This window comes from Gammaproteobacteria bacterium, assembly GCA_009845905.1.
GTDB lineage: Bacteria > Pseudomonadota > Gammaproteobacteria > Steroidobacterales > Foliamicaceae > Foliamicus.
Genome location: VXYS01000006.1, coordinates 80,266 through 195,608 on the forward strand (window position 1 = coordinate 80,266; position 115,343 = coordinate 195,608).

Annotated in this window: 99 protein-coding genes, 4 tRNA genes and 1 pseudogene (1 of these 104 running past the window's edge); 68 read left to right on the top strand and 36 right to left on the bottom strand. The window is 64.4% G+C overall.

The genetic code is table 11. The features are described 5' to 3' along the window. Positions 1 to 57: 57 nt before the first annotated feature. Together F4036_05900 and F4036_05905 are read left to right on the top strand one after the other, a co-directional pair. A complete protein-coding gene (locus F4036_05900) occupies positions 58 to 351 on the top strand; it encodes an AbrB/MazE/SpoVT family DNA-binding domain-containing protein (protein MYK37275.1) in 294 nt (97 codons plus the stop codon). Beyond that, complete coding sequence (locus F4036_05905) at positions 348 to 740, top strand: putative toxin-antitoxin system toxin component, PIN family (protein MYK37276.1); 393 nt, start codon at positions 348 to 350, stop codon at positions 738 to 740. The genes F4036_05900 and F4036_05905 overlap by 4 nt, the downstream gene beginning before the upstream one ends. A 12-nt stretch (positions 741 to 752) precedes the next feature. Here F4036_05905 and F4036_05910 read toward each other — a convergent pair whose 3' ends face one another. Together F4036_05910 and rpsU are read right to left on the bottom strand one after the other, a co-directional pair. Further along, entirely contained in the window at positions 753 to 1,700 is a 948-nt protein-coding gene (locus F4036_05910) for a hypothetical protein (protein MYK37277.1), read from the bottom strand. A gap of 40 nt (positions 1,701 to 1,740) precedes the next feature. After that, positions 1,741 to 1,956: a 30S ribosomal protein S21 gene (gene rpsU, locus F4036_05915; protein ID MYK37278.1), complete on the bottom strand. Its 216-nt coding sequence runs from the start codon at positions 1,954 to 1,956 to the stop codon at positions 1,741 to 1,743. Positions 1,957 to 2,054: 98 nt separating this feature from the next. On the opposite strand from rpsU, the gene F4036_05920 reads away from it, so the two are divergent. Genes F4036_05920 through F4036_05930 form a run of 3 tightly spaced genes read left to right on the top strand, consistent with a single transcriptional unit; the run spans position 2,055 to position 5,752 of the window. Beyond that, positions 2,055 to 3,947, top strand: coding sequence for a cytochrome c (locus F4036_05920; protein ID MYK37279.1), 1,893 nt, complete (start codon positions 2,055 to 2,057; stop codon positions 3,945 to 3,947). After that, the gene (locus tag F4036_05925) at positions 3,947 to 4,960 is read left to right on the top strand and encodes a hypothetical protein (protein ID MYK37280.1); all 1,014 of its coding nucleotides are present in this window, start codon (positions 3,947 to 3,949) and stop codon (positions 4,958 to 4,960) included. The genes F4036_05920 and F4036_05925 overlap by 1 nt, the downstream gene beginning before the upstream one ends. A 27-nt stretch (positions 4,961 to 4,987) precedes the next feature. Further along, on the top strand, positions 4,988 to 5,752 hold the full coding sequence (locus tag F4036_05930; GenBank protein MYK37281.1) for an SDR family oxidoreductase: 765 nt from the start codon (positions 4,988 to 4,990) through the stop codon (positions 5,750 to 5,752). Between the two features lie 60 nt (positions 5,753 to 5,812). Here the strand turns inward: F4036_05930 and F4036_05935 are convergent, their stop codons facing one another. The 5 genes from F4036_05935 to F4036_05955 form a co-directional block, all read right to left on the bottom strand. Continuing rightward, positions 5,813 to 6,607: an NADP oxidoreductase gene (locus F4036_05935; GenBank protein MYK37282.1), complete on the bottom strand. Its 795-nt coding sequence runs from the start codon at positions 6,605 to 6,607 to the stop codon at positions 5,813 to 5,815. A 4-nt stretch (positions 6,608 to 6,611) separates the two neighbouring features. After that, positions 6,612 to 7,769 carry a succinyl-diaminopimelate desuccinylase gene (gene dapE, locus F4036_05940; GenBank protein ID MYK37283.1) on the bottom strand — a complete coding sequence of 386 codons (1,158 nt, stop codon included), beginning with the start codon at positions 7,767 to 7,769 and terminating at the stop codon, positions 6,612 to 6,614. After that, complete coding sequence (dapD, locus tag F4036_05945; GenBank protein MYK37284.1) at positions 7,762 to 8,574, bottom strand: 2,3,4,5-tetrahydropyridine-2,6-dicarboxylate N-succinyltransferase; 813 nt, start codon at positions 8,572 to 8,574, stop codon at positions 7,762 to 7,764. The genes dapE and dapD overlap by 8 nt, the downstream gene beginning before the upstream one ends. Before the next feature lie 69 nt (positions 8,575 to 8,643). Further along, entirely contained in the window at positions 8,644 to 9,246 is a 603-nt protein-coding gene (wrbA, locus tag F4036_05950; protein MYK37285.1) for an NAD(P)H:quinone oxidoreductase, read from the bottom strand. 10 nt (positions 9,247 to 9,256) lie between these two features. Beyond that, entirely contained in the window at positions 9,257 to 10,573 is a 1,317-nt protein-coding gene (locus F4036_05955) for a M24 family metallopeptidase (protein MYK37286.1), read from the bottom strand. Between the two features lie 107 nt (positions 10,574 to 10,680). On the opposite strand from F4036_05955, the gene F4036_05960 reads away from it, so the two are divergent. After that, positions 10,681 to 10,965 carry an acylphosphatase gene (locus F4036_05960; GenBank protein MYK37287.1) on the top strand — a complete coding sequence of 95 codons (285 nt, stop codon included), beginning with the start codon at positions 10,681 to 10,683 and terminating at the stop codon, positions 10,963 to 10,965. 117 nt (positions 10,966 to 11,082) lie between these two features. Here F4036_05960 and F4036_05965 read toward each other — a convergent pair whose 3' ends face one another. Further along, positions 11,083 to 12,792: a proline--tRNA ligase gene (locus F4036_05965; protein ID MYK37288.1), complete on the bottom strand. Its 1,710-nt coding sequence runs from the start codon at positions 12,790 to 12,792 to the stop codon at positions 11,083 to 11,085. A 285-nt stretch (positions 12,793 to 13,077) separates the two neighbouring features. Between F4036_05965 and F4036_05970 the strand changes: the two genes are divergently transcribed. From F4036_05970 to F4036_05985, 4 genes are all read left to right on the top strand, one after another. Continuing rightward, positions 13,078 to 13,875, top strand: coding sequence for a phosphatidylcholine/phosphatidylserine synthase (locus tag F4036_05970; GenBank protein MYK37289.1), 798 nt, complete (start codon positions 13,078 to 13,080; stop codon positions 13,873 to 13,875). A 94-nt stretch (positions 13,876 to 13,969) separates the two neighbouring features. Further along, entirely contained in the window at positions 13,970 to 14,704 is a 735-nt protein-coding gene (locus F4036_05975) for a uracil-DNA glycosylase (protein ID MYK37290.1), read from the top strand. Then, entirely contained in the window at positions 14,701 to 15,978 is a 1,278-nt protein-coding gene (locus F4036_05980) for an MFS transporter (GenBank protein MYK37291.1), read from the top strand. The genes F4036_05975 and F4036_05980 overlap by 4 nt, the downstream gene beginning before the upstream one ends. Positions 15,979 to 16,094: 116 nt before the next feature. Continuing rightward, on the top strand, positions 16,095 to 17,645 hold the full coding sequence (locus F4036_05985) for a DUF945 domain-containing protein (protein ID MYK37292.1): 1,551 nt from the start codon (positions 16,095 to 16,097) through the stop codon (positions 17,643 to 17,645). Positions 17,646 to 17,658: 13 nt separating this feature from the next. Here the strand turns inward: F4036_05985 and F4036_05990 are convergent, their stop codons facing one another. Further along, positions 17,659 to 18,402 carry an Asp/Glu racemase gene (locus tag F4036_05990; protein MYK37293.1) on the bottom strand — a complete coding sequence of 248 codons (744 nt, stop codon included), beginning with the start codon at positions 18,400 to 18,402 and terminating at the stop codon, positions 17,659 to 17,661. A 72-nt stretch (positions 18,403 to 18,474) separates the two neighbouring features. Here F4036_05990 and F4036_05995 point away from each other — a divergent pair, with 72 nt between their 5' ends. The 8 genes from F4036_05995 to F4036_06030 all read left to right on the top strand — a co-directional run bounded on the left by F4036_05995 (position 18,475) and on the right by F4036_06030 (position 28,647). Continuing rightward, positions 18,475 to 19,827 (top strand): MFS transporter, encoded by a 1,353-nt coding sequence (locus F4036_05995; GenBank protein ID MYK37294.1) that lies wholly within the window; start codon positions 18,475 to 18,477, stop codon positions 19,825 to 19,827. Positions 19,828 to 19,841: 14 nt separating this feature from the next. Next, entirely contained in the window at positions 19,842 to 20,849 is a 1,008-nt protein-coding gene (locus F4036_06000) for a DUF1838 domain-containing protein (protein ID MYK37295.1), read from the top strand. Positions 20,850 to 20,978: 129 nt separating this feature from the next. Further along, positions 20,979 to 22,004, top strand: coding sequence for a DUF1838 domain-containing protein (locus F4036_06005; GenBank protein MYK37296.1), 1,026 nt, complete (start codon positions 20,979 to 20,981; stop codon positions 22,002 to 22,004). Between the two features lie 108 nt (positions 22,005 to 22,112). Beyond that, entirely contained in the window at positions 22,113 to 23,477 is a 1,365-nt protein-coding gene (locus tag F4036_06010; protein ID MYK37297.1) for an MFS transporter, read from the top strand. A 96-nt stretch (positions 23,478 to 23,573) separates the two neighbouring features. Then, entirely contained in the window at positions 23,574 to 24,923 is a 1,350-nt protein-coding gene (locus tag F4036_06015) for an MFS transporter (protein MYK37298.1), read from the top strand. After that, entirely contained in the window at positions 24,815 to 25,246 is a 432-nt protein-coding gene (locus tag F4036_06020; protein MYK37299.1) for a 2Fe-2S iron-sulfur cluster binding domain-containing protein, read from the top strand. Before F4036_06015 ends, F4036_06020 begins: the two co-directional genes overlap by 109 nt. A gap of 127 nt (positions 25,247 to 25,373) precedes the next feature. After that, positions 25,374 to 27,782 carry a TonB-dependent receptor gene (locus tag F4036_06025; protein ID MYK37300.1) on the top strand — a complete coding sequence of 803 codons (2,409 nt, stop codon included), beginning with the start codon at positions 25,374 to 25,376 and terminating at the stop codon, positions 27,780 to 27,782. A 31-nt stretch (positions 27,783 to 27,813) separates the two neighbouring features. After that, on the top strand, positions 27,814 to 28,647 hold the full coding sequence (locus F4036_06030) for a hypothetical protein (GenBank protein MYK37301.1): 834 nt from the start codon (positions 27,814 to 27,816) through the stop codon (positions 28,645 to 28,647). Here F4036_06030 and F4036_06035 read toward each other — a convergent pair. The 3 genes from F4036_06035 to F4036_06045 are packed head-to-tail and all read right to left on the bottom strand — an operon-like array spanning position 28,644 to position 31,978. Then, a complete protein-coding gene (locus tag F4036_06035) occupies positions 28,644 to 30,173 on the bottom strand; it encodes a sulfatase (protein MYK37302.1) in 1,530 nt (509 codons plus the stop codon). The two genes, F4036_06030 and F4036_06035, sit on opposite strands and share 4 nt — an antisense overlap. A gap of 41 nt (positions 30,174 to 30,214) precedes the next feature. Further along, complete coding sequence (locus F4036_06040) at positions 30,215 to 30,724, bottom strand: aromatic-ring-hydroxylating dioxygenase subunit beta (protein MYK37303.1); 510 nt, start codon at positions 30,722 to 30,724, stop codon at positions 30,215 to 30,217. Positions 30,725 to 30,727: 3 nt separating this feature from the next. Continuing rightward, complete coding sequence (locus tag F4036_06045; GenBank protein MYK37304.1) at positions 30,728 to 31,978, bottom strand: aromatic ring-hydroxylating dioxygenase subunit alpha; 1,251 nt, start codon at positions 31,976 to 31,978, stop codon at positions 30,728 to 30,730. A gap of 24 nt (positions 31,979 to 32,002) precedes the next feature. Between F4036_06045 and F4036_06050 the strand changes: the two genes are divergently transcribed. Beyond that, on the top strand, positions 32,003 to 33,238 hold the full coding sequence (locus F4036_06050; protein ID MYK37305.1) for an MFS transporter: 1,236 nt from the start codon (positions 32,003 to 32,005) through the stop codon (positions 33,236 to 33,238). After that, positions 33,235 to 34,569, top strand: a complete 1,335-nt coding sequence (locus F4036_06055) for a UbiD family decarboxylase (GenBank protein MYK37306.1) — start codon at positions 33,235 to 33,237, stop codon at positions 34,567 to 34,569. The genes F4036_06050 and F4036_06055 overlap by 4 nt, the downstream gene beginning before the upstream one ends. Here the strand turns inward: F4036_06055 and F4036_06060 are convergent. The 3 genes from F4036_06060 to F4036_06070 form a co-directional block, all read right to left on the bottom strand. Then, positions 34,542 to 36,170: a hypothetical protein gene (locus tag F4036_06060; GenBank protein MYK37307.1), complete on the bottom strand. Its 1,629-nt coding sequence runs from the start codon at positions 36,168 to 36,170 to the stop codon at positions 34,542 to 34,544. The genes F4036_06055 and F4036_06060 overlap by 28 nt on opposite strands. After that, positions 36,160 to 36,471 (bottom strand): EthD family reductase, encoded by a 312-nt coding sequence (locus tag F4036_06065; protein ID MYK37308.1) that lies wholly within the window; start codon positions 36,469 to 36,471, stop codon positions 36,160 to 36,162. The genes F4036_06060 and F4036_06065 overlap by 11 nt, the downstream gene beginning before the upstream one ends. Positions 36,472 to 36,536: 65 nt before the next feature. After that, complete coding sequence (locus F4036_06070; GenBank protein MYK37309.1) at positions 36,537 to 37,382, bottom strand: prephenate dehydratase; 846 nt, start codon at positions 37,380 to 37,382, stop codon at positions 36,537 to 36,539. A gap of 65 nt (positions 37,383 to 37,447) precedes the next feature. On the opposite strand from F4036_06070, the gene F4036_06075 reads away from it, so the two are divergent. Beyond that, positions 37,448 to 37,741, top strand: coding sequence for a DUF1244 domain-containing protein (locus tag F4036_06075; GenBank protein MYK37310.1), 294 nt, complete (start codon positions 37,448 to 37,450; stop codon positions 37,739 to 37,741). A gap of 6 nt (positions 37,742 to 37,747) precedes the next feature. Here the strand turns inward: F4036_06075 and F4036_06080 are convergent, their stop codons facing one another. Further along, complete coding sequence (locus F4036_06080) at positions 37,748 to 39,004, bottom strand: 6-phosphofructokinase (GenBank protein ID MYK37311.1); 1,257 nt, start codon at positions 39,002 to 39,004, stop codon at positions 37,748 to 37,750. 82 nt (positions 39,005 to 39,086) lie between these two features. On the opposite strand from F4036_06080, the gene F4036_06085 reads away from it, so the two are divergent. The 3 genes from F4036_06085 to mpl are packed head-to-tail and all read left to right on the top strand — an operon-like array spanning position 39,087 to position 41,757. After that, on the top strand, positions 39,087 to 39,842 hold the full coding sequence (locus F4036_06085; protein ID MYK37312.1) for an adenylate kinase: 756 nt from the start codon (positions 39,087 to 39,089) through the stop codon (positions 39,840 to 39,842). 14 nt (positions 39,843 to 39,856) lie between these two features. After that, a complete protein-coding gene (locus F4036_06090; protein MYK37313.1) occupies positions 39,857 to 40,387 on the top strand; it encodes a hypothetical protein in 531 nt (176 codons plus the stop codon). Next, positions 40,387 to 41,757, top strand: coding sequence for a UDP-N-acetylmuramate:L-alanyl-gamma-D-glutamyl-meso-diaminopimelate ligase (gene mpl / locus F4036_06095; GenBank protein MYK37314.1), 1,371 nt, complete (start codon positions 40,387 to 40,389; stop codon positions 41,755 to 41,757). The genes F4036_06090 and mpl overlap by 1 nt, the downstream gene beginning before the upstream one ends. Position 41,758: 1 nt before the next feature. Here mpl and F4036_06100 read toward each other — a convergent pair whose 3' ends face one another. From F4036_06100 to F4036_06110, 3 genes are read right to left on the bottom strand one after another with little or no spacing between them, the layout of a single operon-like run. After that, positions 41,759 to 42,652: a transglutaminase family protein gene (locus F4036_06100; GenBank protein ID MYK37315.1), complete on the bottom strand. Its 894-nt coding sequence runs from the start codon at positions 42,650 to 42,652 to the stop codon at positions 41,759 to 41,761. Next, the gene (locus tag F4036_06105) at positions 42,649 to 43,632 is read right to left on the bottom strand and encodes an alpha-E domain-containing protein (GenBank protein MYK37316.1); all 984 of its coding nucleotides are present in this window, start codon (positions 43,630 to 43,632) and stop codon (positions 42,649 to 42,651) included. Before F4036_06105 ends, F4036_06100 begins: the two co-directional genes overlap by 4 nt. Positions 43,633 to 43,638: 6 nt before the next feature. Next, positions 43,639 to 45,117, bottom strand: a complete 1,479-nt coding sequence (locus F4036_06110) for a circularly permuted type 2 ATP-grasp protein (protein ID MYK37317.1) — start codon at positions 45,115 to 45,117, stop codon at positions 43,639 to 43,641. On the opposite strand from F4036_06110, the gene F4036_06115 reads away from it, so the two are divergent. From F4036_06115 to F4036_06125, 3 genes are read left to right on the top strand one after another with little or no spacing between them, the layout of a single operon-like run. Beyond that, the gene (locus tag F4036_06115; protein MYK37318.1) at positions 45,116 to 46,636 is read left to right on the top strand and encodes an alpha/beta fold hydrolase; all 1,521 of its coding nucleotides are present in this window, start codon (positions 45,116 to 45,118) and stop codon (positions 46,634 to 46,636) included. The two genes, F4036_06110 and F4036_06115, sit on opposite strands and share 2 nt — an antisense overlap. A gap of 32 nt (positions 46,637 to 46,668) precedes the next feature. Beyond that, positions 46,669 to 47,394, top strand: a complete 726-nt coding sequence (locus F4036_06120) for an ATP-binding cassette domain-containing protein (protein ID MYK37319.1) — start codon at positions 46,669 to 46,671, stop codon at positions 47,392 to 47,394. Next, entirely contained in the window at positions 47,391 to 48,578 is a 1,188-nt protein-coding gene (locus F4036_06125) for an ABC transporter permease (GenBank protein MYK37320.1), read from the top strand. The genes F4036_06120 and F4036_06125 overlap by 4 nt, the downstream gene beginning before the upstream one ends. A gap of 69 nt (positions 48,579 to 48,647) precedes the next feature. Here the strand turns inward: F4036_06125 and F4036_06130 are convergent, their stop codons facing one another. Then, positions 48,648 to 50,828, bottom strand: coding sequence for a S46 family peptidase (locus F4036_06130; protein ID MYK37321.1), 2,181 nt, complete (start codon positions 50,826 to 50,828; stop codon positions 48,648 to 48,650). Positions 50,829 to 50,955: 127 nt separating this feature from the next. On the opposite strand from F4036_06130, the gene F4036_06135 reads away from it, so the two are divergent. From F4036_06135 to F4036_06145, 3 genes are read left to right on the top strand one after another with little or no spacing between them, the layout of a single operon-like run. Beyond that, positions 50,956 to 52,200, top strand: a complete 1,245-nt coding sequence (locus tag F4036_06135) for an ABC transporter permease (protein MYK37322.1) — start codon at positions 50,956 to 50,958, stop codon at positions 52,198 to 52,200. After that, positions 52,197 to 52,910 (top strand): ABC transporter ATP-binding protein, encoded by a 714-nt coding sequence (locus F4036_06140; protein MYK37323.1) that lies wholly within the window; start codon positions 52,197 to 52,199, stop codon positions 52,908 to 52,910. The genes F4036_06135 and F4036_06140 overlap by 4 nt, the downstream gene beginning before the upstream one ends. Then, positions 52,900 to 53,997, top strand: a complete 1,098-nt coding sequence (locus tag F4036_06145; GenBank protein ID MYK37324.1) for a hypothetical protein — start codon at positions 52,900 to 52,902, stop codon at positions 53,995 to 53,997. Before F4036_06140 ends, F4036_06145 begins: the two co-directional genes overlap by 11 nt. Here the strand turns inward: F4036_06145 and F4036_06150 are convergent. Then, complete coding sequence (locus tag F4036_06150) at positions 53,987 to 55,318, bottom strand: phenylacetate--CoA ligase (GenBank protein ID MYK37325.1); 1,332 nt, start codon at positions 55,316 to 55,318, stop codon at positions 53,987 to 53,989. The two genes, F4036_06145 and F4036_06150, sit on opposite strands and share 11 nt — an antisense overlap. 243 nt (positions 55,319 to 55,561) lie before the next feature. On the opposite strand from F4036_06150, the gene F4036_06155 reads away from it, so the two are divergent. From F4036_06155 to F4036_06170, 4 genes are read left to right on the top strand one after another with little or no spacing between them, the layout of a single operon-like run. Then, positions 55,562 to 56,602 carry a DUF2891 domain-containing protein gene (locus tag F4036_06155; GenBank protein MYK37326.1) on the top strand — a complete coding sequence of 347 codons (1,041 nt, stop codon included), beginning with the start codon at positions 55,562 to 55,564 and terminating at the stop codon, positions 56,600 to 56,602. After that, positions 56,599 to 58,038 carry a UbiD family decarboxylase gene (locus F4036_06160; protein MYK37327.1) on the top strand — a complete coding sequence of 480 codons (1,440 nt, stop codon included), beginning with the start codon at positions 56,599 to 56,601 and terminating at the stop codon, positions 58,036 to 58,038. Before F4036_06155 ends, F4036_06160 begins: the two co-directional genes overlap by 4 nt. 37 nt (positions 58,039 to 58,075) lie before the next feature. Further along, positions 58,076 to 59,017: a DUF1838 domain-containing protein gene (locus tag F4036_06165; protein ID MYK37328.1), complete on the top strand. Its 942-nt coding sequence runs from the start codon at positions 58,076 to 58,078 to the stop codon at positions 59,015 to 59,017. Further along, a complete protein-coding gene (locus F4036_06170) occupies positions 59,005 to 59,934 on the top strand; it encodes a DUF1838 domain-containing protein (GenBank protein ID MYK37329.1) in 930 nt (309 codons plus the stop codon). The genes F4036_06165 and F4036_06170 overlap by 13 nt, the downstream gene beginning before the upstream one ends. A 15-nt stretch (positions 59,935 to 59,949) precedes the next feature. Here the strand turns inward: F4036_06170 and F4036_06175 are convergent, their stop codons facing one another. The 4 genes from F4036_06175 to F4036_06190 all read right to left on the bottom strand — a co-directional run bounded on the left by F4036_06175 (position 59,950) and on the right by F4036_06190 (position 61,939). Then, on the bottom strand, positions 59,950 to 60,342 hold the full coding sequence (locus F4036_06175; protein MYK37330.1) for a helix-turn-helix domain-containing protein: 393 nt from the start codon (positions 60,340 to 60,342) through the stop codon (positions 59,950 to 59,952). Beyond that, a complete protein-coding gene (locus tag F4036_06180) occupies positions 60,263 to 60,835 on the bottom strand; it encodes a hypothetical protein (GenBank protein MYK37331.1) in 573 nt (190 codons plus the stop codon). Before F4036_06180 ends, F4036_06175 begins: the two co-directional genes overlap by 80 nt. A 124-nt stretch (positions 60,836 to 60,959) precedes the next feature. Next, positions 60,960 to 61,634 (bottom strand): cytochrome c family protein, encoded by a 675-nt coding sequence (locus F4036_06185; GenBank protein MYK37332.1) that lies wholly within the window; start codon positions 61,632 to 61,634, stop codon positions 60,960 to 60,962. Beyond that, positions 61,445 to 61,939, bottom strand: a complete 495-nt coding sequence (locus tag F4036_06190) for a (2Fe-2S)-binding protein (GenBank protein ID MYK37333.1) — start codon at positions 61,937 to 61,939, stop codon at positions 61,445 to 61,447. Before F4036_06190 ends, F4036_06185 begins: the two co-directional genes overlap by 190 nt. A gap of 100 nt (positions 61,940 to 62,039) precedes the next feature. On the opposite strand from F4036_06190, the gene F4036_06195 reads away from it, so the two are divergent. After that, on the top strand, positions 62,040 to 64,199 hold the full coding sequence (locus F4036_06195; GenBank protein MYK37334.1) for a xanthine dehydrogenase family protein molybdopterin-binding subunit: 2,160 nt from the start codon (positions 62,040 to 62,042) through the stop codon (positions 64,197 to 64,199). A gap of 22 nt (positions 64,200 to 64,221) precedes the next feature. Further along, positions 64,222 to 65,265 (top strand): hypothetical protein, encoded by a 1,044-nt coding sequence (locus F4036_06200; protein MYK37335.1) that lies wholly within the window; start codon positions 64,222 to 64,224, stop codon positions 65,263 to 65,265. A gap of 284 nt (positions 65,266 to 65,549) precedes the next feature. Here the strand turns inward: F4036_06200 and F4036_06205 are convergent, their stop codons facing one another. Both F4036_06205 and F4036_06210 read right to left on the bottom strand, forming a co-directional pair. Further along, complete coding sequence (locus tag F4036_06205; GenBank protein ID MYK37336.1) at positions 65,550 to 66,260, bottom strand: hypothetical protein; 711 nt, start codon at positions 66,258 to 66,260, stop codon at positions 65,550 to 65,552. Beyond that, entirely contained in the window at positions 66,257 to 67,378 is a 1,122-nt protein-coding gene (locus tag F4036_06210; protein ID MYK37337.1) for a TRAP transporter substrate-binding protein, read from the bottom strand. The genes F4036_06205 and F4036_06210 overlap by 4 nt, the downstream gene beginning before the upstream one ends. Positions 67,379 to 67,441: 63 nt before the next feature. Here F4036_06210 and F4036_06215 point away from each other — a divergent pair, with 63 nt between their 5' ends. The 5 genes from F4036_06215 (at position 67,442) to F4036_06235 (ending at position 76,299) form a co-directional block, all read left to right on the top strand. After that, positions 67,442 to 68,458, top strand: coding sequence for a hypothetical protein (locus F4036_06215; GenBank protein ID MYK37338.1), 1,017 nt, complete (start codon positions 67,442 to 67,444; stop codon positions 68,456 to 68,458). Between the two features lie 113 nt (positions 68,459 to 68,571). Further along, positions 68,572 to 71,151 carry a TonB-dependent receptor gene (locus tag F4036_06220; GenBank protein MYK37339.1) on the top strand — a complete coding sequence of 860 codons (2,580 nt, stop codon included), beginning with the start codon at positions 68,572 to 68,574 and terminating at the stop codon, positions 71,149 to 71,151. A 94-nt stretch (positions 71,152 to 71,245) separates the two neighbouring features. Further along, on the top strand, positions 71,246 to 74,146 hold the full coding sequence (locus tag F4036_06225) for a hypothetical protein (protein MYK37340.1): 2,901 nt from the start codon (positions 71,246 to 71,248) through the stop codon (positions 74,144 to 74,146). Positions 74,147 to 74,298: 152 nt separating this feature from the next. Continuing rightward, the gene (gene phoB / locus F4036_06230) at positions 74,299 to 74,982 is read left to right on the top strand and encodes a phosphate regulon transcriptional regulatory protein PhoB (GenBank protein ID MYK37341.1); all 684 of its coding nucleotides are present in this window, start codon (positions 74,299 to 74,301) and stop codon (positions 74,980 to 74,982) included. Between the two features lie 45 nt (positions 74,983 to 75,027). Further along, the gene (locus F4036_06235; GenBank protein ID MYK37342.1) at positions 75,028 to 76,299 is read left to right on the top strand and encodes a hypothetical protein; all 1,272 of its coding nucleotides are present in this window, start codon (positions 75,028 to 75,030) and stop codon (positions 76,297 to 76,299) included. Positions 76,300 to 76,331: 32 nt separating this feature from the next. Here the strand turns inward: F4036_06235 and F4036_06240 are convergent, their stop codons facing one another. Beyond that, a complete protein-coding gene (locus F4036_06240) occupies positions 76,332 to 77,720 on the bottom strand; it encodes a Gfo/Idh/MocA family oxidoreductase (protein MYK37343.1) in 1,389 nt (462 codons plus the stop codon). A gap of 144 nt (positions 77,721 to 77,864) precedes the next feature. Here F4036_06240 and rplM point away from each other — a divergent pair, with 144 nt between their 5' ends. From rplM to F4036_06265, 5 genes are all read left to right on the top strand, one after another. Next, positions 77,865 to 78,299 carry a 50S ribosomal protein L13 gene (gene rplM / locus F4036_06245; GenBank protein ID MYK37344.1) on the top strand — a complete coding sequence of 145 codons (435 nt, stop codon included), beginning with the start codon at positions 77,865 to 77,867 and terminating at the stop codon, positions 78,297 to 78,299. Next, positions 78,296 to 78,688 carry a 30S ribosomal protein S9 gene (rpsI, locus tag F4036_06250; protein ID MYK37345.1) on the top strand — a complete coding sequence of 131 codons (393 nt, stop codon included), beginning with the start codon at positions 78,296 to 78,298 and terminating at the stop codon, positions 78,686 to 78,688. The genes rplM and rpsI overlap by 4 nt, the downstream gene beginning before the upstream one ends. 35 nt (positions 78,689 to 78,723) lie before the next feature. Further along, positions 78,724 to 78,797: transfer RNA gene (locus tag F4036_06255), tRNA-Gln, on the top strand. Positions 78,798 to 78,838: 41 nt separating this feature from the next. After that, complete coding sequence (coq7, locus tag F4036_06260; GenBank protein ID MYK37346.1) at positions 78,839 to 79,486, top strand: 2-polyprenyl-3-methyl-6-methoxy-1,4-benzoquinone monooxygenase; 648 nt, start codon at positions 78,839 to 78,841, stop codon at positions 79,484 to 79,486. A 9-nt stretch (positions 79,487 to 79,495) separates the two neighbouring features. Continuing rightward, positions 79,496 to 80,161: a ribulose-phosphate 3-epimerase gene (locus tag F4036_06265; GenBank protein MYK37347.1), complete on the top strand. Its 666-nt coding sequence runs from the start codon at positions 79,496 to 79,498 to the stop codon at positions 80,159 to 80,161. Between the two features lie 174 nt (positions 80,162 to 80,335). Here F4036_06265 and djlA read toward each other — a convergent pair whose 3' ends face one another. Next, positions 80,336 to 81,151, bottom strand: a complete 816-nt coding sequence (gene djlA / locus F4036_06270) for a co-chaperone DjlA (GenBank protein MYK37348.1) — start codon at positions 81,149 to 81,151, stop codon at positions 80,336 to 80,338. A 72-nt stretch (positions 81,152 to 81,223) separates the two neighbouring features. Between djlA and F4036_06275 the strand changes: the two genes are divergently transcribed. The 8 genes from F4036_06275 to F4036_06310 all read left to right on the top strand — a co-directional run bounded on the left by F4036_06275 (position 81,224) and on the right by F4036_06310 (position 90,312). After that, the gene (locus tag F4036_06275; GenBank protein MYK37349.1) at positions 81,224 to 82,108 is read left to right on the top strand and encodes a phosphoribosylaminoimidazolesuccinocarboxamide synthase; all 885 of its coding nucleotides are present in this window, start codon (positions 81,224 to 81,226) and stop codon (positions 82,106 to 82,108) included. A gap of 304 nt (positions 82,109 to 82,412) precedes the next feature. After that, a tRNA-Leu gene (locus F4036_06280) sits at positions 82,413 to 82,499 on the top strand. Between the two features lie 40 nt (positions 82,500 to 82,539). Continuing rightward, positions 82,540 to 83,907, top strand: a complete 1,368-nt coding sequence (locus F4036_06285) for a trigger factor (GenBank protein MYK37350.1) — start codon at positions 82,540 to 82,542, stop codon at positions 83,905 to 83,907. Next, the gene (gene clpP, locus F4036_06290) at positions 83,904 to 84,533 is read left to right on the top strand and encodes an ATP-dependent Clp endopeptidase proteolytic subunit ClpP (GenBank protein ID MYK37351.1); all 630 of its coding nucleotides are present in this window, start codon (positions 83,904 to 83,906) and stop codon (positions 84,531 to 84,533) included. Before F4036_06285 ends, clpP begins: the two co-directional genes overlap by 4 nt. Positions 84,534 to 84,583: 50 nt before the next feature. Then, positions 84,584 to 85,903, top strand: coding sequence for an ATP-dependent Clp protease ATP-binding subunit ClpX (gene clpX, locus F4036_06295; GenBank protein MYK37352.1), 1,320 nt, complete (start codon positions 84,584 to 84,586; stop codon positions 85,901 to 85,903). A 114-nt stretch (positions 85,904 to 86,017) separates the two neighbouring features. After that, entirely contained in the window at positions 86,018 to 88,453 is a 2,436-nt protein-coding gene (locus F4036_06300; GenBank protein MYK37353.1) for an endopeptidase La, read from the top strand. 135 nt (positions 88,454 to 88,588) lie between these two features. Further along, positions 88,589 to 89,494 carry an ester cyclase gene (locus F4036_06305; GenBank protein MYK37354.1) on the top strand — a complete coding sequence of 302 codons (906 nt, stop codon included), beginning with the start codon at positions 88,589 to 88,591 and terminating at the stop codon, positions 89,492 to 89,494. Further along, complete coding sequence (locus F4036_06310; GenBank protein MYK37355.1) at positions 89,491 to 90,312, top strand: phytanoyl-CoA dioxygenase family protein; 822 nt, start codon at positions 89,491 to 89,493, stop codon at positions 90,310 to 90,312. Before F4036_06305 ends, F4036_06310 begins: the two co-directional genes overlap by 4 nt. Before the next feature lie 71 nt (positions 90,313 to 90,383). Here the strand turns inward: F4036_06310 and F4036_06315 are convergent, their stop codons facing one another. From F4036_06315 to F4036_06335, 5 genes are all read right to left on the bottom strand, one after another. Continuing rightward, positions 90,384 to 91,991, bottom strand: coding sequence for a sodium/solute symporter (locus F4036_06315; GenBank protein MYK37356.1), 1,608 nt, complete (start codon positions 91,989 to 91,991; stop codon positions 90,384 to 90,386). Between the two features lie 66 nt (positions 91,992 to 92,057). Then, on the bottom strand, positions 92,058 to 93,029 hold the full coding sequence (locus F4036_06320) for an ester cyclase (protein ID MYK37357.1): 972 nt from the start codon (positions 93,027 to 93,029) through the stop codon (positions 92,058 to 92,060). After that, a complete protein-coding gene (locus F4036_06325; protein MYK37358.1) occupies positions 92,570 to 93,577 on the bottom strand; it encodes a HupE/UreJ family protein in 1,008 nt (335 codons plus the stop codon). Before F4036_06325 ends, F4036_06320 begins: the two co-directional genes overlap by 460 nt. After that, on the bottom strand, positions 93,574 to 94,500 hold the full coding sequence (locus tag F4036_06330; GenBank protein ID MYK37359.1) for a peptidyl-prolyl cis-trans isomerase: 927 nt from the start codon (positions 94,498 to 94,500) through the stop codon (positions 93,574 to 93,576). Before F4036_06330 ends, F4036_06325 begins: the two co-directional genes overlap by 4 nt. After that, complete coding sequence (locus F4036_06335; protein ID MYK37360.1) at positions 94,497 to 96,296, bottom strand: DUF3604 domain-containing protein; 1,800 nt, start codon at positions 96,294 to 96,296, stop codon at positions 94,497 to 94,499. The genes F4036_06330 and F4036_06335 overlap by 4 nt, the downstream gene beginning before the upstream one ends. Before the next feature lie 343 nt (positions 96,297 to 96,639). Between F4036_06335 and F4036_06340 the strand changes: the two genes are divergently transcribed. The 8 genes from F4036_06340 (at position 96,640) to F4036_06375 (ending at position 106,032) form a co-directional block, all read left to right on the top strand. Further along, positions 96,640 to 99,009, top strand: a complete 2,370-nt coding sequence (locus F4036_06340; GenBank protein ID MYK37361.1) for a TonB-dependent receptor — start codon at positions 96,640 to 96,642, stop codon at positions 99,007 to 99,009. Positions 99,010 to 99,116: 107 nt separating this feature from the next. Next, positions 99,117 to 101,366: an arylsulfatase gene (locus tag F4036_06345; GenBank protein ID MYK37362.1), complete on the top strand. Its 2,250-nt coding sequence runs from the start codon at positions 99,117 to 99,119 to the stop codon at positions 101,364 to 101,366. A 367-nt stretch (positions 101,367 to 101,733) separates the two neighbouring features. Then, on the top strand, positions 101,734 to 102,006 hold the full coding sequence (locus F4036_06350; protein ID MYK37363.1) for an HU family DNA-binding protein: 273 nt from the start codon (positions 101,734 to 101,736) through the stop codon (positions 102,004 to 102,006). A gap of 71 nt (positions 102,007 to 102,077) precedes the next feature. Beyond that, positions 102,078 to 102,150, top strand: a tRNA-Val gene (locus F4036_06355). Positions 102,151 to 102,154: 4 nt separating this feature from the next. Next, a tRNA-Asp gene (locus F4036_06360) sits at positions 102,155 to 102,231 on the top strand. Between the two features lie 35 nt (positions 102,232 to 102,266). Then, on the top strand, positions 102,267 to 104,165 hold the full coding sequence (locus F4036_06365; protein ID MYK37364.1) for a hypothetical protein: 1,899 nt from the start codon (positions 102,267 to 102,269) through the stop codon (positions 104,163 to 104,165). A 14-nt stretch (positions 104,166 to 104,179) separates the two neighbouring features. Continuing rightward, positions 104,180 to 105,475 carry a dicarboxylate/amino acid:cation symporter gene (locus F4036_06370; protein MYK37365.1) on the top strand — a complete coding sequence of 432 codons (1,296 nt, stop codon included), beginning with the start codon at positions 104,180 to 104,182 and terminating at the stop codon, positions 105,473 to 105,475. After that, positions 105,472 to 106,032 carry a nitroreductase gene (locus F4036_06375; protein MYK37366.1) on the top strand — a complete coding sequence of 187 codons (561 nt, stop codon included), beginning with the start codon at positions 105,472 to 105,474 and terminating at the stop codon, positions 106,030 to 106,032. The genes F4036_06370 and F4036_06375 overlap by 4 nt, the downstream gene beginning before the upstream one ends. Before the next feature lie 3 nt (positions 106,033 to 106,035). Here the strand turns inward: F4036_06375 and F4036_06380 are convergent, their stop codons facing one another. Further along, positions 106,036 to 106,818 (bottom strand): enoyl-ACP reductase, encoded by a 783-nt coding sequence (locus F4036_06380; GenBank protein ID MYK37367.1) that lies wholly within the window; start codon positions 106,816 to 106,818, stop codon positions 106,036 to 106,038. 181 nt (positions 106,819 to 106,999) lie between these two features. On the opposite strand from F4036_06380, the gene rnhA reads away from it, so the two are divergent. The 5 genes from rnhA (at position 107,000) to F4036_06405 (ending at position 112,911) form a co-directional block, all read left to right on the top strand. Beyond that, positions 107,000 to 107,464 carry a ribonuclease HI gene (gene rnhA, locus F4036_06385; protein MYK37368.1) on the top strand — a complete coding sequence of 155 codons (465 nt, stop codon included), beginning with the start codon at positions 107,000 to 107,002 and terminating at the stop codon, positions 107,462 to 107,464. Further along, a complete protein-coding gene (gene dnaQ, locus F4036_06390; GenBank protein MYK37369.1) occupies positions 107,382 to 108,170 on the top strand; it encodes a DNA polymerase III subunit epsilon in 789 nt (262 codons plus the stop codon). Before rnhA ends, dnaQ begins: the two co-directional genes overlap by 83 nt. Positions 108,171 to 108,215: 45 nt before the next feature. Then, on the top strand, positions 108,216 to 109,757 hold the full coding sequence (nhaB, locus tag F4036_06395; GenBank protein ID MYK37370.1) for a sodium/proton antiporter NhaB: 1,542 nt from the start codon (positions 108,216 to 108,218) through the stop codon (positions 109,755 to 109,757). 61 nt (positions 109,758 to 109,818) lie between these two features. Then, entirely contained in the window at positions 109,819 to 111,360 is a 1,542-nt protein-coding gene (gene nhaB, locus F4036_06400) for a sodium/proton antiporter NhaB (protein ID MYK37371.1), read from the top strand. A 6-nt stretch (positions 111,361 to 111,366) separates the two neighbouring features. After that, positions 111,367 to 112,911 (top strand): glucose-6-phosphate isomerase, encoded by a 1,545-nt coding sequence (locus F4036_06405; GenBank protein MYK37372.1) that lies wholly within the window; start codon positions 111,367 to 111,369, stop codon positions 112,909 to 112,911. Positions 112,912 to 112,941: 30 nt separating this feature from the next. Here F4036_06405 and nhaA read toward each other — a convergent pair whose 3' ends face one another. Next, the gene (gene nhaA / locus F4036_06410) at positions 112,942 to 114,114 is read right to left on the bottom strand and encodes a Na+/H+ antiporter NhaA (protein ID MYK37373.1); all 1,173 of its coding nucleotides are present in this window, start codon (positions 114,112 to 114,114) and stop codon (positions 112,942 to 112,944) included. 134 nt (positions 114,115 to 114,248) lie between these two features. Here nhaA and F4036_06415 point away from each other — a divergent pair. Continuing rightward, positions 114,249 to 115,343 (top strand): annotated as a pseudogene (locus tag F4036_06415) (UDP-glucose/GDP-mannose dehydrogenase family protein) (it continues 225 nt past the right edge of the window).

Below are 115,343 nucleotides of genomic sequence, written 5' to 3' on the forward strand. Positions count from 1 at the left end.
GCGCGCTCCGTTATAGTATGATTTTACAACTTTCCAACATTAATAAGCGAGGTCACTATGGCGCTAGTAACCGTGAAACCGAAATTCCAGGTGACTATTCCCGCCAAGCTTCGCAAAGACATTGACATACGCGAGGGCGACATCATGGAGGCGACACTTATCGGCGACGGTATTTTGTTCAAGCCCAAAGAGGTGGTGGATCGGGTCGCCGCCGCCGACCGCATTGCCGCAAAATTTGCCGAGACTCAGCCATCGCCCGCGGACCGCAGGCGGTCTGAGGACGAAATAATGCGGGACGCGATCGACGACATAGCCCGATCGCGCCGTGAACGCCGCAGCCGCGGGGCATGAGGGTTGTCCTGGATTGCAATGTTCTGGTGTCGGCGGCGAGAGTTGACGGCACATGCCGCGAGGTTATCAACCGGGTGGTGCTAGCGCACGAAATCGTCTTGTCCAAGCCGATCTTGTCCGAATACAAAGCTGTCGCTGAGCGGCGCAGCCAAAGGCCATTCCGCGACGTTTTGAATTTCGTCATCAGCGAAATCGAGCGATTGGCGGTTGTTGTCGAGCCGGCCAGTGTTGTGTTCGGTATTCGCGACCCAGACGATGAGGTTTATCTTGCGACTGCGGTGGCTGGTGGCGCGACGTTGATCACGGGCAACACACGCGACTTCACCCAGGCGCGATACGGGTCCGTTGAGGTTTGGTCTCCGCGGGAGTTTCTCGACCGCGCGGGTTGAAAAGGATCTACATTAGCGCGCGGCTACGGTCTTCCAATAGACTTCGTCTGACTCCCTGTTCTTCTTCTCGACATAGGCTCCTAATGCCCAAACAAGATTGTCGGCCTTTGTGAAATTGCAGTCGTGCGGCGTAACTGCCATCCCCACCAGAGAGTACTTTAATCCGGTAATGACGTCCTTCGATTCACAGTAAAGGATCTCGCGCGCAAGAATCTCAGCCCTCGCTGACTTGTTCCTGACGACCTCAGGAAACCATCGCCCAAGCAGTCTATTGATGTGTCGGTCCGGCTTGAAGGCTTCCCAGTGCAAGTTCCGGAGAAACTCACTCGCCAAGACTATCCCCATTCCAGGCGCTTTCCAGCTTTCCATGCCGGATGGCGGCGGCCGCTGCTTCTCCAGCCTCTTTCTCGGCGATCCAAGCAACGCCGCTACGATCGGGACGATTTCGCCACCGTCAACGCCTGCTTGCATGTATCGTTTCAATTCCTTCAACGCATTGAAGTAGTCGGCGACTTCCGCAAGCATCCTCGCCCACATCACCATCGCATTAGTATCTCCCCGCGCGGTCTGTCCCCCCAGGCAATTTGCGACATCCCGGATCCGGGCACTATCAACTTCAACTGCCCGCGAAAACGCTATGGGGTCATATTGCTCCAAGAGCGATTCAAACTTGCTGCGCCGACTGAGAAACCCCGACCACTGACGCATATTGCTGGCAAGCGCCAATGCAGCAGCCCTGAATACTGTCCTATTGTTTTGAGGATACTCGGTACCACTTTCACACGAACGAACCTGACCCATGGACCTTACCAGGCTGTCCGCCATCTTCACCGGATCGCCAATGTCCTCGATACCGTAATCTCTACATAGTCGTTTGCGGATAGTCCTTTCCGCAAAGAGGCTCTCCGAAATCCTCTCAATACTAAGGACCCTGAACTGGGACGCTGAAGGGCCTACCAAGCTGAAATCCAACGACCGCCCGGTCGCGGCCTAAGAGGGGTTAGTAGAGGCGGCGGCGGCGGTTCTGTTCGCGGCTGGTGCGCTTGGCCTGGCGCTTGACGGCGGCGGCCTTCTGGCGCTTGCGGACCTGGGTCGGCTTCTCGTAGAACTCGCGGCGGCGCACCTCGGCCAGGATGCCGGCCTTCTCGCAGGCGCGCTTGAAGCGGCGCAACGCCGCATCAAAGACTTCGTTTTCCTTTACCCGTACGCTAGGCAAGTTGCTGTCCTCGTCGCAAGGAGCGCGGATTTTAGCGATTGCCCGTCCCCATTGCAATTGCCTGCTGTATTGTTGGCCGCCTTGCGGAGCGTTTATTGATGACCAGACGAACCCCGATTTCGGCCTTGATGCTGGCGCTTTTCCTCACGGCGGGCGGCGCCGGAAGCGCGTGGGGGAAGGGCGACCTGGAGCGGGGCAAGCGCCTGGCCCGCGAGTGCTTCGCCTGCCATGGGCAGGACGGTTACAGTCCGTCGCCGATCAATCCGAAGATCGGCGGGCAGCACGAGCGCTACCTGTTTCTGTCGCTGAAGGAATACCGCGACGGCGGGCGCTCGCACTCGCTCATGCGCGGATCGGTGCTCGGCAAGACGGACCAGGATCTCGAGGACATCGCCGCCTATTACGCAAGCCAGCCGGGTTACCTGACGCCTCGGGAGATATGGGAGCGCACGCAGCAAGGGGTGCCGGCCGCGGCCGGACCGCCTCCGGGCGCCCGGCAGGGCGGCCCGCCGCGCGGACCGTCGGGACCGCCCAAGTTCGATCACAGCGACCACATCGCCCGCTACAACAGCATGCTGGCGCAGGCGGCCCAGGACGCCGCTCAGGCTCCCGGCCCGGTCGGCGCCGCGGCTTGCGCGGGCCTGTCCGGGAGCGCGGATTCCGATCGCGACGGCGACGGGCTGGCGGACGCCTACGACGCCGCACCGGACGATGCCGGCGAGTTCGTCCTCGACAGCGACGCCGACGGCTTCTACGAGATCTGCGACATCCGGCAGCTTGAGGCCATCGGCAACCTCGGCACCGGCGAAGGCAAGTCCGCCACGCTGGACCGGGCCGAGCGCATGGCGCGCAAATACCGCCTGGCGCGCGACCTCGACGCATCTTCCGTCAGCAACTTCGAGCCGATCGGCGACTGCGGCCCGGCCGGAAACTGCATGGTGACGCTGGACCGCTTCGGATTTCAGGGCGTAATCGACGGCGGGGGACATACGATCCGCGGGCTGCGGATCTCCAGGCCCGGGGGCAGCGGGATTGGCCTGATCGGCGTGCTGGGCGCCCAGGGCACGGTGCGCGACCTGGCGCTTGAGGATGCGGTCGTGATCGGCCGCGGCGGCGTGGCCCTGCTGGTGGGCAGCAACTTCGGAATGGTCTACCGCTGCCGCGCCGAGGGCGAGGTGGCCGGCGAACTGGCGCTCGGTGTTCTGGTGGGCGGAAGCGGCGGCCTGGTGGCCTACGGTGAGTCCCACGGCACCGTTTCGGGCAACCAGGCGGTAGGTGGGCTGGTGGGCGACGTGCGCGGCGGCGTCTATTTCAGCCGGTCGAACGCCGAAGTGTCCGGCAGCCGCGGCCTGGGCGGCCTGGTGGGGCTGAATACCTTCGGCCTGGTCCTGAGCAGTTATTCAACGGGCCAGGTCGTCGGCGGCAACGACCTGGGCGGTCTGGTGGGAATGAACACCGACGCCAAGGTGCGCAACAGCTTTTCGATCGCGGCGGTCGAGGGCGACGGGAGCAATATCGGCGGCCTGGTGGGGTTCAATTCCTTAAGCGAGGTGCGCAACAGCTATGCCGCCGGGGCCGTTTTCGGCGGCGATGCCGTCGGCGGGCTGGTGGGGCGCAACAACGGCAGCGTGCGCACGAGCTATGCGGCGGGGCCGGTAACGAGCGAGGGCGATTCCGGAGGGATTTCCGGGTTCACGGTCGAGGGCGAGGAGGACGGCAACTTCTGGTCCGCGATGACCTATTCCGCAGGCGCTTCGGACCTGGGCGCACTGACCGCCGAACAAAGTGGATGGGAGCCGCGGCCCGGCGATTTCCTGGGACTCATCGATGCCTATTGCGACGCCAACGGCAACGGCTTTATCGATCCCGACGAGCGCGTGCCGGACAATCGGGTCTGGGACTTCCGCGGCTCCGGCGAGTATCCGGTAATCCGCTGTACCTTTGAGGCAGGATACCCTTCCGGGGACACAGACTCTATGGGGAACATGTAATGCCGAGCCGCAATCCGTATTCGAGGGCCATGGCGATGGCGCCCGCGCTGGTCGTGGCGGCGAGCCTGGCTTTGGGCGACGAGGAACGCGCCAACACCTTCCAGCCCTTCGTCAAGGGCGACATCTTTGTTGCCTCCACCATCATGGACCATCCCACCGACGACCACATGGGCACCGGGCGCATCTTCCAGTACGACGCCGAACTGAACCTCAAGGGCGAGCTCTATACGAAGGGCACGACGCACAAGATCGGCGGCCTGAATTTCGCGCCGGACGGCACGCTGTGGGCCTTTGCCCAGGGGACGCCGGCCGTGGTCGAAATCGGCCCGGACGGGGTGCAGAAGCCGGTGCGCAGGTTCTCCGAGCGCAGCCTGAGCAGCGTGACCTTCGCCCGCGACGGCAGCCTGTATTTCGGGGAGCACCTGCAGGGAACCAACACCACCATTCCCACCAACACCACCGTGTTCAACCTGCTGACCGGCCGCGACGTGATCGGCGACGGCAACATCTTCAAGTTCAGCCCGGACGCCCGGCTGCTCAAGGAGTTCCATTCGGACACGCATGGCGGCGTCGTGGGCATCCACGGCGTAACGTCCACCGTGCTTACCGACGGCGACACGCGGATGGTCTATTTGTCCGAGACCGGCAACCGCGTCATGCAGTACGACCTGGCCAACGACCGGCAGTTGCCGGACCTGAGGGTGTTCGACGACGACGAGAACGTCTTCATGGTCCTGACCTTGATGCCGATGCTTGACGCATCGCTCTTGATCAGCACCGGCAATGGCCTGGTGGTGCTCGACAAGGACTCGGGTGAGACGCTCCGCTATTACGACATGCGCAGTCCCGGGTGGGCGGCCTCCGGGCCCACGGTGGACGGTGCGGGCATCATCGTGGGCAACTTCTTCACCGGCGAGGTCGTGATCATCAGCCGGGAAACCGGGGAAGTCGTCCGCAGCAACAACATCGGGCAAACAAACTCGCTCTCCGGCGTGGCCCAGTTTCCGGGCTGACCGGTTTCGCCCATAAGAGGCCTTCTCATGACAAAAAGACGCATTATTCTCATAGTCCTCGCGGTGATCGCCGTTCTGGTCTTGCTCTCCTTTAGAACCACCCAGTACCCCGTCTTCGAAATGGAGGCCGACGCGGCTCCCGAGGGCGGACACCATGTCCTGCTGTTCGGCGGCACCCGGAACACCGGGCTGGAGGTCGCGAAGATCCTCGCCGGACGGGGCGACAGCGTCACGGCCTTTGTCCGCCCGTCCTCGGACCGTTCCGGACTGGAGCCGCTGGGCGTGAGCTTCGCCGTGGGCGACGCGCTGGACATGGAAAGCGTGCAGGCCGCCTTCGACGGCGGGGACTACACCGCGGTCGTCACCACGGTGGGCTGCTTCAGTTGCGATCCGCGCCCGGACTTCCTGGGCAACCGCAATATCTTCGACGCCGCCGAGGCGGCGGGCGTGCGGCGGATGGTGTTCGTGACCAGCATCGGCTCGGGCGACAGCGAGATGGCGGCCCCCTGGCTGGCCCGGGTGTTCCTGCGGGAAATACTGCCGTTGAAGACGCAGGCCGAAGACCACCTGATGGCCAGCAGCCTGGATTACACGATCATCCGTCCCGGCGCGCTGAGGTCGAGGCCGCCCACCGGCAAGGGCTACCTGAGCGAGAGCCGCGACGCGGAAGGCATCATCAACCGCAGCGACCTGGCCGGCCTGATCGTCGAGGCGCTGGACGACAACGCGACGACCGGCAAGGTGCTGGCCGCGGTCGATTCGCAGATGTCCTACCCCTGGGACCTGTTCTGACGGGGCCTGGGAGCGAGGACGTCTCGTCCTCGTGGAGGGCGTGACGCCCTCCCACCCGCATTACTCGAGAGTGTCGTCCAGCGTGGCGCGGCCCTGCATCCGCGCCTGTATGAGGTCGAGGCCGGACTGGATCCGGTCGTAGAAGCCGGCGGCGAGTAACTCGCGTCGGAGTTGCTCGTTGATTCCGGCGCGGGTCGCGTGCTCCTCGACCAGGCCGGCGAAACCCTCGCCCGTCGGCTGGGTCGATTTCTCCGCGATGCCGCGAAACAGCGAGCCGGTATAGCGGTCCGCGTCCACCGGATCGACGCCCCTGGCGCGCAGCCACGACGAAGTGGACTCAAGCAGCTCGAAATAGGGCGCCATCAGCGCCGATACCGAGAAGAACGCATCGAGCTGCGCCTCGTCGGACACCTGGATCACCGTCGCAATGGGGTCGAACAAGTCGGCCAGCTTCCGGTTCGGCGGACACATCGCAATGGGGCCGGTGCGCCGCGCCACGGGAGGAACCGGCGCCACCCGGCCGATGAACTCCGCAGGCCCGACCTGCCGCTGCATCTCCGCGGAACTGATCGTTGCGATAAAGCTTGCGACCTTGAGGCCCCGCCGGAAGTCGAGCGCGCCGAGTACGGCTGCGGCGTCCTGCGGACGCACGGCGAGAATGACCAGCTCCGAGCGGTCCAGCACCTGCTGGTTGTCGGTGGCCACCTCCAAGGCGGCATAGCGCTCGCTTAACTTGCGCGAACGATCGATGCTACGGGGCGACAGGAGAATCGAAAGGCCGGGGACCTCCGCCTCGCATAGGCCCGTGACCACTGCCTCGGTAATCGTGCCGACGCCGATGAAACCCAGGTTCATCGGCCTACTCCGAATCCGGGTCGAGCAGCAGCCGCTCCATGATGCGCGCGTAGACGCGCCTGAGCCCCTCGACGTCGCTGGCGCGGATGCGCTCGTTGACCTGGTGGATGGTGCGGTTGATCACGCCGAATTCCACCACGTCGGCGCCGTGCAGCGCGATGAAACGCCCGTCGGAGGTGCCGCCGCCGGTGGAAAGCTCGGGGTCGATCCCGCACTCCTCGCGCACGATGTCACGGGCCGTCTCGACCAGCGGGCCGCGGGCGGTCAGGAAGGGTTCGCCGGCGGGGCGCCATTCGATCTCATACTCGATGTCGTGGCGGCTCAGCAGGTCCTCGACCCACTGCTTGATCTGCTCGCTCTTCCACTGGTTGGTGAAGCGAAAGTTGAAGCGCGTGACCAGTTCGCCCGGGAATACGTTGGTCGCCCCCGCGTCGGCCTGCACCTTGACGACCTGGAAGCCGGTGGGCGGGAAATGCTCGTTGCCCTCGTCGAGCGGCGTCGCGTACATGTCCGCGAGCACCGGGGCAAAGCTCTGGATGGGATTTCGCGCCAGCGCGGGATAGGCGACATGGCCCTGTTCGCCTCGCACGGTCATCGTGGCGCTCAGCGAACCGCGCCGTCCGACCCGCAGCGTGTCGCCGAGTTTTTCCGAGCAGGAAGGCTCTCCCACCACGCACCAGTCGATCGTCTCGTCGCGTGCGCTCAGCGTGTCCATCACGCGGCGCGTGCCGTCCCTGGCCGGACCTTCCTCGTCGCTGGTGATCAGAAACGCCAGCGAGCCGCGGTGTTCGGGATGTTCGTCCGCAAAGTCGATCCCGGCGCGGACCATGGCCGCGATGCCGGTCTTCATGTCGGCGGCGCCACGGCCCTTGAGCCATCCGTCATCGAGTTCCGGCTCGAACGGATCATGGTCCCAGTCCTTCAGCGGCCCCGGTGGCACCACGTCGGTATGGCCGGCGAAGCACAGCACCGGGGAGTCGCCGCCGTGACGCGCCCACAGGTTCGAGACCTTGCCGAAGGGCATGTGCTCCACGCTGAAACCGGCCTCTTCCAGCATGCCGGCAAGCAGTTCCTGGCAACCCCCGTCCGCAGGGGTCACCGATGGCCGCCGCATCAATTCCAGGGCGAGGTCGAGCGTGCGCTGGTTGCGGGTGTCAGCCATCGCGCAACAACTCGTTCAATGAAGTGCGTCGGCGGGTTCGTTCGTCCACCTGCTTGACGATGATGGCGCAGTAAAGATGCGCCCGGCTCTTGCCGTCGGGAAGACTGCCCGGCACGACGACCGAGCCGGCGGGCACGCGGCCGTAGTGGACCTCGTCGCGGGCCCGGTCGTAGATGCGGGTGCTCTGCCCGATATACACGCCCATCGCGATGACCGCGCCGCGCTCCACGATCACGCCCTCCACGATTTCGGAGCGCGCGCCGATGAAGCAGTCGTCCTCGATGATGGTGGGCGTGGCCTGCAGCGGCTCCAGCACCCCGCCGATGCCCGCTCCTCCGGAAAGGTGCACGTTCTTGCCGATCTGGGCGCAGCTTCCCACCGTGGCCCAGGTGTCGACCAGCGTGCCGCTGTCCACGTAGGCGCCGATGTTCACGTAGCTGGGCATCAGCACGACGCCGGGCGCGATGTAGGCGCCTCGCCGGGCCTGCGCGTCGGGCACCACGCGCACGCCGGACGACTCGATGTCGCCGCCGGAGAATTTCAGCGGGACCTTGTCGAAGTAATGCGTATGGCCGCCGGGGATCTCGCGGTTGGGCGTCACCGCGAAATAAAGGAGCACGGCCTTCTTGAGCCACTCGTTGACCTGCCACCCGTCATCGGTGGGCTCGGCCACGCGCGCCTCGCCGCGGTCGAGCAGGCCGATTGCCTCGTCGATGGCCGCGCGCAGTTCGCCGGGCGCGCTGTCGGGCGCGAGATCCGCACGCTTTTCGTACGCGGCTTCGATGATGTTGCGCAGGTCTTGCACTTCAGTCTCTCGGGAGTGATTTCCGCCGCTTATCCAACGGCGCGCGCAATTATCTCACTTTGGCGCTCGTCAGGAGGTGTGGAGGGTGCGGGCGAGGTGGGCGAGGCGGCGACCGAGGGCTTCGGCGAGGGTTTTCTCGTCTTGCGTAAGGCCGTTCGCGCTGGTGCGCTCGACGTGCGATGCGCCGTAGGGCGAGCCGCCGGACGTGGTCTTGCGCAATTCGGGAACGGTGTAGGGGATTCCGGTAATGAGCATGCCGTGATGCATGAGCGGCACGGCCAGCGACAGCAGCGTGGCTTCCTGGCCGCCGTGCATGCTGTTCGACGACGTGAAAACCGCGGCCGGTTTGTCCACCAGCAGGCCCGAAACCCATTCCGCCGCGAGGCCGTCAAGGAAATGCTGGATCGGCGCGCCGGGGGCGCCGAATCGCGTGGGGCTGCCGAGCGCCAGGCCCGCGCAGTCGCGCAGATCGTCCTTGCTCGCAAATGGAGCACCGCTTTCCGGGACGGCGGGCATGGCCTCGCCGGACTGCGCGGCGACCGCCGGTGCGGCGCGCAGCACGGCCTCGCAGCCGGGCGTCATTTCGATGCCGCGGCCTATGGCGCGGGCCAGGGCCTCGGTGGCGCCCTTGACCGAGTAATAGATAACCAGGATCTTGAGTTCGCCGCTCATTGCCTGGGCCTCATACGACGATGACGGGGTCGGTGATCGTGTGGATGGGCTCGGCGCTGTCGGCGGTGATCAGGCTCAGGTCCTCCAGGTGGGCCGAGCCGCCGATCCCGGTGTTCAGGACCGGGCAGTCGACGCTCAGGATCATCCCGGGCTCGAGCGTCAGGTCGTCCTTGACCCAGTAGGGCCGCCCGTCCTGCCCCGGTTCGTCGGTGTGGGTGAGTCCCACGCTGTGCGGCGAGAACGGGATGTCGAAGTCCAGCCCGGCGGCGCGAACGGCCTTATGGCCGATCGGCGGGATCTCCGAATAGCGCAGTCCCGGGCGCAGTCGTTCGCGGATCGCTTCCCAGCCGATGTGCATGGCGCGGGTGGCGTCGTGCATCGCCCTCGCGGGTTCGCCCAGGAATATGGTCCGGCCGAAATCGCCGTGGTAGTGCCAGCCGCTGCTGACGCAGTCCACGAAGAAAGCGGCCCCTTCCCTGAACTCGAAGTCCGCCACTTCCGTGATCATCCGGTCGATGGCCATGAACACGCCGGCGTTGCCGCGGGCGGCGGCCTCGGAGAAGAACGCCGCCCTCAGTTCCTGGGTGGTGGCGCCCTCACGCACCGTGCCGGCGGCGGCCAGCGCGGCCTCGGCGTTGGCCTGCGCGGCCAGCCGCATCAGTTCGATCTCGCGCGGCGACTTGACCAGGCGGATCTTGCGCAGGATATTGTCCGCCGGCACCGCGGCGGCCGACAGCGGCGAGGACTCGAGCATGGCCATGATCGCCATGTGGTCGACGCCGATTCGTCCGCCGGTCATGTCCAGCGCGCGGGCCGCCTTGACCATCGCGAATTCGCGTTCGGCGCTTACGCCATGGCGTTCGGCAGCCGCCTCCACGGCCGCGCGCCGACGCAGTTCCAGTTCGCCCATGGGAACATCGCCCTTGTCCCGGTATACATGCAGCGCGCCGGCCGCCGGTTCGTCGTAATCGCCCTGGATGGCGGTGCCGCTGACGGCCCGGTGGGTGTAGAGCCAGGGCTGGACGTCGCCGGAGAAGTTGGCGTCGGCGTAGACGTAGTAATGGAGGAACTGGGGCATGACCAGCGCCACCGGCTTCTTCGGATCGGCCGAGAGCAAGGCCATGCTGGGCGCGGCGAAGCCCATCTTGCCCAGCTGCGGCCAGTAGCCGGTCAGGTGAAAGACGTTGAGGGGCTCGGCGACGATCAGCCCGGCAAGCGATTCCTGCTTCAGTACCTTTTCCGCGCGTTCGCGGTTGAACAGGGGACCGCCCTGGAGCAGCGACCCGCCCTGGGCGAAGGTTTCGCGGAAGGATTGCTTGCCGCCCATGGACAATTCCGTATTTCGCCAGGCGAACGATTCTAATGCCTCGCGGAATGGCCGAAACGGCGGTCGAAGCTCCCGTGGCCGGCGCCGAGCGGGTAGAATTTCCGCTCATGTCCACAGAGGTCTGCCGCCGCTACATCGTTTCGGGACGCGTGCAGGGCGTATTCTTCCGCGCCAGCACCGCCAGCGTCGCACACCGTCTTGGCCTGCGCGGGCGCGCCAGAAACCTCCCCAACGGCAACGTGATGGTCCTGGCCCTGGGGCCGGAATCCAAGGTGGACGAACTGGCCGAGTGGCTTCGCGATGGACCGCCGTCCGCGGAAGTAACCGAGGTTCAGCAGGCGGACGAGCCGCTGGACCAGTGGCAGCACCTCCCCGACTTCCGCACCCACTGACCCGCTCTCGGGCGTTCTCTCACGCCCCTTTGTGACGTCAGCCACTTCGCGACGCTTCCTCCACAAAGGGCGAAGGGCCAGCAACGAGGGCGCGACGCCCTCGCTCCCAGGGAAGTATCAGCGCCTGGCGCGCTCCGCCAGCAACTCGACAGCTTCGTCGGCGCCGAGATGTTCGGCTTCGTCGGAGCGGCGGTGCTTGTATTCCAGCGTCCCCTGCTTCAGCCCGCGCGAACTCACCACGACACGGTGCGGAATGCCGACCAGATCGGCGTCCGCCAGCTTCACGCCCGGGCTTGCGTCGCGGTCGTCGAACAGCACTTCCACGCCCTGCGATTGCAGTTCCCCGTAGAGCCGCTCGGCCGTCGCCCGCACCTCTTCGTCGCGGGCGATGTTCAGCGCCACGATCACGAGGCTGAAGGGCGCCATCGCTTCCGGCCAGATGATGCCCCGCTCGTCGTGGTTCTGCTCGATTGCCGCCGCCACCGTACGGGTTACGCCGAGCCCGTAGCAGCCCATCTGCATGTGCTGCTCGGCGCCGTTCTCGTCCAGCACGGCGGCGTTCATCGAGCGGCTGTACTTGTCGCCGAGCTGGAAGATGTGGCCGACCTCGATCCCGCGGGCGATCTGCAGACCACCCCCGCCGCCCGGGCTGCGGTCGCCCTCGACGGCGTTTCGCAGGTCCACGCACTCGGGTTCGGGCAGATCCCGCCCCCAGTTGACGTCCACGAAATGCCTGTCGCGCCGGTTCGCCCCGCAGGCGAAGTTTGCCTGGTGGCCGGCGGCGTGGTCCACATAGGTGGTCACGGACAGGTTGACCGGGCCCACGAACCCCGGCGGGCAGCTCGCCGCCTGCGCGACTTCCTGCGCGTTGGCCAGTTGCAGCGGTTTGGCGACCCCGGGCAGGGCCGTCGCCTTCAGTTCGTTGACCTCGTGGTCGCCGCGCAGCACCAGCGCCGCCACACCGCCGCCCTCGGCCTTGACCAGCAGCGTCTTGAGGCAGTTCTCCAGTGGCCGGTCGAGGTGCGACGCGACCTGCCGCATCGTGCGCATGCCCGGCGTGTGCGCCTGCGACATGGCGTCGCCGGGCGCCTCCCTGTCGCCTTCGGGAGGAAGGGCGGGCGCCAGCTCCAGGTTGGCGGCGAAATCGTCGCCGTCGCACCAGACGATCAGGTCCTCGCCCGAATCGGCCAGCACGTGGAATTCCTGCGAGCGCGAGCCGCCGATCTCGCCCGAATCCGCCTGCACCACGCGGTAGTTGAGGCCCAGCCGCTCGAATACGCGGGTGTACGCTTCGCGATAGTCGCCGTAGGTGTCCCGCAGCGAATCCTCGCCGAGGTGAAAGGAATAGGAGTCCTTCATGATGAATTCGCGCGCCCGCATCACGCCGAAGCGCGGGCGGATTTCGTCGCGGAACTTGGTCTGGATCTGAAAGAAGCTGACCGGCAGCTGCCGGTAGCTCTTCAATTCGCGCCGCGCGATGTCGGTGATCACTTCCTCGTGCGTGGGCCCGAAACAGTACTCGCGCTCGCCCCGGTCGCGCATCTTCAGCAGCAGGTCGCCGTAATCGTCCCAGCGGCCGCTCTCGCGCCACAGTTCGGCCGGATGAACGGCCGGCATCAGCACCTCGTGGGCCCCGATCCGCTCCATTTCCTCGCGCGTGACCCGCTCGACGATGCGAGCCACGCGCCAGCCCATGGGCATCCACGTGAACAGCCCGGAAGCCAGCCTGCGCACCATGCCGGAGCGCAGCATCAGGCGATGGCTGGCGATTTCGGCGTCCGCCGGGGTCTCGCGCAATGTGGCCAGGGGCAGTTTGGAAAGACGCATCGTTGGGTCGGAATGTCGGAGCGGCAATTGTAGTGGAAGCCGGCGCATTCCCTGTGAGGCGCCGGCTTAAGCCCTTTGTTCGTCCCCCTCCTCGTGGGAGCGTTGGAGCAGGGACAGCGAGAATCGAGCCAGGATGGCGTCTCCCACGAGGAGGGGGACGAACAAAGGGCGAGGGCTGGCGTTACAGCGAGAATCGAGCCAGGATGGCGTCTCCCACGAGGAGGGAGGCGAAGAAAGGGCGAGGAAGCACAACCCCACGGAAGTGGCTGTGGCAGACTTGCCCGGATGGAGGCCAACCGCGAGAAATTTGCCAGGGGCCGGGCGGCGTTCCGCAAGCGAGGCATATACCTTTTCCCCAATCTGCTTACGAGCGGTGCGTTGTTCGCCGGCTTCTACGCCATCGTGGCCGGGGCCGACGGGAACTTCGTGAACGCCGCGGTGTCGTTGTACGTGGCAATGATTCTTGACGCCCTGGACGGGCGCGTCGCCCGAATGACCGGGACCGAGACGGAATTCGGCCGCCAGTACGATTCCCTGTCCGACGTGGTCGCCTTCGGCCTGGCCCCCGCGGTAGTCGTGTACCAGTGGGGCCTGAAATACATGGGCGATTACGGCTGGGTCTGGGACAAGGTCGGCTGGGTGATCGCCTTCCTGTTCGCGGTGGGAACGGCGCTGCGGCTGGCCCGATTCACCGCCCGGGAGTCGGTAGGCGACAAGAACTTCTTCGAGGGCCTGCCGTGCCCGGCGGCGGCGGGCTTCGTGGCCGGTTTCGTGTGGCTGGCGGCCGATTCGCAATGGAGCGGCCTGCCGGTCCTTACGCTGGCCGGTTTCGTGACGCTGGCGACCGCGGTGCTGATGTGCGTGCGGATTGCTTACCCCAGCTTCAAGCATTTCGCGATGAACCGGCGCCTCCGGTTCACCCAGATGGCGGCGATTCCCGTGTGCTTCGCGCTGATCGCGCTGGACCCGCCGCGCATGCTGTTCACGCTGTTCGGCGTTTACGTGGCGCTTGGTCCGGGCCTTTTGGCCTGGCGCCTGGTGCAGAAGAACCGCCGACGGGTCATGCGCAAAGCCGCCGAGTGAGCCGCGCCGCTTCGCCACGGGCGTCGTGCATTTGCGCGCCCTGATGGGACAGGAAACCCGATTCAGCCGGGCGCAGCGCGATCTGCTGGACCTGATGGACACGCCCGTGTGGGCGCCGAAGTCGGCGGATGACGCGCCCGTCGACGCCGCGCCGGGGGGCGAAGGCGGGGCGCCTTCGCGGAGGACGGGACGTCCTCCCGCCCAGGACGAGTCGCGCGCGGCGACCTCAATGCCGCCGGCTGCCGCAGCGCCGCCGGAACTGGAGGCGCTGCGCAGCAAGGTGGCGGCCTGCACCGCCTGCGCGCTGCATTCCGGCCGCAGGCAGACCGTTTTCGGCGTCGGCAACCCCAGGGCCGACTGGATGTTCGTGGGCGAAGGTCCCGGCGAGGAGGAGGACCGTCGCGGCGAGCCGTTCGTGGGGCGCGCCGGCAAGCTGCTCGACGCGATGCTGCGCGCGATGAACCTGGACCGGACGATCGTCTATATCGCCAACATCGTCAAGTGCCGTCCGCCCAACAACCGCAATCCCGGCCTGGACGAAGCCGCCGCCTGCATTCCCTACCTCAAGCGCCAGATCGAATTGATCGCGCCGCGGCTGATCGTGGCCCTGGGCGCGGTGGCGGCACAGCGCCTGCTCGAAACCGACCGGCCGGTCGGCGCCATGCGCGGCAAGCTGCACCACGCCGCGCACCTTGAACCGCCGGTGCTGGTCACCTACCACCCCGCCTACCTGCTGCGGTCTCCCGGGCAGAAAGGCAAGGCCTGGGAGGACCTGCAACTGGGGATGCGCGAGATGGAAGCCCTGCTGGCCGCTCGCAACTCCGTTTGAGCGCTGCCCGGACAAGACGTTCCGCTACTTTGCGGGTGCTGTCGGGCGATGCCTGGCGCTGGGCGATGTACGACTGGGCCAATTCGGCCTTCGCCCTGATCGTCATGACCTCCTTCGTCCCGCTGCTGCTGCGCGAACACTGGTCGGCTGGCGAGACGTCCACCGAAATCACGTTCATCTGGGGCTCGGCCAACAGCATCGCGGCGCTGCTGCTGGCCCTGGGCGCCCCGCTGCTGGGTGCGCTGGCGGATCAGGGCGGTCGCCTGCGCCGGATGCTGGCGGTTTGCGTGGTGCCGGGCGCAATATGCACGGTGCTGCTGGCGCTGCCGGGCGCCGGGCAATGGACGACGGGGCTTTCGCTGTTCGTTCTGGCCTGGTTCGGCTACTCCGCCGCCAATGTCTTCTACGACGCGCTGCTGACCGAGGTTGCCGAGCCGAAACAGTACGACCTGGTTTCCGCGTACGGCTTTGCGCTGGGCTACATCGGCAGCGCGATGCTCTTCACGCTGTGCGCGCTGGTCACGGTGGACCCCGCGCGCTTCGGCCTGGACTCGCAGGTGCAGGCGATGCAGGTGAGCATGCTGGTGGTGGGCGCCTGGTGGGTGCTGTTCTCGATTCCGCTGCTGCGAGGAGGCCGCCGCGCCACGGCCGCCGGCCGCCGGCCGCGCCTGGGGGCGGCCTGGCGGCAGCTCGGATCCACGCTGCGCGAGGCGCGCAGCTACCCGCAGCTCTGGCTTTTCCTGATTGCCTATTTCCTCTATATCGACGGCGTTTACACGATTATCAAGATGGCGGTGGATTTCGGCGCCGCGATCAATCTGCCGCCCTCGGACCTGGTGTTCGCGATCCTGGTAACGAACTACCTCGGGTTTCCCGCTACGCTGGCCTTCGGGTTCGCCGGGCGCCGTTTCGGTCCGCGGCGCTGCATCTACGCGGCGCTGGCGGTCTATTGCCTGGTGACCTTCCTGGCCAGCATGGCCAGCCAGGTCTGGCACTTCTACCTGCTGGCGGCGATGATCGGCCTCGCCCAGGGCGGCGTGCAGAGCCTGAGCCGGTCGATGTTCGCGCGCCTGGCCCCGCCCGGCAAGTCCACCGAAATGTTCGGCTTCTACAACATGTTCGGACGCTTCGCGGCGATCCTGGGACCGATCCTCACCGGCTACACGGCCCTGGTACTGGACAGTCAGCGACTGGGCGTGCTCGCGATCCTGGTCCTCCTGATCGCGGGCTTCGTCCTGCTGACCCGCGTCAGGGAAACGCCGGCGCATGGTTGACCATTCGGCCGGGAACGTCTAACTTTCACAAAACAATAAGAATATAAGCTGTTCGACCCGGGCTGCGGGGCATAGGGTTGGTGTGTTGTGCGGGGTTTACGTCTTGGGAGGCTCTTATGAAAAAGAGCGTGATCGCAGTCCTGGTGATTCTTCTGGTTGCGGCCGGCCTGGTTCTGCCGGCGGGCTACTTCGGCCAGGTCGCCGAACAGACTCTCGAGAGCCGTTTGGCGAACATGCCGTACGGCTTGCAGATGGAGGTTGTTGAGTACCGGCGAGGCTGGTTTTCTTCCACCGCGCGACTGGAATGGCAACCGCCCGAAAACCTGACCATACCCCCCATAGCCGGGCAGGGCCCTTTCGGGGGCGTTTCGGCGACTGACTTTTCGACGGTTCTCATGGCATTCGATTCCGGACCGATTGCGATTGATCTTGAGATCGCGCATGGCCCGGTATTTTTCGCGGTGGGCCCGGGCGTGGGCCTGTTCAACGCCCGGGGACGCATCGATCTGGACGGCGAGGCCATGGAGGCTGCAGCGGAATTGGACGAAAGCGCGGACAATTTCATAGATGTCCACGTGAGCTCCTTCTCCGGCGGCACGGTCAGCAACCGGTTCGAGTTCCAGACGCTGGCCGGGTACTACGGGCCTGTCTTCGTAACTCTGGCCGGCGGGCAGATTGCCGGCGAGTGGACCGGCCCGAATGCGTTCCAGTTGCAGCACGCAGCCCTGGAGAAAGTCGACGTGCATACCGGGATGGCCGATGTCGGCATCCGCGTTTCGATGACGGATATGGAAAGCCGGACCGAATACCCGCAGGGCCTGGCAGGCGGCGCGATCCTGGCCCCTTCCGAATCGAACACCTCCATTGCCGAGGTATATGTTGAAGGCGCGGGAGGAAATACGCTGATGCGCATGACCGGAATGAGTTCGCTGGGCAGCTCAAGCGTGGGCGAGGATGGCCGGTATCGAATCGACGGCCGGATGGAGATCGAGTCCCTGGAGGTCATGGAGCGTGAGTTCGGGGCAGTCGAACTGAACCAGGCTGCCGGAGGTTTCAGCGAAGCCGCGGTGCTGAAATTCGTGGACGCCCTGGGCGCCGGCGTTTTCGATGCTCCGCCCGATGACCCGCAATCGCTCGAGGAGCCGCCGCCGGAGCAGTCCGCGCCGCCGCCGGGCGGGATGCTTGCCGCTCTGCCGTCGCTGACCCCGGAGATGAAGGAAGCAATCCGCGCCATCGTGGCCGACGGCCCCTACGCCGACATCAGTACTGTCGTGATGTACCAGGGCGAGCATGCCCTGAAACTGGATTCGCACCAGGCCTTTTACCCCGATCGCGTTCCCGCCGGCGCGGATGTGGCCACTCTGCCCGCCTTCGTGTCGTCGTTCGAATACACGCTGGACATCGAAGTTCCGAAGGTGGCGGCCGAGGACCTGTTCGGCCCGGACCTGTTGCAGGGGGAACTGGCCCGGATGTTGCTTCAGGACAACGACACGGTCTACAGCCTCGGCGTGGCGCTCAGGAACGGCAATATTGAACTGAATGGACTGCCGCTGCCGCTGTCCCTGCCCACGGCTGCGGCCTCTCCGTTCGAGGAGTCGCCTTCCTTTCCGCTGGAGGAGGATGAGCCGAATCCCTTCAATCAGGCCCCGCCCCCTCCGCCGGACTGAGCCCTCCGGGCCTTCAGAATTCCTCCAGGATGCGGCCGTGGCCGTAGATCCGGTCGCGGATGCCCGAGCGGCGCAGCGCGTCCCAGTAGGTGACTGCGTTGATCGCCAGCACCGGCTTGCCCAGCCATGGCTCGACCTGCGCGCAAATGCCCATGGCCGGTAGGTTGGTCCCGACCTGCACGATCGCCTCGGCGTCGTCGCCGTCCAGCTCGCGCAACGCCGAGCGCATCCGCGGTCCCGTCGTATGGGCGATTTCGATCGGCGACGGGCACTTGAGTCCGATCAGGCGTAGCACGTCGAAGCCCGCCTCCAGGAAGTAGTCGCGCACCTGTTCGTCGCCGCGCGGCATGTGCGGCGTCAGCACCGCGATCTTCGCCACTCCGAAAGCCCGCAGCGCCGCGACGGTGGCCGTCGAGCCCATCGAGATTCCCACTCCGGCCCGCTGCTCCAGACCGTCCTGAAGTTCCGCCGCCTGTTTCACGCCGCCCCAGAACGCCTCCAGGGCCACGCCCATGATGACGTGATCGACCTGCGCCGAGCAGACCCGGTCTATGGCGTCGCCCATGCCGTCGCGCATGGCCTGCACGTGTTCGAGGAAGTCCTTCTCGGTCGTGATCTTGCGCTGGCGTATGCTCACCCGCCCGGTGTGGTTGGTGACGCCCGGCGGGCGCAGCAGTTCGCACTCCGGCTGTACCGTGGTGTTCGTGGAGGGCACGGCGAGGCCGACGCGCAGGCGGTGGCCGTGGTAGTCGGTCATGGGGGTACTCCGGGGGCCGATGAGCGTGCGGGGGATTGTAATTGCCGCCGAAATCATTGAGTATCCGCCCGGATGTCGCAATCATCATCGTCAACGGGCGGCGTATACCGGGTCCTCGGGTTGATTCCCCTGCGCCTCGAGGAGGGGGTGCGCAGCCGCCACGTGAATGCGCTCTACTTCGGCGCGTTCTTCTCCATCGGCCTGCTCACGTTCATCAACGTGCAGCAGGGCTACCTCTTCACGAACCTGGGCATTCCCCAGACCGAGTGGGGCGGGCTGGCCGGCCGACTTCTTCTGATCAACGAACTCGTCGTTCTGGCGACGGTGTACCTGCTTGGAACACTGTCCGACCGGGTCGGGAGGCGGGTGGTCTACGCGCTTGGCTTCAGCATGGTGGGCATCTGCTACGTGCTCTACCCCATGGCCACCGCGGCCGAGCACCTGTACCTGGCGCGGCCCATATTCGCGATCGGCGCGGCCTGCATATCCGCCATGCTGGCTTCGGTCATCAACGACTATCCCGACGAGGCCTCGCGCAGCCGGTTCCAGGCGGTGGCCTTCATCCTCAACGGGATCGGCATCAGCGTGGTCAATGGATTTGCCGGAAGGCTGATCGAAGGCTACAAGAGCATGGGCCTGGACTCGGTCATGGTGGGGCGGGCCACGTTCTGGACGGCGGCTGCGGCCTGCATGGTGGTGGCCGTGGTGCTCATCATCTTCCTCAAGCCGGGGGCGCCGGCCCAGGTTTCGAAACGGGAAGGCATTTTCAAGACCTGGGGCGTGGCGTGGCGGGCGGCGCGCAATCCCAGGGTGGCGCTGGCCTATGTCGGCGCGCTGGTCTCGCGCGGCGATCTGGCCGTCGTGAGCGTGTTCTATTCGCTGTGGCTGCGGCAGGTGGGCATGGAGCAGGGCCTGTCCAGCGAGGAGGCGCAGGCGCGCGCGGTACTTTTCTACGTGGTCGCCCAGGCGTTTGCCGTGCCCTGGGCGGCGATCATGGCGCCGATCCTCGACCGCATCGACCGCGTGGCGGGCATCGCGATCGCGATGTTCCTGGCGGCCTGCGGTTATCTCGCCATGCCGTTCTTCCCGAATCCCATCAGCAACTGGATGTTCCTTGGCGCGGCCCTGATCGGCATGGGCGAAATGTGCGCGCAACTTTCGGCCATCGCCCTGATCGGCAAGGAAGCGCCGGTGCGCGGCCGCGGCGCGGTGATCGGCCTGTTCAGCTTTTTCGGCGCCGTGGGGATCATGGCCTCCGGAGTCTTCGGCGGCTGGCTGTTCGATAACTGGGCGGCCTACGGGCCCTTCGTGATGGTGGGCTGCGGGAACGTGGTAGTGTTCACGCTCGCGCTGCTGTTGTTGCGGCACGAGGCCAGGCGCCGCAGGGCGCAGGGCGCAGGCATCGCCGGGCCGGAACCGGCATAAGAAGGGGAGCAGCAATGCAAAAGAATCGTCGTGAAATCATCCACAGCTTTGGCGCAGTCGGCGCCCTCGGGGCCGCCGCGCTTGCGTTCGGCCAGGCGCCGCGCAAAGCGGTCGCCGCCGAAGGCGACTCGGGCGCAGCCACCGATTACCTGAGCGGCCCGTACCTGGACCTGAGCACCCCCGGGGACAATCAGATCGCCTATGCCCGCCTGGCCAGCGACCTGGACGAGAGCAAGCAGCGTCCCGGCTGGTTCAAGGGCTACGTGATGGGCGTGCGTCCGGGCGAGGCGATCCGCGACCTGTTCGGATTTGCCGGGTTCGGGGTTTCGCGCCTGGAGCGCCAGCCGGACGGCGCCATCGCCCGGGTGCTGCGCGAAGTGGGCTTTTACACCGACCTGCGCAGCGGCGAGATCCTGGAGGAGTGGCACAACCCGTATCTGGACGAGACCGTGAAACCGGTGCCGATCGCCAACGATCCATTCAATATGGTGATCAGGGACCACTTTTCGCGGCCGCCGCAGTTCGGCGGCCTGAACGAGGCCGACGTGCGCCCGGTGGAGCCGTTCCTGCTGCCATGGCGGCAGCTGGGAGAGCGGCTGCAGATGGAGCGCCATATTCATCTTCACTACCCCAGCGCACTCGACCCCGAAGTGTGGGTGCGCGAGTCCTCGGGGGACAGGGTGCGGGTATCGGAGTTCTTCGCCTATTCCCTGAACGGCGCCGACATGCAGAACCCCGAACTCACCGCGGTCCCGTCGCACGGTGTCTGGAACCGCACCACCCCGTGGCTGCCGTGGATGCTGATGGGCCAGGCCGAGGGGCACTGCCAGTACGCCTGCTTCATGGGGTCGGGCGAGGACCTGGAGCAGATCCACGACCGGGCGCTTCTGGATTACACCGAGAAGCACTATGCGAAGTACTTCAACGCGCCGGAGACCTATTCGCCGGACACGCCCAGCCTGTCCAGCCTGGAGATGTACGCAATCGAGCAGACGCCGGCTCCGCCGAAGCAGGAAACCTGATGGCGGGCGACGGCAATGTGCTGGTATTCTTGCTCGCCACGCGCCTGCCGCAGTACGGGCTCCGGTGCTTGAGGGGATACGGCAAGACAGGTTCGCGGAATTAGGAACATCGCAATAAGGGGAAAACTTATGCAATCGCAAAGGCGAGATTTCATCAAGGGATTCGGGGCCGTGGGCGCGTTCGGCGCCGCGGCGCTGAGCATGGGCGCCTGCGGAGACGTCAACGTGACCGTCAACGGCGGGAACGAAGACTCCAACGCCGGGTCCGACGGCTCGCAGGATTATCTCAGCGGCCCGTACGTGGACCTGAGCACCGGCGTAGGCAACAAGATCGCCTACGCCCGCACCCAGGGCAATCTCGACGAGAGCGTCCAGAAGACGGGCTGGTTCAAGGGCTACGTAATGGGCGTGCGCCCCGGCGAGGCGATCCGCGACCTGTTCGGCTTTGCCGGCTTCGGCGTCTCGCGCCTGCAGCAGAACGAAGACGGATCGATCGCCAAGATCCTCCGCGAGGTTGGCTACTACACCGACCTGCGCAGCGGCGAGGTGCTGGAAGAGTGGGAAAACCCCTATACCAACGAGACCGTGCCCGTGGTGCCGATCGCCAACGATCCGTTCAACTACGTGATCAGCGATTACTTTCCCGAGCCGCCGCGCTTCGGCGGACTCAACGAGGAAGTGCCGCCGAAGATTCCCTTCGTCCTGCCGTGGCAGCAGCGCGGCCCCCGGATCGACATGGAAATCCATATCCACCTCCACTATCCGAACGCGCTGGATCCGGCCAAGTGGGTGCGCGAGTCCACGGGTTCGATGGTGCAGGTGTCGGAGTTCTTCGCGTTCCACCTCGATGGTGCGCAACTGCAGAACCCGGACTTGACCACGCTGCCGTACCACGGGGTCTGGAACCGCACGACGCCGTGGCTGCCGTGGATGCTGATGGGGCAGTCGCCGGGCTTCTGCCAGTACGCCGCATTCATGGGCGCCGGAGAGGATCTCGAACAGGTGCATGACCGGGCGCTGCTCGACTACGCCGAGAAGCACCATCCCAAGTATTTCAACGCGCCGGAAACCTACGATCCGGAGACGCCCAGCCTGTCCAGCCTCGAGTGGTACGCGATCGAGCGCACGCCGGCGCCGCCGAAGCAGGAGACCTAGGCTTCACGAACGTTCGAAGGAGTGCTCGCGGCCGCCGCCGGCCGGCCGCGAGCGCTTCGGGCTCTTTCGACAGGGCCCTGACGCCGCCGGCACGGGAGCGATGCTGAGATGCCCAGCGGATTCAACGTAGCCAAGGGGCGTGAACTGACGCCGGACCCGTCCGGCAAGCGTCTGGCGGGATTGTGGTTCGTGCCGGGCCTCACGACGACCAACGCATGGTCGTTCCTGTTCGTTTCGTTTACGACCGTTGGACTGCTTACCGCGATCACCGGTGTGCAGACCAACGTGCTGAGCGAGAACTTCGGCATTCCGGCCAGGGACCAGGGGCAATGGATCAGCGGCCTGGTGCTGTGGACGGAATTCGTGCTGCTCGCCGTGTTCGGCCTCGTGGGTGTGGCCGCGGACCGCATCGGACGCCGCCAGATATTCGCAATCGGGCTGCTTCTCATGGGCCTGAGCTACGTCTTTCACGCCTACGCGTTCGAGATCTGGCAACTGTTCGGAGCGCGCGTGCTCTATGCGGTGGGCATAGGGGCCGCCACCGGCATGCTGGCCACCATCCTGGCCGACTACCCGCAGGAAATTTCGCGTGGCCGCGTAGTGGCGATCAGCGGCGCCCTGACCGGCCTCGGGGTGGTGCTCATCAAACTGATGTTCGGCGACGGCGCGCGGGTGCTGGTGGAGATCCTGGACCTGTCCGAGGACTCGGTCCTGCCCCTGGGGCTGTTCCTTGTCGCGGCGGTTGCATTCGTGACGGCCGTGGTCGCGGCGTGGGGCCTGCAGCCGGGCACGCCGACCACGCGCGAGGAGCGCCCGCCGGTAAAGGAACTGCTTACCGCGGGCGTGCGCGAGGCGATCAGCAATCCCCGCATCGCCGTGGCGTACGCGGGCGCCTTTGTGGCGCGCAGCGACCTCGTGATCCTGGGCAGTTTCCTGACCCTGTGGGGACGATTTGCGGTCGAGAGCGCGGGGCTTACCGGGTCCGAGGCCCAGGCCATGAGCGTGCGGCCGTTTGCCGTCGCCCAGACTGCCGGCCTGCTGTGGATTGTCGTGCTGGGATTCCTGCTGGAGAAGCGCGACCGGTTGCTGGCGCTGGGAGTGGCCTTCGGCGTTGCGACGATCGGTTACCTGGGCATGTGGTTCGTCGGCGACCTGCTTTCGGCCAGGTCGATTCCGTTCCTGTGCCTGCTGGGCGCCGGGCAGATCAGCGCTTTCTGGGGCGCCACCACGCTCATCGGCCGCGAGGCGCCGAAGGCGTCGCGCGGCACGGTCGTCGGCGCGTTCAACCTGAGCGGAGTGCTCGGTATTCTGGTCTTCGTGGCGCTGGGCGGGTACCTGTACGACCGCTATGGACCGGTGGCCCCGTTCATCATGGTGGGCCTGGCCAACCTGCTGGTCATGGCGGCCACCGGAAGCCTGATGCTCAGGGAATCGCGCGCCGCCGCCGCCCAGCGCGCAGAAGGCGCCGCCTGAACACGGCTGCCGACACGAGAGCCTGGGGGGGAGGGCGTCCCGCCCTCCGGGAAGGCGAGACACCTTCCCACCCGGGAATGCGAGGGAGCAACGGTTGTGACTGAGTCCGGCGAGCGCGTCAACTGGCGCGCGCTTCTGAACCCGTACTTCCTGCAGGTTTTCGGCATCTGCCTGTTCGGCTGGACGCTGGCCAACATGGACCAGGCGTTCTTCGGCTACGCCATCCCTCCGATCAAGGAAACTTTCTCGATCGGCGACCCGGAAATCGGCCTGATCCTCTCCGCCTCGTTCCTCGCGGCAGCGTTCTTCATCGTGGTGGCCGGGCTGCTTACCGACCGCTACGGCCGGCGGATGATGTTCACGGTATTCCTTGCCGTTTCGGCGCTTATGGTCGGCCTCTTTTCGCTGGCGGAGACGCTGGCCATGCTTGTGTTTCTCCGCCTGGTCGGATGGTGTCTGTGTTCGGGCATGGTGCCGATCATCAATTCTTATGTGGTGGAGGCGTCACCCGCACGGTTTCGCGGGTTCAACGCCGGCATCCTGCAGATCGGCTATCCGCTGGGCTGGTTTATCGGCGGACTGCTGGCGGTCGAATTGATGGGTAACCCCGCGGTCGGCCGATCCGTGGGTGCGTTTCTTGAGTCGCTGGGCCTCCTTTCCGCCGAGGCGGTGCAGGGGGTCGGGAGCTGGCGCCTGCTGTTCATGGTGGCGTTCCTGGTCATACCCATCGCTGTGGTCCTGTACTGGTTCATACCGGAAAGTCGCCGGTTCCTGGCCGAAAAGGAGGCGCAGGAAGCGAGTGCCGAAGCGGGTATGACGGCCCGTGACCGCATAGCACTGTTACTCAGCAAGCAATACATCCGCCGCGTGTCGCTGGGCTGGATCGCGTCGCTGACCTTCGGCGGAGCCTACGCCGGGACCGCGTTCTTCTTTCCGACGTTCTTCCACGAAGTGCGCGGCCACACGTTGGACGAGGCCAACCTGATCGTGGGCGTGTCATACGGCATCGGCGCGATCGGCTACATCGCCTCTTCGCTGGTCGGCGAGTTCCTCACCACGCGCCGCAATACGGTGGCGATCTGGGTGTTCATCGCCATTCCCATCTGCGCAGCCGTGTTCTGGCTGGACCTGGGACTGGAAGCCGACATCGCCCTGATGGCGGCGATGACCTTCTTCTTCTACGGCACCATCGCCGTGCTGCAGACCTACCTGGCGGAAGTGTTTCCCACCCGGGTGCGCGCCACCGCGGTGGCATTCGTGGCCGGAATCGGCATCAACATCGGCTTCGCCGTCTATCCGCTTGTGGTCGGTGCGCTGGCCGAGATCATCGGCTGGCGATGGGCGTTCACCGTCACGGTGTTGCCCAGCCTGTTGCTGACCGGGGTGTCCACACTGTTTCAGATCAACGTTCGCTCCGGCGAGCGCCTGGAGGACATCTCGGACTAGTGCGGGAAAGGGACGCTTCCCCTTCCGGACATACCGTGAGCGTGACCCTGCTGCTCGGCGGGCAGCGGCGCGAATTCAGCATGGACCCGTCGCGCGGGCTGGACGTATTGAGCGCCGCCATCGAGGCCGGGCACACGCCTCCGCATTCCTGCCGCGGCGCGATCTGCGCCACCTGCCGGGCGCGGCTGGTGGAGGGCGAGGTGCGGATGCGCAAGGACCATGCGCTGCTGGAAGAGGAGATCGAAGCCGGGTTCGTGCTGGTCTGCCAGTCGCTTCCGCTAAGCGAAAGGGTGGTACTGGATTACGAAAGTGAGACCAATTGAACGATTCTGACACTGTTTGAATCCTTCTTGCGATAGCCCCGCGGCAGTCGCCCAAAGGGCTTTGGTGTTATGATCGCGGTTTCGATATTCTCGAATTTCCGGCATCAATTCCCTGGAGGAATAGCGGATGAAGAAAGGCAGTATTCCCTTTGGTTTTCTGGCGCTTGCGCTGATCGCTCCGATGGCCGTCGCGCAGGACGGCATGGTCCTCGAAGAGATCATCGTGACGGCCCAGCGCCGTGAGCAGAGCCTGCAGGAAGTTCCCGTGGCGGTCACCGCATTCACGGGCGAGGCGCTTGAGATCGCCAACATCACGGAGGCGGCCCAGTACCTCAACCTGACGCCCAACGTGAGCTACACGGAAGACGGGCAAGTGGGCTCCCGCGGCATCAGCATCGCAATGCGCGGCGTCAGCAACATCAACACCGACGAGAGTTCCTTCATTCAGTCGATCGGCGTTTATCTGGACGAATTCAGCGTGGCGTCGGTGGGGCAGGGCACCGTAAACCCGCAATTGCAGGACCTGGAGCGCATCGAAGTGCTGCGCGGTCCGCAGGGCACCTACTTCGGCCGCAACGCCGTGGGCGGCGCGCTCAACCTGACCACCCGCAAGCCGCAGCCCGAGTTCGACGGCAGCGCTTCCGTGGGTTTCCGGACATTTGAAAACGCCGCCGAACAGTACGACTTCAGCGGCATGATCAACCTGCCGGTATCGGACAATTTCATGTTGCGCGGCGTGCTCTACTATGAGGATTCAGGCGGCCTGGTCGAGAACATCGTGCCCGGCGGCGGAGATTCCGGCCACGATTACACGATGGTCCGGCTGTCCGCGCGCTGGCTGCTCGACGACGCCACCACCGTGGACCTCATGCTGATGAACAGCGACGAGCAGCAGGGCCACGACGAGAACGTGCCCTCCGGCGTGCTGGACACCGACTCGGTGGCCACTTTCCAGTTTCGCGGGCCCGGGAGCGAGTTCGTCGCGCCCATTGACCCCGGCACCGGTTTCTGGCCCGACAACCGCAGCAAGACCGCGCGCTCGGCAATCGGCGAGAAGAACGACAACACGACCAGCATAGCGGTCCTGAAGGTGGCGCGCGAATTGTCCGACACGATGACGCTGAACTGGATCAGCGGCTGGATCGACACCGATCTGGACCGGGTCTTCGATAACGACCTGGTCGCCGAGAATGTCGTGTTCCGGGAGCAGACCCGCGAAGGCACGTCGTTCAGCACCGAACTGCGCCTCGACATTACGTCGGATGTCTATGACTGGACGGTGGGCGCGCTGTACGCCCGCGACGAGAAGGACACCGAAAACGCGGTTCAGCTGGGCACCACCACCGTCGTTCAAGGGATACAGATCGGCGGCCTGCCTCCTACCTTCCTCAATGACATCTTCGGGCGTCCTTTCTGCCTGGGCTGCAGCACGCGCGGGTTCGAATTGACCAGCATCGCCGTGTTTACGGACCTGACCTGGCATGTGAATGAGCGCTTCGATCTGACGCTCGGCGGGCGCTATACCTCCGACGACGTGACCAACACGTTTTTGCCGATCGGACCGGCCGGCGGCCCCCGCTGGCCGAACGACCTGGTGCCGACAGAAGCAATCAGCAATGAAGACACTTTCAGCGACCTGTCGCCGCGTCTTGCGCTGTCCTACGACCTCTCCGACGAGGCCACGGTTTACGCGACCGTGTCGCGGGGTTACAAGGCCGGCGGTTTCTCGCTCGATCGCAACGGCGCCGACAATTCGGCGGTGAACGAAGTCTTTGATCCGGAAATTCTTACCAATTACGAGGTGGGCGTGAAATCCGAATTGTTCGGTGGTCGCGCGCGCTTCAATGCCGCGGCTTTCCTGCTGGACTGGCAGGATCTGCAACTGGAGACTTTCTTCTTCCTGGTTCCGGGTGACGCCACCTCGAATGTGCAGTTGACGATCAACGTGGAGGAGGCGCGCGCCACGGGACTCGAGGCGGAGCTCGCGGCGCTGCTGACCGACAACCTGACGCTGACCGGCGGCATCGGCGTGATCGACACGGAAATCCAGAGCGACGACGTGGCGCGGCTGAGCGGCAACCTGTTCGTGAACCTCAAGGGCCAGCCGCTGCCCCGGGCGCCGGAACTGACCTTCAGCATGGCGGCCGACTACCGGTTCACGCTGGATCAGTGGGACGGATGGGCGCGGCTGGAATACATCTACAAGGACTCGCAGTACTCCACCATCGAGGACGTGACCTATCTGCAGACCAGCGGCGTGACGGTTTATGGCGATCCGCTCACGCAGATGAATCCGATTGCGCAGGTGCCCAGCCGCACAGACGGATTTCCGTTCCGTACTCCGGAGGCGGACATCGTCAACCTGCGCGTCGGCGTGAATCTGGACGAGTGCTGGGAGGTCGTGGGCTACGTCGAGAACCTGACGGACGAGGCGTACTACACGGGCACCGGCGAGAACTTCGGCTTGAGCGGGTTCCGCCTGCGTCCGCATCCGCGTATCTGGGGCGCCAAGGTCAGCTACAAGTTTGGCCGCTAGTCGGCCGGCGAAGGACGCTTTCATTCCCGGCGTGATTGCGTCGGGAATGGTGTGCCTCGCGCTGGCGTTTCTCGCGTCGTCTCCAGCGGCTGCCCAGACCCGGGACGTCAATTTCGCCGTTGTGGGCAAGCACGCGGGGTATGAGCAGACCGGCGCCGGCAAGCCCAGGCGCCAGTACTACTCGTTTTTCTCGGAAATCTTCCTCGCCGACGGGACGCCGCTGGGCGAAGCTGTGCTGGTCCGGCCCGATGGCCGCGAGGTTCAGTTCACGGATCAGCGCGCCGTGGTCGGTCCTTCAAGAGACCAGATCCTGCTCATTCGGGGCGATCGGACCTACGACAGCGAGGCGGAAATCGACCGGGAATGGCCCAATGGCGAGTACGTCTTCCGTTACTCGCCGCCGGGCGCGGCCGATCCGGTGTCCATACCCGTCCGGCTCGGCGAGGGCCGATACCCCCAGGGCCCGCAGGTGTGGCTGGTGCAGAACGGCGAGCAGGTCCCCTCCGACAGCGTCGATTCCACGCTTGACCTTGTCGTCCGCTACATGCCTTTCGATTCCGGTCGTTCGGACCCGCGCGAAATCGTCGACGACATGATCTTCGTGATACTGCGCGACGAAGAGAACTACAAGGTGGACCACAGCGGCCGTCCCTTCCAGGGCCAGCGCTTCATGCTTTATTCGGACACCGAACGCGTCATTCCCGCGGGTGCGCTGGCGCCCGCAAGCCGATATGCCCTGAGCGTGGAGCACGCGATTCTCGAGGAAACGGCCCGCGGCTCAGGCGTGCCGGTGATGTCAACCCGGGCGGTCACGACGGCGCTGGAGATTCACACGCTGCCGCCGCTTCCGCAGACGATGGACTAGTCCTTGTAGTCTTCGATATCGGCCGGGTTCGGCTGCCGATAGATCGATTCGGGAAATTCGGCCTGTTCGGCGCCGGCGGGCGTGCGAAAGCGCAAACCGTGACCTTCCTTGATCGTGTAGGGAACCTGCGGCTGTCCCCCGGTTTCGAGGTTCAGTGAATACAGGCGTTGCCGCAGTTGCCGTACGACAAGCGTGTGGTCGGGGTCACCGATCAGATTGCGCATTTCTCCCGGGTCGCTTCGCAGGTCGTACAACTCGTCCGTATCCCAGATGCCGTGGTACTGAATGAGCTTGAAGTCGTCGGTGCGAAGCGCGAAAGTCGTGGGCGTCTGGGGGAATACCCAGTTCCAGAAATACTCGTAATACAGCTCGGAACGCCAGTCCTGCACGCTCTCGCCACGGGCCAGCGGAGCGAAATCGACGCCGTGCACGGGACTCGAAGGCGTAACGCCGGCCAGCGCAAGGAGGCTCGGCGCGATGTCGATGTTGGCCACCATCTCGTCCACCACCGTGCCCGCGGGGAAGCGCCCGGGCGCGTAGGCGAGCAGCGGCACGCGGATGGATTCCTCATAGGCGTTGCGTTTGTCGATCAGTCCGTGTTCGCCGAACAGGAAGCCGTTGTCGCCCATGAACACCACGATCGTGTCCTGCGCGATGCCCCGGTCGTCGATCCATGCGAACAGCCTTCCCAGGCTGTCGTCAACCGCGGCCAGCGCACGGTTGTAGTTGCGCTTGTATTCGCGAATGTCGAGGTCGCCGTGATAGGCGAAATCCACGCCGTGCCAGCTGTTGCGCTGGTTGCGGACCCACATGGGCTTGCCCGCGTAGTTTTCCGGCGTGTCCGCCGAACTGTCGGGAAGCCTGATTTCAACGTCCGCGTAGAGCTCCCTGTGCCGATCCGCGGGCGCGAAATCCGCATGCACGGCCTTGTGCGACAAATACAGGAAGAACGGTTTTCCGCGATCGCGCCCTTTCAGCCACTCCATCGCGTAGTCGGTCAATTCGTCGGTAATGTAGCCCTGCTGCGGAACGCGGTCTCCGTTGACGTTGATCGTGCTGCCGTCAACGGGGAAATAGTTGCCCTGTCCGGCGAAACTGACCCAGTGATCGAATCCCGGCTGTTTTTCGTCGCCGTGCAGGCCCATATGCCACTTTCCCACATACGCGGTCTGGTAACCGGCCGCCTGCAGGTCCTGAGGAAAGAAGCGTATGCCGGGACTCAGGCTGCGCTCCAGATTGTCGACCACGCCGTGCGCGTGGGCATAGAGGCCGGTGAGGATGGAAGCGCGGCTCGGCGAGCATAGCGAGGTCGTCACGAAGGCGTTTCTGAAATGCACGCCCTCCGCCGCGAGCCGGTCCATGTTCGGCGTGTTGATTTCGTCATTCCGGAAACCCAGGGCGTCATATCTCTGGTCGTCCGTGAGCACGAAGATGATGTTCGGCCGAGTCGGCGCAACCGCGGGGTCCTGCACGCACGCGGAGAGCGGAATCAGCAGCGGCATCAATGTCAGACACAATTTCCTCATGGTTGCATTCCTTCCTGCCGTAACGGGCCGTGTCACCCGGGCTAGAAAAAGACCTCCAGCGGCTCGTGCGGCGCGTCGCAGTCGACAAGGTCCACACGTTTTTCGCGAATCCGAAAACTCTTTCCGCCGGGCGCCAGCCGGTAGGTGAACAGGCCCGCGAAGTTGCGGACTCTCTCGCCCCGGCGCTCGATCATCTGAAACCGCCGCCCCACGATCCAGTCGCCGCTTTCCGTTTCGATTTCACGAAGCGCCGCCGGTCCCACGGTCCGGCTCGTGCGAATCCCGCCGGCGAGGGAATGCGCGGCCTCGTGCGTGATGCGATCGATGCGCATTCGCATCAGCCCGCGGCTCTCGCGAAAAAGGGACGAGTGCGATTGCGCGTCGTCCTGGGCGGGCGACAGCGGCACCCAGTAGAGGCAATCTTCGCTGAACAGCCCCAGCCATTCGTCGTACCGCCCCAGGTTCAGGTATTCGCATTCCAGGTACAGGACGCGTTCTGCCGCCCTGAGCCGCGACGAAGGTACTTCGACGTTTTCCGGCAGGACGATCACCTGCTATTCCCCCATGTAGGCCCGCCAGGCGCGGTACTGGGACCGAACGTATTCTTCGCTCAGCGCAGTGTCCGGGCCGGGACCGGGCTTTTCGTCCCGGCGATGCTGGCTGACCTGTCCCGGCAGACCCTCAAGTCCCCGCTGGACCCGGCGATAGGCCTCGGCATCGTCCGGCTTGACCAGCGAAGAGGGCGAGTGAATCGTGTTGGCGTAGCGGATGTTGCGCAGGAAGTGTGACTCCGGCGCGCCTTCCGCCTTCAACGTCCAGCTCTCGACCAGCGTGCGGTCCGGCGCCAGCGGGGTGAGCCGGCGCATCTGCATGTACTGCGGATGGGCCGAGGCGCCAGGGTAGAAGCAGGCGTTGTGCAGGTTGCGGGTCAGCGCCCGGTCCGCGCGCCCGGCGCCCCAGGCATTGTCCAGCGCCTCGCGGTAACCGGCGTCCCTTCCGTCCGCTTCCTTGCGAAAGCCGCTCATGTCGCTATGGCCGTGCGGGTGACAGCGCACCGCAAGCTCGCCGAACGTGGCCAGCGGCTGGCCGTTGGCGGCGACCCAGCGAACTTCTTCCCGGGGCTCTTCCTTTGCGGCGGCGGCGCGGGCGGCGGAGATCGAGGACTCGTGCACGTGCGGCGGGTGCAGGCCGTCGTGCAGGTTCTCCAGGTACACCTTCCAGTTGCAGCGCAGCACGATGGCCAGCCGGCCGCCGGCCACGCCGAGCCTGCCGGTGGGTGAGCGGTCTGCCATCAGGTCCAGGGCCTCGCTCGCCGGGCCCAGAAACTCCGCCAGCGGCAGCGGCTTTTCGGGTTCCTCCAGGCGCACGAAAGCGAAATCGCGGTACGTTTCCACCGGATACGATTCGAGCGACCAGGCCGGGTCACCGCAGCGCGGCGCGTCATCGCCCCTGTAACCGCCGGGCAGCGGAAGCTGCTTCAGCGCCCCGTCGGTCGCGTAGGTCCAACCGTGATACGGGCAGCGCAATCGCCGGGCCCGGCCGCAATCGCGCCCAACAACGGTAGCGCCGCGATGGGCGCAGCGGTTAAGCAAAGCGCGCGGTGTGCCGTCCTCGTGGCGGATCAGGATCAGTGGCCGGCCGGCCACCGTTGCGCGCCGGTAGTCGCCCGGCTGCGGAATCTCGCTTAAGTGCCCGACGTAGTTCCAGCAGCGGGCGAACACCCGTTCGATTTCCGCGGCGAATACCTCGCGGCTCGTATAGACCCGCCCGTCGACGGCCCCATCCCGAACCATTTCCCCGAACATGGCCGCATATAGTATGCGCGGGCCATGGGGAAAGGCGTGCAAAGTCGAGCAGGGCGATGGTGGATCGTGGCCGTGGCGGCCTTCGGCTTGTCCACCAGCCCCGGCCAGTTCGCCTACGGCGCCTTCAGCCTCTTCATCGAGCCGCTGGAGCAGGAATTCGGCTGGGCGCGCGCCGACATGAGCCTGGCGCTGACCCTGTTCACCCTCTGTCTTGCCGTGACCCTGCCGTTCATCGGGCGGCTGGTGGACCGCTACGGGTCCAGGCGAGTGCTGGCGCCTTCGATGCTGGTGCTCGGCGTCGGCCTGTGCGTGCTGGGCTGGCGGCTGGACGCGCTCTGGATACTGCTGACCGTCTATGTGCTGATCGGCGTGCTCGGGGCCGGCGCCAACAGCCCGCCCTATATGCGCACGGTCTCGTCCTGGTTCGATCGCCGCCGCGGGCTGGCGATCGGTACGGCCATGGCCGGGGCCGGGCTCGGTTACGCCTACGTGCCGCCCATGGTGCGCTACATCAACGACGCGTACGGCTGGCGGTTCAGCTTCCTGGCGCTTGGGGCGATCATCATCTTCGTGGCCACGCCGCTGGTGGCCCTGTTCCTGAAGGACCCGCCGCGCCCGCGGACCGCCGCAACGCCGGGCCCGGAAGGAGCCGTGGTCGAAACCACCGGGGACGCCTGGCGCGAGGCGATGGGCCGCGGCGTGTTCTGGATGCTGATATGCGTGTTCGCGCTGCTGTCGTTCAGCCTCTACGGCATGCTGGCGCACTTCAAGCCCATGCTCAGCGGCATGGGCATTCCGGGCGAGGAAGCCGGATGGATCGCCGGCATGGTGGGCATCGCCGTGATGGTCTCGCGGGTCGTGATCGGCTATCTGATCGACCGGATCTTCGCGCCCCGCGTCGCACTGGTGGTGTTTCTGCTTTCCGCGGCGGGAATGGCCGTCCTGTCCACAGGCAACGCGCCGGGATTCGCGATACCCGCGGCCTTGCTGCTGGGCCTGAGTATGGGCGCGGAAATCGATCTGCTCGCCTATCTCGCGGGGCGCTATTTCGGCCTCAAGTCCTTCGCCGTGATATACGGCCTGCTGTTCAGCGCGTTTCTGGCCGGCACCGCGCTCGGTCCCTGGGCCTACGGAGCGGCCTACGACGCCGACGGTTCCTACGCGGCCATGCTGCTCGTCGGCGCCGGCTGCTGCGCCGTCGCCGCGCTGATCACCGGCTTTTTGCCGCGCTGGCCCGAAGCCGCGAGGGCGCCTCGATGAGGAAGTGGGTGAACAGGCTGGCCGAGGCCGGCGAACTGCTGACCGTGGACAGGGCGGTCGATCCGCGATTCGAGCTGGCGGCGGTGACCAAGCGCGCCCAGCAGGCAGGCAATCGCCCGATCCTGTTCCGAAACGTCAAGGGGACGCCGCTTGAAGTCGTGACCAACCTGTTTGCCGATGAACAGCGCCTGCGAAGCCTGGTGCCCGTGAGCGACGGACCTTTCGCCGCCGCCTACGCGAGCATGCTGGACGCGGCGGAGTCCCGGGTCGAACCCCCGACGCGGGAGGCCCCGCCGTCCGGCGACCTTCAACAGGGACAGCTTTCCGATCTGCCGCTGATCACCTACCACGAGCGCGACGCGGGTCCGTATTTCACCGCGGCGATCGTGCTGGCCCGCGATCCCGATACCGGCGTGTCCAACCTGTCGTTTCACCGGGCGATGTACGCCGGTCCGCGGGAACTGCGCCTGCGGCTGGGCGACAGTCACGATCTGACCGACTACCAGCGCCGCGCCGAGGAGGCCGGACGGGCGCTGCCCGTTGCGCTGCTGATCGGCGTGCCGCCGGCCGTGTTCATGGCCGCCGGCACTCACCTTCCGGCCGGAGTCGACGAGTACGCGCTGGCCGCCGAACTGGCGGGCAGGCGGGTGGACGTGTATTCCGGCGCGGACAGCCGCCTCCCGGTCCCCGTTGCCACCGAAGTCGTCGTCGAGGGCCGGATCCTGCCAGGGGAAAGGCGCCGGGAAGGGCCGTTCGGCGAGGTGCTCGGATACTACGTTCCCGAGGCCCCCAATCACGTCATGGAAGTCGAGCGCGTGACCTGGCGGCGCGATGCGAAGTTCCACAGCCTGCTGTGCGGTTCGCGCGAGGACCTCGCCCCGCTGGAAGCGATCAATGCAGCGCGCGTGTACCGCGACCTGAGCCGGCGCCTGCCCGGAATCGTAAACGTCTCCTGCGCACCGGCGTTCATGAACACGACGGTGCAGATCCGCCCGCAATACAGGGAGCACGCGCGGGATGTAATGGAAGTCGTTTTCGACAGCCACGCCGACTACAACCAGTTGTGCTGCGTGGTGGAGGAGGATGTGGACCTGAGCGACATGAACGCGGTGATGCACGCCTTCATCACGCGCGGACGCGTCGATGCGCGGACCCTGGTCATCAGCGACCGCGCCGGGTTCTACCGGGACACCGAGGACGATTTCGTGGGCAGGGTAGGGCTGGACGCCACCCGTCCTTTCGGCCGCGAAGGCGAATTTGTCGTGAAGGAAGTGCCGGGGCTGGACGCCGTGCGGCTGGAGGATTACCTGACGCGCGGCAGCAGGATGTAGGGCCAGGGACTGGGCATTTCGCTGACCGGCATTTCGATCAGGCCCGGCGCGTCGGCCACGAGCGCCTCCCGCAGCGCCTTGCGCAGTTCTTCGGGTGTGTGCGCCCGCCATGCTTCCAGCCCGAACGATTCGGCCATGGCCTTGAAATCGGGATTGGTCAGGCCGGAGGCGAAAACGCGCCCGGAATAGCGTTGCGCCTGGTCGCGGCGCACGTTGCCGTAGCCGTCGTTGCTGAACACGATCACCACGACGTTGAGTCCGTGGCGCTTCGCGGTGGCCATTTCCGCGCCGGCGTAGAGAAATCCGCCGTCTCCCGCGAACGCGACCACCTTGCGGTCGCGATGGGCCGCCTGCACGCCCAATGCGGTGGGATAGCCGTAGCCCAGGTTGCCCTGGAAGTTGCTGCTGATGTAGTGCCGCGCCCGGTAGGAAGGAAACGCGAACCAGGACGTATAGGCCATCTGGGTGACCTCGTCCACCAGAAAGCCGTCTTCGGGCAACTCCTCGCGAACCACTTCGAGCACGGCAAGCTGAGGCGCATTGTTGCGGGCGAATTCCTTCCGGAATCGTCGCTTCAGGCCCAGGAGCTCCTTCTTGCGCGACTCCCGCTTGCGGTTGACGCTCTCAAGCGCATCCGCCAGGTCCGTCAGCCCGGCGCCGGCGTCGGCGCAGAGCGCTACGGTCGGCGCGCGCCCGCGACTGAAAGCGCTGTCGTCCGCCTCCAGCCGCACCACCGGCAAGCCGTCGTCCAGACCCCATTCCAGTTCGGGTTCCGTGAACCGCGTGCCGACCGCCAGCACCGCGTCCGCATCGGCCCACAGCGCGTGGGCTGCCGGAAGGTTGATCCCCAGATAGTGGCGCTCGTCGATGACGCCCTTGGCATTGAAGTTGGCGGCCGCCGGCGCCTGCAGTATTTCCGCCACGCGCTTGAGTTCCGCTCCGGCATCCAGCGCGCCCGCTCCGGCGATGATGATCGGATTTCGCGCGGAACCCAAAACTCGGGCCGCCTCCTTCACCGCGTCCGGGTCCGGCGCGCTCGTTTCGTACGAGGAGGCCGGTTCGAGCAGCGCGGCTTCGCAGCCACCCTCCATCACGTCCGGAGCCATTTCCAGCGCCACCGGAAGCGCCCGTCCCGTATGCAATTGCCGAAACGCCTCGGCCACCATTTCCGGCGCAGCCGCGCCGCTCGGAATACGCTCGGCCCACTTCGTCAGCCGCTGCAGGATCCCGAGTTGATCGTGGATCTCGTGCAGCATGCCCCAGCCCCGGTCGATGTGTTGCGACGGGACCTGGCCCGCCAGACACAGCACGCGGGAGTTGGTGGCATAGGCCGTGACCAGAGCGGATCCCGCGTTGAGGACGCCGGGTCCGGGCACCACGCTGAACACCCCGGGGCGCCCGGTGGAGGCGGCATAGCCCAGCGCCATATAGGCCGCGCCCTGTTCGTGGCGGGAGTTGATGACCTGGGTGGGACGCTCGTACTGCGCCAGCGCGTCGAACAGTCCGTAGGTCTGACCGCCCGGGAGCCCGAAGACGGTATCGACGCCGTGCGCCAGCACCGAGCGCACCAGCGCTTCGCCTCCCGTCATTTCAGTCTTCATGGGCGATGAGGACTTCGAAGCGGGATCCGGTGGCGCGGCAGAACTCCACGGCGTCCTGGCCGGCGGCGGCGTTTTCTTCCCAGGCCATCGCGGCGTCGAAGTCTTCCCTGGGGCCGAACTGCAATCCCACGATCAGGTACAGAGAGGGGTCGGTGCCGATGGAGTTGCCCGTTATCCGGTTGATGACCAGCTTCTTGAGGCCGGGAATCCTGCGCACCATCGGCGCGTGCACTTCGCCGAAATGCTTCTCGAAAGCGTCAACGTCGCGCGGGCGTGTGTAAGTAACAAGTAGCTTGTGCATTGCCCGATTACCTCTCTCCTCATCGTCCGTCTTGTCGTCTACAGGGCCAGGGCTGGCCGACTATGTTAAGGCTTGATCCGTTGCTGCCGGAACTCGTGCTGGGCGAAGCTGCCGAGCACGCGGACGATGTCGGTGTAGTACTCGATTTCCTCGAGCGCCGAGAGCACCGGGGCGTCGAACTCGTGGCCCTCGACCTCGACATAGAAGCGCGCCCGGTCGAAGTTCTCCGAGCCGATATAGCTCTCGAGCTTGGTGAGGTTGACGTTGTTCGTGGCGAAGGCCCCCAGCGCCTTGTACAGGGCCGCCGGCACGCTGCGAAGCTGGAACCACAGCGCAGTGATGTAGTCCGTGTCCCGATCCGCGGGTCCGGTGTTCTTTTCCCTGGCCAGCACGATGAAGCGCGTCGTGTTGTGCTGCTCGTCCTGAATGTCCCGGCCCAGGCTGCTGAGTTCATACAGCTCGCCCGCCAGCGCGGAAGCGATCGCGCCGATGGACGGATCGCCCCGCTGGGCCACTCGTTCCGCGGCTGCGGCAGTGTCGCTGGCCGCCCGCGGCTCAATCCCCCGTTTACGCAGGTAGCGCCGGCACTGCGCGAGCGCCTGGGGATGGCTGTAGACCGCCTTCAGGCCCTCGAATGTGGCGCCCGGAACGGCCAGCAGCTCGTGGCGTATCGGCTGGAAATACTCGGCCACGATGTGCAGGGCCTGGTGGGGCAGAAGCTGATGAATGTCCGCCACGCGGCCGCCCAGGTTGTTCTCGATCGGAATCATGGCGAGGTCGCCGCCGCCGGCCTCGACGATCTCGAAAACGTCCTCGAAACTCGGGCAGGGTACGGCTTCCAGCTCCGGATGGACGGCGCGGCAGGCGAGGTGCGACCAGGCGCCGGCGATTCCCTGGTAGGCGATGCTCAAAGGGGGTCCTCCGGAAACAACGGCGGGAGTATACTCCTCCGCCCGCGCGTCACCCGAGAAATCCCATGAACGACGAAAACACCAACCTCGAGCTGGAAGCGGCGGTGCTGCGGCGCCTGCTCAGGCACCTGGACGAGAACAGGGACGTCCAGAACATCGACCTGATGATCGCAGGCGGTTTCTGCCGCAACTGTCTCGGCCGCTGGTACGCCGAAGCGGCCAACGAACACGGGATCGATCTGACCGAGACCGAAGCGCGCGAGCGGATCTACGGCATGTCCTACGCCGATTGGAAGAAGAAGTACCAGAAGCCGGCCACCGAAGAGCAGCTGCGCCGCTTCGCGGCCCGCCACGGCTAGGCGTTCCTATTCGAACGGATCGAGGCGTTTTTCCGCCGACGGCAGTTCGATTTCCGCGTAGACGGGCAGTCCGCCGCGGAAGGGGGGCAGGGCCTCGCCTTCGATCAGCGGCTGAAGATAGGTCCGGGCCGCCTCGGTGATGCCGTAGCCGTCTTTCGTGATGAACCCGCGCGGCAGTTCCTTCTCGCGATTGGCCACCTGGTCGAGGGGGGCGGAGGACGTTTCCCAGGCGTAGGGATCATCGCCGATGCGCTTGATTGTCACCATTTCCGCGTTGCCGCCGGCAAGCGCCAGTTCGACGCCTGACCGCCCGGCCGCGTAAGCGTGCTCCAGGTCGGTGGCGGACGCCAGGTGCCGCGCCGAACGCTGCAGATAGTCGCTGATGGCGTAGTGGTGCTTGTAGCCCAGGTTCTCGCGGATCATGTTCGCCAGCACCGGCGCCAGCCCGCCGAGCTGCTTGTGGCCGAAGGCGTCGGTGCCTCCCGCTTCGGAAAGGAAGCGGCCGTCGCCGTAGCGGGCCCCCTCGCTGGCCACGATCACGCAGTATTCGTGCTGCTCGACGGACTCCCGGACCCGTGCCAGGAAGCTGTCCGTTTCGAAGGCAACTTCCGGGAACAGGATGATGTGCGGAGCGTCGCCCGCGCCCGATCCCGCCAGCCCTCCGGCGGCGGCGATCCAGCCGGCATGCCGCCCCATGACTTCCAGGATGAAAACCTTGGTCGAGGTCCGCGCCATGCCGGCGACGTCCAGCGCGGCCTCCCGGGTGGACACGGCCACGTACTTCGCCGCCGAGCCGAAGCCGGGGCAGCAGTCGGTGACCGGAAGGTCATTGTCGACGGTCTTGGGCAGGCCGATGCATGTGAGCGGGTAATCCAGCCGCCGGCCGAGTTCGGAAAGCTTCAGCGCCGTGTCCATGGAGTCGTTGCCGCCGTTGAAGAACACCTGGCCGATCCCGTGCGCGCGAAACACGTTGATCAGCCGGTGGTATTCGCGCTCGTCGTCCTCGAACCTGGTCAGCTTGTAGCGGGCCGTTCCGAATGCGCTACCGGGACGCTGGCCCAGGGCGGCCACATCTTCCGCCGAAGCGGCGTCGGTGTCCAGCAACTGTTCGTGCAGCGCGCCGAGGATGCCGTTTCGCGCGGCGTACAGCTTGCCGACCGCCGGCCTCACCCGGCGCACCGCCTCGATAACGCCTTGGGCGGTAGCGTTGATCACAGCCGTGGGACCGCCCGACTGGGCGTAGAGTGCATTGGGCGCGGGCATGCGGACAGTCGCTTTTCTGCGTGGACCAGCGTGTACGATAGCACCCCCTTTACCGGGACAGCACACAAGGCCGGAGGACTCGATGCGGATAGTTTTTCTGGGCGCTCCGGGCGCAGGGAAGGGCACCCAGGCGCGCCGGCTTGAGGAGCGGAAAGGCTGGCCCCAGGTGTCCACCGGCGACCTGCTGCGCGCCGCCGTGGCGGCCGGCACTCCGCTTGGACTCGAGGCAAAGGCGGCGATGGATGCCGGGGAGCTGGTTTCCGACCAGCTGGTCATGCAGCTTCTCGGCGACCGGCTCGGGCGGGACGACTGTGACGGAGGCTTCATCCTCGACGGGTTCCCCCGCAACCTTTCGCAGGCCCGGCTGCTCGGAGAGTTGCTTGAGGGGTCGGGGCAGCAACTGGATGTCGTGCTGATGCTGGAGGTCGATCACGGCGTACTGATGAAGAGGCTGACCGGCCGCCGGACCTGTTCGGCCACCGGCAAACTGCTGAACATACATTTCTCGCCGCCGGAGGAACTGGCCGCCAGCCGAGCCGCGGGCGGCGAACTGATCCAGCGCGACGACGACAGGGAAGAGACGATCGCCAACCGGCTCTCCGTCTACGAGCGCCAGACCCGCCCGCTGCTGGAGCACTACTCGGGCCTGCTGCGCCGCGTTGACGGACTGGGCTCGCCCGATGAAGTTTTTACGCGCGTGTGGGTGGCACTCGAATCTCCCGGGAGCGAGGGCGCGTCCCTCGCAGCCGTCTCGCCTTCCCGGAGGGCGGGACGTCCTCCCGCCCAGGCTTCCCGCATGCGTCAGCACCGCCCCAACGGCGGCCGAAACCCGTCCTAGGAAACCGGGCCCGAATGGCTGCGATACTCCAGGGCGTACTGATGGTGTCGCTGGGTCTGCGCGGGCCCGACTCGCTGCCGGGTTCGCGCGAGATGCTGGTCCTGTGCCTGGTTCCCTGGGCGGCCGTAACCGCTATCGGTTACCTGATGCTGCTGCCGGCGCCGGCGCTCTTCGTTCTGCCCGTCGCGGCGTTCGAGTTGCTGCTCCTGCTCGGCTACTCGCGATTCGTGCTGTGGATGGCGGGCAAGCCCGAGCGCTGGCCGCAAACGCTCGTGTCGCTGCTCGGTGTGCAGGCGATCATAAACGCGCTGAACCTGCCGCTGGTTTACGTCGTCACGTCGCAGGAGCAGCCGGGGCTCTTGATTCAGGCTGCGGAATACGGTTTCCTGGCGTGGTGGCTGCTGGCCATGGGCAACATCTTCGCCCGGGCCATGGATCGCGGCATCTGGGCGGGGCTGCTCCTGTCCGTGGCCCACTTTTTCCTCTACATGATCCTCTACGTCGCGCTGACCCAGCTTTTCGGCATCCCGCTCGAAGCTTCCTGATGCATATTCATATTCTCGGCATTTGCGGGACCTTCATGGGCGGGCTTGCCGCCCTGGCCCGCGAACTCGGCCACGAAGTCACAGGCGCCGATCGCGCCGCCTGGCCGCCGATGAGCACGCGCCTGCGGGAACTGGGGATCGAACCTGTAATCGGCTTCGATCCCGCGCAACTGGACGCCGGACCCGACCTCGTGCTGGTGGGCAACGTCATGTCGCGCGGCATGCCGATCGTCGAGGCGCTGCTGGACAGCGGTCTGAAGTTCATGTCCGGCCCCGAGTGGCTTGGCCAAAAGGTGCTGCAGGACCGCGAGGTGATCGCGATTACCGGTACGCACGGCAAGACCACCACCGCGAGCATGGTCGCGTGGATGCTGCACGAGGCGGGCCTGGATCCCGGCTTTCTGATCGGCGGCGCGCCGGGCAATTTCGAGCGCACCGCCCGGTTGGGGGGCGGGCGGCATTTCGTCATCGAGGGCGATGAGTACGACACCTCCTTCTTCGACAAGAACGCCAAGTTCCTCCACTACCGCGCCGGCACGGTCGTCATCAACAATGTCGAGCACGATCACGTCGACATCTACCCCGGCCTGGAAGCGGTAATGTGGCAGTTTCACCTGCTGCTGCGGCGCACCCCGGGCGCCGGACGGCTGATCGTCAACGGCGCGGACGCCAACATCTCCGATTTGCTGGCAAAGGGTTGCTGGAGTCCGGTGGAGCGCTTTTCGGTCGATCCCGGATCCGGGGCGGAATGGCGCGCGGAACGTATCGAGGGCTTTCGTGCGAAGTTTTCGGGGCAGTCGGGCGAAGCGTGTTGCGATCTGGCTTTGCCGGGCGCGCATAACCTGTCCAACGCACTGGCCGCGGTGGCGGCCGCGCATGGCGCGGGCGTGTCAATCGAGCGGGCCTGCGGTGCGCTCGAATCTTTCGTTGCGCCGGCGCGACGCCTGCAATTGCTCGGCCGCTATCCGGCCGGTGCTTCCGGCGTTGCCTTGTACGATGACTTCGCCCACCACCCCACTGAGATTCGGGCGACCCTCAAGGCCCTGTCCGGCGACTACAACCGCGTACTGGCGGTTCTGGAACCGGCCTCCAACAGCATGCGCGCCGGCGCGCACCTGGCGGGCCTGCCGGCCGCGCTGGAAGGCGCCGCTCACGCCTGGCTGGCGCCTTGCGCAAGCCTGGAATGGGATCCGGAGACCGCGTTTGCCGGCCACGATCATGTCACGGTGTGCGCGGACGCCGCCCAGGCTGCGCGCGCCGCGGCTGCGGCTGTGGAGGCAGGCGATGCGGTCGTGTTCATGAGCAACAGCGGCGCTTCAGGCGCCGCCGGCCTGCTGGCGGCCGAGCTGACACAGCGCCGTCCCGGCTAAGTTATTGAGGCGCCTGGGGGCGGCGGGCGTGCGCCCCGGGCCCCGATTCGCTCACCGTGACGTGTACGCCCAGGCGGGACTCGCCCCCGCCGAAAACGGTCCCCCGGGTAGGCGCCGCATCGTTGTAGTCGCGCCCCACGGCGGTGCGGATGTGCCCCGCGCCGGCCCCGGCTCCGTTGGTGGGGTCAAGTCCCACCCATCCGAGTTCCGGCAGACGAAATTCCGCCCAGGCATGACTGGCGGCCGGCAACGGCTGTTCGCCCGAAGCCGCGCCGGGATTGAGATAGCCCGACACGTAACGGCTGGGAATGCCCCAGGTTCTGCCAATGGCGATCATCACGTGGGCGTAGTCCTGGCAAACGCCCCTGCCGGTTGCAAGAATGCGTTCGATGGGCGAATCCACCGCGGTGCTGCCGGGCTCGTAGCGCAGCACGTCGTGGAGCCGGGACGACAGGGTCAGCAGGGAACTCAGGGGGTCCTCGCCGCGCCCGATGCCGTTTTGTTCAACGAACGCGTCAAGCGCCGGCCCCGGCCGGGCCAACCCGCCGGGCGTCAGGAACTCCCAGTAGCGCAGCGACACGCCGGGGTCCGAAAGCGCATTCCATGCGGCCGCATCAATGCGTTCCGGCAGCGGCGGCGCGGCGGCCGTTTCCACTTCGCTGCTGGCGCGCACGGTGGCGCGGCGATGCCGGCGATGAATGCTGAGCAGATGGCACCGGTTGCCGAAGGCGTCCTCGCATGCCACCCAGTCTGCGGCGGGCCGGACATCCAGGCGGAACGACAGGACCTGTTGCCCGAAGTCCTCGCTCGGATGCAGCCGAAGAAGCATCAGGTTTCCATGCACCGCCGCCCCGTAGCTGAATTCGGAGACATGCTCCACGTTGTGGCGTGTCATGTCCGGCCGCCCCGGTCCTGGATTTCGACGGAGAAAAATGCGGTCGCGATATCGTCGTGCAGTTGCCGGCAGGATTGACGCAGGCGCGCCAGGGCCGCGAGCGCAGCCTCGTCGTCATTCGGGTCGCGCCTGGGCCAGTCAGCGTCTATCCATCCGGCCATGCGCCTTACGCGCCTTGCAACCTCGGCCTGTCGCGCCGGGGTTCCGGACACTTCCTTGAGCGATTCCGCGATCATGAACAGCGAGTGGCGGAGGGAATGCGCGAGGCGCGCGTCGGCCACAAGGAAATCGAGAATGCGATCCGGCCGGTGTTCCAGCGGGTACAGGTGGCGGTAGGCGAAGTGGGCCTCGCACACCGCCAGCAGCGAGCGCCATTCCCATTCGCCGTCCCGCCTGCTTGACGGGAAAACGGCGATATGCGCTTCCACAAGGGCGCCCAGCAGCTGGGCCCGCTCCACGAAGCGTCCCAGCACCAGGAAATGCCAGCCACCGTCGCGGTACATCGCGCTTTCCGCAATTCCCCAGAAGGCGCGGATGCTGTCCTCCGCGCGGGCGAAGAAGTCGCCCGGTTGCGCGGCCCAGATGGCCTGGATCTCCACGTCGCGGAGGTCCAGATGGGTAATGTTGAGGCACGACCACATGTCGCTGCCGATCACGTTGCGGATCTGGCGCGCGTTCTCGCGGGCGGCGGCCACGCAGTTGCGGATGGAGTCCGGGTTGTGGCGCGCGAATGTCAGGTCGTCGGCGAGCGTGTAGGCGTCCGCCGCCATGAAGTCCTCCTCGTCGCCGGCCGATTCCATGTGGCCGCCCACCGGCGAGCGTCCGGCGGCTAGGTACAGCCGGCGCCAACTGTCCGCAATCTGCTCGACCGGCCGGTCCTCCATGGTTGCGAGTTGGTCGCGAAGCAGCCGGCACCCATGCCGCGCCCGCTCCAGGTAGCGCGCCATCCAGTACAGGCCGCTGGCGTTGCGCGCGAGCATGCGGCGCTATTCCGAGAGCACCCAGAGGTCCTTGCCGCCGCCGCCCTGGCTCGAATTCACGACCAGCGACCCCGGGGTGAGCGCCACCCGGCAGAAGGCCCCGGGGGCCAGCCTCGTTTTCCGGCCCCGAAGAACGAAGGGCCGCAGATCGACATGCCTCGGCGCCGCGCCCCCCTCGGACAGGCACGGCGAGACCGACAGGTCGAGCGTGGGCTGGGCGATGAAGTTCGACGGATTCCTGCGGAGTTCCCTGGCGTAGTCGTTTCGTTCATCCGGCGTGGCGTGAGGACCCACCAGCATTCCGTAGCCGCCCGATTCGCCCACCATCTTCACCACCAGCTTGTCCAGATTGTCCAGCGTGTAGGCGAGCGATTCCGGATTGCGGCACAGGTGAGTCTCGACGTTGGCCAGCAGCGGTTCCTCGCCCAGGTAGTAGCGAATCATGTCGGGAACATAGGCATACACGCTCTTGTCGTCGGCCACGCCCGTGCCCGGCGCGTTGGCCAGCGTGACGTTGCCGAGGCGGTAGGCGTAGAACAGCCCCGGAGCGCCGATCTGCGAGTCGGCGCGAAACGCCAACGGGTCGATGAAATCGTCGTCGATGCGGCGATAGATCACATCGACCCGCTTCAGCCCGGCTGTGGTGCGCATATGCACGAATCCCTTGTGAACGACGAGGTCGCTGCCCTGCACCAGCTCCACGCCCATTTCCTGGGCCAGGAACATGTGCTCGTAGAAGGCCGCGTTATGGACTCCGGGCGTAAGCAGAACAATACAGGGATCGGACACGCCGTGCGGCGCAAGCTCCTCAAGCGTCTTTCGCAGCAGCTGCCCGTAGTGCCCGATGCCGCGAACGTGGTGGCGGCGGAAAACGCCGCGCAGGCTGGCCTTGAGCGCGCGCCGGTTGGCCAGCATGTAGGACACGCCGGAAGGCACTCTCAGGTTGTCTTCCAGCACTTTGAAACCTTCTTTGGTCCGCACCAGGTCGGTGCCGCACAACGCCACGTACACGCCGTGCGGGGCCTCGACGCCGCGCATTTCGATGCGGTATTGCGGGCAGCCGAGCACCAGGTCCACGGGCGCCACGCCGTCGGACAGGATCCTGCCCGGGCCGTACACGTCGGCCAGGAACAGATTCAGGGCCTTGAGCCGCTGCTTCAGCCCGCGCTCGATGAAGTCCCACTCCGCGGCTGCGATCAGCCGGGGCAGAAAATCGATCGGAATGATCCGCTCCTGGGCCCCCTCTTCGCCGTACACGGCGAAGGTGATCCCCTGATGCAGGAAAGATCGCTCGGCCAGTTCCTGCATCGCGGCGATGTCCTCGGCCGGCATCCGGTTGAGCGTTTCGTAGAGCTTCCGGCAATGCGCGCGCGGCGCGCCGTCGCCGTCGAACATCTCGTCGTAGAACTCGGGGCGAACCTCGTAGTTTGCAAACAGCCGCGACGTCTGTTCGCCGCCGCCGTCAAGTTGCCGCCCTCCCGGCATGCCGGCATTGTATCCGCCCCGGCAGCGTCATGTAGTATCCGGCCCGATGAGGCAATACAACAAGGCATTGCCACGGCCGACGATCCTGTTCGTCATGGCCGTCTGCATCGCGCCAGTGCGCACGGGTGCCGAACTTGACGAGTCGGGCTGCGTACTTGAGACGCCGGGCGTTTCAAAACGCTATGCGCAGTGTGCGGTCCTTGAAGTCCCGCTTGATCCCGGAGCGCCCGAAGGTGAGCAGTTCGAGCTGTTCGTTGCCCGTATTCCGGCACAGTCGGCAAGTCCCCGGCCCGACCCCCTGGTCCTGATCGCGGGCGGTCCCGGGCAAAGCACCGTGGACTTCTATATGCAGACGAGGGGCGCATTCGGGCCCGTGCGGCGCGAGCGCGACATCATTCTCGTCGATCAGCGCGGCACCGGGCGTTCGGCGACGGGCTTTCGGTGCGAATTGCCCGAAGATATCGATTTTCAGCTTGCCGACCAGGGTGAACTCAAGACCCTGGTAGCCGAATGCCTCGCAGGCCTCGAGCGCGATCCGCGTTTCTTTACCACGTCCGCCGCCGTCCGGGATCTCGATGCCGTCAGGCGCGAACTCGGTGTCGACCGGTGGAACATTTACGGCGTTTCCTACGGCAGTCGTGTCGCCCAGCACTACCTGCGGCGTTATCCGGAACACGTTCGCACGCTGGTGCTCGACGGCGTTGTCCCGCCGACTCTGGCGCTGGGCCCCGACCTGGCGTTCGACGCGCAGACGGCGCTCGACGGAATCTTCGAGCGTTGCGATCGGGACGTCGGGTGCGCAAATCGGTATGGAGATCTGGCGTCGACATTTGACGGCCTGATGTCGCGGATAAAGGATTCTCCCGTAACCGTTGCAACAAGGGACACGGCGACGGGGGAAATGAAAGTGACGCTCGTGACCGAGGAATACCTGATGGGCGTGACCCGGATGTTCAGCTACTCGGACGCGTTGGCGGCGCTCCTGCCCCTGATCATTGACGAGGCCGCAAACGGCCGCTTCGAAATGCTGCTGGCGCAGGCCGAACTGATCCAGGACAACCTCGAGCGGGCGTTGAGCTTCCCCATGCATAACTCGGTGATCTGCAGCGAGGATCACCCGTTTGATGAGGTGGAGACCTCCGGCGGCGCCGGGGATGCCTATCTGGGGACGTCGATCGTCGACGCCCTGAACACTATTTGCGCGAAATGGCCGCAAGGCATCGTCGATCCCGACTTCAGGGAGCCCCTGGTGAGCGCCCATCCCGTGCTGTTGCTGTCGGGCTCCAACGACCCGGTGACCCCTGCCAGGTATGCCGAGGACGTGATCGCCGGAGGCCTGAGCCGTGCCCTCCACCTCGTGGCGGACGACCAGGGGCACGGCATGGCGCCCATCGGCTGTATGCGGGACCTTATGCGGGAGTTCATCGACACGGAAGAGACCAAATATCTCGATGTCCGCTGCCTCAATCGGGTGATACCGGCGCCCTTCTTCCTCAACGCCGCCGGCCCCGGCCCCTGAACCGGCGTCTCGCGGGTGATTCGGAAGCTCTCGTGATCGAGGTCCAGGCGCTTACCAAGCGGTTCGGCAAGATTTCGGCGCTGTCCGACGTGAACTTTCGCGCCCGGGACGGTCGCATTACCGGCCTGCTGGGTCCGAACGGCGCCGGCAAGTCCACCTGTCTGAGAGTGCTCTCGACGGCACTGTGGCCAACTGCCGGCGCCGCGCGGATCGGCGGGATCGATGTCGCGACGGATCCATTAGCAGTCCGCGGGATCATCGGCACTCTGCCCCACGACGCCGGCCTCTATCCCCATCTCACGGCAGTCGAGAACATACGCTACTTCGGACAGCTCTGCGGCCTGGATCGCGCCACGCTCGCCGGGCGAATCGATCGTCTCGTGCAGCGACTCGATCTTGGCGATGTGGCCGACCGCAGGGCCAAGGGGTTCTCGCAGGGCGAGCGGACAAAGGTGGCGCTTGCACGGGCGCTTGTCCACGAACCTCCCCACGTCTTGCTTGACGAACCGACCAACGGGCTGGACGTGATGGCCATTCGCCAGCTACGCGGGTGGTTGCGGGAACTCGCCCGGGAAGGCCGCTGCGTTCTGATCTCCAGTCACGTCATGCAGGAAATCTCGGCGCTTGCCGACGATCTGGTGATCATCGCCCGCGGCAGGATCGCGGCAAAGGGAACGCCGTCGGAACTGGCTGCCCGGTATGAAAACCAGGACCTCGAAGAGATATTCGTCTCCGCGGTGGGCGGCGAGCCGTCATGATGTCGGCGATTCTCACGGTCTGCCGAAAGGAGATACTCGATAACTCGCGGGACAGGCGCACTCTTTTAACGGCTCTACTTCTTGGCCCGCTCATGGGGCCGATACTCTTCGTCTTCCTGATCAACTTCACGATCTCCAGGGCCAGCTCATCGGGGGAAAAAGCAATCCACGTGCCGATCATCGGCGCCGAACACGCCCCCAACCTCGTCGCGTTTCTTGCGAGTCGAGGCATTGCGGCCTCAAATGGGCACGGTCTCACGAGCATCGACGATGCGATGAATGCAGTGCGCAACGGTGATCGGCAAGTCGTTGTCTTCATCGATGCTTCATTCGGCGAGGAGCTGGCGAGCAGGACCGGCGCTCATGTGGGTCTGATATACAACGCGTCGGACACCACGTCGGGCGGGCGTACAGGACGTATCCGCGGGTCGATCAATGCCTACTCCCAGCGGATCGGCGCCTTGAGGCTGCTGGCCCGGGGGCTCGACCCGTCCGTCGCACGCCCGCTGATTATCGATAATTTCGATGTATCCACCGCAAACGAGCGCTCTTCCCTTCTGCTTGGTATGCTGACCTATTTCCTGTTGTTCGCGACCCTGATGGGAGGGCTTTATCTGGCTACCGACACCACGGCCGGCGAGCGCGAGCGCAAGTCGCTGGAGCCGCTGCTTGCGACCCCGGTGCCCCGCTCGAGCCTGCTGCTCGGAAAAATGGGAGCGACCGTCGCGTTCATGCTCCTGTCGCTTGCCCTTACGCTGGCATGCTTTACGGTCGCGGTGCGCTTCATGCCCCTTGAGGAACTGGGCATGAGCAGTTCCTTCGATCCGGGAACGGCATTGTTCGCTTTCCTGGTGCTCATTCCATTCGCGCCGCTCGGCGCGGCCCTGATGACGGTCGTGGCGTCATTCACCAAGAGCTACAAGGAAGCCCAGACGTATCTGGGCCTCGTTATCCTGGTTCCGACGTTGCCGCTGATCATTGCATCGGTAATGAATGTCCGGCCCTCGCTGGCGCTCATGGCGGTTCCGAGCCTGAGTCAGCACCTGCTCGTCACCAACCTGATCCGGGCGGAACCCATCGAAGCATCCATGCTGGCGCTATCCGTGGTATCGACACTGCTGCTCGGAGTGCTGCTGGCGTGCGCAGCGATCCGCCTCTACCAACGTGAACGCATCCTCGGCTGAGCGGCTCCCGCCCTGAATTCGGGAAGCGATGAGCCTCCCGTCTTCGCGGAGGGCGGGATGCCCCGGCGCCTAGCGAACGACGGTCATTTCGTCGATCAGCGCTTGGGCGCCGTCGACTTTTTCCATGACCCAGAGCATGTAGCGCGTATCCACGTGGATCGTGCGCGTGATGCTCGGGTCGAAGTCCCAGTCCGAGTTCACGCTCTCCAGCGTGCCGTCGAACAGCAGCCCCACCAGCTTGCCGTGGGCGTCCAGCGTCGCCGAGCCTGAGTTGCCGCCGGTCGAGTCGAGGTCGGACAGGAAATTGACCGGCACGGAACCGATGGAGTCCAGGAAATAGTCGCCGTAGTCGCCCGCGCGGATCAGGTCGAGTTGTGCGGCCGGCGAGTTGAACGGTTCCTCGCCTGTGTCCTTCTGCACGATGCCTTCTAGGCGCGTGAACGGCTCGTACAGGAGTCCGTCCGCGGGCGAACCGCCCATTACCGTGCCGTAAGTCACTCGCAGCGTGGAGTTCGCGTCCGGGTAGGCGGCATGGCCCTGAGACTGCTGCCAGTTGATGATCGCGAGCATGTACTGCGGGTTGAGCAGGTTGGCGCGTCCGCTGCGGACCTTGGCGGCCTCTTCCCGCTCCATTTGCGTTTCGTGCAGCGCCGCCGCCAGGCGAATGAAGGGATCTGCATGGCCCTCAAGCTCTTCGGGCGACGCGTCCATGAGCGCCAGACGCGTATTCAGGTCGTTCAGGACCGTATCTTCGTAGTAACCGTCGAGCTTTTCCGACAGTTCCCCGTCGCTCAATCCGGGCGAGAGGCCCATTGCTTCGTCCAGCGCCTCGAAGCGCATTTCGGCGGGCTGGGCCAGATAGCCCTTGAGGAACAGCATCCATTCGGCCTTGTCCACCGCCGGGTCATAGCGGCGGTCGATCACGCTCATGCGCTGGCGGAACATCGCCATGTCGCGCTCCTGGTAACCGCTCTCGCGCGCCGCGTCCGGCTTCCCACGCTCGTGCGCAAGGCGGTACAGGCGCTGCGCCGCACCCAGAAGCTGCGGCCGCAGCGCGTTGCCGTACCAATAGCCGCGTTTGGCCTCCGCCGTCCGTTCCTCGGAAAGCGCGTCCAGTTCCTCGATCGCCTGGCCCAGCATCATGCGGTGCGGGTCGGCCGCGATCCAGTCGTTCAGTTGCGCTTCCCTTTGCGCCCGGCGGCCGACCAGGTCGTTGCGGCGCGCCCCGTCGATCTGGCCCTGGAGGTTCTTGAGCACGTTATTCAGTTGGGCCAGCCTGGAGGCATAGCGAATGCGGGCCTCGCTTCCCTCCGGCGCGGCGGCCTCGATCGTCGCTATCCAGTCGGAGAAAAAGCGGACGAACTCGGGATACTGCCAATCGAAGGTCTGCCTGACGGAGGCGAGGCGGGCGTAACGGGAAGTGCTTCCCGGGTAACCCATGGCCATCACGAAGTTGCCGTCCTCGAGGCCGGAGGCGGACACCTCGAGATAATGCGGCGGCGAATACGGGACGTTGTCCTCCGAGTAGTCCGCGGGATTGCCGTCCGGCCCGACATACGCCCGGTAAAAGGCGAAATCGCCGGTATGCCGCGGCCAGCGCCAGTTGTCGATGTCGCCGCCGTACTTGCCGATCGCGTCGGCCGGAGAGTACACAATCCGCACGTCCCGGATTTCCAGGCGCCTGATCAGTTTGTACTGCAGCCCGCCGAAGAACGACGCGGCCTGGCAACGGTAGCCGGGTTCCGACTCGCATTCCCTGATCAGGGCCTTGCGGCGCTGCTCGATCTTCGTGAAACGCTCACGCGGCGCCAGCGCCGGGTCCAGTCCCCCGGTGACTCGCTCGGTGACGTCGTCCACCTGCAGCGTGACATAGACGCGCGACCCGGGAGCGGCCGGGAGCTCTTCGGCCATCGAGGCCGCGAGAAAGCCGTTCTCGAGGTAGTTGTTCTCGCTGGTGGAATTGAACTGCACCGAGCCGCGCGCGCAATGATGGTTGGTGACCACCAGGCCGTTCGGCGAAACGAACGAGGCCGTGCAGCCCCCCAGCGAGATCACCGCCCCCATCGGAAACGCGGTCAGATCGGCCAGCGCGGCCGGGTCCAGTTTCAGCCCCGTGTCGCGCAGATCCCCGGCGATCCCGGGAATCTGCTCCGGCGTAAACATGCCCTCCTTTGCGAACGCCGCGTCTCCCGCAAACGGGCTGCAAGACAAGCAAAAGAGGATCGAGATGAGTCGTTGATGCAGTGACATGATGAACGGTCTTGTGCTTCAGTCAGGCGCAAGTATGTACCCGTAGCGCCACTAAAGCCTTTTCTCCTGCCCTTTCCCTGTGGAGAGCGTTGAAGCCAGGATGGCGGAACCGAGCCAGTGAGCGCCGATGCCCCGGCGCGAACAGCGCCTCTCAACAGGGAAAGGGCAGGAGAAAAGGCGAGGGCCGGCAGCAAGCAATTTGCTCCCGCGCATCGGTAGAATCAGCATCGCCATGTTTCTCGCGCTCCGGGATCTCGTCTTCGCCAAGGGCCGGTTTCTGCTCATGGCCGTGGTCATCGTCATGATGGCCCTGATGATGGTGCTGCTGACGGGTCTCTCAAGCGGTCTGGTAGACCGCAACATTTCCGGCATCCGCGCCCTGCCCATCACCCACCTCGCGTTCGAATACGACGACAAGCCCACCTGGTCCAACAGCATGGTCGAACGGGCCATGTGGGACGGCTGGGCGGACCGGCCCGGAGTAACGACTTCCACTCAGCTGGGCAACACGATGTTCAACGCCCGGACCTCCAAGGGCGAACCGATCACGCTGGCGCTCTGGGGCATGGAGCCGGGATCCTTCATCGATCCCGGCGCGGACGCCGGCCAACCCATCGGCGGCGACCCCTATGGCGTGGTGGTCAGCCGGATGCTGGTTGCGGAAAACAACGTGGAGATCGGGGATACCATCGTTCTGGACCGGGTGCTGACCGAACTCAAGGTGGTCGGTCTGCTCGACGCCCACAACAACATCGCCCACACGCCCATCGTCTATGCGCCGTTTAGCCTGTGGGCCGAAGCGTCCTACGGTCCGCCGGGAGGGCCGCCGGAAGGCGAATCGCTGCCCGACATCCTCTACGACTTCGCCACCGTGGTGGCTCTGCAGCTCGAGGAAACAACGGAGATCGCTCCCATCGACGAGGAGCTGTTCACGGTCGCGCTCGACAAGCCCATGTCGTTCGTGGCGTCCACCGGCTACAAGGCCGAGCGGGATTCGGTGCGCATCAACCAGGGTTTCCTGCTGGTCATCGCGACGCTGATCATCGGCGCGTTCTTTTCGATCTGGACCATACAGCGCACCCAGGAGATCGGCCTGATCAAGGCGCTGGGCGCGTCCACGGGATATCTCGTTCGCGACGCCCTGGGGCAGGTGTCCCTGCTGCTGGCCGTTGCCGTGACCTGCGGCGTGGGGATCGGATACGGCCTTGGCGACCTGATCGTCGAACGCACCGACATCCCCTACGTCATCGATATCCGCGCCATGCTGATATCCGGCGCGCTGGTCATCGGCGGCGGCCTGGTGGGGGCGGTCCTGGCGGTGCGCAGGATTGCCCGAATCGATCCGATCATTGCGCTGGGGCAGTTGCGATGACGCTCGCAGTCGATTCCGTATCCCTGGTCCTCGGCGACGGCGACCAGCAGGTCACCGCCCTGAACAACGTCTCGCTGACCGTGGAGGCGGGCGATCTGTGCGCCGTGATGGGACCGTCCGGAGCCGGGAAATCGAGCTTGCTGGCGGTCTGCGGCGGCCTGCTGCCGCCCACCTCCGGGCACATCGTCATCGAAGGCAAGGACCTGACCGCGCTGGGGGAAGGCGACCGGGCGCGATTGCGGCGCGAGCGAATCGGATTCATTTTCCAGCAGTCCAACCTGGTCGCCGCGTTGACCGCCATGGACCAGCTTCTGCTGATGGCTCACATCAACGGCCGCAATCCGGACGGGGGCCACAGGGAACGGGCGGCAAGGCTCCTGGAAGAAGTGGGTCTCGCCCACCGCGCCTCGCACCGTCCCGACCAGATGTCCGGCGGCGAACGCCAGCGGGTCGGGATAGCGCGGGCGCTGATGACCGAACCGTCGCTGTTGCTGGTGGACGAACCGACTTCCATGCTGGACCACAGCCGCGGCGGGGAAGTGGTCGAATTGCTGGCCAGACAGACCAGAGAGCATGGCGTCGCCACGCTCATGGTCACGCATGATCGGGCGATGCTGCCCTGGGCCGACCAGGTGGCGGAAATCGAGGACGGTTTCCTGAGCCCGCCGACATCTCCGCACCTCAACGGAGGACCTCCAGATGAGACCTAGACGATTTCCTTTTCCGATTCTCGGCGCCGTGGTGCTCGGCGTGGGTCTTGCCTCCATCCAGGCGCAGGAGGACCACGGCGCGCATCGCGCCCACGGATACCAGGGTCACGATATGCCGATGCCGCCGCCGGACGAACTGGGACGCCGCCGCATGGGCATGGACATGCGCGACATGCTGAGCGAGGACGTCATCGCCGGACTGAAGGAAAAGATCGCCCTGTACGGGCTGCTCACGGACAACGAACTGCGCATCAACGTGGCGCAGATGGGCGAGAACTACACCTGGTACGTGAGCGACGCGGACGTCAGGGACGAGATCGGCGTGCTGGTCCTGTCACATGGCGTCAGCGAGGCCGGCGACAGGATCATGACCGATTCCATGCGCGCCATCGCCGGCGAATTTCCCACGGCCATCGGTTACGGCATGGCCATGATGACCTCGTCCCACCTGCAGGCGGCCATCGACGATCTCGAGGCTGCCGGCGCCGCGACAATCGTGCTGGTGCAGACCACGTCGACCGTCCATAACTCCATGACCCGGCAGTGGGAGTACATCCTGGGCCGGCGAGACGAGTCTTCGTACCTGACGGTCAAACCCATCGAAACCGGCGCGAAGCTCGTTTTCGCCCCGCACATGGACGACCACCCGCTGATCGCCGAAATCCTGTCCGATCATGCGCTGGAAATCAGCACGGACCCGGACAACGAAGCCTTGTTCCTGGTCGCCCACGGCCCGGAGGACGACTTCGACAACGAGCTCGACCTTCCGGTGATCGAGAGCCTGGCCGAGCAGGTCAAGGCGGCGACCGGAATCAGCGAGGTGCGGGCCATCAATCTGCAGGACGACGCCATCCCTCCCGTGCGCGAGGGCAACGTGAGGCAACTGAAACGCTGGATGCAGCAGGCGCAACGCAAGGGCAAGAAACTGATCGTCGTGTCGCCGGCTTCTTCCGCGGACGGTTTGCAGCACCACATCAGGCAGGATCTGATCGGCCTGGACTACACGTTCAACGAGAAAGGCCTGTCACAGCACCCCAATTTCACCGAATGGGTCGTGATTACCGTCCAACAGACGATCAGCGGGTAACGAGGCGGCGGGGTTTCTGGCGGGATTCGGAGCCGGTGAGCTCCCCAAGCGCTCCCCGCTCGCGCAGCGTTACCGGCACCCGGACGCCCAGCCGTTCACGAATCAGCGCGCCGAAGCGATCCGCCAGGCCCGGCAGCCGCGGATCGTCGGCTTCAATCTCGATGTGGAGCTGTTCGCCCTCGCGCACGCAGAGGTAGTCGCCGGCGTATTCCTCCAGATCGACCAGCACGGCGGCGGCCGCCTCGGGGTAGAAATTGATGCCCTTGAACTTCACCATGTTGTCGCTGCGACCCAGGAAACCCGCGATCCGCTCGAACGGCAACCCCAGCGCGTTGTTCCCGGCCAGCCGCGCGCTCATGTCCCGCGTGTTGAAGCGGATGATGGGATAGGCGTCGTCCTTGTACAGGCAGGTGCAGACCAGTTCGCCGGCCTCGCCGTCGGCCGCCGGGCGCTGGCTGTCGGGGTCGAGGATTTCGAGGAAGTGGGCGTCCTCCATGACGTGCATGCCATCGAGATCGGGGCCTTCGGTGGCGATCAGCCCGGTGTCGCCCACGCCGTACCAGTCGTAGACCGTTTCCGCCGCCCAGGCTTGGGCCAGTTCATCGCGCGGCATCAGCCCCAGGTGAGTGGAAATCATTCGCACCCGAATGTCGCGTCCCGGCTCCAGCCCCCGGCTGCGCGCGGTATCCGCCAGCTTGCGAAGGTAGTCGGCAAAGCCCACCAGCACGGTGGCGCCGAAGCGCGCCATGTTCGCCACCTGGCTGACCGAGGGCGTCTCGTTGCCGGCGCCGGCCGACAGCATCAGCGCCCGGGTGTAGTGCAACGCGGCCTCGCGCACGAAGTGCCCGGCGTTCACCATCCCGTGCGCGTAACTCGAGTGCACGACATCGCCGTCCTTCAGCCCCTGCAGCAGCCAGGCGCGCGCCACCATGAGCGCCTGCAGTTCGCGGCTCCGCGGTCCGAAGAAGATCGGCTGCGGCGCGCCGGTCGTGCCGCTCGTTGTCTGCATGACCAGCCCTGCCGGGCCGGCCCGCGGACCGTCGTCGCGATGGGCGTGGTAGTCGCCGAAGGGCGGGTTCGCCTCGACGCTGTTCATGAGATCGGACTTGGAGAAGACCGGCAGCCTTTCCAGGTCCTCCAGGCTCTGCACGTCGCCCGGCTCCAGCCCCGCTTCTCCCCACAGCCTGCGGTAAAACGGAGTGGCCCAGGCGCGCTCCAGGCAGCGCCGGAAGCGTCCTTCCTGGATAGCGCGCAACTCGTCGCGGCCCATGCCCGCGAAGCGCGTGATGAAGTCGTCTCCCAGCGGGTATTCGCGCCTCAGCCCCGCCGGGTTGGCGACTGAAAAATAATCGGGCAGATGGTTTGCGCTCATGGCTGAAGGAGAGGATAGCCGACGGACGGCTTCGGGCGAATAGCCGGGACGTGATCCCTGCGATGCGCACGGCGCCACGGTGGTACCATCCGGCGAATGTTGGCAGGCACGATCGCCCTTCTTGCTGTGGGCGCAGGCGGCGTAGCCGCTGCCGATCCCCAAACGGACATCCCGATCATGGGAGAAGCCGCGATGCCGCGCTTCGATCAGCCGCTCACGCACGAGCAAGCCGCGGCGTTCTCGGGGCTGGCGCTGGATTGCATCGTGACGGAATATCCGAACAAGCCGGGACAGGTGATGCTGGGCGAAGAGTCGGTTCTGACTCCACGGCAACTCCATCCCGTTTTCTATGGTTGCTTCGACTGGCACTCGGCGGTGCATGGCCATTGGCTGCTCGTTCGTCTGCTCAAACTCTATCCCGGACATCCGGCTGCGGAACTGACCCGCAGCGTGCTGGAGGCGCAATTCAGCACCCAGGCCTTACTGGAGGAAGCGGAGTATTTTGACGAGGACCAGAATCGTTCTTTCGAGCGTATGTACGGCTGGGCCTGGCTTTTGCGACTGGCGGTGGAGCTTCGCACGTTCGAGGATCCCTACGCCCGCCAGTGGTTACTGCGACTGGCGCCGCTGGAGCAGCGCATCGTGGCATTGATGATGGGCTACCTTCCCCGCCTGGACTGGCCGGTGCGAACGGGGGTGCATCCGAACACCGCATTCGCGCTGGGCCAGGGTCTGGACTACGCGCGGGCAACAGGGCAGGGCGAGCTTCAGCAATTGCTGGTTGAAAGAAGCCTCGCCTATTACGCCGCCGACCGTGCTTATCCAGTGAATTACGAGCCCAGCGGCGAGGATTTCTTTTCCGCGGCGCTGGCGGAGGCGGACCTGATGCGCCGGGTCCTTGACTCGGCGGAATATTCCGATTGGCTGGACGGTTTCTTTCCCGCCCTGCGGGAAGGCGAACTGGGCCGGCTGCTGCAGCCGGCCACTGTCAGCGACGTGACCGACGGCAAGATCGTCCATCTGGCCGGTCTGAACCTGCACCGGGCCTGGACCATGCGGTCCGTGGCTCGCGCATTGCCGGCGGGCGATCCTCGCGCCGGCGTGCTGCTGGCGTCCGCCGTAGACCATATGGCGGCGGGCCTCGACTACGTTTTCAGCGGGCACTACGAGGGAGAGCACTGGCTGGCGACTTTCGCGATCTACGGATTGACCGACGTGGATGCAAGGCAATGAGTGCCGCTGCAGCTGTTGCCGGAGTGCGGGACGGCCTGCTTGCCTGGCTGGAGGCGCTCGGTGACGCGGTTCTTCGCCTCGACGAGCCGGTGGCGGTGGAATACGAGGCCACCGCGTTGCAGCACGCGCTGGACGCCGAGGGCCGTTATCCGCCCGTCTGGGTGCGGCAGCCACGGCTTGCCGATGGACGGATATCGCCCTTCGGCCTGGTCACGAACCTGACCGCCAGCCGCGAACTGGTCTGCTCGGCGCTGGGACTGGCCGATCATCGCACGGCGGCTGCCTGGTGGGCCGGGCGCCAGGAACATAGAGTCGAACCGGTCGCCATGCCGGCCGAGGCTGCGCCCGTGCGTGAGATTGTTCTTGCGGGCGGCGAAGTGGATTTGCGTTTGTTGCCGGCCACGGTTCAGCATCAGGGAAACCCCGGCCCTTACCTCACCGCGGCCCACGCGACCACGTGCGATCCCGAGTCAGGCATCGACAACTCGGCGATCCAGCGCTGCTGGATCAAGGACGCCCGAACCATGAGCTGGTTTCCGTATCCGAATTCCCACAATGCGCGCAATATGCGCGCCTGGCACGAACGGGGCGAGCCCTGTCCGGTAGCGTTCTGGATCGGTCACCATCCGGCGGTAAGCGTGGCGGCCCAGGTCAAGCTGGGTTACCCGGAAAGCCACTGGCCCGCGGCCGGCGGGCTGATCGGCGAACCGGTCCGGCTCACTCCGTCGCTCAACTTCGACGGCAGGCTGCTCGTTCCGGCGGATGCGGAAATCGTGATCGAGGGGCTGGCCCATCCCGGCGCCACGGCCCCGGACGGGCCGTTCGCCGAGTACACGGGCTTTCTCGGGCCGGCCGTGGACGCGCCGGTCTGCGAAGTCCTGTCGATTACGCACCGCAAGGGCGCGGTGCTGCATGACTGCGGCTCCGGCCTGGCCGACAACCTGACTCCGGACAACATCGCCATGGAGGGCAAGCTGTTTTCGCTGGCGCGCGCCGTGTCGCCGCGCCTGATCAACGTGCACGCGCCAGCCGAGGGCCGGCGATTCCTGGCCCTGCTGCAGTTCGACGGCGCCCTTGCGGGGGAAGTCCGCGACGCGCTGGCGGCAGTGCTTGCCTGGCGCCGCGTCAAGACGGCCGTGGCGCTGGATTCGGACATCGACCTGTTCGATGCGCAGCAGATCAACTGGGCGCTGGCCACGCGCTTTCAGTGGGACCGCGACCTGATCCGGGTCGACGATCTTTCAACCTCGTTGCTCGACCCGTCGCTGGAACCCGGGCGCAAGACGGCTTCCAAGGCGGGACTGGACGCGACCCTGCCGCGCCATCCGTCCACGCCTCCGGTCGCGCATCCCGATCCCGAGGCGCTGGAGAAGGCTGCCGCACTGTTGAAACAGCTCACCGGGACGGGTCTGGCGGACGGCTGGCCCGTAAAATGACCAGGGCCAACAGGCCCTGGACTATGCGAACGCCCCGATGGGCGTTATGCTGCGCCCGACAAATGGGAGGAAAAGAGAAATGAGATATCCACTCCGCGCGGCGCTGGGCGGCGCCGTGCTGCTGATCCTGGGCTCGGCGGCGACGGCCGCCGAGAGGCTGGATCCGGTCAACCCGGACCATGCCATTCTTCTCGGACAGAAGATGAACTGTTCGCTGAACGAAGGCGAAACGATCCTCTACTGGTGGCAGGGCGGCGCCATGAGCCGCATGCCGGGCGAGAAGGACCGACATATCTTCAACGTGCAGGGCATGAACATACGCCAGTGCAAGAACTTCGAGGATCCGGAACGCGGCCATGGCTACCGTTCGGTGTCCCGGGAACTGCTGATCTACCTGGATCCGGACACCAACGAGGTGCTGCGCACCTGGACCAACCCGTGGACCGGCGAGGAAGTGGAAGTGCTGCACGTGGCCAACGATCCGGTCAACATGCGCGGTCCTGCGTACGCGCGGCGCCCCGACGGAACGGGCATCACCTTCAACGGGCGCTTCATGAAAGGCCGCGTCTGGACCACCGGATTCGCGCCGCTGTTCTACACCAACCCGCTGGCCGGCGAGTACCAGGAGTACGTGGGCGGCACCTATCACGCGATGGAAATGCTGAACGCCTATGCCTACGAGGACGAGCTGCTGGATCCCGAACTCCCGACGCTCAAGCGCTACACCCTGTCCTGGGCGCGCACTTCGAAGTGGCTGCCGTGGATGAAGATGGGCGATCGCCCCGGGATGATGATCTTCACGACCGTCGGCAAACGCGTTGCCGGGATCGATGACCTGACCGAGCCGCTGCTGAGCGAACTGCGCAACAACTATCCCGACTACGCCGAGCCGCCGCCCCTGGACGATGCGCGGCCCAACGTGACCAGCTGGTCGTATTTCGGATCGATGACCGAGCCGGAGGGGGAATGGAGACAATGAAAGCAAGAAAAACTGTACGCGCCCTGGCCGGATTGACCGGGGCGCTGTCGCTGGCGGCGGGCGCCGCGTACGCCGGGCAACTGAATCTCGACGACCCCGACGACATCATTCGGCTGCGGATGAAGGTCAGCTGCTCGCTGAACGACGGCGAGACGGCGCTGTACTGGTGGGAGGGACGCATGTACTCCCGCAAGCCGGCCGAAAAGGACCGCCATCTGTTCAACGTACAGGGCATGAACATCCGCCACTGCGAAACCCTGAGCGACCCCGTGCGCGGCCTGGGTTATGTCGCCCGCTCGCGGGAACTGATGTTCTACCTGGACCCGGAGACCAACGAGATCCTCAGGACCTGGACCAATCCCTGGACCGGCGAGGAAGTGGAAGTCGTGCAGGTGGCCAATGATCCGCCCGGCAACTACCGCGAGAACTGGGCCCGCGACGAGGAAGGCAATCCCACGGCGACGCTGTCCAATTTCTTCAAGGACGGCGTGATGATGAACGGCGGCGGCGCCGCGCGGCTCTTCTACAGCAATCCCCTGGGTGGCGATTACCAGCAATCCGTGGGCGGAATCTATCATGCGATGGAGTTCGGTACGGGAGCCTCGCCCGTCGATGAGATCCTGGATGCGGACATTCCGGTGGCGCAGGACCGGATCATTTCGTGGGGGCGCGTTTCCAAGTGGCTTCCGTGGATGAAGATGGGCGACCGCCCCGGCGTCGCGGTGTTCCATACCGCCGGGATGCGCCTGAGCAGCTACGACGAATTGCCGGCCGTGGTGATGGATGAAATCAACTTGAATCACCCGGAATACGTCGAGCCGCCGCCGATACGCACCGAGAACCCCAGGGAAACGTCCTGGACCGTGTTCAAGGACCACATCGACGCACAGCGCGCCGAGGAGAGCCAGGCCGACTAGGCTGCTGATCCCGCCTTAGTGGGCGCGCTCGATCAGGCGCGTCAGGCTTGCGATGTGCTCCCCCAGTTGGGTGCGTCCCGAATCGGTCAGCTGATACCAGGTCACAGGCCGCCGGTTGCGGAAGCTCTTCTGTATCTTCAGGTAACCGGCGTCTTCGAGCTTGCGCAGGTGCGTGCCCAGGCTGCCGTCTTTTTCTTCAAGCACCTGCTTCAGTCGGCTGAATGACATCGCATCGTGCCTGGACAGCAATACGCAGATCGCCAGCCGTACCCGGTGCTCGAACAAGCCCCTGAGCGAACCCAGTTCCTCCAGGGTCGCGACGTCCGGGTCAGTCTTCGGCACGTTGCGCCCTTGCGCCAAGGAAGGCCTGCGCCGCCAGCGCCGTGGCGGCGAGTACGCCGGCGACAGTGAATCCGTAGGACGGCAATGCCAGCGTGATCAGGTACCCGACGCCAAGCAGCGCGCCGATCGGCAACATGCGTCGCTCAAGGTGCAGACCCGCCAGAAAATAAGTCAGTGCCAGAAGAAGAATCCACGTGGAGCTTACTCCCGGCCACGTCAATTGCCCGGTTCCGACAAGGCCGAATACGAGCAATCCGGTGCAAAAGAACCCCAGAAAGTGAAACACCCAGCGCTTGCCCTCCCGCCGGTCGGCCTGTCCGACGTCGCGGGCGGCCCGCCAGGCGAGCCACGAGGTAAGCCCCCCGCCCACAGGTCCGCCAATCATCCAGTAAACACCAATCCAGGCTGAACCCGGCCCCACAAGGTCCACCAGTGTGAAACCGCACAGGCAAAGCACTGCCCAGATCAGGTAAATCGCCGGAATGTGAACGGACGCGGATCGCTCGGACGCGGCGCGCACATACGCGATGTCTTCTTTCAGTTGCTGCTGATTGGTCATTTCTCCTCCTTTCACCAGAATAAACGCTCGCAAATAGCGTTAACTCTGAAATATAGAGTAATATTTCGACCAAGTCAACAGGGAGATCGCAAGGGATGGCGGCGTCATGCCGCCAACGGCCGGATTACTGTTCGGCGGTGGACTGCTGCAGGTAGGCGATCAGGTCGGCGCGGTCGCGCGCCCTGCGGATGCCGGCGAAGATCATCTTGTTGCCGGGGATGACTTCCGAGGGACTGCGCATCCAGTGATCCAGCGTTTCCGGCGTCCAGGTGATCTCCGAGGCCAGTAACGCTTCCGAATACTCGTAGCCCGGCGCGGTGCCGGCCGGGCGGTCCAGGAAACCGAGCAGGTTCGGTCCCAGCAACTGGTTGCCCTCGGCCACCAGCGTATGACAGGCGCGGCACTGTATATACAGGCGTCGGCCCCGGTCCGGATTGGCCGCGGCCAGCAGGGTGGCGAGGTCTACCTCCTCCACTGCGGGCGCGGGCTCCGATGCACCCGCGCCGGACGACTCGGTCCCGGCGGAAGTCGCGGCCGGCTGCTCGCTGCCGCAAGCCCAGAGCGCAAGCGTTGCTGCCAGCAAAGCCGGCGTAAATTGCCTGATTGGGTTCAACTTTCGCCGGCCGTGGTTGGCGACATTGATCTGGCTGCGGCGTGGATGGCCCGCCGGATACGCGGGTAGGTGCCGCAACGGCAGATGTTCGTGATCGAACGATCGATGTCTTCGTCGCTGGGCGCGGGATTGTCCGCCAGCAGTGCCGCCGCGGCCATCACCATGCCGGGCTGGCAGTAGCCGCATTGCGGGACCTGCTCGTCGATCCAGGCCTGCTGTACCGGGTGCGGCCGGCCGTCTTCCGCCAGACCTTCAATGGTCGTGATGCTGCGGCCCTCGGCGGCGACCGTGTTGATCCGGCAGGACCGCACGGCAACCCCGTCGAGATGCACGGTGCAGGCGCCGCACAGGGCGATGCCGCAACCGTACTTGGTGCCGGTCAGGTTCAGATGATCGCGCAGCGCCCACAAAAGCGGCATGTCATCGGGCACGTCCAGCGTGACCGCGCGTCCATTGAGAGTAAAGCTCGCCACGGCGGTGCAGTTTATCATGCACGCGCGTCGGCGCTGACTCCTGCCGGGCCGCGATTCCACGACTTCCCGGGGCGCGCGCCGAAACGCATCCGCCGTAAGGTTTATTATTCGTGGCGCTATGCTGAAAACAAACGCTTCATCCGCCGGTCGTACGGATCCGGTCGCCCAGCCCTGTCTTTCCCTGAACCGCCGTGAGATGCTGGCCGCCACCGGCGCCTTGCTGGCCGCCCCCGCCTTTGGACTGCGCGTGGCGATGGCCCGTGAAGCGGGTGGACCGCTCAATGCCTGGGTAACGCTCGACGAGCAGGGCGCGGTAACGATACTGTGCCCGGTGGGCGACATGGGTCAGGGCATTCTGCACAGCCTGCCGCTGATGCTTGCCGATGAAATGGAAGTCGCCTGGGACGACGTTCAGGTGCGTTACGCGCCGCTCGACCCTGGCGCTTACGGCAACTCGGCGCGCCTGGACCGCGGCCAGGGTTCAGGCAACAGCGTGTCGATCATGGGTTATCACAAGGGCCTTCGCCAAGCCGGCGCCGCGGCCCGCGAGATGCTGGTGGCGGCTGCGGCGGACGAATGGGGCGTGCCGGCCTCGGACTGTTACGCCGAGCAATCGCAGGTCTGGTGCAATGGCCGCTCGCTGAGTTACGGGGAGCTGGCCGGGAAAGCCGCGGGGATGCCGGTGCCGGAGGAGCCGCGGCTCAAGTCGCGCGAGGAATTTCGACTGATCGGCAAGCACGCCCCGCGCAAGGACAGCGCGCCGAAGGTCATGGGCACGTTTCCGTTCATGGCCGATTCCGCCGGCGGCGAACCTGCCTTGCATGCCGCCGTGCTCAATGCGCCGCGCCGCGGAGCGCGCCTCAAGAGCCTCGCATACGAGTCGCCGGACGGCGCCTGGCCCAAGGTCATGGCCATCGGCGATCAGGCGGTGGCGGCGGTGGCCGAAGACTACTGGACGGCGTCCTCGGCACTGGAACAGGCAGACATCGTCTGGGAGGGCGGCGATACCAGCAGCACGGAATCGGTCTTTGAAGAACTGCGCGGTGCGCTCGAGGCCGAGGACGGCCGCAACTGGATTGAAGCCGGCGATACCGAGTCCGTGATTGCATCCGCCGAACGGACGCTGGATGCGACCTACGAGGCGCCCATCCTCGCTCACGCCAACATGGAACCGCTGGGGGCCACGGCGCGCTTCAGCGCTGACGGATGCGAGTTGTGGGTTCCGTCGCAGAACCTGCAGCGCCTGCAGGCCGACATTGGCAACATCTTCGGCCTGGAGCCGGAACAGGTGCTGCTGCACCACTGCAACATGGGCGGTGCATTTGGGCGGCGCATCGAGTCGGAAGTGGCCGTGCAAGCCCTGTCGATCGCAAAAGCGCTGCACGAGCAGGGACTGCCGGACCGCCCGGTCCGGCTGGTGTGGAGCCGCGAGCAGGACATGCGCCACGACTGTTACCGGCCGCCCTACGTGGCGCGGCTGCGTGCTGCGCTGGACGATTCCGGTCGCCCCAGCGCCTGGACGGCCAAGGCGGCCGGACATTCGCTGCTGGCCGAGCGCTGGCCGTGGATGGTGGAAGAATCGGCGGATCCGTCGTCGGTGGGCGCTCTGTTCAACGACCTGTACGCGGTCCCCAACCGGCGCGTGAGCTACGTGATGCGGCAGATGCCGGTGCGCGGCGGATTCTGGCGCAGCGTGGCCGCCAGCATGAACTCGTTTTTCGCCGAGAGCTTCCTCGACGAGGTGGCGCACGCCGGTGGCCGCAATCCGGTGGAACTGCGCGCCGAACTCACCTCCGATCCGCGCGCGCTGAAAGTGCTGGAAAAGGCGGCCGAAGGCTGGACCGCGCAAAGCGGCATAGCGGTGGCCAAGCTGTTCTCCAGCTACATCGGCACGCAAGTGGAACTGGAAGTAAAGGACGGCGCCTGGCGGGCGCGAAAGATCCGCGCCGCCGTGGACTGCGGGCTGGCGGTGGATCCGAACAACGTCGAGGCGCAGATCGAGGGCGCCATCATCTATGGCTTGAGCGCCCTGCTGTTCGGAGAAATCAACCTGGAGGACGGCGCGGTGGCAGAAGGCAACTTCGACCGTTACCGGATGCTGACGCTGGCCAACACGCCGACCATCGAAGTGGAACTGATTGCATCGGACCATCCGCCCACGGGAATCGGCGAACTCGGCACGCCGCTGGTGGCGCCCGCGTTCTGCAACGCGCTGTTCGCCGTCACCGGACGCCGCGTCCGCAAGCTCCCGCTCAGCGACGACGACCTCAAGGCCTGACGCCAACTGGAGGCTTGAACCCATGCGCGCCTTTATTTCCGCAATTGCACTCTCTTTGATGGCCATACCCGCGGGCGCGACCAACTCGAAGCCCGAGCTGATGAAGGTCCTGGAGGACTTCATGGCCTGGATGCCCGGCGAGTACTCGTCCGTTCCCCAGGTTTTTCTGGAACGCAACCTCGGCGCGCCGCCGGACGGCGAGCATGACCTCTTCTACCGGGTGTTTGCCGAAATCGAAGCGCCTCACCTGGCCGAACATGTGATCTACACGCAGATCAGGCTGGATGCCGACGACGGACCGGTGTTTCCGGGCCAGCAGGTGGTGTTCCTGATTTCGATCGACGAGGAACTGGGCGCGGTGTCCATCTCCGGCCGGCGCATCAAGGACCCCCATCTCTATGTCGATGCCCATCTCCGGCCGGAAGTCTGGCCCGAACTGCAGCCGGACCCCAATTACGGCGGCAACTGCAGCTTCAACTGGCGCCGGCACGGCAAGCAGCTCAGGGGCCTGCTCGGCGAGTTCGGGCAATGCACGATGGTGTCGAAGAACACCGGCCAGCAGATGACCTGGGACGCGGAATGGATCCTCACCCCCGATGAGCTGTGGATCTACGACAACGGCTACCTGGAAGACGGTTCGCTTATTTCCGGCCGCCTGGACCGCACCCACCTGCGCATGGACAAGGCGCGGCGCTACGAGTGTTTCGCCGCCTTGCGCTACGAGGACGGCAGCAACCAGGTCATCAATCCGTTCTTCATGCACGACCGGGGCGACGTCTACACCATCACGACCGAAGAACCCGAGCCGCGCGACGTCCACCTGGAATTCCTGACGTCGCTCTGGCCGTCCAGTTCCGGGCGCAACTTCGTCGACCTCGCGCGACTCACGCTGCACGACGGCGAGCCGGGCGCATACGGCCAGGAAGACGTCATCGGTAATGGCTGGGCCACGCCGGAAAGCGGCCGGGTAGGCTTCGGCACCGAATGGGCGTCCGCCCGCTGCAAACTGGCCGACCCCAACGACCCCCGCTTCATCGAAGCCATGCGCTACAAAGCCGCCGACTAACTACCTGTCCGCATATCGCGCCAGTACCTGCTGCGCGAGCTTTTCGCCGCCCCTTCTTTCCGGAGACGCCATCCTGGCTCGATTCTCGCTGTCCCTGCTCCAACGCTCCTGAAAGAAGGGGCGGCGAAAAGCTCTCAAAGCCCTGGTGCGAACCCTTCTACCGCGCCGGCTGAAGCCCATCGTTTGTCCCCCTCCTCGTGGGAGCGTTGGAGCAGGGACAGCGAGAATCGAGCCAGGGATGGCGTCTCCCACGAGGAGGGGGACGAACGATGGGCGAGGAAGCTCTAGGTAGAGCGGGATTTGCGGAGGCGGGCCAGCCAGATCGCGTAGAACAGGAAGTAGGTCTGCATCAGCAGGGAGAAATCCCACTCGATGATGTCCTGGAACGTGTCCTTGTTGTCCATGTAGTTCATCACCGGGATGCTGAAGAATCCGAAGAACAGCATCGAGAAAAGGATCCACTTCATCGTGCGCGTCAGCCATGGCGGGGCGAAGGTTTCCAGCCGCCGCAAGGCCATGAGCTGCGCCACCATCGTCAGTCCGAAGTAGAGCAGCGTGCCGAAGCGGCGCATCAGAAAATAGAAATCGCCCTCGCTTCCCAGGAACGCCGTGTAGAGAACCAGGAAGGCCGCGCCGCCCATGCCGCACGCCGCAGCCACGGGCGCCGCGCGCCCGGTGGCCGCGCGAATGTGACCGGACATCTGCCGCCAGAACAGGACCAGCAGGACCGCCGCGCCCACCATGCCCACCTTGAACAGGTAGTAGCTGATGCCGTAGCGGCCGGCGGAACTGATCGACGTGCAGCCCTCGAAATAGGGAATGCAGGCGGGCACCAGGCCCTGCGTGCTGGAAATCACGTAACAGACGTTGACCGTAAGCGTGGGTACCACCGCGGTCAGTGCGGCGATCCATACCGCCTTGCGGTCGGCCTGGACGGCGGCGCTCGCCTTCGGCGGCGCGGATCGGCCGCGCAGTGCGGGGCCACGCCGGATCACGAGTCGCGGGCGCTTAGGTACGAGCCTTCCGAAATGGCCTGCCAGCCAGCTACGCCGTCCTGGAACTCGCGGTACGAGCGAAGGATCCGACCGGCCAACGGGTTGGCGGCGCCGAGTTCGTCCAGAGTTTCACTTGCGGCCTTGTGCAGGCCCTTGAGCACTTCCTCGGGGAAGCGCCGCAACTGCACCCCGTGTTCCTCGACCAGCACCCGCAGCGCCTGCACGTTGCGGGCCATGAATTCCGACAGCATCTGGTGATTGACTGCCGTGCAGGCCGTCTGGATCAGTTTCTGCAATTCTCCCGGCAGCGATTCCAGCGCCTTGCGGTTGATGATGATCTCGATCGAGCCGGCCGGTTCGTGCCATCCGGGGAAGTAGTAGTAGGGCGCCGCCTGGTACAGTCCCAGCGGCAGGTCGTTGTAGGGGCTGGCCCACTCGGTGGCGTCGATCAGCCCCGACTGCAGCGCCGTGAACAGCTCGCCGCCCGGCAGGTTGACCACCGTCGCCCCGAGCCTGCGCAGCACGTCACCGCCCAGGCCCGGCATCCGGATCTTGAGCCCGGAAAAGTCGTCCACCGAGCGGATCTCGCGGCGGAACCAGCCGCCCATCTGGGCGCCCGTGTTCCCTCCGGGGAACGGAACCAGGCCGTACGGCTCATAGCATTCCCGCCACAGTTCCATGCCGCCGCCATAGGCCATCCAGGCATTGAATTCGGCCGGCAGCATCCCGAAGGGATAGCCGGTGAACAACTGGGTGGTCGGCGCCTGACCTTTCCAGTACGCGGGCGCCGAATGCCCCATTTCCACGCTGCCGCGCGATACCGCGTCGAAGACCTCGAAAGCGGGCACCAGTTCGCCGGCCGCATAGACCTGCAGGGTGAACCGCCCGCCCGAGACCTCGCGCAGCGTGTCGGCCAGCGCCACCGCGGTCGTGCCGAAACCGGGCAGCCCCGGCGGCCAGGCAGTGACCAGGCGCCAGCGGTAGCGCTCGCCGGCGTCGCCACGCCCTGCCGCCGGCTCGCGTGCTTCGCGCTCCGACGAAGGCGCGCATCCGGCCGCCGCCACCCCGGCCGCGCCGGCGGCGAGCATCTTGAGAAATCGTCGGCGCTGCTCGGTCATCCCGTGTGCCCTGGCTCAACTCGATAAAGAATAACGCACCTGTCTTCGCTATCATTGCGCGCCATGAACACGACGAACCCGCTGGCGCCCGGCGAGACAAAGGGCGACGCACTGGTCGGTACGCTGGCCGCCGCCACGGTTGTGACCAGCGACATGGAGCGCTGCCGCGCCTTCTATTCGGAGCTGATGGGACTGCAACCGGCGATTGACGATCTGGCCGACGAAATTCGCGGCCCGCTGACCCAACTCTGGGGGCTGGATGACGAAGGCGACTGGGAGCACGTCCTCTACCAGCAGCCGGGCAATACCGACATGCCGTACCTGCGTGTGATCGGCGTCGCCGGCGATCGACCGGAAGTGCGCCCGGGAATGAATGCACTGCTCGAAGGCGGCCTGGCGGTCGGCTTCGCCTGCGCCGATATGGAGAAGCTGATCGCCGAGAGCGATCGCATGGGCTTCGGAACCGTGGCCGGCGTTACCCGCATTCCGCTTCATCGTCCGGACGGCACGCCCTACGATGCCCTGGAAACGCACCTGCGCGCGCCCGATGGCGTCTACGTGCTGGGCATTGCGCGCCCGCCGGACCTGGCCCCGATCTGCCCGATTTCCGAAGGGACGCTTACCGGCGGCCCGGCGTATTCCAGCCAGGTCATCAACAACGGCCAGCGCAGCCTGGACTTCTATACCGAAGTGCTGGGTTACGAGGTGCGCCGCGACATCGATCTCCCCAGCGAAGGCCCGGCGGGCGGTCTGCTGGATGTGCCCCCGGGCTCGAACATGCGGTTCCTGCAGGTCTTTGCGCCCGGCTCCGAAAGCAAGTACCTGGTTTTTCTGGACTGGTACGACACCGGCGCCGATGCGGTCGCGCCGTCCCGTCCGCCGAACCGCGGCATGGTGATGTGGTCGTTCATGACGATCGACCTCGACGCGGTGCTCGAACGCGCCCGCGGCTTCGGCGCGGAAGTGCTATGTGAACCGCTCATCGTCGACGCCCGCCCGGCAGCGATCGCCACGCGGCGCGCCACGCTGGCGGCGCCCAACGGTTTCGCCATAGAACTGGTCGAGGAAATCGCCGACTAGGATTGCAACGTAACAATCGGTTCACATTCGTAACCAAACCGTAATTTTCCTGTAACGGGGGGTTTACACGCGGCGGATGAAATGCGAAGCCCAAGGAGGGTCTTGCGCATTCAATGAAGATCAGAAGCATTGCATTGGCGGCCATGTCCGCGACCATGCTGACCGCTATGCCGGTATCCGCCCAGGAAGCAATCCCCGAAAGCCAGGACAGCGGCGACGACGCTTCCGCGACCACGGGCGCGATGGAAGAAATCGTCGTGACCGGCGCCTACCGTCCGAACGCGGTGACCCGCAGCCGCGATTCCGATTCGGTTGTGGACACACTGTCGTCCGATGATTTCGCGATTACCGGCGACTCCAGCGTCGTGGATGCGCTGGCCCGGGTGCCGGGACTGACCGTGATCAACAGCAAGTACGTGTACGTGCGCGGGCTGGGCGAGCGCTACTCCAACACCTTGCTGAACGGAGCGCCGCTGCCCAGCCCGGACCCCACGCGGCGGGTCATTCCCATGGACATGTTCCCAACCGGCGCACTGGATAACGTGGATATTCAGAAGACCTATTCGCCTCGCCTGCCGGGAGATTTCTCGGGCGGCATGGTGGCGATGGAGACCCGCGGCGCGCCAGCGGAACGCGTAGTGCAGATCAGCGTCGGCATCGGCGGCAATTCCCAGGCCACCGGCGGCACGGGACTCCACTACGCGGGCGGCGGGCGGGACTGGCTGGGAATGGACGACGGCATGCGAAAGCTTCCGACGGAGTTGAACAGAATCACCGAGAACGGCGCCAGGTCCCTTAATCTCGTTTCGGACGAAGAGCGGGCGCTGGCCGGGCGTTCGCTCAACCGCAGCTACGCGACGGAACTAAGGGACATTGAACCCGGCGTGAGTATTTCCGGGCGCTGGGGCGGTGGGAGGCAGCTTGGCGGCGGCGATCTTGGCTTCATGCTTTCGGCGCGGTATTCGAACGACTGGGCTTACAGGGACGAAGAGCGTCGTACCTTCGGCCTGTCGGGTGTGGGCGACGAACTTTCCACTCTCGATGAAGGCACGCAGAGCCGGACCCAGAACACGATCGATCTTTCGCTGCTGGGGAACGTGGAGTGGGACGTCAGCGCGGGGACGTTCCTGCGCAGCACGACCTTCGTCACGCGCCGGACCGACCGCACGTTCCTGCGCGAGTTTGGCTTCTACTCGGAAAACGACATCCACGTCGCCGACACGACGCTCGAGTTCGTGGAAAGGGAGCTGTTCAGCCAGCAATTCGCAGGCGAACACAACCTTGAAGCGGCAAGAGACCTGGTCATCGACTGGACGGTGACCTGGTCGGTAGCAACCCGTGAAGAGCCCGACACGCTGTTCTACCGCTACGAGCGCTTCGACGAAGCCGGCAACCTCTACGCTTTTTCCGATACCGGACAGTCGAATGAGCGGAGCTGGGAAGAGCTTGAGGACGAGGCGGTCAATTACGCGCTGAACCTGTCGTTGCCGATTCAGTTCAGCCCGAATTCGGACGGTGAGATTGCATTCGGCCTGGCCTGGCTCGACAAGAAGCGTGATTCGTACTTTCGCCGTTTCCGTTTCCTGGCCGATTTCTCGCGCAATAACCTCCGTTCCCGACTGGGACAGAGCCCTGACCTCATATTCTCCGACGAGCTGATCGCGGAGGGTCTCTGGGAATTGCAGGAAACCACTCAGCCCACCGACAACTACGCCGCCGGACACAACCTGGCGGCAGCCTACCTGATGGCCGATCTGAACCTCGGCATGAACTGGCGCTGGATGTTCGGCGCCCGCTACGAGGACTCCACGCAGGACGTCACCACGTTCGAACTCATCGACCCGACCCGGCGCAATATGCGCGAATTGTCCGAAGCGGCCTTGCTGCCCGCCATGACGATCACCTGGCTGCCGGGCGGCGGGGAGTCCCAGCAGATTCGCCTCGGCTACAGCCGCACGCTTAATCGCCCCGATCTCAAGGAGTTGTCCGCGGCGCCCTATATCGATCCGGAAGAGCGCTACACGGTCGTTGGAAATCCGGATCTGATGGTGGCCTCCATCGACAATATCGACCTGCGCTGGGAGTACTACTTCGACAACGTCAGCAACATCCAGCTGGCTTTCTTCCACAAGAGGTTTCAGGACCCGATCGAGCGCGTGATCCGCCTGGGCGCCGGCGGCATCCGGACCTTCGCCAACGCCGAGTCCGCCACGCTCAAGGGAGTGGAGATGCAATTGCGCACCGAACTGGGGTCGCTCGCCGATGCATTGAGGGATTTCGAGGTCCGCCTGAATGCCGCGTTCGTGGACTCCATGGTCAATGTAGGCCAGGCGGGGGCGCAGCAGACCAGCACCGAGCGCCACCTCGAAGGCCAGTCGCCCTGGGTCGCCAACCTGCAGTTCAGCTACGACAACCCCGAACGGGATCTGCAGGCCGCCCTCCTGCTCAACATGGCGGGCGAGCGCATCGTGGACGTCGGCACACAGGGACTGCCCGATTCCTACGAACAGCCCGTTGCCAGGCTGGACTTCAATTACCGCCATGCGGTGGAGTTCCGCGGCATGCCCCTGAGGCTGCAGGTCAAGATCCGGAACCTGCTGGATGACGACTACGAAGTTCTGCGGGGAGGACGAACCGAGCGCCTTTACACGAGAGGCCGCTCGATCAGTTTCTCCGTCGATCTTCAGTTCTGACTGAAGCGCATGCCCGTTCGCCCGATCCGACGAGCTGGCGCGGATCGGGACCTTCTCTATCGACTCACAGAACCCGCAGGAGGGGTTTGCCCGAATGTCCGTGAATTTTGTCCGTTGTCTCCCGGTCGTGTTCTTGTCCGCCCTGATTCTGGGTGGCTGCGGCGGCGGCAGCGCTGGCGAGGACCTGGTCATCAATACGGCCCCGCCCACCGATACCGGCAGCGGTTCGGAAACGCCCACGTCGGCCAATGATCCGTTTCCCGTATCGGATGCCTTTGCAGGCAACGGCAATCGGATCGGTCTCGATCCCATGCTGAACTCCAACGGCACGCCCGGCGACGGCGCGCCGGACCTGCAGGGAGCGGAGTGGGCCTTCACTTCCAGTTCGCCCGACCTGCAGGGCGATGCCTTCGCCATATCCCTTGGCGGGGAGTTCGAGGACGTGGACTACGTGGGCGCGTTTGCCCAGGACATGGCCGATACCTGGACCGAGGGCTGGACGGTGGGCGTGCACGGCAACAGGACCGTGTGGCAGCCCAGGGGCGAACCGGCTTCCAACAGCGACTGCCCGGCCGGAACCACCTTCGTGGAAGCCCGGACGCTGCCCGAGTCCGTGGGCGGCGGTTCGATGGACCTTTGCCAGCTGGCGCGCCGCTACGACACGGACGGGCAGACCATCACGCTCACCGGCGACAACATCTACCGCCTGGCCGCCGGCTTCCCCGGCACCTATATCGGCAATGGCGAAGCGGCGGACGGCAACGCGGGCAATGACGTTTCCGTAACGCTCGTGATCGAGTCCGGAGCCCTGATCCTGGGATCGCAGCAGGAGGCCCTGATCGTCACGCGGGGATCGCGCATCGAAGCCTCGGGCACCGCCGAGGATCCCATCGTCATGACCTCCAAGGACCAATTCGACGAATGGGTGGACGGCCGGGCGAGGGCGGACGGGCGCGGCGAGTGGGCCGGCCTGGCTCTGATGGGCTATGGCCGCTCCAACGAGTGCGGCGATCCCTGCGACGTCAACGCGGAAGGCAATATCGGCGCCTACGGCGGCACGGACGATTCCGACGACAGCGGGTTCATCAAATACCTGGTGATCCGCCACGCCGGCAACGACATCGACGGCAACGGCAACGAGCTGAACGGCCTGACCCTGTTCGCGACCGGTTCGGCAACCCGTTCGTCCTACGTCCAGGTGCACTACGGGTTCGATGACGGCGTCGAGCACTTCGGCGCCACCGATCACATGGACCACGTCGTGATCACGGGCGCCCGGGACGACTCCTTCGACTGGGGGCAGGGCTATCGCGGCAGCGCCCAGTTCGTGCTGATCATCCAGGCGCGGGACGACGGCGATCGGGGGATCGAGGCCGACAACGACGGGGACAACCCGCTGGCCGTGCCGGTCTCGCGGCCGACACTGGCGAACTTCACGATCCTGGGCGCCGCGGACAGCGCGGAAACCTCATCCGACGGCATCCTGCTGCGGCGCGGAACGGGGGCGCGCATCTACAACTTCCTGGTGGCCGACTTTCAGGACGCCTGCCTGGACGTGGATGGAGCCGCCACGGAGGACCTGTTCGGCACCGACCTGACGATCGAGAATTCGCTGTTTTACTGCCCCGCCAAGGAGGTCTACGAGAGTGGTGACGACGACGTGTCCGGAGCGGCGATCGCCAACTGGGTGGATAGGAATCCCGACAACCGGATCGCCAATCCCAACCTGCGCGCCGACTACCGGCCCAACGCAGTCGAGGCGGACGTGACCAGCAACCTGTTCGTGACCACCGATTACGTGGGCGCCTTCGCGCAGGATACGGAAGACAACTGGACCGAAGGCTGGACCGTTTCGCTGAACGGCAACGCCACCGTCTGGGAGCCCGCGGTCGATAATCCGGGCGCCGACGAGAGCTGTCCGGCCGGCACCACGGCCGACGGCAGCCTGGAACTGCCCTCCGCGGTGGGCGGCGGCCGGATGGACTTGTGCCGCCTGCAGCGCCGCTACGACACCGACGACTCGACGCTGACCCTGACCAACGACAACATCTACGCGCCGGCGTCCGGTTTCCCGGGCACCTACATCGGCAATGGCGAGGAGGCCGACGGCGATGCGTCCGACAATGTGTCGGTGACGCTGAAGATCGAACCGGGCACGCTGGTCCTCGCCTCTTCCGGCGAGGCTGTGATCATCACTCGCGGCTCGCGGATCGAAGCCGACGGCACCGCCGAGGACCCGATCGTCATGACCTCGCGGCGCCAGTTCGATGACTGGGCGGCCGGAGGCGACGGTACCGCGGGCCGCGGCGAGTGGGCCGGCCTGGCGCTGATGGGCTACGCTCGCTCCAACGAGTGCGGCAGCCCCTGCGACGTGGCTGCCGAAGGCAACATCGGCGCCTACGGGGGTAATGACGCCGCCGACGACAGCGGTTACATCCGCTACCTGGTGATCCGCCATGCCGGCAATGACATCGACGGCAACGGCAACGAGCTGAACGGCCTTACGATGTTCGCCACCGGTTCCGGCACCCGCGTTTCCTACCTGCAGGTGCACAAGGGACTGGACGACGGCGTGGAGCACTTCGGCGCCAGCGACTTCATGGACCACGTGGTGATCACGGACACGGCCGACGACTCCTTCGACTGGGGCCAGGGCTACCTGGGCGGCGCGCAGTTCGTTGTGATCCGCCAGTCTTCCGACGACGCGGACCGCGGCATCGAGGCGGACAATGACGGCGACGCTCCCAACGCGCAGCCGATTTCCGGCCCGACGCTGGCGAACTTCACGATGATCGGCACCGAGGACGGCGGCACCAGCACGATCGGCGTGCTGCTTCGCCGTGGAACCGGCGCGACCATGTGGAACAGCGTGGTCACCGGCTTCAACCGTTGCGTGGACTTCGATGACGAGGCCACGTTCGGCCGCTACAACACCGGCGAGATCGCGTTCCACAACAACGTCGTATCCTGCGCCACCAATTTCGACGAAGAATGAGTGTGAAGCCCTGTGTTCGGCCCGCCTCCTCGACGGAGCGTTGGAGCAGGGACAGCGAGAATCGAGCCAGGATGGCGTCTCCGCCGAGGAGGCGGGCCGAACACAGGGCGAGGAAGCACGCGTGCCGGGGAATGGCATAATCGGATAGCGAAATGCGGCGCGACATTCTGGTAGTTGAAGACGAGGGCGCGATTCGCGGAATGCTCGCCTTCAACCTGCGTCGCGCAGACTTCGACGTGCGCGAAGCCGAAGACGCCGGCGCCGCCCGCAAGGCCATCGCCGAACGCCTTCCAGACCTGGCCATCATCGACTGGATGCTGCCGGACAGCAGCGGTCTGGAACTGACCCGCTGGATCAAGCGCACGCCCGAAACCCGCGACGTGGCCATCATCATGGTTACCGCCCGCTCCCAGGAGGAGGACAAGATTTCGGGACTGAGCAGCGGCGCCGACGACTACGTCACCAAGCCGTTCTCGAGCCGCGAGCTGCTGGCCCGCATCAACGCGGTGCTGCGCCGCTCCCAGAGCACCCGGGAAGACCCGATAACGCGTGGGCGGCTGACGCTGAACCCGGTCAGCCATCGCGTGCACACCGACCGGGGGCCCGTCATCGTGGGGCCGACCGAATTCCGCCTGCTGCGCCTGTTCATGGAACGCCCCGAGCGCGTATTCAGCCGTTCGCAGTTGCTGGACCGCGTCTGGGGGCCGGCGGTTTTCGTGGAGGACCGCACCGTGGACGTGCATATCCGGCGTCTCAGGAAAGCGCTGGAAGCGCATGAGGTGGACCGCTACATCCAGACCGTGCGAGGCGCGGGCTACCGTTTCTCGCTGCAGTAGAGCCGAATCCTGGATCCCCTGGTCCGCAGACTGGTTATTCGCATTGTGCTGCGCGCTTGCGGTGCGGCGGCGGTGCTGGCCGTGGCCGGCTGGCTGCTTGCCGAGAGGCCGATTGCGGGCGCCCTGGCTGGTCTGGTCCTGGTTCTTGCATGGGAATTGTCGGTCCAGGTGCGCGCCGCGGGCGAGCTGTCGCAACTGTTCGACCCGGATGCATGGTCCGGAGGCGCGTTCTCCTTCGCCGAACTGCCGCAGCAGTTGAGCGACCTGGAGAGCCGCACGGAGGAGGCCGAAGAACGGCTCAGGAAGGTGCTGAAGGCCTTGCGCAGCACGGCGCGGTCCTTCCCCGACGCGGCCCTGGTGCTGAACGACCAGGGAGAGGTTGTGGTCAGCAACCGCGAGGCCCGCCGTATGCTGGGCGTGCGCAAACGGCTGGACAAGGGCAGGCCGGCGCTGAAACTGATCCGCGATGCCGAGTTCAGGACTTGGCTTGAGCGCGGCGGCAAGGACCTGGTGCGGTTCAAGTCGCCGGAGAAGCCCGACAGCTGGCTGGAGGCGCAGCGCGTTCCCTACGCGGAAAAGCAATTCCTGCTCCTGGTGCGCGACGTCACCGCCGCGGTGCTGGCGGACAAGACCCGCTCCGACTTCGTGGCCAACGCCTCGCACGAACTGCAGACGCCCCTGACGGTGCTGACCGGCTACCTGGAGTCGATGTCGGAGGATGAGGAGTTTCCCGATCGCTGGAGCGACCCTGTCCAGCACATGGCATCGCAGTGCGACCGCATGACCAGGCTGGTACGGGACCTTCTCGAGTTGTCTCGGCTGGAGACGTCCGAAACTCCGCCCGGCTTCACGCCCCTGAACATGATGGACGTTCTCGGAGACGCGGTGCAGGTCGCGACAGCGCGTTCCAGCGGCCAGTTGGATATCCGCGCCGAAGTCAGGAGTGAACGACCTTTGCTGGGCGACGAAGCCGAGATCCGGTCGGTCGCGACCAACCTGGCGATCAATTCAGCAGCGTTTACGCCGCCCGGCGGCGTAGTCGTATTGCGCTGGCAAGCGGGCCGCTCCGGCGGACAACTCTCCGCGACCGATACCGGCATCGGAATCCGGCGGGAACACCTTCCGCGCCTGACCGAACGGTTCTACCGGGTGCGGGGAGAGGGCAGTCCCGTGGTTCCGGGCACCGGTCTGGGACTGGCCATCGTCAAGCATGTGCTGACGCGTCACGACGGCAGCTTGCAAATAAAGAGCAAGCCCGGTTCGGGAAGCACGTTTACCTGTAACTTTCCGGCCAAGCGCGTCGGCGACACAGCCTGAGGCTAACCGCTCCCGGCTGATACGACGGTGCGCTAACCCGCACGCTCCGCGCCTGCTATCGGCAGCGGTTCGGTCCTGTTCCATTCTCCCCGGGTAAAGTCCGGAATCGGCTTGCTGTTGCCCCGGTCGGCGACCGAATCGGCGCTTATCGGTCCGATGGCCGACCAGGCGGCAGCATCATAGACGTCCTGGTCCAGCGGTTCCCCGTTTCTGAGGCAGTACACCAGGCGCCAGCACATCAGGTGGTCCATGCCGCCGTGGCCTCCCTGTTCCTCGGCCCGCCGGCCCATCTGCACCCAAAGCGGATGGTCGAACCGCGCCCGCCATGCCGTCATGTCGTGGTCCCACTCGTGGAATGACCTGACGCCGCCTTCCTCCAGCGCGATGCGGTTGGGAAAGCCCGCGAACACCCCGTTGGTGCCCTGGATCAGGTTATGGCGCGAGTACGGACGGGGCGTTGTCGTGTCGTGCTGCACCATGATCGTCCGGCCCTGCACGGTCCTGATCAGACTCGTGTTCATATCGCCCGTGACGTAGTCGAGCCGGTTTCGTTCGTGTTCCGGCGGAAACTCGCGGCGCGCATAGGCCGCCCTGCCGGCGGCCGGAGAGCTGATGGAATTCATGTAGTCGAACCGATCGCCGCGATTGATACCCATGTACTGGGCGATCGGACCCAGGCCGTGCGTGGGATAGAGATTACCGTTGCGCTTCGCGTGCCATTGCGTTCGCCAGGAGCCCGTCTTGTGGTCGATCTCCTTCATCTGCCAGCGCAGTTCGTGGATATAGGCCGCCTCTCCGTGCAGCAGTTCGCCGAAAAGTCCCTGGCGGACCATGTTCAGGACCATCAGTTCGTCCCGGCCGTAGCAGACGTTCTCCAGCATCATGCAGTTCATCCGCGTGCGCTCGGACGTGTCGACCAGCCACCAGGCCTCGTCGAGCGTGGTGACCGCGGGCACCTCGACGAACGCGTGCTTGCCGCTTTCCATCGCTTCCGCGGCCATGATCGCGTGCCAGCGCCACGGCGTCGCGATCACCACGATGTCGACGTCCCGGCTATCGAGCAGTTTGCGGTAGGCGTAGTCATCGCCCGTATAGAGTGCCGCCGGCGATGCGCCCAGGTCCGCCATGATGCCGGCCGCGCGATCGAGCACGGGCTGGTGGGTGTCGCAAATCGCCGTGATGCGGGCGCCCTCGATGTTGCAGAAGTGCCGTACGAACTCAGTACCCCTTTCGCCTACGCCGATCAGGCCCACACGCACGGTCTCCAGCCGCGGCGCCACCAGACCCATGACCGGGCGGCTGCCTGTCGGCCTCGGCCGCTCGATTTCCCGAAATTGTTCCCCCGCGGCCGAACCCAGCCCCGCCGCGGCCCCCGCGGCCAATGTCGATTTCAGAAACCCGCGCCGCCCGATCTTCTTCACTCTTTACGCTCCTCTCGTGTTCCGAATCCGAAGTGTTCGCTCATCATAAGCTTGGCCCACCGTGGCGGGCATCCAAACCCCCGATAGTGTAAAATTCCGCGGCTTCGCGCACGCTGCGCGGCCGATTTCCATCAACGATTCAAGATGCGCACCGTTTCCGCAAAACCCGGGCAGGTCCAGCAGGACTGGTTCCTCGTGGACGCTGCCGGCCAGACGCTGGGCCGGCTGGCGACCGAACTTGCCACGCGCCTGCGGGGCAAACACAAGCCCGAATACACGCCGCACGTGGATACCGGCGATTACATCGTGGTCGTGAACGCGTCCCAGGTCCGTGTGACCGGGGACAAACTGAACCAGAAGATGTATCACCGTCACACAGGCTATATCGGGAACCTCAAGTCCGTTCCGTTGAAGCGGGTCATGAAGGAAACCCCCGAGCGCGCCATTCTTTCGGCCGTGCGCGGCATGTTGCCGAAGAACCGCCTGGGCCGCGCCATGCTCAAGAAGCTCAAGGTCTATCCGGGCCCCGAGCACCAGCATGCCGCGCAGCAGCCCAAGCCCCTGGAGATACGGGCATGACCGACACCGTGTATTACGGCACCGGCCGGCGCAAGACCTCCACGGCCCGCGTGTTCCTTCGGCCCGGCACCGGCAACGTGACCGTCAACAGGCGTCCGCTGGACGAATTCTTCGGCCGCAAGACCGCTCGCATGATCGTGCATCAGCCGCTGAAAGTGGTCGGCCTCGAAGGCCGGATGGACGTCACCGTGACCGTCAAGGGCGGCGGCACCACCGGTCAGGCCGGCGCCATACGTCACGGCATCACCCGTGCGCTGCTTGCCTACGACGAGGAGCTGCGTCCCAAGCTGAGGGCGCCCGGCTTCGTCACCCGCGACGCGCGCAAGGTCGAGCGCAAGAAAGTGGGCCTGAGAAAGGCCCGCCGCGCGACCCAATACTCCAAGCGCTGATCGCGCTGCGCGGCGGCGCCCCGCGAGCCAACGGGTGGGGGATCGTCTAACGGCAAGACATCGGACTCTGACTCCGAGAATCCAGGTTCGAATCCTGGTCCCCCAGCCACTCCACCGGTCACTTGCACCGCGCTCAACGCCAGGCAAAATATGGGCATGACGGATCAAGAGCGTTCCATAGGCGACCAGCTCCTCGCGGAACTGGGCCACTGCCTGCGCGTGTGCGCCGGCGAGCCCGCGCCGTCCGCCGACAACCCGGCCGGCGACGCGGAGGACGGGATCGGTACCAGCCGCGACCGCGAACTCAGCGCCAGCCTCATGCGCGTCAACCATTCGGGCGAAGTCTCCGCCCAGGCGCTCTACCGCGGTCAGGCCCTGGTCGCCCGAGACCCCGGCCTCAGGCGCAATCTGCTGAGCGCCGCCGAGGAAGAAGGCCGCCATCTGAAGTGGTGCGAGGAGCGGATCACCGAGCTGAACGGCCGCCGCAGCCTGCTGACTCCCTTCTGGTATGCCGGCTCCTTCGGCATCGGCGCCCTTGCCGGCCTGATGGGCGACCGCTCCAGCCTCGGATTCCTTGCCGAGACCGAAGCGCAGGTCGAGAGTCATCTCGATGGACACCTTGAAGAGCTGCCCGCCGACGATGTGCGCAGCCGCAGGATCCTCGAGCAGATGCGCGCCGACGAGGCCCGCCACGGGCGGGACGCGGAAGAAGCCGGCGGCGAACCGCTGCCGGAGGTCGCACGTTCGGCCATGCGCCTGGTTTCCGGCGTCATGACCACCACCGCGCGCTACATTTGAGGCAGTGAAATGAAACGGGCCCGCATCGCTCCCTCGATCCTTTCTGCCGATTTCGCCCGCCTCGGCGAGGAGGTCGAAGCCGTCCTGGAGGCCGGCGCCGACGTGATCCACTTCGACGTTATGGACCATCATTACGTTCCCAACCTGACCGTGGGGCCGCTGGTCTGCCGCGCCCTGCGCGAGCATGGGATCACGGCGCCGATCGACGTGCACCTGATGGTCAGCCCGGTCGATGAAGTGGCCCGGTCCTTCGCCGAGGCCGGCGCGAGCATCGTGAGCTTCCATCCCGAGGCCAGCGACCACGTCGACCGCACGATCGGGCTGATCCACGAGAACGGCTGCCGCGCGGGGCTGGCCTTCAATCCCGCAACGCCGCTGAGCTGGCTGGACCACACGCTACAGGAAATCGACCTGGTACTGATCATGTCGGTCAATCCGGGTTTCGGCGGCCAGAAATTCATACCCCAGGCGCTCGCCAAGCTTGCCGAGGCCCGCAGCCGCATCGACGCTGGCGGGCGCGACGTGTGGCTGGAAGTGGACGGCGGCGTGAAGGCCGGCAATATCGCGGAAATCGCGGCCGCCGGCGCCGATACCTTCGTGGCCGGCTCGGCGATCTTCGGCGCGAACGATTACGCGCAGGCGATCGGGGAAATGCGCGCGGCCCTCGGCGAATAGCCTCCCCGGGCGCTTCGATCCCGCCTCGTTGTCTGTCTTCCTCTCGTGGGAGACGCTGCTCGCGCCGGGTCATCGGCGCTCGCTGGCTCGATTCTCGCTGTCCCTGCTCCAACGCTCCCTCGAGAGGAAGACAGACAACGAGGCTACGGTCGGCGAAGAGCCTGAAAGGCGGGTTTAGCGCATTCCGCGGTGTTCCTTTATCTGTTCGTAGGCCCGGTTGACTTCGCGGGTGCGTTCGCGCGCGCGTTCCATCATCGCTTCGGGCAGGCCGCGGGCCACCAGCTTGTCCGGGTGGTTCTCCTTCATCAAGCGGCGATAGGCCGTCTTGACCTCCTGGTCGCTGGCCTGGGACGAAACGCCCAGGGCCCGGTAGGCGTCCCCGATCGGCTGCTGCCGGGCCGGGCCCGCGCGGCCGTTGCCGCCGGCGAATCCGGCCCGCATGCGCGCCTGCGCTTCGAGCTGGCTGATCTGCCATTGCGAGAGTCCCAGCGCCTCCCCGATACGATCCAGCGCCGCCCGCTCCCCCCCGGTCACGCCGCCGTGGGCGAAGGCCATGAAGAACTGCGTCTGCAGAAAGAACTGCCTGAGCAGCGGCTGTCCGCGGCAGGCCTCGTTCATCCGCATCAGCTCTTCGTCCAGGTCGAAGTCCGGCTCCTTGCCTTCGTTGAAGCAGTCGATGGCCTCGCGTATCTGGGCCGGATTCAGCCGCATTCCCTGCATGACCTGGCGCGCGGCCTGGATTTCCTCTTCGGTCACGCGGCCGTCGGCCTTGGCGATATGTCCCATCACGCGGAAGGTGGATGCGAAAAAGACCCGCCGGCGGTTGGCGGTTTGTGCGCCGGAGAAGGTCTGCCACGATCCGCCCAGTCCGCGTGACATGCTGCGGTCCACCATGTGTCCCAGCAGTACCCCGAGGAAGGCCCCCGGCAGGTTGCCGAACATGAAACCGAAGATGAATCCGGCGGCTTTTCCCAGAAGAAATACGTACATTGGCTTGGCGTGGGCAGTGTCGCGCTCAGCACACTAGAATACGCCCGAAACGAACGCACAAGGGAGCAGGCAGTGACCGTATCGTATACCGAAATTCCGGGTTTGCAGTCCATCGGCAGCGGCAAGGTTCGCGACCTCTTCGCGGTGGGCGACGACCGCCTTCTTCTGGTGACCAGCGACCGTATATCCGCCTTCGACGTCGTGCTGCCCGATCCCATTCCGGGCAAGGGCCGCGTGCTGACCGCGCTATCGCGTTTCTGGTTCGCCAATACCGGCCAAATCGTGCCGAATGCGCTGCTGAATACGCCGCTGGGCGACGTGATCGACGGCCTCGAACCGGACGCGATCGAGGAGCTGGAGTCGCGCTCGGTGTTGATGGAAAGGGTGCGGGCGCTGCCCGTTGAAGCCGTAGTCCGCGGCCATCTGATCGGCTCGGGCTGGAAGGACTACCAGGCCACCGGCGAAGTGTGCGGCATCCGCCTGCCGGAGGGCCTTCGCCTTGGCGAGCGTCTGCCGGAGGCCATATTCACTCCGGCCACCAAGGCCGAAGCGGGCGAGCACGACGAGAACATCGGAATGGCGCAGACCGCGGCCCTGATCGGCGACGCACTGGCCGAACAGGTGAGGGACATCGCGCTGGCCCTGTTCCGGTTCGGAACGGAGCATGCCGCCGCTCGCGGCATCATCGTGGCCGACACCAAGTTCGAGTTCGGGATCAACGCGGCCGGGGAGCTGGTGCTGATCGACGAAGTGCTGACGCCCGACTCCTCGCGCTTCTGGCCGGCCTCCGAGTACCAGGTGGGCGTATCCCCGCCGAGCTACGACAAGCAGTTCGTGCGCGATTACCTGCTCTCGGTGGATTGGGACCGTGAGCCGCCCGCGCCCCGCCTGCCCGAAAGCGTGATCGCCCGCACCGCCGAGAAATACCAGACCGCCCTGCACCTTCTCACCTCCTGACTCCCTTCCTATTCGGGCTTCCTCGCCCTTTCTTCGCCCCCCTCCTCGTTGGAGACGCCATCCTGGCTCGATTCTCGCTGTCCCTGCTCCAACGCTCCCACGAGGAGGGGGGCGAAGAAAGGGCTTTAGCCGGCGCCGTAAGCTACAGGTTCCTCTTGCCCACCGGTTCCGGGAACGTCGGAGGCAGGATGCCGACGCCGAGCCCACAGGGATGTGCTTGCAGGCGTGTCCCGGAACAGGTGGGCAAGAGGAACCGAGGGTTTGCGGGACCGGGGCGCATGGGCAAATCTATAATTGAGGGGGAGCGGAAGTGGCGGAATTGGTAGACGCGCAGGATTTAGGTTCCTGTGGGGTTATCCCCTTGAGAGTTCGAATCTCTCCTTTCGCACCAGTACCCCTCTCCTGAAACGGCGACCGAACCATCCAGCCCCATGAATCTCGACAGCGCAAGCTACAAGGTGGAAGACGGCGAGGGACTTCGCCGCGTCATGCACGTGCAGGTTCCCGCCACCGTCCTGCAGCAGGAATTCCTGGCGCGCCTGGGCGCGCTGCGGCGGCGCACGCGGATACGCGGATTTCGGCCCGGCAAGGCGCCGATCAAGCTGATCCGGCAGCGCTACGGACAGGACGTCTGGAACGAACTGACCCGCGAGACCATCGAGCGCAGTTTCCGCGAGGGCGCGCAGAACCGGAAACTCCGGGTAGTGGGAGGCGGTGAGGTCAAGACCAGCCAGGCGCGCGAGGGGGTCGACCTCGAATACGAAGCCACCTTCGATGTGCTACCGGACATCGAGTTCAACCGCCTGGACGAACTCGCCTATGAGCAGCCCCAGGTGGAAATCAGCGAGCGGGACGTGGACCGCACAATAGAGCGCCTGCGGCGGCGCGACGCGCAGTGGGAGGATGTCGACCGGCCGGCTCGCGAGGGCGACCGCATGGTGGCAAATATCCGCGCATCGCGGCGGCGCCAGACCGTGGACGCCGGAGAGATCAAGGAGGCGCCTTTGATGCTGGGCGAGACCCGCCTGATGCCGCAGCTTGAAGAGCGCCTGGTGGGATTGTCCGCTGCCAGAAAGAAGAAATTCCGCCTGAAGATGCCGGCCGAGTACCCGGACGAAACGCTGCGCGGAAAGCGCGTGCTCTACGAAGTCGAAGTCGTGAGCGTGTCGGAACCCGCGCTGCCGGACCTCGACGAAGAGTTCATCGGGAAATTGGGGGTCGAGAGCGGCTCCATCGACGAATTGCGGTCGAACGTGCGCGCGACGCTGGAACGCGAACTGCGATCCGTTTGCGAGGAACACAAGCGCCAGGCCCTGTTCGACCAGTTGCTGAGCGCAAATCCCGGCCTGACGCCCAGGACGCTGGTGGACCAGGAAGTCGAGCAGGCGCGGGAGGCCATGCGTCCGCCTCCTCCTCCTCCGGACCCGGACGGCGACGAAGAAACCGCTGAGCCGCCGGAGTTGCCGGAGGAACTGCCCGGGATGCGCGCCGCGGCGGAGCAACGCGTGCGTCTGCAGCTGCTCATCAACGAGCTCGCGGCGCGCGAGGAAATCGCGCCCGACGATCAGAAGCTGCGCGAGCAATTGCAGGTGCTTGCCGCCGGTGCGCCCGATCCCGAGGCGGCGTTCGCGGAGCTGGCGGGCAACCGCGAGCTGGTCGGCAACCTGCGCGCGCGGATGCGCGAGGAACAGGTGCTCGAATGGCTGTACGAGAACGCCGCCGTCACGCCGCGCCCGATGGCCTTCGACGAGTTCATGGAACCCATGCCCCCCGTCCTTTCCGGAGGAACTGCCCAATGAATGAAAAAGCACTGAATCTCGTGCCCATGGTCGTGGAGCAGACCGCCCGTGGCGAGCGCGCCTATGACATCTATTCGCGCCTGCTCAAGGAGCGGCTGGTGTTCGTCGTGGGCGCCGTGGACGACCACATGGCCAACCTGATCGTGGCCCAGTTGATTTTCCTGGAGTCCGAGAACCCCGGCAAGGACATCAGCCTTTACATCAATTCGCCGGGTGGCCTCGTGAGTTCCGGGCTGTCCATTTACGACACCATGCAGTTCATCAAGCCCGACGTGAGCACGCTCTGCCTCGGGCAGGCCGCCAGCATGGGGGCCCTGCTGCTCGCGGGAGGCGCCAAGGGCAAGCGCTACTGCCTGCCGCATTCGCGCGTCATGATCCATCAACCCATGGGCAGCTTTCAGGGTCAGGCATCCGACGTGGACATTCATGCCAAGGAGATGCTCAAGACCCGGGAGCGGCTGAACCGGATCCTGGCCGAACATACCGGCCAACCCTTGAAGCGCATTGCCCGCGACACCGACAGGGACCATTTCATGAGCGGCGAGGAGGCCTGCTCCTACGGCCTCATCGACCGCGTTCTGGCCAGCCGGGACGAGGTGGCCGTGCCGGAAGAGGATAGCGCCTAGCGGTTACAATGCCAGCGCGCCCATAGACGCGACTGCATCGCACCAGAGCTATGTCCAGCAAAAATAATCGTGGCGGCGGAGGCGAGCGGAAACTCCTCTACTGCTCGTTCTGCGGCAAGAGCCAGCATGAGGTACGCAAGCTCATAGCGGGCCCTTCCGTGTACATCTGCGACGAGTGCGTCGAGTTGTGCATCGACATAATCCGCGAGGAATTCGAGGACCGGGCGGAAAACCAGCCGGTGTCCCTGCCGCTGCCCGCGGGGATCATGAAATTCCTGAACGAATACGTGATCGGCCAGGACCGGGCCAAGAAGGTGCTGTCGGTGGCGGTCTACAACCACTTCAAGCGCATGCGTTCGCGGCGCAGGGAAAAGGACGCGCCGGACGTGGAGATCGCAAAGAGCAACATCCTGCTGATCGGACCGACCGGCTGCGGCAAGACCCTGCTGGCCGAGACGCTCGCGCGCATCCTCAACGTGCCCTTCACCATCGCCGACGCCACCACGCTGACCGAGGCCGGTTACGTGGGCGAGGACGTGGAGAACATCATCCAGAAGCTGCTTCAGAAGTGCGACTACGATGTCGAGAAGGCCCAGACCGGGATCGTCTACATCGACGAGATCGACAAGATTTCGCGCAAGTCGGACAACCCGTCCATCACCCGCGACGTTTCCGGCGAGGGCGTCCAGCAGGCGCTGCTCAAGCTCATCGAAGGCACCGTGGCTTCGGTGCCGCCGCAGGGCGGGCGCAAGCATCCGCAGCAGGAATTCCTGCAGGTGGATACGTCGAACATCCTGTTCATCTGCGGCGGCGCGTTCGCCGGGCTGGACGCCATCATCCGCAACCGGACCGAACGCAGCGGCATCGGCTTCACCGCGGAAGTCTGGGACGAGGACGAAAGCCAGCGCCTGGGCGATGTGCTTTCGCACGTGGAGCCCGAGGACCTGATCCGCTACGGGCTGATACCCGAATTTGTCGGGCGGCTGCCGCTGGTGGCCACGCTTTATCCGCTGGACCTCGATGCGCTGATGGCCATCCTGGTCGAGCCGAAGAACGCGCTGACCAAGCAGTACCGCGTGCTGTTCGAAATGGAGAACTGCGAACTCGAATTCCACGAGGGCGCCCTCCAGGCCATTGCCGAGCGGGCCATGGAAAGGAAGACCGGCGCACGCGGTTTGCGCACCATCCTGGAGGACGTGCTGCTGGACACGATGTTCGATCTTCCCTCGCTGAAGAACGCCCGCCGCGTCGTGCTCGACCGCGGGGCGATCATGGGCCAGAACAAGCCCCTGGTGGTGTACGAGACCGACGAGCCGCTGGCCTTGAAGCCGCCCGAGGAATACGAGAGGGCCACGGGATCGGATGGCTAGTTTCCTTCCTCGCGGCATGGCGAAATCAGTTGCGGGGCAGGCAACCGGCCGAATCACCGGCGATGCTTTCGGGGTTGGGTTTGGCGCCGACCAGCCCCATATCGAGGTAACACCATGAGCGACGACACCAGCACAGACCTGGCCGTGCCCCGCCGATTGGCAGTCCTGCCGCTGCGCGACGTGGTCGTGTACCCGCACATGGTCGTTCCGCTGTTCGTGGGACGCAAGCCCTCGATCCTGGCGCTGGAAAACGCGATGGCCGTGGGCAAGGAGATCCTGCTGGTCGCGCAGCGGAAGCCGGAAGTGGACGAACCGCAGGCGCGCGACATCTACCGGGTGGGCACGCTGGCGACCGTGCTGCAGATGATGAAGATGCCGGACAACACGGTGAAGGTGATGGTCCAGGGCGTCCTGCGCGCGCGCCTCAGTTCGCTCAAGTCAGGCAAATTCTTCAGCGCGGAGTTCGAGACCATCTCGGAAGAGGCCGCGGGCAAGGACAAGCCCGACGAAATGGAAGCGCTGCGCCGCTCGCTGCTGAGCCAGTTCGAGTCGTACGTGAAGCTGCACAAGAACGTTCCGCCCGAAGCGCTGGCCGGCGTGTCGGGGCTGGACGACACCGGCAGGCTGGCCGACACCATCGCCGCGCACATGCAGCTTGCGCTCGAGAAGAAGCAGGTCGTGCTTGAGACCGGCGATCCGGGCAAGCGCATGGAATACCTGGTGGGCCTCATGGGCAGCGAGATCGACATGCTCAAGATCGAGCGCAAGATTCGCGGCCGCGTGAAGACGCAAATGGAGAAGAGCCAGCGCGAGTACTACCTGAACGAGCAGATGAAGGCCATCCAGAAGGAGCTGGGCGAGCTCGACGAGGCGCCGGACGAGATTACCTCGCTGGAAAAGGGGATCAAGGAAGCCGGCATGACCAAGGAGGCCCAGGAAAAGGCCATGACCGAACTGGGCAAGCTCAAGATGATGGCGCCGATGTCGGCCGAGGCCACCGTGGTGCGCAACTACCTGGACTGGCTGCTGAAGGTGCCCTGGAAGAAGCAGCGCCGGACCAACGGCGACCTGGCCCGGGCCGAACGGATCCTGGAAGAGGACCATTACGGGCTGGAGAAGATCAAGGAGCGAATCCTCGAGTACCTGGCCGTGCAGAAACGCGTCCGGTCGCTTAAGGGGCCCATCCTGTGCCTGGTCGGTCCTCCCGGCGTCGGCAAGACGTCGCTGGGCCGTTCGATCGCCAGGGCCACCAACCGCTCCTTCGTGCGCATGTCGCTGGGCGGCGTGCGCGACGAGGCGGAGATACGCGGCCACCGCCGCACCTATATCGGCGCGCTGCCGGGCAAGATCATCCAGAACCTGGCGCGGTCGGGCGTGCGCAACCCGCTGTTCCTGTTCGACGAGGTGGACAAGATGTCCATGGACTTTCGCGGCGACCCGTCCTCGGCGCTGCTGGAGGTGCTCGATCCGGAACAGAATTCCACCTTCAACGACCACTACCTGGAAGTCGATTTCGATCTGTCGCGCGTGATGTTCGTCTGTACGGCCAACACGCTGGCCATACCGCCGCCGCTGCTGGACCGAATGGAAGTTCTGAGGATTCCCGGCTACACCGAGGACGAGAAACTGGCCATCGCGCGCAATTACCTGATCGCCAAGCAGATGAAGAACAACGGCGTGCGCAAGGACGAGCTCCGCTTCACGGTCGGCGGCCTGCGCAACATCATTCGCCACTACACCCGCGAGGCCGGAGTGCGCAACCTGGAGCGCGAGATCGCCCGGGTGTGCCGCAAGGTCGTCAAGCGGCAGTTGCTGCGCCCCTCGCCGAAAGAAATCTGCATTGGCCCACGCCAGCTCGAGCCGTACCTGGGCGTGCGCAAGTTCCGCTACGGCCGCGCCGAAAACCAGAACCGGGTGGGCCAGGCCCAGGGCCTGGCGTGGACGGAGGTGGGCGGCGAGCTGCTGCGCATCGAGGCCTCGGTCTCGCCGGGCAAGGGCAAGCTGACGCTGACCGGCAAGCTGGGCGACGTCATGCAGGAATCGATCCAGGCCGCGCTGACCGTCGTTCGGGCGCGGGCCGCCTCGCTGGGGCTGGACCCGGGCTTCCAGTCCGAACTGGATCTGCACGTGCACGTCCCGGAAGGCGCCACGCCCAAGGACGGCCCCAGCGCCGGAATCGGCATGTGCACCGCCCTGGTGTCGGCGCTGACCGGCATCCCGGTGCGTGCCGACGTCGCCATGACCGGCGAAATAACGCTGGGCGGCGAGGTACTGCCGGTTGGCGGGCTGAAGGAAAAACTGCTGGCCGCGCACCGGGGCGGCATCGAGCGCGTCCTGATTCCGGAGGAGTGCGTGAAGGACCTGGCCGAGATCCCGGCCAACGTCAAGCGCAGCCTGGATATCCGGTCGGTGCGCTGGATCGACGAAGTGCTGGAACACGCCCTGGAGAGCATGCCCGGGGTCCCCGCTTCCGTTGCCGACGATCAGGCCGCCGCGGCGACTTCAACACCCGCTGCTCCGCCCCCGCCGGATCATCCGCGCCCCCACTGAGCCTGCACGCCGCGCAAGTACGGACTGTCCGCAAGCTAGAGCTTCTGACGCTGCTCCATGACCGACCATCGAGACCTGATCTCGAAATCGCTGAATCGGTTATTTAAGCAACCTGACGATGAACTCGCCAGGTTCATGCGCTCGTTCGTTCGGCCGGACGTGGTTTGGGATGCCTGCTTTCCGCTCAATTGCCTGAACGGCATCGATGCCGTCATGGACGAGTTCGTGACTCCCATTCGCCGTTCCCTTCACGGTGTGCGCCGTCGCGACGAGATATTCATAGGGAGCAGGAATCCGCACGACGGTTGCGAATGGATCGCGTCCCTTACCCACTATGTCGGCAATTTCAATGCGCCTCTGTTCGGTATCCCTCCAAACAACCGGCTGGTGCTGCTGCGATCGGGCGAGTTCTACCGTGTCGATGACGGCCGCATCGGCGAAGCGAAGCTGATCCTCGACCTGGTCGACCTGTTGCGACAGACGGGACAGTCGCCCATCCCCCATGTCCTGGGCAACGAAATGCTCTACCCGGGCCCGGCAACGCATGACGGCGTGCTGCCGGGCAATCGCGATCGCGGCGAAACCAGCATGCAACTCGTCAACGCAATGCTTGCCGACCTGCATGAATACGATCCGGAAACGTTCTCCTCGGCCAACCAGACCGGTATCAACGGCTATTGGCACGAAGACATGCTTTGGTACGGCCCGGGCGGGATCGGGTCCAATTACCGATGGGCAGGATTCCTGAAAGATCACAGGATTCCATTTCTGACCGCGTTTCCCGATCGCGAGGGAGGCGACAGATTCTGCGAGTTCGGTGACGGTGACTATGCCGTTGTTGGCGGTTGGCCGGCGATGACGATGACCCACAGGGGCGAATACCTGGGCGTCGAGCCGACCGGAAGGAAACTCACTCTGCGGGTTATGGACTTCTACCGTTGCGCGGACGGCAAGATCGCCGAGAACTGGGTGCTGCTGGACTACATGGACCTGCTGGACCAGATGGGCGTCGACGTTTTGGCGCAGGTCCGGAGGTCATGACGTCATCGAATTTCCTGCCGAAACCAACCTCCGATCGGTCGCAGATGAGCGCCGATCTGGCGGAGCATGGCTATTGCCTCGTTGCCGACGCGCTGCCTGAATCACAGCTGACTAGCTTGCAGGCGGCAGTTGATCGCACCGCCGGCGAGGACATCGCCGGCGGACATCCATTCGTGGACGAGGGCGGCGCCAACCAGCGTTTGTGGCAGCTCCTCAATCGGGGCGCGGAGTTTGTCGAACTGGCCGAGCATCCGTTGGCGCTTGACCTTGCAGGCGAACTGCTCGGCAATCGAACGGCCTACGGGATCGAGAACGACGGGCTGCCCCAGTTCCTCCTGTCCAGCCTGACCGCGAACATCGCGGGTTACGGCGGGACGCCGATGCTCATGCACTGCGATCAGGGCTACGTGCATGAACCGTGGCCCGACTACCCGATCGTCTGCAACGGCGGCTGGCTGCTGGACGACTTCCGGGCAGAAAACGGCGCCACACTGGCCATTCCGGGGAGCCACAAGCTGAATCGCAATCCGGCGCCCGGTGAAGAGAAGCGCGCCATACCCATTGAGGCGCCGGCGGGGACCCTGTTCTTCTTTGACGGCCGGCTGTGGCACGGAACCGGGTCCAATCGAGCGAGGACCCTGCGACGGGGAATATTCAGCTATTTCTGTCAACCCTGGATTCGCACCCAGGAGAACCATACTGCCTCGCTCGATCCCGAGGTCGCGGAGAACGCTTCACCTGTGCTGCGACGTCTGGTCGGCCTCGACGCGTACGGGATATCGGTGGGGATGATCAACGGACTTCCGCCGTCCCGTTAGTCTCGCCGGTGACGGGTTCGCCCTTGCCGGTCGAGGATTCAGGCAGGATTGGAGTTCTCGTCCAATCGCGCTCAAATCAGTGCGTTGAAGAAGTAAAGCCCGATCATCCACAGCACGAAGAAGCCGAACAGAACGTAGCTCATCGTGTCGATTCGTCCTGGCACGACGTACCAACCGTCATTCTTCTCCTTCAGGTTCTGGTCACGGAATTTCTTCAGCTGACCGGGAACGCTGAACGGGTGCCATTCCTCCTGACGGCCGTCGAGAATCAGGCTTGCTGTCCATGACACCGCGATATTGGCGGCGGCGCCGATCAGGCAGTACCACGGCCAGGCAATGTCCGTCGTGCCCGCGATCGTCCAGACGGCGATAAAACTGGCAACCACGCCAACCAGAAGGCCCCGTTCGGTCGTGTGCTTGGAAAAGAAACCCATCCCGTACATGGCGAGTTTCGCGCCCACGAAGTAGGACCCGACCTGGCTCAGGACCTCGAGAATGGAACCCTCCGTTCTGGAAAACAAAACGGCCGGCACGATGATGATGATCGCCCACATCAGGGTGAACCAGCGTGTCGCCTTCAGGTAATGAACCTCGGACTCGTCTTTCCTGAAATATTTCTGGTAGAAGTCCACGGTTGTGACGGTCGACATCGAATTGAACGAGGAGTCCAGCGTCGACATGGATGCCGCCATGACTGCCGCGGCGATGATTCCCATCAGTCCCGGCAGCCCGTATTCGGAAGCGAACTGCAGAATTATCGTGTTGCCGTTCTCGAACTCTCTGCCGTCGTAGTACGCATAAAACAGAATACCGAGAAAGACAAAGCTGAAATAGATGAACGGCGAAGCGAATCCCATCATCAGATACGACTTCTTTGCGTCACCGATATTCTTGGCGGCCAACGCACGTTGCGCCATCATCTGGTTCACGCCGTAAACGGTAACGTGATAAATCGTCATCGCGACGACGCCGGCCCACACTGTCGTGGTGTGCGAAAGGTCGAAATCGAAATGCAGGGGGTTGGTCATGCCTTGCGCCTTGAGCGCAACCAGCGTGTCGTTCAGCGATCCCGGCATTTGCTGAACCAGGGCGTAGAAAATGATTCCCGCGCCAACGAAGAGAATGACCGCCTGGATCACGTCGGTCCAGATGACGGCCGTGATGCCGCCCAGGGTTGTGTAGATCAGCGCAATCACCGTCACGATCACGATGGCGTAGATAACGTCGATGCCGGTGATGAACTGCAGCACGAGCGACGTTGCGTAGAGAATCGCCGCCGCGCCGATGCCGTGAGATACAAGAAATATGCCGGATATGGTCGAACGGGATTTTGAACCGAAGCGGCTCTCCTGGTATTCGTAGATGGATGCGCAGCCGCTGTTGTAGAAGAACGGCAGGAACAGCGTGATCACGATGATGATCACGAGTGGATAATTCATGTGAATCATCGCGACGGACATGCCGTCGGTATAGGACCACGCCGGCGCGCCGAGAAACGACAATGCGCTGACATAGGTTGCGACGACCGATATTCCTATTGCCCACCAGGGTGTCGTGCGCCGCCCCAGGTAAAAATCTTCGGCGGTTGCGACACGTTTGCTCAGAATGAAACCAAGCAAAAGGTTGGCCAGAACGTAGACGATCAGAATCGTCCAGTTGAGCATTCCAAATTCGGGCATCAACTGTTCTCCCGGCGTGCCTGCGTGGCCGACTCCAGCTTCAAGACCCGGGCGCCCCGGTCCTGTTCAAGAATCCTGCCTGCGTTTATCGAGTATGGTCTCAACGCCCATTTGCGCCAATACTCCAAGGTTGTCGACCATCACCCAGTTTTCCGACAGCTTGCCGTCTCGAACCAGCCAAAAGTCCGAATAACGCATCGTGATCTTCTTCCCGGTGGGTGGTACGCCAAGCCACTCACCCCGGTGGTGAGCAGTCAGCACGCCGGTAGCCGACACCCAGGAATCATTTGCAACCTGTATTTCGTCCTTTACATGGTAATCCGGAAACGCGGTATAGAAGGGCAGCAAGACCTTGTATCGAAAACCATCGAGGCCATGTACGTCACCAAATCCGGGCGGGCCATGCCAAATCATGTCCTCATGCCAGAACGCATCCTGGCCTGCCAGGTCTTGTGCATTCAAAGCCACGTAAAGGCGTTTGATAAGGTCAAGATTGTATTCCGCGCTCACTGCCTGTCTCCCGTTTTGATCAATTGATTGTCCGGATGGCCAGGCGCGGAAAACCGAAGGATCGGCATCTAGCCCAGGCCGATCTGAGAGTACGACCAGTACGCTGCCGTTACTCCGACAACATATACCGAAGTCACGCCGGCCGTGTTCCTGACCACCGCCGGAAGCGATCGTAATGAATAGGCGATTGACAACGCCAGAACAATGACAAGAGCCTGTCCCAGCTCCACGCCGATATTGAACGACAGCAGTGCTTGAACCGTTGCGAACCGAGGTAGTCCGGCTTCGCCGAGAGCTGACGCAAATCCGAGTCCGTGCAGTAGTCCAAATGCGGACGCCAGCCAGAAAGGATGACGCCTCGGCAGCGTCGGCGTTCTTCTTGATCTCAAGACTTCGGCCGCCAGGATTGCGACGCTGAGAGTGATCAGGATCTCGACAAATCTGATCGGTACACCAATGTAACCCAGCGCCGCAAGCGTCAGCGTGATCGAGTGAGCCGCCGTGAACCCGGTTACCGCGATCAGACAATGCTTGATCGTTCGGCACAGGAATAGCAGGCAAATCACAAACGCGAGATGATCAACTCCGGCCAGGACGTGTGTAATTCCAAACTTGAGAAACTCCAGACTGACCGTAGATGTCGTCGGACGCATCGGTACGGTCACAATGTTCTTGCCTGGTTCCGACAGAACGGTAGCGGAGTCACCGACGCTCCAGGTGATCCTCAGAAGCGTTGACAACGACGGGTTTCCAAGCGGGTAGTCGACCTCTATCCGGCGTTGGCTCAATCCACCGGGGCAAAAAATGGTTTGTGTCGAGCCCGCTCTTATCGAAACAAAACCATTGTTGCGGCTATTCCGTTGCTCGCAACCGGAAGGGAAATAGACGGTCGGCAAACTCTCAAAAGCGACCGTAGGGGGCGCGTATACGCTCGCGATGTAATGTCCGATGTCGGTTTGATCCAGCCCGATCACCAACGGCCTGCCGTCGTGAGCAGATGCAATCGAAGGGGGTTCGAGAAGGATGACGAAAAGAATGGTCGCGAGCCGGCCGAAACGGCGATCAAGGATGGTCATGGAGGCATACCGGGAACAACAGGCTCCTGATTCCGTAGCCTGACGCGCACGTCGTATTTTTCAACAATCCTGTCAATTCTCGTTTCAGTTTCCAGAACACTGCGTTCGTGAGCCATGTCGGCGAGCAACTTGTCCTTGATCTTCGACAATGAAGGGGTGTATCCATCACGCCTCTCAAGTACGAAAACCAGGTGAACGCCATGATCCGAATCGATCGGGCCGAACCATTGATCAAGATGTCGGCTCCCGTCAAACACCTGATCGGCGAATGAGCTGCCGAAATCCGCCGTGACCTCGCCAATGGTTCGATCGGCGAAATTGGCGCCATACAAAAAGTCGTCGCCAAAGCGAGTTGCGTAATCCGCGGGTGCGTTCTCGTTCGTCAGTGAACCGAGTAATTCGGTCAACCGGGCCCGGGCGCCGTCCGGACGACCTCCGAATGTCCTCAGGAATACATGCGTAAATGTAATGCTCGGCTGTACAAAGTAGTCATCCTTATGCCGGTCATAGAACGCGGTCAGAGCATCTGGATCTACGGGGGAGTCTCCGTCACCGAGCCCGCGAACCGCAAATTCGAGTGAGCCCACGAGTCGCTGTCGGATCGCGTAGTCGTGATCCTGTATGCCCAGCCGAATCGCCTCTCTGTAAAGCGCCTCCTCCCGGGCGCTCTGATTGATGACCTCCTCACGTTCCGGATCGCTCAATCCATGGAAAAATCTTTTTGCCTGATCGGCGTCAAAGGTGCGATTTCGAAATTGGATGTATCTCAGAACAGACTGTTCGTCAACGACTATGATGTTTTGACCAAAACCCAGGTTTCGATCCATGGGTGTCGACCCCAGAAGAAGGTAAACGGCAAATCCGGCGACGACAAAGTGGGTCAGAGGATCTCTCAGCGCCTTGTTCAGCAAGTCGCGGATCAAGGGGTATACCAGATGGGTGACGAATACGCTCGTTCCTGGATCGTGGCCGGACGCTTTGTCTCCGCCGGGTCGATTCGCAATGCAATCGCGTCATGCAGGGAGTGTCGAGGTGTGGGAATCTCCAACACGCGCACATAGTAGAAGGCCGGCTGAGAGTGGTTGAATTCCGGGTCGGTCCAAACGACGGAAAGGTTCGGTGCGCCAATAGTGTTGGCGTACCGGCCGGTAGCGAGGTCAACGGTATTGCCCACAGGCTCCGGGCTCCCCTTGCGATCGACACTCCGGCCATGCGACCACGCGACATCGTAAACACGTTCATGGCTATCTCCGTGGTCATCAACCCAGCCCTTGACGATTTGCACCCTGTCCAGGTTGGCTCCGACCGGGTCTTTGATCGCTCGAATCAAAAAGGTCGGACGGAGAGGTTGCCCGTTCCTCACCGGAGCGGCAAGGAGGTCTCCGCCCATCGGGACGCCCAGGTCGTAACCGACATCAAACAGTGAAGTTTGCTCTGCATGTTCCGGCACGAACGACCAGCCGGCAAAGAACTGAAGCCGAATGCGAGTTCCGGTTGTAGCGTAAACCTCTTTCCGCTTGAGTGCGGCTACGATTTCTTCTCGCGAATTGCCTCTTGTCCAAACCGCGGTAAGCCCGGACGCCGAGTACTGCCAGCCTCTCCAATCGGCGATCCCCGGCCACAGCGGCGTGTCCTTCAAAGCCGGGATGGAATCCGTACCAAACTTGCCCTGAAAGTCATCTTCACCTGACCCGGTCAGGCCGGTATGGGAATCGGTCGCGCCCGACAGGCCGAATTTGTAGGGATTGGCGCCGATTGTTTTTTGGAATTCGAGGCCGCGGCGCAGCCCGGAGCGCGCAAACGAGCCGGCCGCCACTTCGCGTTCACGTGTCGAATATTGACTGGCTGTTGCGCCAAACTTCTCAAATGCAGCGAATTCGTCGGTAGCCGAAAGCACCGGGTCTGCCTCGGAATCGCCCTTGACCTGAGTGACCTCAATCACGGGTTCCCAACGCATACGGCGTTGCGCATACGCTGCATCGATGGCGGAGCCGTCACTCGCACCGAGAGGAAATGCAGTACCCCTGGAGAGGTTCGGGTTGTGTGGAATGGCCACAAAATCCATGTCCTCCTTCTTCGACGTTTCTTCAAGCCAGTTCCAGAGGTCCTCGGGTGATCCGTAGGTGCATATTCCTTCACCCCTGCATTCCAGGGCGCTGAGCGGTGTAATGGCTCTTGCCTTGTCGCCGCCGGCGGAAGTGAGCACGACTCGATGCTGCGTCAACCCTGGACTTGCCGTCCACTCCCACCCAATCAGCGTCGTGAATTCACCGGGGGAATAGTGGTCTTCCGCTGCATCGATTATTTCTTCCCAGGCATCGAAATTGAAGGCGTCCGTATACATCGGGGAGGGCAGGTGCGACCAGGTCGGCAGCATGAGTTCGGTAATCCTGTCTTCAACCTGGTCCGTCCCATCCTCCTCCAGCACCATCTCGATCAATTCCCGGGCGGCTTTCGGATCCTTCAGAATCACCGAAGGAACCTCGCCCAGCCACTCCGCGTGATCCGTTACGGCAAGGAAATCGAGGGGGCGCGATATTCGAATCCGTGATTTCGTGTAAGGATGAACAACGGGAAAACCCTTCGCGTATCGATACGCAAGGTCCGGAGTAATCGAACGATTCCTGAACTGATACGCATCGGAAGACAAGGACGAATGAAGGTGAGTATCGCCCCAGAGCAGCTTCATCTCCCCGGCATGGACGTCAGCGGCGATCATCGCGGTCAGGCCGATGAAAACGGCGAAGCGGGTCTGCACCGTTCTGCTCACTTGCCTGAATTGCAATGGCATCTGAAGGGTCTCTTTTTGGTGCGGACGCAAGTAGTAATTCATCATCATAAGGCAGTTTTACAAATCGTTACAACGCTCCGCAAGTTGCAGGCCGGGCCTGTTCGAGAGTCCTGATTTTCCGGCTCGATTCATTGACTCCCAAGTCGTGAGTACGTATGCTCAGGCAACGCGAACCCGAATTACGCGGGCGGGGATTTGTGCACGGGGAAAGGATCAAATCGCATCCGCCGATTCGGGTCAGCAAACATCCCCAAGACCGAAGGTGGACACGATGGTCATCAATACCGAAGGCACAGTTGCCAAACGAGGCGCAGCCGCACTTTTCCTGAGTGTGTTTTTTGCGTCAACTTCATACGCGCAGATCGAAGAGATTGTCGTCACCGCACAGAAGCGTTCTGAATTGGTGCAGGATATGGGCCTGTCCATCCAGGCTTTCGACCAGGAAGCGTTGAGTCTTGCCGGCGTCACCGACGTGACGCGCCTGAACGAAGCAGTGGCGGGTGTCAGTTTCGGGCGAATCGGTAACGATGCCAAGATTGCACTCCGCGGCGCCAACGCCAACAACACGTTCGCCGACAACTCGGCAATTGTCGGTATGTTCGTGGATGGTGTTTACAAGCCCCGGGCATCGCAGCAAAGCCGCGCATTCTTTGATGTAGACCGCCTCGAGGTGCTCAAGGGTCCCCAGGGTACGTTGTACGGCCGAAACACGCTTGCGGGCGCGATCAATCTGATCACAAACGCCCCGGACATCGATGCAGGGACCAGCGGAAACATGGAGATCGGGTTCGCGCGTTTCGAGGCGATGAGAGCGACGGGTTTCGTCAATGTACCAGTGAGCGACGAGCTCGCGTTCCGGTTTGCCGCACTTTATGAAACCAGTGACGGCTGGATCGAGAACAGTGCCGGGCAAAACCTCGGCGCGGATGACGATCTTTCCATACGAGCGTCAGCGCTGTGGGAACCGAGCGCCACGTTCAGCGCGCTGTTGCGAGTCACGACGATCACCGAAAACGGCACGATTCCGATGATTTTTGGTGGTCCCGGGATTTGCAGACCTGTAACCGCGAATGGCCTGACCGATCCTCGTGGTCCGAATATTGACTGCGCGAATGCACGCAGAGGATCGAATGGCGTACCCGGCGACTTCAATGCGGTCGGCCCGTACGATATCAGTCAGGACTATTCTCCCGATGGCGACCTTGATCAGGACAATCTCACACTCACGCTTTCGTGGAGCCTTGATTCCTTTGACATCAAGTCGATCACTTCCTGGACCGACTACTCTTCGCTGTTCGGCGACGATGGAGACCACAGCCCGACTCCTTTCGAGCGATTCTGGTGGGAGGAGAACATAGAATCCATGACCCAGGAGTTGACGATCAGCTCGACCGGTGATGGTCGCGCTCAGTGGACCGGCGGCTTGTACTATTCGAATGACGAGAGCTTCATGCAGTTCTCATTCCTGAGACACACCAGGGATGATCCTTCCGTGAGGGTCCAGGCTCCGGACGGGAATGGAACCCTGACGACGGTTTTGACCGGCACCCCCGTAATGGATCCGACAACAACCTACAACGGAATGTTCGCAAGAGCTCGCCAGTTCGAAATCGATACGACCGGTGTTTTTGGCCAGGTGGAGTTCAGCGTTACCGATCAGTTCCGACTGGTAGCGGGCCTTCGTTACAACGAGGAGGACAAGTCGATTTCCGACGGAAGCAATTTCAACGGGGGAATCGCCGTCAGCCTGCCGTCGGCATCCGCTGCGATTGTTGATGACCCGACCGGCGTATTCGTGTTTACGGCGGCGAATGCACCGAACCACAACTCCGAAACATTTGACGAAGTAACGTGGCGAGCCGGTTTCGAGTACGACGTCAGTGACTTATCGATGCTCTATGCCGCAGCGTCAACGGGGTTTCTGTCCGGCGCATTGGATGCCGGCAACATACTGGAACAGCAGGAATCAACCGCTTACGAGATCGGCTGGAAGTCCACCTTGATGGACAACAGGTTGCAACTGAATGTAGCGGCATACTTCAACGAATATGAGAATCTCGCCACGCAATTTCAGGAAACACTCCCCAGCGGATTGGTTGTGACGTATTCGGCCAATGGCGGCAATATCGAAGCCCGAGGGCTTGATATCGAACTGCTGGCCAATCCGGTGGACAATCTCAACCTGTCGGCCAATGTGGCGTTCCTTAACGCAGAGTACGGTGTGTTCGGCACCAGCAACCCATTCCAGGTATTTAACGGGGTTCCCCAGGGATTCATAACTCTCGATGGCGAAACACCCCCATGGTCGCCGGACATCACGATAAAGCTTGGTGGGAACTACGAGTTTGATCTCGGACAATATGGAACTCTCGTTCCATCCGTGCACTTCTCGTATTCGGATGACTACAACACCAGCAGCTTCAATGTTGATTTTCCCACGGCTATTCAGGACGCGTACACGAAGACAGACTTGCGCGTCAATTGGTTGTCGCCTGACGGGAGTTTCGGCCTGGAAGCGTATGTTGAAAACATCGAAGACGAAGCTATTCTCCAGCGGGTCACCATCAGTGGTGAGGACGCGCTTCCTTCGAACTTCGGTTATCCGCGAAACTTTGGCGTCAAGATCAAATACCGCTTCTGACAATCGGCGACAGGCCATAGTGCGAGACATAGCCCGGCGGGGTAGCGCCCGGTCACGGGGGGCCGGCCGAATGTACTCGGGCGACAGACAGTCGACAGGGTGAGACCATGCCAGTCACCAGACGGAAATTTCTGCTTTCAACCGCCGCGGCATCTGCCGCGACCGGGCTGTCCGGGACCTTCGCGACGGCATCGGAAGACGAGGCGCCCCGTTCCGTGCGCGACGCGAACTGGCGAAGCCGGGCATTGCCCAAGGCGCCCAACATCGTCATTGCCGTTCTGGACGACGTAGGCTTTTCGGATCTTGGTTGCTATGGATCCGAACTCGATACATCGTGCTTCGACAGTCTGGCAGAAGCAGGAATCCGGTTCAACAATTTTCATGTAACCGCCCTGTGCTCCCCAACGCGGGCATGTCTGCTGACCGGCAGGAACGCGCATGCCGTGGGTGTGGGAAATATTGCGGAGTGGGGACGAGCGGATCACGACAGTTACAAGGGCTGGATTCGTCAGGATGCAGTGACGCTTCCGGAGGCATTGAGAGAGCTTGGCTACAGAACGTCAGCCTGCGGAAAGTGGCACCTGTCGATGTTGCACGATCAGAACGGAACAGGGCCATTCGACCACTGGCCCACCGGCAGGGGCTTCGACAAATGGTATGGATTCCATGGTTCCGCGGTCGACCATTTCCATCCCGAGATGTTCGAGAATACGACGGCGGCGTACCCGGACAAGAGCGACAACTATCATTTGAGCGAGGACCTGGTCGATCGGTCGATTCAATATATAAAGAACCACCTCGTTTCGTCTTCGGACAGACCCTTCTTCCACTTTCTGTCATTCGGCGCCACCCATTTTCCGCTGCACGTTCCCGACGACTACCTGCAACGACGTCGCGGAGATTACGACATGGGGTGGGATGTAATTCGCGAGGCGCGATTCCGCCGTCAGAAGGAGATCGGAATTATCCCTCCCGAGACCCGGCTGGCGCCACGCAACCCCACCGGAACACCCTGGGCCGGCCTGACTGAAGATCAGCAACGGTATGCGGCGCGAGGCCAGGAAGTCTACGCCGCGTTCCTCGAGCATACGGATGACCAGCTGCAGCGCCTGGTGGACTTTCTGAAGGCGGAGGGCCAGTTCGACGACACGATCTTCCTGTTGCTGTCGGACAACGGAGCCACATACGGCGGGGGCCTCGTTGGCCTTACCGACGTCCGCAGATCCGCGTATCTGGGTGAGGAACCGTTCGCTGAAGTGCTTGCGAATATCGACCTGCTCGGCACGGAAGCCTCGCAATGCGAATACGCGGAAGGGTGGGCGCAAGCGAGCAATACCCCGCTGAAATGGTACAAAGCCGATACGTTCGAGGGCGGCATACGCGCACCTCTGATTGTCAGCTGGCCCAACGGCGACATTCCGGCCGGCGAGATTCGCGATCAGTATCACCATGCCATTGACGTTCTGCCGACGCTCCTCAATATGATCAACGGGGACATGCCCGACAAGGTTGATGGTCAAACGCCGTTGTCGATACAGGGCGAGAGTTTTGCCTACGCTCTTGACCATGCGGAAGCACCGACGACGAAGAAGGTCCAGTACTTCGAGACACTGGGTGACCGCGCCATTTGGGCTGACGGCTGGAAAGCGGTCACCCGTCACAGGAGCGGCACGTCCTTCGATGAGGACGTCTGGGAGCTCTACCACGCGTCGGAAGATTTCTCGGAGACGAACGAACTCTCGGAGCAGTACCCGGACAAGCTAAAGGAGCTCGTCGAAATCTGGCGCGTCGAGGCCGAGCGCTATGGCGTGCTCCCCCTCGAAGACGATACGCTTAAGCTGTACCAGAACTCGGTGCCGCAGCCGCGCGCAACGTACGTTTTCTATCCCGGGATGATCCGGCTCGATCGCTTGAGTGCGCCGGACATCTACGAGTTCAACTCGCAAATGAGCGCCCGGGTCACGCTGCGCGACAATCGTGCCAACGGCGTCATTCTTGCATCCGGGGACAGCGGCGGCGGTTACGAGTGGTTCATGCGCGACGGCTACGTCCACTTCGTGTACGTCTATACGCGTAATGCCATATACAGAGCCCGATCGCAGCGCTGCGTTCCGGAAGGCGAGCATGTGCTTGGGGTGAGGATCGTCAAGACCGGCGCGAGCCAGGGCCGCTGTACGCTGCTGCTCGACGACGATTCGATTGGTGAATTGGCGCTCGACGAAATGTGGCCGATCTACTTCGCGAATTCAGGTCTGCGCTGTGGCGAAAACCGGCACGCGCCGATCAGCCGGGAGTATGAACCGCCCTTCGTCTTCGACCACGAATTGCATCGCGTGATCGTGGACGTGGATATCTGATCGACACCCGGTCAATCTGACGGGTCAGACGAGGTTACGCGATTCCTGGCTCGTTTGCGGGCTTGTTTCGTCAGGTTCGCCATGGAATTTGCCGAGTTTAGCGCATCTTCCTCAGGGCCGTTCGGGCCTGTTTTTTTGCAGGCGCGGCGTGCGTTTGCCGTAAAGAGAATGTAATATTGCGGCGGCCTGGGGATTAGTACATAATTCCCAGCCATCCGGGAATTTTTCCCGGTTTTTGGGATGATATGGCGGCATCGGAGGTTTTGGGTGCCGCTATACCAATTTTGGGGGTGGATTTCATAGTCCTTTAGACACCGCCAGTGCCTATCGAACCGGTAAATCCGGGCGAAAACCTACGGAGAATTGCATGAACAAACGGGAACTTACGGATGCTGTGGCGTCGGCTGCGGATCTTGCGAAAGCGGACGCGGCGCGTGCCGTGGATGCGGTTTTAGGGGCCATTAGCGGTGCCTTGGGACAGGGAGACTCGGTATCTCTGGTCGGTTTCGGGACCTTCAGCGTCAAGCATCGCGCCGCACGGCAAGGACGCAATCCCCGTACCGGAGAGACGATACAAATCGCCGCGACCTCGGTTCCCGGATTCAAGGCAGGTCGTGCCCTGAGGGATGCCGTAAACTAACCACCTCCAGCTTTCGGGGCTTGCCCCCGTTCAGCTGTTGCGGCGAGTTCCGCGAGGGTAATGGCGCCGGCGGGTGCTTAGCTCAGTTGGGAGAGCGTCGCTCTTACACGGCGAAGGTCGGGGGTTCAAGCCCCTCAGCACCCATAGCGGAGTGGTAGTTCAGATGGTTAGAATACCGGGCTGTCAATCCGGTGGTCGCGGGTTCGAGTCCCGTCCACTCCGCCACTTACCCTCGTCCTGAGGAGGATTGGCGCGCTCCGATGCTCCAGGTAATCCGTGACCGTCTCAGCGGCTGGGTTGCCGGCATCATCTTCGGCGTAATCGGGCTTGCGCTGGTGCTGACTTTCGGCACCATGCGGGGCAATGTGGGCATGTCCAGCACGGCCGTAGCCAGCGTGGACGGCGTGGAAATCGGCCAGGCCGAGTTCCTGCGCACGCTGGACGAGGAACAGATCAGGCTCCGCGAACAGTTCGGCGAAGCGCTCCCCGAGGAGTTCGAGCAGGAGCTTCGCGCGCTCGTACTCGACGACATGATCGACGTGCGCATGATGCAGGCGCATGCCGAAGAGCGCGGCTTTACGACCAGCAACGCGCGGCTGGCGAGCGTGATTCAGAGTATTCCCGCATTTCTCGACCGCGGGGAGTTTTCAGTCGATTTGTACCGCAGCGCCCTGGCCAATATCGGCGAGTCGCCGTCCTGGTTCGAATATCAGCAGCGGGGACTGATGACTCAGCAGCAGTTCTACCGGAGCATCGCCGAGAGCGCCTTCTTTACGCCGGTGGACTTTCGTTTCTACATTGAACTGGTGCAGGAGAGCCGGGCGGTTCGCGGCCTGTTCGTTTCTCCGGAGGCTTTCCGCGCCGGTGTGGCCGTGACCGACGAACAGGTAAGCGAGTATTACGGGCAGAACGCCTCCGGCTTCTGGACGCGCGAATACCTGGACCTGGAATACATCGAAATCGATGCCGCGAGCCTGCCGGGACAGCAAGAGATCACCGAGCAGGACGCCCTGGAATGGTACGAGCAGAATCGCGACCAGTTCGTAAGCCCATTGCAGCGCCAGTCCAGTCACATCCTGTTGGCGGCCAGCCCGGAAGGGGACGACGAAGTGCTGGCCCGCGCCAACGAGCTTGTCGCCCGGCTGGAGGCCGGGGAAGATTTTGCCGCCCTGGCCGGGGAATTTTCCGAGGATCCCGGTTCCGCCTCGCTCGGCGGGGACCTGGGATGGAACGAACGCGGCGTGTTGGTTCCGGAATTCGAGGAAGCGCTTTTCGGACTTGAGGAAGTCGGCCAATACACGGCGCCGGTGCAAACGCAGTTCGGCTATCACATCATTCGCCTGGACGGTTTGCGCGGAGGAGACATTGCGCCGTTCGAGGACGCCAGGGAGGACGTGCTGGCGGACCTGCAGGAGCGCCGGAGCCGGACGGGCTTTTACGACCTGGCCGACCGGCTGGCCGACATGGCGCTGGAGAGCGAGGACGGACTCGCCTGGATCGCCGAGGAACTCGAGCTGCCGCTGACGACCATCGAGAACTTCACCCGCGAGGGCGCCGGAGAGTTTGCCGGCAACCGGCGCGTGATCGACGCGGCCTACGGCGAGACCGTGCTGGACCGCGGCGAGAACTCGCGGATACTGCAGCTGGGTCCCGAGCGGGCGATCGTCCTGCGCGCCGCCCGTCATCAGCCTTCGGAGCAGCAGCCGCTGGAGGAAGTGGCGGATCGCATTCGGGAGATACTCGTCAGCGACGCGGCCGCGGAGGCCGCCGCGGCCCGGGGAGCGGAGTTGCTGGAGCGGCGCCAGGCCGGTGACGAACTTCCGGAACTGGCGGGAGACGAGGGCGTGGAGTTTTTCGACGAGCAGGAAATGCGCAGGGATTCGGCCGGCTTCCCCTCGGAACTGCTGAATGCCATTTTCGCCGCCGCGCCCGGACATTCCGCCGAGGGCCTCAGGCTGCTGGACGGCCGTTACGCGCTGTTTGAGGTCTCCGAGGTATTTCCGGGGCGTCCGGAAACGATTCCCCGGGATCAGCGCGACGAAGTCAAGGCCGACCTGGAAGACCGCGAGGGGTTGATGGAATTCGACGCCTATCGCGCCAGCGTGCGCGACAGGGCCAGCGTCTGGATTGCGCCCGAAACGCTGGAAGAAGCGCCGTGAGCCAATGGAATCCGTTGCGCTGGCCCCTGTACGCGCAGATTTTCGCGGGGATCTTGCTGGGCGTGATCGCCGGGCTGATCAGCGGCGACACTGCCGAATTGGTCGCCGGCGTAACCTACGACTCGATTTACGACTACATCGGCACGCTGTTTCTCAATGCGCTGAAAATGCTGATCGTGCCGCTGATCGCCACGTCGATCATTTCCGGCGTGGCCAGCCTGGGCGGCCCCGGCACGCTGGGCCGGCTGGGCGGGAAGACGCTTCTCTATTACCTGGCCACATCCACGATCGCCGTGCTGGTGGGTCTGACCGTCGTGAACCTGGTGAAGCCGGGCATCCTGAACGGGGTCGCCGTGGGCGGGCTTCTGGATTTCGAGACCAATTCGGAGCTGGTGGCCTCGCGGGTGGCGGGCGCCGAGGGCGGCGTTGCGGAAGTGTTTCTGCGGATGTTTCCGCCGAACATCGTCATGGCGGCCGCCGAGGGCCAGATGCTCGGCGTCATCGTTTTCTGCATCCTGTTCGGCTACTTCCTTTCCCAACTTGTGAAGGAGCGACGCCAGCAGGTCACGAGTTTCGTGCAGGCCTGCTTCGAGGCGATGATGGGGGTCACCCGGTTTGTCATGCGGTTTGCCCCGATTGGGGTCTTCGGGCTCGTCGCTTCGGTCGTGGCGGATGTCGGATTGGGCGCGGCCAGGCCGCTGGTGGTCTTCTCGATCACCGTGCTGGCGGCCCTGGCGATTCATTTCCTCGTGGTGATGCCGCTGATACTGCTGTTCGTGGCGCGCGTGAACCCGCTACGCCAGTATCGGGCGATGGCGCCGGCTCTGCTGACCGCGTTTTCGACGGCCTCATCTTCCGCGACGCTTCCGATCACGATGCGCTGCGTGGAGGACAATGCGAAAGTTTCCAGCCGCACGACGGGTTTCGTTCTGCCGCTGGGCGCAACCGTCAATATGGACGGCACCGCGCTGTATGAGTGCGTTGCCGTGATGTTCATCGCCCAGGCCTACGGTCTGGAAATAGGCTTCGGCGTGCAATTCACGATTGTCTTCGCCGCGCTGCTCACGTCGATCGGCGTGGCCGGCGTTCCCGCGGCTTCATTCGTCGCGATCGCGGTGATCCTCGGGGCGGTGGGCCTGCCGGTGGAGGCGATCGGCGTCCTGTTCGTATTTGACCGGATTCTCGATATGTCGCGCACCGCCGTGAACGTATTCGGAGACAGTTGCGGCGCGGTGACGATCGCCCGGCTGGAGGGCGAGAGCGGCGTGCTGGGCGAGGCGAGCCGGCAGCGCGGCCGCGATGAAGAGTGAGTGACTCTCGGCAACCGGGCCTGCGCCTGGTGCGCGAGCGGCGCACGGTCGCCCTTTTCAAGCCCGAGCCGCCGCCGCGCGAACTGCTGATGGCGGCCGTGGATGCAGCGCGCTGGGCCCCCAACCATCATCTGACCGAACCCTGGCGGTTCTTCCTGCTGGGCGCCGCTACCGTGGACGCCATGGTCGAGATCGCCGGTGAACTCACTCTTGCCAAGCGCGGCGCCGGTGCGGCGAAGAAGAGGCGCCAGCTCATGGAGGCGGTGCCGCACTGGATGGCGGTGACCTGCCGCCGCACGGAAGACGCTTTCCGCGAGCGCGAGGACTACGCCGCCTGCTGTTGCGCGATACAGAATTTCATGCTGTGCCTGTGGGAGGGCGGCGTCGCGTGCAAGTGGAGCACGGGGGCGGTTACGCGGGACGAACGGTTCTACGAACTGCTCGGTGTGAGCCCGGAGGATGAAATGGTCGTTGGTCTTTTCTCGATCGGCTACCCGCGGATCATTCCCGAGCAGAAGCGCCGGCCGGTCGGCGAAATCCTCACCGAACTCGACTAGGGGCTACTCGGGGAAGGACAAGCCGACGGCGCCCATGCCGGCGTCGACCTGAAGCACGACGCCGGTAATGCCGGACGCCATCTCCGAGCACAGGAACACGGCGGCGTTGCCCACTTCGTCAAGCGTCACGTTGCGCCTGAGCGGGGCTGAAGCTTCGTAGTGGTGCAGCATCTTGCGGAAGTTCGGAATGCCGGCGGCCGACAGCGTCTTGACCGGCCCCGGCGAAAGCGCGTTGACGCGTATGCCCTTCTTGCCCAGGTCCATGGCCAGGGCGCGGGTTACCGCCTCCAGGCTGGCCTTGGCGGGACCCATGACGTTGTAGTTCTGCACGGCCCGGCTAGAGCCCGAATACGACAGGGTCAAGAGCGACCCGCCGTGGGCCATCAGGGGCGTCGCGGCGCGCGCCAGCGCGGCGAAGCTGTAGGCGGAAATGTCGTGGGAAATCCGGAAGCCGTCCCGCGACACGCTGTCGGCAAAGTCGCCCTTGAGGTTGTCGCCGGGTGCAAAGGCGATCGAATGAACCAGGATATCGAGATTCGGCCAGGATTCCTGCAACTGCGCAAAGGCTTTCGCGATCGATTCGTCGCTGCTGACGTCCATCCCGAGGCAGAAAGGCGCATCGACTTCCGGCGCGAAGGCTTCGGCGCGCTCGAGCATCCTTCCCGGCAGCGCGCTCAGGGCGACCTCCGCGCCCTCGCGGCGGAAACTCCGGGCTATGCCCCAGGCAATAGAGCGCTTGCTCGCGATGCCGGCGACCAGCGCCCGCTTTCCCTCCAGAATCGGCATGGCGCGATTCTACAGGCACAGCGCCCTGCAACTCCTGCTGCTCGCGGGGTTTCTTGCCAGTGCTATCCGGGAGACGCATGAATCCATCCATGGAGCTTTGTTCCGCCATCCCTGGCTCACAAACTCCCGGATAGCACTGGCAAGAAACCCCGCGTACTCCCGAAAGGTAGAATGAAGTTCCGTGCAGCAGGTGGAGATTTATACCGACGGGGCGTGCTCGGGCAACCCGGGACCCGGCGGTTGGGCGGCCCTGTTGCGCGCGGGGAATCATGAGCGCGAGATAAGCGGGGCGGAGCCGGACACCACCAACAACCGCATGGAACTGACCGCCGCCTTGCGCGCACTCGAAGCCCTGAAGCGCCCTTGCCGGGTCGTGCTGCACACCGATTCGACCTATGTGCAGAAGGGCATGAGCGGATGGGTGGCAAAGTGGAAGCGCAACAACTGGAAGCGCTACGACCGGAAGGTGAAGAAACAAGTGCCGGTGCTCAATGAAGATCTCTGGCGCGCCCTGGACGCCGTCTGCGCCAGGCACCAGGTCGAATGGCGCTGGGTGCAGGCGCATGCCGGCATTCCCGATAACGAGCGCGTGGACCAATTGGCGCGTGAGGCGATCGATTCCCTGCGTGCCGGGCGTGGCGGGTAAGCTTGTGCGCCACGTTGCCGTTGACGTCGAAACCACCGGGCTGGACCCCAGTTCCGGCGACCGCGTCATTTCCGTCGGCTGTGTGGAGCTGGTCGAGCGTCAGTTCACCGGGCGCGATTTGCATCGGCTGATCGATCCACAGCGGTCGATCCCGGCGGAGTCCTCCCGAATCCACGGTATAAGCGACGACCAGGTGGCGGGTCAGCCGAAATTTGCGGACCTTGCCGAAGAGTTTCTTGCATTCGTGCGCGGCGCCCACCTGCTCGGACACAACATCGAGTTCGACCTGGGGTTTCTCGATGCGGAACTTCAGAAGGCCCAAAGAAAGGAGCGGCTTGGCGAGATCTGCGACTCGACCTGCACGCTGAAGATGGCGCGGGCGCGCTATCCGTCGCAGCGCAACAACCTCGACGCGCTGAGCCTTCGCCTGGGTGTCGCGTCCAGCGAGCGGGGCTACCACGATGCCCTCGAGGACGCCCGCCTGACGGCCTCGGTATGGCTTCGCATGACGATGGGGCAGGGCGAACTCAGCATGAGCGAGGAGGCGGGCGGGGGCGCGAAGCGGACCATCGATCGGGAGGGCCTTGAGTTTGTCCGCTTTGAGCCCGGCGCCGAGGACCTTGAAGCACACGAGAAAATGCTGCGCAATATCGACGCCAAATCCGAACGCGGCGCCGCCTGGCTGAAGGAACTCAAGGAAGCCTGATTCTCGTGAAATAGAATCCGGCTCTTTTGCGAGCTGGGAAAAATCGTGGCGCAGTCATTTCGGTCCGCATTTGCGCAAAACTTTCTGGGCGACTCGCCCCGCTGGTACAAGCGGACAATCGTTGCGTTTCTGATCGTCAACCCGATCCTGTGGTTCCTGCTGCCGGGCGGCAAGTTCATTGCGGGCTGGGTGCTCGTTCTGCAATTCATCTTCACGCTGGCGATGGCGTTGCGCTGCTATCCGCTGCAGCCCGGCGGGCTGCTGGCTATACAGGCGGTTCTGATGGGCATGACGTCGCCGGAGACGCTGTACACGAAAACGCTGGACAATTTCCCGGTCATCCTGCTGATGATCTTCATGGTGGCGGGCATCTTCTTCCTGAAGGACATGCTGCTTTACGTTTTCACCCGCATTCTGCTCGGGGTGCGCTCCCGGCTGCTGCTCTCGCTGCTCTTCAGCGCAACCGCCGCGGTGCTGTCCGCCTATGTGGACGCACTGACCGTTACGGCAGTGATCATCTCGATTGCGATCGGTTTTTACCGCATCTACCACTCCGTATCTTCCGGGCTCAGGGCGGGCGAAGTTTCCGCAAGTCTGACCGATGACTCCAAAGTGCCGGAGGAAAGGATGGCGGAACTGCGCCGGTTCCGGGCCTTCCTTCGCGGCCTGATGATGCACGCCGCCGTAGGCACAGCGCTGGGCGGCGTCACGACACTGGTCGGCGAGCCGCAAAATCTGCTCCTGGCCAAGGAGGCGGGCCGCGCTTTCGGCGAGGCGGGATGGAGTTTCGGCCAGTTCTTCCTGAACATGGCGCCGGTGACCCTGCCCGTGCTGGCGGCGGGTCTGCTCACCTGCGCGGCGCTGGAACTGTTCGGCAGGTTCGGCTACGGCGTCAAGCTCAGTCCCGCCGTGCGCGAGGTCCTCGAGCGCTACGACCGCGAGGCGTCCGAGCGCCGCACGCCGAGGCAGAACGTCGCGCTGGTGGCCCAGGGCGGCGCGGCGGTCGTGCTGATCGTCGCGCTGAGTCTGCATCAGTTTCACCATACCGAGGTGGGCCTGATCGGCCTGATGATCATCGTGCTCGCCACCGCTTTTTCCGGAGTCACGGAAGAGCACCGTCTCGGCAAGGCTTTTCAGGAAGCGCTGCCGTTTACCGCGCTGCTTGTGGTGTTCTTCGGCATCGTCGCGGTCATTTACGACCAGAAACTCTTCAAGCCGGTCACCGACCTGATCTTCACGCGCGACGGGACCGAGCAGCTTGCGATCATGTACCTGGCCAACGGGGCCCTGTCGCTGATCAGCGACAACGTGTTCGTGGCCACGGTGTATATCGCCGAGGTCAGGCAGGCGCTGTTCGACGGGCTGATCGACCGCGCCCAGTTCGAATTGCTGGTGGTGGCCATCAACACCGGCACCAATATTTCCAGCGTGGGCACGCCCAACGGACAGGCGGCCTTCCTGTTCCTGCTGACCACCACGCTGGCGCCGGCCATCCGCCTGAGTTATCTGCGCATGGTGCTGATGGCGCTGCCGTATACGATCGTGATGACGATCACCGGCCTGCTCGCGATCGTCTACGTGTTGTAAGCGGGAAGGTATCCTGACCGCCTTCAATTAGAATCCGGCTTTTGCCGAACTGGAGTAAATCGTGGCGCAGTCAATTCGGTCCGCTTTCGCACAAAATTTTCTGGGCGACTCGCCCCGCTGGTACAAGCAGACGATCATCGCGTTTCTGATCGTCAACCCGATCCTGTGGTTCCTGCTCCCGGGCGGCGAATTCATTGCGGGCTGGGTGCTGGTTCTGCAATTCATCTTCACGCTGGCGATGGCGCTGCGCTGCTATCCGCTGCAGCCCGGCGGGCTGCTGGCGATACAGGCGGTCCTGATGGGCATGACGTCGCCGGAGACGCTGTACACCAAGACTCTTGAGAACTTCCCCGTCATCCTGCTGATGATCTTCATGGTGGCGGGCATCTTCTTTTTGAAGGAGATGCTGCTCTACGTTTTCACCCGCATTCTGCTCGGGGTGCGCTCCCGGCTGCTGCTCTCGCTGCTCTTCAGCGCAACGGCCGCGGTGCTGTCCGCGTATCTTGATGCGCTGACCGTTACGGCGGTCATCATCTCGGTGGCGATCGGTTTTTACCGCATCTACCATTCGGTTGCGTCGGGCCTGTCGGGGGGCGAAGCCTCGAAGGTGCTGACCGACGACTCGCGGGTTGAAGCGGACAAGATGGCGGAACTGCGTCAGTTCCGGGCCTTCCTTCGCGGCCTGATGATGCACGCTGCCGTAGGCACCGCGCTGGGCGGCGTCACGACGCTGGTCGGCGAGCCGCAGAACCTTCTGCTGGCCAAGGAGGCCGGCCGTGCTTTCGGCGAGGCGGGATGGAATTTCGGGCAGTTCTTCCTGAACATGGCGCCGGTGACCCTGCCCGTGCTGGTGGTGGGCCTGCTCACCTGCGCGGCGCTGGAACTGTTCGGCAAGTTCGGCTACGGCGTCAAGCTAAGCCCTGCCGTGCGCGAGGTCCTCGAACGCTACGACCGCGAGGCCTCCGAGCGCCGCACGCCGAAGCAGAACGCCGCGCTGGTGGCCCAGGGCGGCGCGGCCGTAATTCTGATCATCGCACTGAGCCTTCATCAGCTTCACCATACCGAGGTGGGCCTGATCGGTCTGATGATCATCGTGCTCGCCACCGCTTTTTCCGGAGTCACGGAAGAGCACCGTCTCGGCAAGGCTTTTCAGGAAGCGCTGCCGTTTACCGCGCTGCTTGTGGTGTTCTTCGGCATCGTCGCGGTCATTTACGACCAGAAACTCTTCAAGCCGGTCACCGACCTGATCTTCACGCGCGACGGGACCGAGCAGCTTGCGATCATGTACCTGGCCAACGGGGCCCTGTCGCTGATCAGCGACAACGTGTTCGTGGCCACGGTGTATATCGCCGAGGTCAAGCAGGCGCTGTTTGATGGGCTGATCGACCGACCGCAGTTCGAATTGCTGGTCGTGGCCATCAATACCGGCACCAATATTCCGAGCGTGGGCACGCCGAACGGCCAGGCGGCGTTCCTGTTCCTGCTGACCACGGCGCTGGCGCCGGCCATTCGCCTGAGTTATCTGCGCATGGTGCTGATGGCCCTGCCGTACACGATCACGATGACCGCGACCGGCCTGCTCGCCATCATCTACGTCCTGTAAGCGGGGTTGCCGCCCATCCCTGGGGACATCGCTTCCTTGCCGGAATGGGACGTGCTCCTGCGGCACGCGGGGCAGGCGCGCGAGTGGCGGCTGGGTGACCTGCTGGATGCGCCGGGGCGGTTTGAGGACTTTTTCCTGCGCAGCGACGGCCCGGCGGGGGCCGGAATGCTGCTCGATTACAGCCGGCAAAGGCTGAACGGCGAGACGCCCGGACTTCTCAAGGCACTGGCTGAGGCGCGAGGGCTTGAGGCCGCCCGGGCCGCTCTGTTCGCCGGTGAGGTCGTAAACCCAAGCGAGAATCGCGCCGCGCTGCATCCGGATGCCCGTTCCGCGAACCCGGCAAATGCGGTGCTGGCCGAGCAGCGGGAGCGAACGGGCGCGTTCGCCCGGCGGTTCCGGGCCGGCGAGGTGCTGGGGGCGAAGGGCGCGCCGCTGAAGCGCATCGTCAATATCGGCATCGGGGGTTCGGACCTCGGCGTGCGGCTCCTGTGTTCGGCGCTGGGGGACGAAAACTCCCGTCCGGTGGATTTCGTGACGGAAATGGACGGCGTCGAGCTCGAGCGGGCGCTGTCGCGGAACGACCCCGCGGAAACGCTGTTCGTGGTGTGCTCGAAGAGCTTCTCCACCGCGGAAACACTCGCCAATGCGTACTCGGCGCGCCACTGGCTTACGGCGGCGCTCGGCGAAGACGCCCCGGCGCGTCATTTCGCCGCCGTTTCCGCCAACGCCGGAGCCATGACCGCCTGGGGAATCGCGCGCGAAATGGCGTTTCTGATGCCGGATGCGGTAGGCGGGCGCTATTCGGTCTGGTCGGCCGCCGGCTTGAGCGCCTGGCTGGCGCTCGGTTCAGCCTGCATGAACAAGTTTCTTGAAGGCGGGCGCTGGATGGACCGGCACTTTAACGAGGTGCCTTTGGAAGCCGGCATGCCGGTGCTGATGGGCCTTCTCGCGTTCTGGAACCAGTCCATGCTGGGTTGCTCGACCCAACTCCTGCTCACGTACGACACGCGCCTGAAAGGGCTGCCGGCGTATCTGCGGCAACTGGAAATGGAGAGCCTCGGCAAGAGCGTCGACGCGCAGGGCCGTCCGCTCGAAGGCAGGGGTGTGGCGGCCCTGCTGGGGGTTACCGGTTCGAGCGCGCAACACTCGATCATGCAATGGGCGCAGCAGGGCGCGCGCGCGCCCTGCGCCGAATTTATCGCGGTGCGGGACGGCGACGGGGCCTATCCGCGGATGCACGCGGAAGCGCTGCGCCAGATGCTGGCGCAAGCCGATGCCCTGGCGCGCGGCCTGCCGCAGAGCGCGATCGCCTCCGATCCCCTGGCGGCGCAAAAGGCCCTGCCCGGCGGCCGTCCCTCGAACATATTGCTGCTCGAAAGGCTCGATCCCCGGCACCTGGGCGCCTTGATCGCGCTGTACGAACACAAGGTCTTCGTTCAGGCAACGCTGCTGGGCGTAAACCCGTTCGACCAGTGGGGCGTGGAACACGCCAAGCGCCTGGCCGCCGATCCACGCTCGCGGCCGCCGTTGGCGAAACTCCTCGACGACTGACGCCACACCACGGAGCAAGGGTGGCTCGCCCTAACTGTCCCTTCTTCGTCGGAGACTGAAATGGAGGACAAGCCAGCCCAGCAACGCTGCCAGCGCCGAGCCCAGGAGAACGCCCAGGCGCGCCTTGTTGAAGTACGCGCCGCTGCCGTGTTCGAGTGCCAGGCCGGCGATGAACAGGCTCATGGTAAAACCGATGCCGCATGCGAATGCAACGCCCAGCAACTGCATCCATGTGATCTCTCGCGGCAATCGCGCAAGCCCCGCGAGAGAGGCAATCCCCACAAAGGACACAATGCCGATCGATTTGCCGAGAACCAGCCCGGCGGCAACCCCTATCGCCACCGGATGCAAGATGGCGTCAAGCGCCATTTCGCGGATTGGCAGCCCCGCGTTGGCGAAAGCAAATACCGGAAGAACAATGAAGGCGACGGGCACATGGAGTTCGTGCTCAAGTTCCCGCAAGGGCGAGCCGCCATTTCTGCCCTTGAGGGGAATGCACAAGGCGATAAGGATTCCCGCCAATGTGGCATGCACGCCGGACTTCAGGACAGCCACCCACATCAACAGACCGATAAGCGCGTAGATCGAGATTCGTTTTACGCCCATGCGATTCGCAAACACGGCGGCAACGAACATTGCGGAGCCCCAAAGCAAGGCCGTCACGGAGAGGTCCGCCACATAGAACATGGCAATAATCGCTATGGCCGCCAGGTCATCGATAATGGCCAGCGTGAGTACGAAGACCTTGAGCGCCAGTGGTACTCGAGCGCCGAACGCTCCAAGGAGTGCCAGCACGAAAGCGATGTCCGTCGCTACCGGGATCGCCCACGCGTCCAGGGCGATTGCGTCCGACCGGTTCAGGAAAACATAGATCAGCGCCGGCGCTGCGATTCCGCCGGCAGCACCGACAAGCGGCAGCGTGAGCTTTTCGGGCGAGGAGAGCTCACCTTCAAGAAACTCACGTTTAAGCTCCAGGCCGATCAGGAAGAAGAACACGGCCATCAGGCCGTCATTGATCCAGAGCAAAAGGGGCTTCTCGATGAAGAAGTTGCCGATGCGGACGGAAGCTACGGTTTCGAGCAGTGCCTCGTAAACGTGGGCCCAGGGCGAATTTGCAGCCAGCAGGGCAAGGATTGCCGCTCCAAGGACCATCGCACCGCCGGCGGACTCAAGCCGCAGGAACTCCCGAAGGGCAGCGGTTATCTGATTGGGTTGTTCGTTGCGTGAGTTCACGGCAGCGCAGGGCAGATGCAGCGGCGGCAATATTGCAGCACCTCGGATCGGAACGGCAAGCTTGCAACGTAGGCGTACCGCGTCCTGCCTAAAATAGCAGGGTTATGAAGATTACAGTTCACGGCTGCGGATACGTGGGACTGGTGACCGGGGCCTGTTTCGCGGAAACCGGGGTAAGTGTGGTCTGCCTCGACATCGACAGCGATACCGTCGATCGTCTGCAAACGGGCGATCTGCACATCTACGAGCCGGGCCTGGAGGACCTTGTCCAAAGGAACCTGGAAGCCGGACGCCTGCGGTTCAGCACGGACATTCAGGCGGGCGTGGCGCATGGCGATGCGCAGTTCATTGCGGTGAGCACACCATCCGGCGGCAACGGAGAGGCCGACTTGCGCCAGGTGTTCGCGGTGGCCGACTCGATAGCCGGGCATATGACCGGTTACCGCACGGTGGTCTGCAAGTCCACCGTTCCGGTGGGGACCTGCGCGAAGGTTCAGGCGCGCATCGCGGAAAAACTCAAGGAGAGGCGCGCCGGTTTCGCCTGTGACGTGGTTTCCAATCCGGAATTCCTCAAGGCCGGCGGGGCAGTATCGGATTTCATGCACCCCGAACGGATCATCCTGGGCACCCGCAGCGAGCGGGCGATCAAGTATCTGAGCAGGCTATACGCGCCGTTTCAACGCAAGCGCGACCGCCTGATGGTCATGGGGCCGGCGTCGGCCGAACTGACCAAGTACGCCGCCAACGCGATGCTGGCGACGCGGATCAGCTTCATGAACGAGCTGTCCGGCGTGGCCGAGCGGGTGGGCGCCGACATCGAGCAGGTACGCGCCGGCATCGGCGCCGACAAGCGGATCGGCTACAACTACCTGTACGCAGGCTGCGGGTACGGAGGGTCCTGCCTGCCCAAGGACACCGATGCACTTGCGCAGACGGCGCGGGAGCATGGCTATCGGGCGCAGATCGTGGAGGCCGTATCCGGGGTCAACGAATCGCAGAAGGCGCTGCTGGGGCGGAAGATCCAGGCTTGGTTCGCAGAAAAACTGCCCGGCCGGCTGATCGCGCTTTGGGGCTTGTCGTTCAAACCCGGGACTGACGATATGCGCGGGGCGCCCAGCCTGGCGCTGATTGAGTTCCTGCTCTCGCAGGGTGCGCGCGTTCGTGCCTATGACCCGGTGGCCATCGAACGGTGCCGCGCA

What these genes read in the sequence shown, in the direction of transcription:
- F4036_05900 (MYK37275.1), top strand. Translation starts at nt 58, where the DNA reads ATGGCGCTAGTAACCGTGAAACCGAAATTCCAGGTGACTATTCCCGCC.
- F4036_05905 (MYK37276.1), top strand. Translation starts at nt 348, where the DNA reads ATGAGGGTTGTCCTGGATTGCAATGTTCTGGTGTCGGCGGCGAGAGTT.
- F4036_05920 (MYK37279.1), top strand. Translation starts at nt 2,055, where the DNA reads ATGACCAGACGAACCCCGATTTCGGCCTTGATGCTGGCGCTTTTCCTC.
- F4036_05925 (MYK37280.1), top strand. Translation starts at nt 3,947, where the DNA reads ATGCCGAGCCGCAATCCGTATTCGAGGGCCATGGCGATGGCGCCCGCG.
- F4036_05930 (MYK37281.1), top strand. Translation starts at nt 4,988, where the DNA reads ATGACAAAAAGACGCATTATTCTCATAGTCCTCGCGGTGATCGCCGTT.
- F4036_05935 (MYK37282.1), bottom strand. Translation starts at nt 6,607, where the DNA reads ATGAACCTGGGTTTCATCGGCGTCGGCACGATTACCGAGGCAGTGGTC.
- dapE (MYK37283.1), bottom strand. Translation starts at nt 7,769, where the DNA reads ATGGCTGACACCCGCAACCAGCGCACGCTCGACCTCGCCCTGGAATTG.
- wrbA (MYK37285.1), bottom strand. Translation starts at nt 9,246, where the DNA reads ATGAGCGGCGAACTCAAGATCCTGGTTATCTATTACTCGGTCAAGGGC.
- F4036_05955 (MYK37286.1), bottom strand. Translation starts at nt 10,573, where the DNA reads ATGGGCGGCAAGCAATCCTTCCGCGAAACCTTCGCCCAGGGCGGGTCG.
- F4036_05960 (MYK37287.1), top strand. Translation starts at nt 10,681, where the DNA reads ATGTCCACAGAGGTCTGCCGCCGCTACATCGTTTCGGGACGCGTGCAG.
- F4036_05965 (MYK37288.1), bottom strand. Translation starts at nt 12,792, where the DNA reads ATGCGTCTTTCCAAACTGCCCCTGGCCACATTGCGCGAGACCCCGGCG.
- F4036_05970 (MYK37289.1), top strand. Translation starts at nt 13,078, where the DNA reads ATGGAGGCCAACCGCGAGAAATTTGCCAGGGGCCGGGCGGCGTTCCGC.
- F4036_05975 (MYK37290.1), top strand. Translation starts at nt 13,970, where the DNA reads ATGGACACGCCCGTGTGGGCGCCGAAGTCGGCGGATGACGCGCCCGTC.
- F4036_05985 (MYK37292.1), top strand. Translation starts at nt 16,095, where the DNA reads ATGAAAAAGAGCGTGATCGCAGTCCTGGTGATTCTTCTGGTTGCGGCC.
- F4036_05990 (MYK37293.1), bottom strand. Translation starts at nt 18,402, where the DNA reads ATGACCGACTACCACGGCCACCGCCTGCGCGTCGGCCTCGCCGTGCCC.
- F4036_05995 (MYK37294.1), top strand. Translation starts at nt 18,475, where the DNA reads ATGTCGCAATCATCATCGTCAACGGGCGGCGTATACCGGGTCCTCGGG.
- F4036_06000 (MYK37295.1), top strand. Translation starts at nt 19,842, where the DNA reads ATGCAAAAGAATCGTCGTGAAATCATCCACAGCTTTGGCGCAGTCGGC.
- F4036_06005 (MYK37296.1), top strand. Translation starts at nt 20,979, where the DNA reads ATGCAATCGCAAAGGCGAGATTTCATCAAGGGATTCGGGGCCGTGGGC.
- F4036_06010 (MYK37297.1), top strand. Translation starts at nt 22,113, where the DNA reads ATGCCCAGCGGATTCAACGTAGCCAAGGGGCGTGAACTGACGCCGGAC.
- F4036_06020 (MYK37299.1), top strand. Translation starts at nt 24,815, where the DNA reads ATGGGCGTTCACCGTCACGGTGTTGCCCAGCCTGTTGCTGACCGGGGT.
- F4036_06025 (MYK37300.1), top strand. Translation starts at nt 25,374, where the DNA reads ATGAAGAAAGGCAGTATTCCCTTTGGTTTTCTGGCGCTTGCGCTGATC.
- F4036_06035 (MYK37302.1), bottom strand. Translation starts at nt 30,173, where the DNA reads ATGAGGAAATTGTGTCTGACATTGATGCCGCTGCTGATTCCGCTCTCC.
- F4036_06045 (MYK37304.1), bottom strand. Translation starts at nt 31,978, where the DNA reads ATGTTCGGGGAAATGGTTCGGGATGGGGCCGTCGACGGGCGGGTCTAT.
- F4036_06050 (MYK37305.1), top strand. Translation starts at nt 32,003, where the DNA reads ATGGGGAAAGGCGTGCAAAGTCGAGCAGGGCGATGGTGGATCGTGGCC.
- F4036_06055 (MYK37306.1), top strand. Translation starts at nt 33,235, where the DNA reads ATGAGGAAGTGGGTGAACAGGCTGGCCGAGGCCGGCGAACTGCTGACC.
- F4036_06060 (MYK37307.1), bottom strand. Translation starts at nt 36,170, where the DNA reads ATGAAGACTGAAATGACGGGAGGCGAAGCGCTGGTGCGCTCGGTGCTG.
- F4036_06065 (MYK37308.1), bottom strand. Translation starts at nt 36,471, where the DNA reads ATGCACAAGCTACTTGTTACTTACACACGCCCGCGCGACGTTGACGCT.
- F4036_06075 (MYK37310.1), top strand. Translation starts at nt 37,448, where the DNA reads ATGAACGACGAAAACACCAACCTCGAGCTGGAAGCGGCGGTGCTGCGG.
- F4036_06080 (MYK37311.1), bottom strand. Translation starts at nt 39,004, where the DNA reads ATGCCCGCGCCCAATGCACTCTACGCCCAGTCGGGCGGTCCCACGGCT.
- F4036_06085 (MYK37312.1), top strand. Translation starts at nt 39,087, where the DNA reads ATGCGGATAGTTTTTCTGGGCGCTCCGGGCGCAGGGAAGGGCACCCAG.
- F4036_06090 (MYK37313.1), top strand. Translation starts at nt 39,857, where the DNA reads ATGGCTGCGATACTCCAGGGCGTACTGATGGTGTCGCTGGGTCTGCGC.
- mpl (MYK37314.1), top strand. Translation starts at nt 40,387, where the DNA reads ATGCATATTCATATTCTCGGCATTTGCGGGACCTTCATGGGCGGGCTT.
- F4036_06100 (MYK37315.1), bottom strand. Translation starts at nt 42,652, where the DNA reads ATGACACGCCACAACGTGGAGCATGTCTCCGAATTCAGCTACGGGGCG.
- F4036_06105 (MYK37316.1), bottom strand. Translation starts at nt 43,632, where the DNA reads ATGCTCGCGCGCAACGCCAGCGGCCTGTACTGGATGGCGCGCTACCTG.
- F4036_06115 (MYK37318.1), top strand. Translation starts at nt 45,116, where the DNA reads ATGCCGGCATTGTATCCGCCCCGGCAGCGTCATGTAGTATCCGGCCCG.
- F4036_06110 (MYK37317.1), bottom strand. Translation starts at nt 45,117, where the DNA reads ATGCCGGGAGGGCGGCAACTTGACGGCGGCGGCGAACAGACGTCGCGG.
- F4036_06125 (MYK37320.1), top strand. Translation starts at nt 47,391, where the DNA reads ATGATGTCGGCGATTCTCACGGTCTGCCGAAAGGAGATACTCGATAAC.
- F4036_06130 (MYK37321.1), bottom strand. Translation starts at nt 50,828, where the DNA reads ATGTCACTGCATCAACGACTCATCTCGATCCTCTTTTGCTTGTCTTGC.
- F4036_06135 (MYK37322.1), top strand. Translation starts at nt 50,956, where the DNA reads ATGCCCCGGCGCGAACAGCGCCTCTCAACAGGGAAAGGGCAGGAGAAA.
- F4036_06140 (MYK37323.1), top strand. Translation starts at nt 52,197, where the DNA reads ATGACGCTCGCAGTCGATTCCGTATCCCTGGTCCTCGGCGACGGCGAC.
- F4036_06145 (MYK37324.1), top strand. Translation starts at nt 52,900, where the DNA reads ATGAGACCTAGACGATTTCCTTTTCCGATTCTCGGCGCCGTGGTGCTC.
- F4036_06155 (MYK37326.1), top strand. Translation starts at nt 55,562, where the DNA reads ATGCCGCGCTTCGATCAGCCGCTCACGCACGAGCAAGCCGCGGCGTTC.
- F4036_06160 (MYK37327.1), top strand. Translation starts at nt 56,599, where the DNA reads ATGAGTGCCGCTGCAGCTGTTGCCGGAGTGCGGGACGGCCTGCTTGCC.
- F4036_06165 (MYK37328.1), top strand. Translation starts at nt 58,076, where the DNA reads ATGGGCGTTATGCTGCGCCCGACAAATGGGAGGAAAAGAGAAATGAGA.
- F4036_06170 (MYK37329.1), top strand. Translation starts at nt 59,005, where the DNA reads ATGGAGACAATGAAAGCAAGAAAAACTGTACGCGCCCTGGCCGGATTG.
- F4036_06180 (MYK37331.1), bottom strand. Translation starts at nt 60,835, where the DNA reads ATGACCAATCAGCAGCAACTGAAAGAAGACATCGCGTATGTGCGCGCC.
- F4036_06185 (MYK37332.1), bottom strand. Translation starts at nt 61,634, where the DNA reads ATGCGGCTACTGCCAGCCCGGCATGGTGATGGCCGCGGCGGCACTGCT.
- F4036_06190 (MYK37333.1), bottom strand. Translation starts at nt 61,939, where the DNA reads ATGATAAACTGCACCGCCGTGGCGAGCTTTACTCTCAATGGACGCGCG.
- F4036_06195 (MYK37334.1), top strand. Translation starts at nt 62,040, where the DNA reads ATGCTGAAAACAAACGCTTCATCCGCCGGTCGTACGGATCCGGTCGCC.
- F4036_06200 (MYK37335.1), top strand. Translation starts at nt 64,222, where the DNA reads ATGCGCGCCTTTATTTCCGCAATTGCACTCTCTTTGATGGCCATACCC.
- F4036_06210 (MYK37337.1), bottom strand. Translation starts at nt 67,378, where the DNA reads ATGACCGAGCAGCGCCGACGATTTCTCAAGATGCTCGCCGCCGGCGCG.
- F4036_06215 (MYK37338.1), top strand. Translation starts at nt 67,442, where the DNA reads ATGAACACGACGAACCCGCTGGCGCCCGGCGAGACAAAGGGCGACGCA.
- F4036_06220 (MYK37339.1), top strand. Translation starts at nt 68,572, where the DNA reads ATGAAGATCAGAAGCATTGCATTGGCGGCCATGTCCGCGACCATGCTG.
- F4036_06225 (MYK37340.1), top strand. Translation starts at nt 71,246, where the DNA reads ATGTCCGTGAATTTTGTCCGTTGTCTCCCGGTCGTGTTCTTGTCCGCC.
- phoB (MYK37341.1), top strand. Translation starts at nt 74,299, where the DNA reads ATGCGGCGCGACATTCTGGTAGTTGAAGACGAGGGCGCGATTCGCGGA.
- rplM (MYK37344.1), top strand. Translation starts at nt 77,865, where the DNA reads ATGCGCACCGTTTCCGCAAAACCCGGGCAGGTCCAGCAGGACTGGTTC.
- rpsI (MYK37345.1), top strand. Translation starts at nt 78,296, where the DNA reads ATGACCGACACCGTGTATTACGGCACCGGCCGGCGCAAGACCTCCACG.
- coq7 (MYK37346.1), top strand. Translation starts at nt 78,839, where the DNA reads ATGGGCATGACGGATCAAGAGCGTTCCATAGGCGACCAGCTCCTCGCG.
- F4036_06265 (MYK37347.1), top strand. Translation starts at nt 79,496, where the DNA reads ATGAAACGGGCCCGCATCGCTCCCTCGATCCTTTCTGCCGATTTCGCC.
- djlA (MYK37348.1), bottom strand. Translation starts at nt 81,151, where the DNA reads ATGTACGTATTTCTTCTGGGAAAAGCCGCCGGATTCATCTTCGGTTTC.
- F4036_06285 (MYK37350.1), top strand. Translation starts at nt 82,540, where the DNA reads ATGAATCTCGACAGCGCAAGCTACAAGGTGGAAGACGGCGAGGGACTT.
- clpP (MYK37351.1), top strand. Translation starts at nt 83,904, where the DNA reads ATGAATGAAAAAGCACTGAATCTCGTGCCCATGGTCGTGGAGCAGACC.
- clpX (MYK37352.1), top strand. Translation starts at nt 84,584, where the DNA reads ATGTCCAGCAAAAATAATCGTGGCGGCGGAGGCGAGCGGAAACTCCTC.
- F4036_06300 (MYK37353.1), top strand. Translation starts at nt 86,018, where the DNA reads ATGAGCGACGACACCAGCACAGACCTGGCCGTGCCCCGCCGATTGGCA.
- F4036_06305 (MYK37354.1), top strand. Translation starts at nt 88,589, where the DNA reads ATGCGCTCGTTCGTTCGGCCGGACGTGGTTTGGGATGCCTGCTTTCCG.
- F4036_06310 (MYK37355.1), top strand. Translation starts at nt 89,491, where the DNA reads ATGACGTCATCGAATTTCCTGCCGAAACCAACCTCCGATCGGTCGCAG.
- F4036_06315 (MYK37356.1), bottom strand. Translation starts at nt 91,991, where the DNA reads ATGCCCGAATTTGGAATGCTCAACTGGACGATTCTGATCGTCTACGTT.
- F4036_06325 (MYK37358.1), bottom strand. Translation starts at nt 93,577, where the DNA reads ATGACCATCCTTGATCGCCGTTTCGGCCGGCTCGCGACCATTCTTTTC.
- F4036_06335 (MYK37360.1), bottom strand. Translation starts at nt 96,296, where the DNA reads ATGATCGCCGCTGACGTCCATGCCGGGGAGATGAAGCTGCTCTGGGGC.
- F4036_06340 (MYK37361.1), top strand. Translation starts at nt 96,640, where the DNA reads ATGGTCATCAATACCGAAGGCACAGTTGCCAAACGAGGCGCAGCCGCA.
- F4036_06345 (MYK37362.1), top strand. Translation starts at nt 99,117, where the DNA reads ATGCCAGTCACCAGACGGAAATTTCTGCTTTCAACCGCCGCGGCATCT.
- F4036_06350 (MYK37363.1), top strand. Translation starts at nt 101,734, where the DNA reads ATGAACAAACGGGAACTTACGGATGCTGTGGCGTCGGCTGCGGATCTT.
- F4036_06365 (MYK37364.1), top strand. Translation starts at nt 102,267, where the DNA reads ATGCTCCAGGTAATCCGTGACCGTCTCAGCGGCTGGGTTGCCGGCATC.
- F4036_06380 (MYK37367.1), bottom strand. Translation starts at nt 106,818, where the DNA reads ATGCCGATTCTGGAGGGAAAGCGGGCGCTGGTCGCCGGCATCGCGAGC.
- dnaQ (MYK37369.1), top strand. Translation starts at nt 107,382, where the DNA reads ATGCCGGCATTCCCGATAACGAGCGCGTGGACCAATTGGCGCGTGAGG.